At 45.0% G+C, this 115,343-nt stretch carries 111 protein-coding genes, 4 tRNA genes and 4 pseudogenes (1 of these 119 running past the window's edge); 56 read left to right on the top strand and 63 right to left on the bottom strand.

Annotated elements, in window-relative coordinates; all coding sequences use genetic code 11:
• From RID09_RS06175 to RID09_RS06135, 9 genes are all read right to left on the bottom strand, one after another.
• Positions 1-386: the 5' portion of a POTRA domain-containing protein gene (locus RID09_RS06175; protein WP_446335070.1), read on the bottom strand. It extends 145 nt beyond the left edge of the window; the window shows 386 of its 531 coding nt (coding positions 1-386); it begins with the start codon at positions 384-386; the stop codon falls past the left edge of the window.
• A 79-nt stretch (positions 387-465) separates the two neighbouring features.
• On the bottom strand, positions 466-915 hold the full coding sequence (locus RID09_RS06170) for a Spy/CpxP family protein refolding chaperone (protein ID WP_446335069.1): 450 nt from the start codon (positions 913-915) through the stop codon (positions 466-468).
• 282 nt (positions 916-1,197) lie between these two features.
• Entirely contained in the window at positions 1,198-2,133 is a 936-nt protein-coding gene (locus tag RID09_RS06165) for a hypothetical protein (RefSeq protein ID WP_446335068.1), read from the bottom strand.
• Between the two features lie 227 nt (positions 2,134-2,360).
• Positions 2,361-2,972, bottom strand: coding sequence for a ribosome maturation factor RimM (rimM, locus tag RID09_RS06160; RefSeq protein ID WP_446335067.1), 612 nt, complete (start codon positions 2,970-2,972; stop codon positions 2,361-2,363).
• Between the two features lie 151 nt (positions 2,973-3,123).
• Entirely contained in the window at positions 3,124-5,139 is a 2,016-nt protein-coding gene (locus RID09_RS06155) for a ribonuclease catalytic domain-containing protein (protein WP_446335066.1), read from the bottom strand.
• Between the two features lie 237 nt (positions 5,140-5,376).
• Positions 5,377-5,592 carry a 30S ribosomal protein S18 gene (gene rpsR / locus RID09_RS06150; protein ID WP_446335065.1) on the bottom strand — a complete coding sequence of 72 codons (216 nt, stop codon included), beginning with the start codon at positions 5,590-5,592 and terminating at the stop codon, positions 5,377-5,379.
• A 63-nt stretch (positions 5,593-5,655) separates the two neighbouring features.
• Complete coding sequence (gene rpmG / locus RID09_RS06145) at positions 5,656-5,850, bottom strand: 50S ribosomal protein L33 (RefSeq protein ID WP_446335064.1); 195 nt, start codon at positions 5,848-5,850, stop codon at positions 5,656-5,658.
• Between the two features lie 54 nt (positions 5,851-5,904).
• Positions 5,905-6,462, bottom strand: coding sequence for an RDD family protein (locus tag RID09_RS06140; protein WP_446335063.1), 558 nt, complete (start codon positions 6,460-6,462; stop codon positions 5,905-5,907).
• 61 nt (positions 6,463-6,523) lie between these two features.
• Positions 6,524-6,940, bottom strand: coding sequence for a hypothetical protein (locus RID09_RS06135; protein ID WP_446335062.1), 417 nt, complete (start codon positions 6,938-6,940; stop codon positions 6,524-6,526).
• Between the two features lie 201 nt (positions 6,941-7,141).
• Between RID09_RS06135 and RID09_RS06130 the strand changes: the two genes are divergently transcribed.
• Positions 7,142-7,213, top strand: a tRNA-Lys gene (locus RID09_RS06130).
• 64 nt (positions 7,214-7,277) lie between these two features.
• Positions 7,278-7,565, top strand: coding sequence for a small RNA NsiR4-regulated ssr1528 family protein (locus tag RID09_RS06125; protein ID WP_446335061.1), 288 nt, complete (start codon positions 7,278-7,280; stop codon positions 7,563-7,565).
• 109 nt (positions 7,566-7,674) lie between these two features.
• On the opposite strand, the gene RID09_RS06120 is transcribed toward RID09_RS06125, so the two are convergent.
• From RID09_RS06120 to RID09_RS06070, 11 genes and pseudogenes are all read right to left on the bottom strand, one after another.
• Positions 7,675-8,454 (bottom strand): ABC transporter permease, encoded by a 780-nt coding sequence (locus tag RID09_RS06120; RefSeq protein WP_446335060.1) that lies wholly within the window; start codon positions 8,452-8,454, stop codon positions 7,675-7,677.
• Positions 8,455-8,619: 165 nt separating this feature from the next.
• Entirely contained in the window at positions 8,620-9,564 is a 945-nt protein-coding gene (locus RID09_RS06115; RefSeq protein WP_446335059.1) for an ABC transporter ATP-binding protein, read from the bottom strand.
• 325 nt (positions 9,565-9,889) lie between these two features.
• A complete protein-coding gene (locus tag RID09_RS06110) occupies positions 9,890-10,705 on the bottom strand; it encodes a hypothetical protein (protein ID WP_446335058.1) in 816 nt (271 codons plus the stop codon).
• Positions 10,666-10,905, bottom strand: a pseudogene (locus RID09_RS06105) (hypothetical protein); the annotation flags it as partial. The pseudogene RID09_RS06105 and the gene RID09_RS06110, both read right to left, overlap by 40 nt.
• A gap of 101 nt (positions 10,906-11,006) precedes the next feature.
• Entirely contained in the window at positions 11,007-12,488 is a 1,482-nt protein-coding gene (locus RID09_RS06100) for a hypothetical protein (protein WP_446335057.1), read from the bottom strand.
• 396 nt (positions 12,489-12,884) lie between these two features.
• A complete protein-coding gene (rplL, locus tag RID09_RS06095) occupies positions 12,885-13,274 on the bottom strand; it encodes a 50S ribosomal protein L7/L12 (RefSeq protein ID WP_446335056.1) in 390 nt (129 codons plus the stop codon).
• Positions 13,275-13,324: 50 nt separating this feature from the next.
• Positions 13,325-13,398 (bottom strand) — tRNA-Tyr (locus RID09_RS06090).
• 444 nt (positions 13,399-13,842) lie between these two features.
• Positions 13,843-13,910 (bottom strand) — tRNA-Leu (locus RID09_RS06085).
• A 92-nt stretch (positions 13,911-14,002) separates the two neighbouring features.
• Positions 14,003-14,070: transfer RNA gene (locus tag RID09_RS06080), tRNA-Leu, on the bottom strand.
• A gap of 41 nt (positions 14,071-14,111) precedes the next feature.
• Complete coding sequence (locus RID09_RS06075; protein ID WP_446335055.1) at positions 14,112-14,312, bottom strand: hypothetical protein; 201 nt, start codon at positions 14,310-14,312, stop codon at positions 14,112-14,114.
• A 116-nt stretch (positions 14,313-14,428) separates the two neighbouring features.
• Positions 14,429-14,629: a hypothetical protein gene (locus RID09_RS06070; protein ID WP_446335054.1), complete on the bottom strand. Its 201-nt coding sequence runs from the start codon at positions 14,627-14,629 to the stop codon at positions 14,429-14,431.
• 241 nt (positions 14,630-14,870) lie between these two features.
• Here RID09_RS06070 and RID09_RS06065 point away from each other — a divergent pair, with 241 nt between their 5' ends.
• Entirely contained in the window at positions 14,871-15,008 is a 138-nt protein-coding gene (locus tag RID09_RS06065; protein WP_446335053.1) for a hypothetical protein, read from the top strand.
• 59 nt (positions 15,009-15,067) lie between these two features.
• Here the strand turns inward: RID09_RS06065 and RID09_RS06060 are convergent, their stop codons facing one another.
• From RID09_RS06060 to RID09_RS06040, 5 genes are all read right to left on the bottom strand, one after another.
• Positions 15,068-16,039, bottom strand: coding sequence for a GNAT family N-acetyltransferase (locus RID09_RS06060; protein WP_446335052.1), 972 nt, complete (start codon positions 16,037-16,039; stop codon positions 15,068-15,070).
• 2 nt (positions 16,040-16,041) lie between these two features.
• Positions 16,042-16,365, bottom strand: a complete 324-nt coding sequence (locus tag RID09_RS06055) for a hypothetical protein (RefSeq protein WP_446335051.1) — start codon at positions 16,363-16,365, stop codon at positions 16,042-16,044.
• A gap of 140 nt (positions 16,366-16,505) precedes the next feature.
• Complete coding sequence (locus tag RID09_RS06050; protein ID WP_446335050.1) at positions 16,506-16,955, bottom strand: type II toxin-antitoxin system VapC family toxin; 450 nt, start codon at positions 16,953-16,955, stop codon at positions 16,506-16,508.
• The gene (locus tag RID09_RS06045) at positions 16,952-17,194 is read right to left on the bottom strand and encodes a hypothetical protein (RefSeq protein ID WP_446335049.1); all 243 of its coding nucleotides are present in this window, start codon (positions 17,192-17,194) and stop codon (positions 16,952-16,954) included. Before RID09_RS06045 ends, RID09_RS06050 begins: the two co-directional genes overlap by 4 nt.
• Positions 17,195-17,216: 22 nt before the next feature.
• Positions 17,217-17,837, bottom strand: coding sequence for a hypothetical protein (locus RID09_RS06040; RefSeq protein WP_446335048.1), 621 nt, complete (start codon positions 17,835-17,837; stop codon positions 17,217-17,219).
• Between the two features lie 725 nt (positions 17,838-18,562).
• Between RID09_RS06040 and hcp the strand changes: the two genes are divergently transcribed.
• The gene (gene hcp, locus RID09_RS06035) at positions 18,563-20,212 is read left to right on the top strand and encodes a hydroxylamine reductase (RefSeq protein ID WP_446335047.1); all 1,650 of its coding nucleotides are present in this window, start codon (positions 18,563-18,565) and stop codon (positions 20,210-20,212) included.
• Positions 20,213-20,445: 233 nt separating this feature from the next.
• Here hcp and RID09_RS06030 read toward each other — a convergent pair whose 3' ends face one another.
• The 7 genes and pseudogenes from RID09_RS06030 to RID09_RS06000 all read right to left on the bottom strand — a co-directional run bounded on the left by RID09_RS06030 (position 20,446) and on the right by RID09_RS06000 (position 25,123).
• A complete protein-coding gene (locus RID09_RS06030) occupies positions 20,446-21,234 on the bottom strand; it encodes a hypothetical protein (RefSeq protein ID WP_446335046.1) in 789 nt (262 codons plus the stop codon).
• Between the two features lie 119 nt (positions 21,235-21,353).
• Positions 21,354-21,482: a hypothetical protein gene (locus tag RID09_RS06025; RefSeq protein ID WP_446335045.1), complete on the bottom strand. Its 129-nt coding sequence runs from the start codon at positions 21,480-21,482 to the stop codon at positions 21,354-21,356.
• 162 nt (positions 21,483-21,644) lie between these two features.
• Entirely contained in the window at positions 21,645-22,043 is a 399-nt protein-coding gene (locus RID09_RS06020) for an HVO_A0114 family putative DNA-binding protein (RefSeq protein WP_446335044.1), read from the bottom strand.
• 12 nt (positions 22,044-22,055) lie between these two features.
• Positions 22,056-22,412: a toxin-antitoxin system TumE family protein gene (locus RID09_RS06015; protein WP_446335043.1), complete on the bottom strand. Its 357-nt coding sequence runs from the start codon at positions 22,410-22,412 to the stop codon at positions 22,056-22,058.
• 291 nt (positions 22,413-22,703) lie between these two features.
• Positions 22,704-22,982: a BrnA antitoxin family protein gene (locus tag RID09_RS06010; protein ID WP_446335042.1), complete on the bottom strand. Its 279-nt coding sequence runs from the start codon at positions 22,980-22,982 to the stop codon at positions 22,704-22,706.
• Positions 22,945-23,224, bottom strand: a pseudogene (locus tag RID09_RS06005) (BrnT family toxin). The gene RID09_RS06010 and the pseudogene RID09_RS06005 overlap by 38 nt, the downstream one beginning before the upstream one ends.
• Positions 23,225-23,887: 663 nt before the next feature.
• Positions 23,888-25,123: a hypothetical protein gene (locus RID09_RS06000; RefSeq protein ID WP_446335041.1), complete on the bottom strand. Its 1,236-nt coding sequence runs from the start codon at positions 25,121-25,123 to the stop codon at positions 23,888-23,890.
• A gap of 166 nt (positions 25,124-25,289) precedes the next feature.
• Between RID09_RS06000 and RID09_RS05995 the strand changes: the two genes are divergently transcribed.
• From RID09_RS05995 to RID09_RS05975, 5 genes are all read left to right on the top strand, one after another.
• A complete protein-coding gene (locus RID09_RS05995) occupies positions 25,290-28,019 on the top strand; it encodes a tetratricopeptide repeat protein (RefSeq protein ID WP_446335040.1) in 2,730 nt (909 codons plus the stop codon).
• A gap of 165 nt (positions 28,020-28,184) precedes the next feature.
• Positions 28,185-30,692 carry an ammonium transporter gene (gene amt, locus RID09_RS05990; protein WP_446335039.1) on the top strand — a complete coding sequence of 836 codons (2,508 nt, stop codon included), beginning with the start codon at positions 28,185-28,187 and terminating at the stop codon, positions 30,690-30,692.
• Positions 30,693-30,830: 138 nt separating this feature from the next.
• Entirely contained in the window at positions 30,831-32,696 is a 1,866-nt protein-coding gene (locus RID09_RS05985; protein ID WP_446335038.1) for a SpoIIE family protein phosphatase, read from the top strand.
• 94 nt (positions 32,697-32,790) lie between these two features.
• Positions 32,791-33,372: a slr1658 superfamily regulator gene (locus tag RID09_RS05980; protein WP_446335037.1), complete on the top strand. Its 582-nt coding sequence runs from the start codon at positions 32,791-32,793 to the stop codon at positions 33,370-33,372.
• A gap of 251 nt (positions 33,373-33,623) precedes the next feature.
• A complete protein-coding gene (locus tag RID09_RS05975) occupies positions 33,624-33,968 on the top strand; it encodes a slr1659 superfamily regulator (protein ID WP_446335036.1) in 345 nt (114 codons plus the stop codon).
• Positions 33,969-34,285: 317 nt separating this feature from the next.
• On the opposite strand, the gene RID09_RS05970 is transcribed toward RID09_RS05975, so the two are convergent.
• On the bottom strand, positions 34,286-35,266 hold the full coding sequence (locus RID09_RS05970; protein ID WP_446335035.1) for an aldo/keto reductase: 981 nt from the start codon (positions 35,264-35,266) through the stop codon (positions 34,286-34,288).
• A gap of 112 nt (positions 35,267-35,378) precedes the next feature.
• Here RID09_RS05970 and RID09_RS05965 point away from each other — a divergent pair, with 112 nt between their 5' ends.
• Entirely contained in the window at positions 35,379-35,504 is a 126-nt protein-coding gene (locus RID09_RS05965; RefSeq protein WP_446335034.1) for a hypothetical protein, read from the top strand.
• Between the two features lie 44 nt (positions 35,505-35,548).
• Here RID09_RS05965 and RID09_RS05960 read toward each other — a convergent pair whose 3' ends face one another.
• The 4 genes from RID09_RS05960 to RID09_RS05945 all read right to left on the bottom strand — a co-directional run bounded on the left by RID09_RS05960 (position 35,549) and on the right by RID09_RS05945 (position 37,751).
• Positions 35,549-36,094: an EF-hand domain-containing protein gene (locus RID09_RS05960; protein WP_446335033.1), complete on the bottom strand. Its 546-nt coding sequence runs from the start codon at positions 36,092-36,094 to the stop codon at positions 35,549-35,551.
• Positions 36,095-36,185: 91 nt separating this feature from the next.
• Positions 36,186-36,494 carry a hypothetical protein gene (locus tag RID09_RS05955; RefSeq protein WP_446335032.1) on the bottom strand — a complete coding sequence of 103 codons (309 nt, stop codon included), beginning with the start codon at positions 36,492-36,494 and terminating at the stop codon, positions 36,186-36,188.
• The gene (locus RID09_RS05950; protein ID WP_446335031.1) at positions 36,481-37,140 is read right to left on the bottom strand and encodes a nitroreductase family protein; all 660 of its coding nucleotides are present in this window, start codon (positions 37,138-37,140) and stop codon (positions 36,481-36,483) included. Before RID09_RS05950 ends, RID09_RS05955 begins: the two co-directional genes overlap by 14 nt.
• A 95-nt stretch (positions 37,141-37,235) precedes the next feature.
• Positions 37,236-37,751, bottom strand: coding sequence for a hypothetical protein (locus RID09_RS05945; RefSeq protein WP_446335030.1), 516 nt, complete (start codon positions 37,749-37,751; stop codon positions 37,236-37,238).
• A 208-nt stretch (positions 37,752-37,959) separates the two neighbouring features.
• On the opposite strand from RID09_RS05945, the gene hemL reads away from it, so the two are divergent.
• A complete protein-coding gene (gene hemL, locus RID09_RS05940; RefSeq protein ID WP_446335029.1) occupies positions 37,960-39,261 on the top strand; it encodes a glutamate-1-semialdehyde 2,1-aminomutase in 1,302 nt (433 codons plus the stop codon).
• Positions 39,262-39,465: 204 nt separating this feature from the next.
• Here the strand turns inward: hemL and RID09_RS05935 are convergent, their stop codons facing one another.
• On the bottom strand, positions 39,466-40,038 hold the full coding sequence (locus RID09_RS05935; RefSeq protein WP_446335028.1) for a PEP-CTERM sorting domain-containing protein: 573 nt from the start codon (positions 40,036-40,038) through the stop codon (positions 39,466-39,468).
• 399 nt (positions 40,039-40,437) lie between these two features.
• Between RID09_RS05935 and RID09_RS05930 the strand changes: the two genes are divergently transcribed.
• Positions 40,438-41,889 carry a glycoside hydrolase 100 family protein gene (locus RID09_RS05930; RefSeq protein ID WP_446335027.1) on the top strand — a complete coding sequence of 484 codons (1,452 nt, stop codon included), beginning with the start codon at positions 40,438-40,440 and terminating at the stop codon, positions 41,887-41,889.
• A gap of 121 nt (positions 41,890-42,010) precedes the next feature.
• Here RID09_RS05930 and RID09_RS05925 read toward each other — a convergent pair whose 3' ends face one another.
• The 3 genes from RID09_RS05925 to petN all read right to left on the bottom strand — a co-directional run bounded on the left by RID09_RS05925 (position 42,011) and on the right by petN (position 42,946).
• Positions 42,011-42,502, bottom strand: coding sequence for a YajQ family cyclic di-GMP-binding protein (locus RID09_RS05925; RefSeq protein WP_446335026.1), 492 nt, complete (start codon positions 42,500-42,502; stop codon positions 42,011-42,013).
• Between the two features lie 212 nt (positions 42,503-42,714).
• Complete coding sequence (locus RID09_RS05920) at positions 42,715-42,849, bottom strand: hypothetical protein (protein ID WP_446335025.1); 135 nt, start codon at positions 42,847-42,849, stop codon at positions 42,715-42,717.
• Positions 42,850-42,856: 7 nt separating this feature from the next.
• Positions 42,857-42,946: a cytochrome b6-f complex subunit PetN gene (gene petN, locus RID09_RS05915; protein WP_446335024.1), complete on the bottom strand. Its 90-nt coding sequence runs from the start codon at positions 42,944-42,946 to the stop codon at positions 42,857-42,859.
• Positions 42,947-43,034: 88 nt separating this feature from the next.
• Here petN and RID09_RS05910 point away from each other — a divergent pair, with 88 nt between their 5' ends.
• Positions 43,035-43,505: a hypothetical protein gene (locus RID09_RS05910; RefSeq protein WP_446335023.1), complete on the top strand. Its 471-nt coding sequence runs from the start codon at positions 43,035-43,037 to the stop codon at positions 43,503-43,505.
• 1,151 nt (positions 43,506-44,656) lie between these two features.
• Here RID09_RS05910 and cobN read toward each other — a convergent pair.
• The gene (gene cobN / locus RID09_RS05905; RefSeq protein WP_446335022.1) at positions 44,657-48,655 is read right to left on the bottom strand and encodes a cobaltochelatase subunit CobN; all 3,999 of its coding nucleotides are present in this window, start codon (positions 48,653-48,655) and stop codon (positions 44,657-44,659) included.
• A gap of 28 nt (positions 48,656-48,683) precedes the next feature.
• Between cobN and RID09_RS05900 the strand changes: the two genes are divergently transcribed.
• The 6 genes and pseudogenes from RID09_RS05900 to RID09_RS05875 all read left to right on the top strand — a co-directional run.
• Positions 48,684-49,592, top strand: a complete 909-nt coding sequence (locus RID09_RS05900) for a sulfotransferase domain-containing protein (protein WP_446335021.1) — start codon at positions 48,684-48,686, stop codon at positions 49,590-49,592.
• Positions 49,593-49,854: 262 nt separating this feature from the next.
• Complete coding sequence (locus tag RID09_RS05895; RefSeq protein WP_446335020.1) at positions 49,855-52,176, top strand: hybrid sensor histidine kinase/response regulator; 2,322 nt, start codon at positions 49,855-49,857, stop codon at positions 52,174-52,176.
• Positions 52,177-52,239: 63 nt separating this feature from the next.
• Entirely contained in the window at positions 52,240-52,578 is a 339-nt protein-coding gene (locus RID09_RS05890; RefSeq protein ID WP_446335019.1) for an antibiotic biosynthesis monooxygenase, read from the top strand.
• Between the two features lie 2 nt (positions 52,579-52,580).
• On the top strand, positions 52,581-52,769 hold the full coding sequence (locus RID09_RS05885; protein ID WP_446335018.1) for an AAA family ATPase: 189 nt from the start codon (positions 52,581-52,583) through the stop codon (positions 52,767-52,769).
• Positions 52,732-53,115, top strand: a pseudogene (locus RID09_RS05880) (AAA family ATPase); the annotation flags it as partial. The gene RID09_RS05885 and the pseudogene RID09_RS05880, both read left to right, overlap by 38 nt.
• Positions 53,115-53,297 (top strand): annotated as a pseudogene (locus tag RID09_RS05875) (DUF4276 family protein); the annotation flags it as partial. The pseudogenes RID09_RS05880 and RID09_RS05875, both read left to right, overlap by 1 nt.
• Before the next feature lie 34 nt (positions 53,298-53,331).
• Here the strand turns inward: RID09_RS05875 and RID09_RS05870 are convergent.
• On the bottom strand, positions 53,332-54,681 hold the full coding sequence (locus RID09_RS05870) for a proton extrusion protein PcxA (protein WP_446335017.1): 1,350 nt from the start codon (positions 54,679-54,681) through the stop codon (positions 53,332-53,334).
• 64 nt (positions 54,682-54,745) lie between these two features.
• Here RID09_RS05870 and RID09_RS05865 point away from each other — a divergent pair, with 64 nt between their 5' ends.
• From RID09_RS05865 to RID09_RS05840, 6 genes are all read left to right on the top strand, one after another.
• Positions 54,746-56,992 carry a recombinase family protein gene (locus RID09_RS05865; RefSeq protein WP_446335016.1) on the top strand — a complete coding sequence of 749 codons (2,247 nt, stop codon included), beginning with the start codon at positions 54,746-54,748 and terminating at the stop codon, positions 56,990-56,992.
• A 26-nt stretch (positions 56,993-57,018) separates the two neighbouring features.
• Entirely contained in the window at positions 57,019-58,158 is a 1,140-nt protein-coding gene (locus RID09_RS05860; RefSeq protein WP_446335015.1) for a tRNA (guanine-N1)-methyltransferase, read from the top strand.
• Between the two features lie 125 nt (positions 58,159-58,283).
• Positions 58,284-59,021 (top strand): peptidylprolyl isomerase, encoded by a 738-nt coding sequence (locus tag RID09_RS05855; RefSeq protein WP_446335014.1) that lies wholly within the window; start codon positions 58,284-58,286, stop codon positions 59,019-59,021.
• 57 nt (positions 59,022-59,078) lie between these two features.
• A complete protein-coding gene (locus RID09_RS05850; RefSeq protein WP_446335139.1) occupies positions 59,079-62,129 on the top strand; it encodes a peptidase domain-containing ABC transporter in 3,051 nt (1,016 codons plus the stop codon).
• A 121-nt stretch (positions 62,130-62,250) separates the two neighbouring features.
• The gene (locus tag RID09_RS05845; RefSeq protein WP_446335013.1) at positions 62,251-63,792 is read left to right on the top strand and encodes an HlyD family efflux transporter periplasmic adaptor subunit; all 1,542 of its coding nucleotides are present in this window, start codon (positions 62,251-62,253) and stop codon (positions 63,790-63,792) included.
• 212 nt (positions 63,793-64,004) lie between these two features.
• A complete protein-coding gene (locus tag RID09_RS05840; RefSeq protein WP_446335012.1) occupies positions 64,005-65,831 on the top strand; it encodes a protein kinase domain-containing protein in 1,827 nt (608 codons plus the stop codon).
• A gap of 173 nt (positions 65,832-66,004) precedes the next feature.
• On the opposite strand, the gene RID09_RS05835 is transcribed toward RID09_RS05840, so the two are convergent.
• From RID09_RS05835 to RID09_RS05825, 3 genes are all read right to left on the bottom strand, one after another.
• Positions 66,005-66,241 (bottom strand): hypothetical protein, encoded by a 237-nt coding sequence (locus tag RID09_RS05835; RefSeq protein ID WP_446335011.1) that lies wholly within the window; start codon positions 66,239-66,241, stop codon positions 66,005-66,007.
• Positions 66,242-66,383: 142 nt separating this feature from the next.
• Positions 66,384-66,791, bottom strand: coding sequence for a hypothetical protein (locus tag RID09_RS05830; protein ID WP_446335010.1), 408 nt, complete (start codon positions 66,789-66,791; stop codon positions 66,384-66,386).
• 520 nt (positions 66,792-67,311) lie between these two features.
• Entirely contained in the window at positions 67,312-67,962 is a 651-nt protein-coding gene (locus tag RID09_RS05825; RefSeq protein WP_446335009.1) for a calcium-binding protein, read from the bottom strand.
• Positions 67,963-68,714: 752 nt separating this feature from the next.
• Here RID09_RS05825 and RID09_RS05820 point away from each other — a divergent pair.
• The 6 genes from RID09_RS05820 (at position 68,715) to RID09_RS05795 (ending at position 76,947) form a co-directional block, all read left to right on the top strand.
• Positions 68,715-70,004: a hypothetical protein gene (locus RID09_RS05820; protein WP_446335008.1), complete on the top strand. Its 1,290-nt coding sequence runs from the start codon at positions 68,715-68,717 to the stop codon at positions 70,002-70,004.
• 149 nt (positions 70,005-70,153) lie between these two features.
• A complete protein-coding gene (locus tag RID09_RS05815) occupies positions 70,154-72,427 on the top strand; it encodes a heavy metal translocating P-type ATPase (RefSeq protein WP_446335007.1) in 2,274 nt (757 codons plus the stop codon).
• A 219-nt stretch (positions 72,428-72,646) separates the two neighbouring features.
• Positions 72,647-72,943, top strand: a complete 297-nt coding sequence (locus tag RID09_RS05810; protein WP_446335006.1) for a DUF5132 domain-containing protein — start codon at positions 72,647-72,649, stop codon at positions 72,941-72,943.
• 86 nt (positions 72,944-73,029) lie between these two features.
• Positions 73,030-73,320 carry a DUF5132 domain-containing protein gene (locus RID09_RS05805; RefSeq protein ID WP_446335005.1) on the top strand — a complete coding sequence of 97 codons (291 nt, stop codon included), beginning with the start codon at positions 73,030-73,032 and terminating at the stop codon, positions 73,318-73,320.
• 102 nt (positions 73,321-73,422) lie between these two features.
• The gene (locus RID09_RS05800) at positions 73,423-73,977 is read left to right on the top strand and encodes an HMA2 domain-containing protein (protein WP_446335004.1); all 555 of its coding nucleotides are present in this window, start codon (positions 73,423-73,425) and stop codon (positions 73,975-73,977) included.
• 183 nt (positions 73,978-74,160) lie between these two features.
• The gene (locus tag RID09_RS05795) at positions 74,161-76,947 is read left to right on the top strand and encodes an NACHT domain-containing protein (protein WP_446335003.1); all 2,787 of its coding nucleotides are present in this window, start codon (positions 74,161-74,163) and stop codon (positions 76,945-76,947) included.
• 215 nt (positions 76,948-77,162) lie between these two features.
• Here RID09_RS05795 and RID09_RS05790 read toward each other — a convergent pair whose 3' ends face one another.
• Positions 77,163-78,128 (bottom strand): glycine betaine ABC transporter substrate-binding protein, encoded by a 966-nt coding sequence (locus tag RID09_RS05790; protein WP_446335002.1) that lies wholly within the window; start codon positions 78,126-78,128, stop codon positions 77,163-77,165.
• Between the two features lie 244 nt (positions 78,129-78,372).
• Here RID09_RS05790 and RID09_RS05785 point away from each other — a divergent pair, with 244 nt between their 5' ends.
• The 8 genes from RID09_RS05785 to RID09_RS05750 all read left to right on the top strand — a co-directional run bounded on the left by RID09_RS05785 (position 78,373) and on the right by RID09_RS05750 (position 84,293).
• Positions 78,373-79,254, top strand: coding sequence for a DUF928 domain-containing protein (locus RID09_RS05785; protein ID WP_446335001.1), 882 nt, complete (start codon positions 78,373-78,375; stop codon positions 79,252-79,254).
• A gap of 89 nt (positions 79,255-79,343) precedes the next feature.
• Positions 79,344-80,174: a metallophosphoesterase gene (locus RID09_RS05780; protein WP_446335000.1), complete on the top strand. Its 831-nt coding sequence runs from the start codon at positions 79,344-79,346 to the stop codon at positions 80,172-80,174.
• Positions 80,175-80,221: 47 nt separating this feature from the next.
• Positions 80,222-81,343 carry a histidinol-phosphate transaminase gene (locus RID09_RS05775; protein ID WP_446334999.1) on the top strand — a complete coding sequence of 374 codons (1,122 nt, stop codon included), beginning with the start codon at positions 80,222-80,224 and terminating at the stop codon, positions 81,341-81,343.
• Between the two features lie 395 nt (positions 81,344-81,738).
• On the top strand, positions 81,739-82,050 hold the full coding sequence (locus RID09_RS05770; RefSeq protein ID WP_446334998.1) for a hypothetical protein: 312 nt from the start codon (positions 81,739-81,741) through the stop codon (positions 82,048-82,050).
• Positions 82,051-82,089: 39 nt separating this feature from the next.
• Positions 82,090-82,611, top strand: a complete 522-nt coding sequence (locus RID09_RS05765; RefSeq protein WP_446334997.1) for a hypothetical protein — start codon at positions 82,090-82,092, stop codon at positions 82,609-82,611.
• Positions 82,611-83,141 carry a hypothetical protein gene (locus RID09_RS05760; protein WP_446334996.1) on the top strand — a complete coding sequence of 177 codons (531 nt, stop codon included), beginning with the start codon at positions 82,611-82,613 and terminating at the stop codon, positions 83,139-83,141. The genes RID09_RS05765 and RID09_RS05760 overlap by 1 nt, the downstream gene beginning before the upstream one ends.
• Positions 83,141-83,632 (top strand): hypothetical protein, encoded by a 492-nt coding sequence (locus RID09_RS05755; protein ID WP_446334995.1) that lies wholly within the window; start codon positions 83,141-83,143, stop codon positions 83,630-83,632. Before RID09_RS05760 ends, RID09_RS05755 begins: the two co-directional genes overlap by 1 nt.
• A 142-nt stretch (positions 83,633-83,774) precedes the next feature.
• Positions 83,775-84,293: a hypothetical protein gene (locus RID09_RS05750; RefSeq protein ID WP_446334994.1), complete on the top strand. Its 519-nt coding sequence runs from the start codon at positions 83,775-83,777 to the stop codon at positions 84,291-84,293.
• Between the two features lie 176 nt (positions 84,294-84,469).
• On the opposite strand, the gene pirA is transcribed toward RID09_RS05750, so the two are convergent.
• The 9 genes from pirA to RID09_RS05705 all read right to left on the bottom strand — a co-directional run bounded on the left by pirA (position 84,470) and on the right by RID09_RS05705 (position 87,811).
• A complete protein-coding gene (pirA, locus tag RID09_RS05745; RefSeq protein WP_446334993.1) occupies positions 84,470-84,886 on the bottom strand; it encodes an arginine synthesis PII-interacting regulator PirA in 417 nt (138 codons plus the stop codon).
• Positions 84,887-84,958: 72 nt separating this feature from the next.
• Positions 84,959-85,159 (bottom strand): DUF4278 domain-containing protein, encoded by a 201-nt coding sequence (locus RID09_RS05740; RefSeq protein ID WP_446334992.1) that lies wholly within the window; start codon positions 85,157-85,159, stop codon positions 84,959-84,961.
• 148 nt (positions 85,160-85,307) lie between these two features.
• Positions 85,308-85,562, bottom strand: coding sequence for a hypothetical protein (locus RID09_RS05735; RefSeq protein WP_446334991.1), 255 nt, complete (start codon positions 85,560-85,562; stop codon positions 85,308-85,310).
• A 2-nt stretch (positions 85,563-85,564) separates the two neighbouring features.
• Positions 85,565-85,684 carry a photosystem II reaction center protein J gene (locus tag RID09_RS05730; protein WP_446334990.1) on the bottom strand — a complete coding sequence of 40 codons (120 nt, stop codon included), beginning with the start codon at positions 85,682-85,684 and terminating at the stop codon, positions 85,565-85,567.
• A 43-nt stretch (positions 85,685-85,727) separates the two neighbouring features.
• Positions 85,728-85,850 carry a photosystem II reaction center protein L gene (locus tag RID09_RS05725; protein WP_006106150.1) on the bottom strand — a complete coding sequence of 41 codons (123 nt, stop codon included), beginning with the start codon at positions 85,848-85,850 and terminating at the stop codon, positions 85,728-85,730.
• A gap of 12 nt (positions 85,851-85,862) precedes the next feature.
• Positions 85,863-85,994, bottom strand: a complete 132-nt coding sequence (gene psbF / locus RID09_RS05720; protein ID WP_446334989.1) for a cytochrome b559 subunit beta — start codon at positions 85,992-85,994, stop codon at positions 85,863-85,865.
• 30 nt (positions 85,995-86,024) lie between these two features.
• Complete coding sequence (gene psbE, locus RID09_RS05715; protein ID WP_446334988.1) at positions 86,025-86,273, bottom strand: cytochrome b559 subunit alpha; 249 nt, start codon at positions 86,271-86,273, stop codon at positions 86,025-86,027.
• 117 nt (positions 86,274-86,390) lie between these two features.
• Positions 86,391-87,401 carry a photosynthesis system II assembly factor Ycf48 gene (locus tag RID09_RS05710; protein WP_446334987.1) on the bottom strand — a complete coding sequence of 337 codons (1,011 nt, stop codon included), beginning with the start codon at positions 87,399-87,401 and terminating at the stop codon, positions 86,391-86,393.
• A gap of 62 nt (positions 87,402-87,463) precedes the next feature.
• A complete protein-coding gene (locus RID09_RS05705) occupies positions 87,464-87,811 on the bottom strand; it encodes a rubredoxin (protein WP_446334986.1) in 348 nt (115 codons plus the stop codon).
• Between the two features lie 358 nt (positions 87,812-88,169).
• On the opposite strand from RID09_RS05705, the gene RID09_RS05700 reads away from it, so the two are divergent.
• The gene (locus RID09_RS05700) at positions 88,170-88,442 is read left to right on the top strand and encodes a hypothetical protein (protein WP_446334985.1); all 273 of its coding nucleotides are present in this window, start codon (positions 88,170-88,172) and stop codon (positions 88,440-88,442) included.
• A gap of 17 nt (positions 88,443-88,459) precedes the next feature.
• Here the strand turns inward: RID09_RS05700 and RID09_RS05695 are convergent, their stop codons facing one another.
• On the bottom strand, positions 88,460-90,148 hold the full coding sequence (locus RID09_RS05695) for an ABC transporter permease (protein ID WP_446334984.1): 1,689 nt from the start codon (positions 90,146-90,148) through the stop codon (positions 88,460-88,462).
• Positions 90,149-90,322: 174 nt separating this feature from the next.
• On the opposite strand from RID09_RS05695, the gene RID09_RS05690 reads away from it, so the two are divergent.
• The 8 genes from RID09_RS05690 to RID09_RS05655 all read left to right on the top strand — a co-directional run bounded on the left by RID09_RS05690 (position 90,323) and on the right by RID09_RS05655 (position 99,266).
• Positions 90,323-90,715, top strand: a complete 393-nt coding sequence (locus RID09_RS05690) for a RidA family protein (RefSeq protein ID WP_446335138.1) — start codon at positions 90,323-90,325, stop codon at positions 90,713-90,715.
• Positions 90,716-91,308: 593 nt separating this feature from the next.
• On the top strand, positions 91,309-95,376 hold the full coding sequence (locus RID09_RS05685; protein WP_446334983.1) for a response regulator: 4,068 nt from the start codon (positions 91,309-91,311) through the stop codon (positions 95,374-95,376).
• 166 nt (positions 95,377-95,542) lie between these two features.
• Entirely contained in the window at positions 95,543-95,722 is a 180-nt protein-coding gene (locus RID09_RS05680; RefSeq protein ID WP_446334982.1) for a hypothetical protein, read from the top strand.
• A complete protein-coding gene (locus tag RID09_RS05675; protein WP_446334981.1) occupies positions 95,712-95,939 on the top strand; it encodes a hypothetical protein in 228 nt (75 codons plus the stop codon). Before RID09_RS05680 ends, RID09_RS05675 begins: the two co-directional genes overlap by 11 nt.
• 157 nt (positions 95,940-96,096) lie before the next feature.
• Positions 96,097-96,900, top strand: a complete 804-nt coding sequence (locus RID09_RS05670) for an SAM hydrolase/SAM-dependent halogenase family protein (protein ID WP_446334980.1) — start codon at positions 96,097-96,099, stop codon at positions 96,898-96,900.
• Between the two features lie 121 nt (positions 96,901-97,021).
• Positions 97,022-97,681 (top strand): DUF2301 domain-containing membrane protein, encoded by a 660-nt coding sequence (locus RID09_RS05665; RefSeq protein ID WP_446334979.1) that lies wholly within the window; start codon positions 97,022-97,024, stop codon positions 97,679-97,681.
• Positions 97,682-97,707: 26 nt separating this feature from the next.
• The gene (locus RID09_RS05660; protein WP_446334978.1) at positions 97,708-98,472 is read left to right on the top strand and encodes an SDR family oxidoreductase; all 765 of its coding nucleotides are present in this window, start codon (positions 97,708-97,710) and stop codon (positions 98,470-98,472) included.
• A gap of 182 nt (positions 98,473-98,654) precedes the next feature.
• Positions 98,655-99,266 (top strand): hypothetical protein, encoded by a 612-nt coding sequence (locus RID09_RS05655; RefSeq protein WP_446334977.1) that lies wholly within the window; start codon positions 98,655-98,657, stop codon positions 99,264-99,266.
• Positions 99,267-99,796: 530 nt separating this feature from the next.
• On the opposite strand, the gene RID09_RS05650 is transcribed toward RID09_RS05655, so the two are convergent.
• Complete coding sequence (locus RID09_RS05650) at positions 99,797-103,216, bottom strand: ATP-binding protein (protein WP_446334976.1); 3,420 nt, start codon at positions 103,214-103,216, stop codon at positions 99,797-99,799.
• A gap of 317 nt (positions 103,217-103,533) precedes the next feature.
• Here RID09_RS05650 and RID09_RS05645 point away from each other — a divergent pair, with 317 nt between their 5' ends.
• The 3 genes from RID09_RS05645 to kaiC all read left to right on the top strand — a co-directional run bounded on the left by RID09_RS05645 (position 103,534) and on the right by kaiC (position 106,700).
• On the top strand, positions 103,534-104,451 hold the full coding sequence (locus tag RID09_RS05645) for a circadian clock protein KaiA (protein WP_446334975.1): 918 nt from the start codon (positions 103,534-103,536) through the stop codon (positions 104,449-104,451).
• A 281-nt stretch (positions 104,452-104,732) separates the two neighbouring features.
• Positions 104,733-105,047 (top strand): circadian clock protein KaiB, encoded by a 315-nt coding sequence (gene kaiB, locus RID09_RS05640; RefSeq protein WP_446334974.1) that lies wholly within the window; start codon positions 104,733-104,735, stop codon positions 105,045-105,047.
• A gap of 93 nt (positions 105,048-105,140) precedes the next feature.
• Positions 105,141-106,700: a circadian clock protein KaiC gene (gene kaiC / locus RID09_RS05635; protein ID WP_446334973.1), complete on the top strand. Its 1,560-nt coding sequence runs from the start codon at positions 105,141-105,143 to the stop codon at positions 106,698-106,700.
• 61 nt (positions 106,701-106,761) lie between these two features.
• Here the strand turns inward: kaiC and RID09_RS05630 are convergent, their stop codons facing one another.
• Positions 106,762-107,949 carry an aminotransferase class V-fold PLP-dependent enzyme gene (locus RID09_RS05630; protein ID WP_446334972.1) on the bottom strand — a complete coding sequence of 396 codons (1,188 nt, stop codon included), beginning with the start codon at positions 107,947-107,949 and terminating at the stop codon, positions 106,762-106,764.
• A 368-nt stretch (positions 107,950-108,317) separates the two neighbouring features.
• Between RID09_RS05630 and RID09_RS05625 the strand changes: the two genes are divergently transcribed.
• The 4 genes from RID09_RS05625 to RID09_RS05610 all read left to right on the top strand — a co-directional run bounded on the left by RID09_RS05625 (position 108,318) and on the right by RID09_RS05610 (position 110,172).
• Positions 108,318-108,767: a response regulator gene (locus RID09_RS05625; RefSeq protein ID WP_446334971.1), complete on the top strand. Its 450-nt coding sequence runs from the start codon at positions 108,318-108,320 to the stop codon at positions 108,765-108,767.
• Entirely contained in the window at positions 108,757-108,969 is a 213-nt protein-coding gene (locus RID09_RS05620) for a hypothetical protein (RefSeq protein ID WP_446334970.1), read from the top strand. Before RID09_RS05625 ends, RID09_RS05620 begins: the two co-directional genes overlap by 11 nt.
• A gap of 21 nt (positions 108,970-108,990) precedes the next feature.
• Positions 108,991-109,563, top strand: coding sequence for a ferritin-like domain-containing protein (locus tag RID09_RS05615; protein WP_446334969.1), 573 nt, complete (start codon positions 108,991-108,993; stop codon positions 109,561-109,563).
• A gap of 294 nt (positions 109,564-109,857) precedes the next feature.
• Positions 109,858-110,172 carry a DUF1816 domain-containing protein gene (locus tag RID09_RS05610; RefSeq protein ID WP_446334968.1) on the top strand — a complete coding sequence of 105 codons (315 nt, stop codon included), beginning with the start codon at positions 109,858-109,860 and terminating at the stop codon, positions 110,170-110,172.
• A gap of 212 nt (positions 110,173-110,384) precedes the next feature.
• Here the strand turns inward: RID09_RS05610 and RID09_RS05605 are convergent, their stop codons facing one another.
• From RID09_RS05605 to RID09_RS05595, 3 genes are all read right to left on the bottom strand, one after another.
• On the bottom strand, positions 110,385-110,945 hold the full coding sequence (locus RID09_RS05605) for a Uma2 family endonuclease (protein WP_446334967.1): 561 nt from the start codon (positions 110,943-110,945) through the stop codon (positions 110,385-110,387).
• Positions 110,946-111,082: 137 nt separating this feature from the next.
• Positions 111,083-112,075, bottom strand: a complete 993-nt coding sequence (locus RID09_RS05600; RefSeq protein WP_446334966.1) for a pentapeptide repeat-containing protein — start codon at positions 112,073-112,075, stop codon at positions 111,083-111,085.
• Positions 112,065-113,234 (bottom strand): hypothetical protein, encoded by a 1,170-nt coding sequence (locus RID09_RS05595; RefSeq protein WP_446334965.1) that lies wholly within the window; start codon positions 113,232-113,234, stop codon positions 112,065-112,067. Before RID09_RS05595 ends, RID09_RS05600 begins: the two co-directional genes overlap by 11 nt.
• Before the next feature lie 502 nt (positions 113,235-113,736).
• Between RID09_RS05595 and RID09_RS05590 the strand changes: the two genes are divergently transcribed.
• Positions 113,737-114,018: a hypothetical protein gene (locus RID09_RS05590; protein WP_446334964.1), complete on the top strand. Its 282-nt coding sequence runs from the start codon at positions 113,737-113,739 to the stop codon at positions 114,016-114,018.
• A 132-nt stretch (positions 114,019-114,150) separates the two neighbouring features.
• Here RID09_RS05590 and RID09_RS05585 read toward each other — a convergent pair whose 3' ends face one another.
• Positions 114,151-115,140 carry a hypothetical protein gene (locus RID09_RS05585; protein WP_446334963.1) on the bottom strand — a complete coding sequence of 330 codons (990 nt, stop codon included), beginning with the start codon at positions 115,138-115,140 and terminating at the stop codon, positions 114,151-114,153.
• Positions 115,141-115,343: the final 203 nt, after the last annotated feature.

The raw sequence follows: 115,343 nt of genomic DNA, 5'->3' as shown, positions 1-115,343 counted from the left end.
TTCTGAAGTTCTTGGATGGTAACAGTGCGTCCTTCTAAGGGTTGAATAATCGGATTTAACTCCTGTGCACCAAAAACAGTACCCCCCACAACTTCGATAGTGCTAACATTTATTGTCGTTTCGGTTGGTTCAGAAGGCGGCGGTTGAACCGGTTCTTCAGGGGTGGGTAAAACCGGTTCGGTTTCCGTGGGTTCCGAAGGGATAGGTTCGGGAGTGGGTTGGAGAAATCGGTCTTCATTGGGGTTAGGTTGTTGGGCGAAGTCAAAGGCGGGAAAATGTTTGGTAGGTTCTGGTAAATTTAGGAGAGAATTAGCCAAAGCGTAACCCTGTTCGAGTGTTGAAATCAGGGTAAACCCCCCAATGATTAATAATTTAGTTTGTATCATCTCACTTCTCTTACACCCAGTCTTGAGTTATGCTAATTCAAGTCAAACTTGACCGTAAAAGTCTTTTTTTGCTTTTCTTTTACGAATTATCCGCAAATCGTTGTATATATTCCTCAAAAGGAAGACGTTGCTCAGGTTTTAATATCTCTCGTATCGCCATTCTCCGCTCAAATTGCAACTGGGAAATTTGCGATCTTAACCCTTCAACAACATCGTACTTTTGGCGCACCTGAGTTTCTGAGGCGTCGGCGCTGACGATTAATGTTTCTAGTTCTTGTTGCGCTTCGTTCCATTCCTCGTATAGAGGTTCAATTAAGGGAGTAAATTTGCGGCGGATTTGATTAAGTTGAGCAATTTGTTCCTCAGTTAATCCTAATTCTTCTACAATTTGCGAGGGATCAGGCGGCGTGTACGTCTCTATCCTTTGGGCTTGCGACTGGGGCGGAATAGGGTTGAATTCAGCTAAAGCGTTAGCAGGAGTTAGGATAAAAGCTAAGATTGTGATTGCAGAAATATGACGTAGCCACATAACTGTTTTCACCTCAGAAAATTTGGTCTGGTTTATACTTAATTGGAATGCCAAAATCATTAATATACCGTAGGGTGGGCAATGCCCACCAGCCAAAATTTCAGCACCATTCTACTTAATTGTGGGTAAATGATAGTATTGGTGGGTTACGGCGGACACCCGATTAAAAAGTTATCTTCCTGATGAAGTATCCGCCTAACCCACCCTACAATAAATTTATTTTTTATTGAGCAATACTCTAGAAGAAATCAATTTATCCACAAAACATCAGGAATTTACTTTTTATTCTTCGCAATCAACCCCATTTCTGGCGCTAGAACAATATCTTTGATTAATTTCTTGTCCTATATCAGTTTGCATTTGATTAATGACTGCATCAGATATCCGTTGGCGTGTTATCCCATTAGTATCCTCAGCTTTCACCGCTTCCAGGAAATTATCCCAGTGGCGTTGAGTGTTTACCAGCGCCTCGAGTCCTCTATTTCTATTGAAGTTATTTGCCCTAACTGTATCTTTTACAATATTACCTGTCCATTCAAGTATCGGGTCAACTTCGTTGGGCTGAAGTGTCAGTGGTAGACTTGGCGAAGTTCTATTAACCGATTGTATCACTGCATCAACAACATTATTGACAACTGGACTAATTGACGAATCCGTCGAACCAATATTGATGGTTCTCCCATTGTCTCCAATGATTTTTGTATCCGTTGTATTAGTTCCAGAATTTGCCGTGTCGGAGTCAGAGGTGTCAGCATCAGTCTCAGGAGTCTCTCCAGAAGTATCAGTGTCTGGAGTTTCTGGATTAGTTCCAGGATCAACAGAACCAACAATAATCACTTCTCCAGAAGTTTCCCCAGAAGTATCAGTGTCTGGAGTGTTGGTATCGGTTTCGGGCTCAAGATTATCAGTTACAATAATCACCCCTCCAGAAGTTTCCTCAGGAGTCGGGGTAATGGTGATGATCTCACCAGCGCTAATGATGATCTCACTAGCGTTGGTGATGTCACCAAAGTTGATATAATCTTCTATCGCCTCAATCAGTAATGTGCCGCCATCGCCATTAGCATAAATTTCTACATCACCTAAAGCCACGCGCTCTCCTAAAAGGTGAATCTTAGAAGCATCAAGAGTACCAGAAACAACAGCCGTTCCAGTTTCTGTCGGAATTGGCTGATTTGAAGCGGCTAACCAGACTTGACCTTTTCCGTTTGTTCCCAAAGAATGCCTCTATGATTTTCTTAATCAAGCACAACAAGATGAAGTAGAAGCCGAGCAAACGTTTCGAGCTTGGGTACGGCAACAGATTTGAACGTTTTGAGCCTTTTGCTATATCAGGGTATGATAGATGATGGCGTTGTTTAAAGGAGAACCTATTACAGTAGAGAAGCGAAGGTAAGCGAATTGCCTATAAAAGTTTCTATTCAAAGAAATATTTTAAAAAAAAATCATAGCAAACCCTGAGGCGGTGTAATCTCAATCCGACGATTTTGAAGGTCTACTACTGGGACAATTTCATCAACAAAAGGAATCAAAACCGTTACTGGCTTAGATGGTTTTTTCCTAGCTTTACGTTGCTTACTAATTCTATTCGGGAGTGGCGCTTCTGGTTTAGCTGGCGTTGGTTCAGGTTGCTGGTGGAGTTTAACCTCTAAAAGCATATTTCCCGCCGGAATCACATCCACCACGACACCAACCAATTCCCCAGTTAACTGGTGGAAAACCTCTAAATCCAGCACATCTAGGACATGGTATTCATTCTCCCCCAACTCCGGGCGATCGCTCTGGGGAACCAATAGGGTTGAATCCCGTAAAGCTTCGGCTTTTTCCCGGTTGTCCACGCCAGTAAGTTTTACCACATAGATCCCTTTACCCTGAACGTAACGTCCCCCTAATAATTCCACAGGTTGCGGTTGTCTATCATGAGATTGCTTTAACCAACGTTGTCCCGGTTTCTCAAAGCGTTCGGGAAAATCAGAATTGGGATAGACGCGCAATTCTCCTTTTAACCCCTGAGGAGCAATAATTTTACCAATTTCTAGCCAGTCGTCATTTGTCATTTGTCAGGGAACAGGGAACGGGGAACAGGGAATGGGGAACGTCTGGTAGACTTGGGTCTGGGCGAAGCATTCGCGCCGGGACTTTGGTAGAAAACCGAGACATCTGGACGCGAATGCTTCTCCCCTACGACTTTTTACACCAACTGACAATCTATGTAGCCGCAGGTTCAACTGCTTGATCCATCAGTTCTCGAAACTGAATCACATCTTGACGTGGATCAGCATGAGTTACCTGAACATCTAAGCGATCGCCCAGTCTAACGGACCGCTTAAACCGCATGACTAACTCTAACCCTAAATCTTCCAACAGAATCAAGCCCAAGTTGTCGTGTTCGCGTAACCAACGCAGCATTAACGCTTGCCACACTTGATCCGGGTGACGCCGTAAATATTCCAATCCCCAATAGCGATTGGTTTGGCGTTCCACCATCGCGGCTTCTGATGCGGCTGTAGTCACGCTCTGCATGGTTTCTTGCAGGTATTGAGCCGAAAAGGGTAAAGGATCACCGCGCAGGTGGGCTTTTAGTTGAAAATGATTCAGCAAATCGGTATAACGGCGGATAGGAGAGGTAACTTGGGTATAGGTTTCCAATCCCAAACCTGCATGACGCAGGGGAGTAATACTCATTTCACTGCGAGGCATACAGCGGCGCATGGCACAGAAGCGCACTGGACCTGGGGGCAATACCAGCAATTCTTCATCAGAGGGAAGTTCCGGCTGGGGTTGTCCGCGAAAGGGGAGGGGAATTTGATGGCTTTGACCATAGCGTCCAGCGACTTCCCCGGCTAGAATCATCATTTCTGCGACCATTAGCCGCGCCTGGGAATCCTCTAAAACCTGAATGATGATCTCATCTTGATTCCGGACTTTAATCACCGCCTCTGGCATGTGGATACTAATCGCACCTTGACTCGAACGCCATTCTTGGCGACGCTTTGCCCATTTCGCGATCGCGGCAATTTCCGGTTCTGCTTTCACCCCCAGTTCCAGCATTTCATCCACATCTTCGTAGGTGAGGCGATAGGTGGGTTTAATCAGGCTGGGGTGAATCTGGTACTCTTCAATACTGCCATCTTCATCCAAGATCACGCCAAAACTCAGGGATGGACAGACTTGACCCTCCACTAAACTCATTGGACCGGTTGCCAGTTCCGCCGGAAACATGGAAATCATGCCCGTCGGTAAATAGAGAGTGGTACTGCGCCGTCGGGCTTCTTTATCCAGTTCGTCTTCGGGTCTAACCAAGCGGGTTGGATCAGCAATATGAATCCACAGACGCTCTCTACCCTCTTCGAGTTGTTCTAAACTCAACCCATCGTCGATTTCTGAGGTACTCTCGTCATCAACGGTGTATACCTTCAAATAAGTTAAGTCTAAACGGTCTTGATCAGGGTCGGGAGGCGGAGAATCCAAGTATTGTTGCACCAAGTCAAGCACCTCACGACGAAAGTGAACAGGGTAAGATGAGCGCCGCAAAAACAGATTCTCGTGAGGAGTCCAAATCCCTAAGTCTACCAACAGATCGAATGCCGCTTGGGGAGTTTGCGGGCGATCTAGGGTAGCTAATAGATCTTGGGCTACACGAGACGCATTTTCTGGATACAGGACAAACCGTTCGAGCAGATCAAAGCGAGTGCGATCGCTCTCTTGCCAGTCTACCGCTTCGCCGTTGAGTTTGTGCTGAGTGCGCTTTAAAAATTCCTCTTGCTCTCGCTGCTTCGATTCGGTGGCTAATTGCTGATGTTTAATTTCAGCTACCTTAGTTGCTGGACGGGGTTCGTAGCTATCGGCTTTTTGTTTAAAGTAGAGTTTGTCTTCCGATAGCAAGCAATGAGCGGCATAACATAGGGGTGGGCTTTGGTCAGAAAACAAAAGCTGTGCCATTTGTGCACAGGTTACAGCTTCTCCCTCTTCCACCAGCAATTCCCAAGCCACTTCTAGGCTGGATGGATCGAGATAAGGTTCTACTTGACTGAGAAAGTCGGAAATTTCTGATACGTCAAATTTACCACCCTGGACTTCGTAGGTAACTTGCCGGGGATGAAGCGTGTGAGATTGACCACGTTCGTCAATAACCGTCCAGCGCGTTTTGCCATCTGGACGGTCTACGATCGCTAGATGACGATCTCCTTGCACACGAAATTCTATAAGTGTTCCTTTTTCCACCAGCTTCGCTAATCCCGGTCGTTTATCTTTATGTTTAGAAAGGCTCCTCTAGAAGCCCCCACTGTACTCCTCAGAGTCAGTGTGTGGAGTTATCAGACTCTCTACCTAGTCTAACGGGTGATGGGGTAATCCCAAAAGGGTTAGACGGGGCATCAAAGGATTCAATCATTTGACACCACCGTCTAATCAGAGATCGGTTGTCTCACCGCACCTCACCCTAAGCTCTTTTAAGCCGCATTATCCCTCTTTATTGACGAAAGGTAATAATGCTAAGATGCGAGCGCGTTTAATGGATCGCGTCAAAGCTCGTTGCTGTTGAGACGTAAGACCTGTAATCCGACGAGGCAGAATTTTACCCCGTTCGGTAATGAATTTGCGGAGTAATTCCACATCCTTGTAGTCAATCGGATCTCCAGGCTTGATCGGAGAAAGACGTTTGCGAAAGTAGGTCATGGGCAGTTCTTAGGGATTTGTGGTCATCAAGTTTAGTTTAGAGTGCATTGCCATCGTTCATGGCTATTTTATTTCTTTATGCACCGTATGCTTATTGCAGTGAGTGCAGAACTTTTTCAGTTCTAGACGCCCTGTGGTATTGCGACGGTTTTTCATTGTCGTATAGCGAGAGACACCGTTTGATCGCTTGTCTGGGTTAGTGCGACAGTCGGTGCATTCTAAGGTTATAACGAGTCGGACTCCTTTCTTACTTGCCATAGTCTTACTTCTAAGAAATTAAATCAGGGTGTGAGTGAATTTAAACACAATCTCTTATTTTTGCATACGACGCCGAATTTGGGCAACCCATCGCTTCAGACGCAGATCGAGGGAAAACCCGCGACGGGTTTGAATCACGATGGTTTTGGCGATACGATCATGAAAGGCTTGCTGAGTTTCCGGTTCCGATAAAGCTATGCCACAATCGACTCCTAAGGGCGCAATTAACAGCAGCAAGGAGATACCATTCGCCAAACCGATATTTAAGCCAATCATGGCTAAGAGCGCACAAAAGCCCAGAATGCCTTCTCGTTTGCTTAGCGTCAATAGCCCTGGAAGTTTGCCGTATTTAGCATCGAGCACTTTCATATCCAATGCCCAGCGCCCCAAACTCTGACCCTGATTGCTCGATACCAATACCACCCGCAGCCCTAACCAAAGCGCCATAAATACTAGCATTTGCAAAAAAGCATTTCCACCCGCCATCGAACTAACCAGCCAAACGGCGACAAAATCGATGAGGAAGGCACACACCCGCCGCTCTATTGGCACTTGAGGAAAGCGCTTGTGAATGGGTTCAAGTTCATACATGGTTAGGGTAGGGCTATGCAATCTCTATTCATTCTATGGTAACTGGAATTGAAGTTCCAGACGTAGCCGGCTATAATTTCGGCTAAGATTCAATTTTTTGACGCAATCTTTTAATTGTACTGGCGCGGCTAACGATTGTAGCCATACCCTTCTCAATTTGCACAAAGACTTTACCCGAAAAAACGTTACGCAAAGCCGGACGTTGGTAAACTAGAAAATTATTGATTTCTGCTTGAGGTTCAAAACCCATCTCAGCTAGGGTAATATTGAGAGTTTGAGTAAATACTTTTTTATTCTTGAATTCTAGAGAGAGAGTCACGCTGCGATTAAAGTAAGCACCCAGTAATCCGGCTACTAGACCGAGAGTAATACCATAACGATAAGGAAGGGGTTGGGTTAAACTTAGCCCCAGAACTTGGGAGGCTAAAAGAGCAACAATTAGGGTCATCCCTGTGAAGTAATAATAGAACGTTGCCCAAAAACCAGGACCTAGTTGCATACAATAACCTCTCTAGATTCAAACCAAGACAGCCGGGAATCGAGTTTAAAGGATCAGATGTGATCTTAAGGGGTGAGGGGTTTGGGGAGCTATAAGTCCCACAGCATAATCTTTGATTGGCTGTGGGATGATGTCACTAGAAGATCCATAGACAAGCTCTACTAAGTTTAAATTTTGCTATAGTAATCTAAAGCGAACGAAGGGCGACTAGCTCAACGGTAGAGCAGCGGACTCTTAATCCGGTGGTTCAGGGTTCGAATCCCTGGTCGCCCATTCCCAGACTCAAATACTGGCTTTTGATAATATACCTCAATACAACACTTAGAATCCTCTAAACATGTCCCCAGAAACCAACTTAGGTGCAGATGCGGTTGATCACGCGATCGCGAAGGGAGTGGACTTGGACGGAAGTCCCATTCCCGCCGCTAAACTGGAACTCTACAACCAAGTGATGGCACTCGAAGCCAACCGACAGCGTAGCGGGGTATCAAACACGATGCGATCGCGGATTGTCCGGATTGGAGCAAAACATATTTCCCAAGACGAACTCAATCAAATGCTTATCGATGCTGACTTTGCCCCCCTTAAAGAGAAAGAAATTGCTTTTTATTACGGGGGAAAATAGCAAGTAACCCCCTTTTGGACTTTGGCGATTAAAATCGCGGAACCACGCAAATCTAGTCCGCCTGTGCGGACTAGATTTTAAAGAGTGCTTCCCATTACAACAGATAGAATCAACGAAACAACTGGGGATAAATCTTTCGCCAAGCCAACCCAGCAAAAAGACCCATTCCTAAGAGTAGCCCGATTAACTTCACAAACCAGAAATTGGATAAGCCTAGGGGCCAGCGCAATAGGTCAACCAGAGCCGCAAGGGGCAATAGATTGGCAATATTTCCCAGTATAGGCGGTAACGTTTCACGCGGAAAGTAAGTCCCACAGAAGGTAAACATAGGGACGATAAATAAGAAAAGTGGCACGTTAATTTGGTCAATTGTTCGCATGATTCCCGCCGTGAACAGTCCCATAACGCCAAATAGCATACTCCCCAAAATAATCAGGGGTAATGATATCAGTAAATGCCAGCCTGAGTAGAGTCCCCACACCACCGCAACTAATCCCGTCAAGCTACCCGCGATGATGCCTTTGGTGGTTGCCCATAGCCAGTCCCCCAAAAACACTTCTGTGAAGCTCAACGGCGCTGTGAGTAGAGCTTGCCAGGTTTTTTGGAATTTCAGGCGAATAAAACTGCCAAAAGCGCCCTCAAAAAAGGATTGGAATAGCACACCAATGGCAATCATACCAGGGGCAATAAACTTTAAGTAGGAAACCGTTTCACCGTTGTAGGTGACATCGCCGACTAAGGGACTAAGCCCATAGCCAAAAGCGACGAGATAAATGATCGGTTCAGAAAGCGGAGGTAAGCTATTTACCAGCCAAGTTTTCTGATAAACCCTAGCATGACGATGCCAGACTGAGTAAACTCCCCAAGGGGTAACAGAAATGCCTTTCATTTTTATTTGCGATTTCAAAGATTTTGTTTTGAATGAATCCTTTGTGGCAGCTCCCTTAGCTAACAGATGACTGTAGGGGCGGGTTTGACTCCAATCCTTTGTTGCCACTCAGATGCTAATAAACCCGCCCAGACGAAATGGGAGAATTCTTTGACGAATGACGCATTATTCAAGTGATGTACCTGTCAGGTGCAAAAATACATCGTCTAAATTGGTATGGCGACGGGTTAAGCTAAAAGGATTGGTAGCATCCAGACATTCCCAAAGAGGGTGGGGATTGTCTGCTGGTAAGCCAATCAGGTAACCATTGCCAAAAGAGCGATACCACGTTTGATACTGATGGGCGAGTTGTTGGAGGATTTCTGCTGAAATGCCCTCAATTTCTACCACCTCTGTGCCAACAGTACGCTCAATCAGTTCCTCAGGAGTGCCTTGGTCAATCATTTTACCCTGTTGGAGTAAAATAAGGCGATCGCACAATCGTTGCGCTTCATCCATATAGTGGGTTGTCAATAGCACGCCACAGCCCTTTTGTTTAAGCTGACTGACTAACTTCCAAAAATCTTGCCGCGCATGGGGGTCAAGCCCAGTTGTCGGTTCATCCAGAAACACCACTTGTGGCTGATTAATCAACGCCCGTGCTAACACCAGACGCCGCTTCATACCGCCAGAGAGTTCATCAACCCGATGTTTAGCATAGTCTTGCAACCCCACTTGTGCCAGTAACTCCCCTGCCCGTTTCCGAGCCGCTTTGCCGACAATTCGGTAGTGATGGGCAAAGAAAATCAAGTTATCGAAGACACTAAAATCGGGGTCAAGATTATCTTCTTGAGTCACTATACCCATCGAGGAACGCGCCAAACGCCCTTGAGATTGGATTTGATACTGTCCGAGTTGCACAAAACCCCGACTGGGAATTACTGAACCATAGAGCATTCCTACTGTCGTGGTTTTTCCTGCACCATTGGGACCAAGCAGACCCAAAATTTCTCCCGAATTTAGGGTAAAATTAACACCTTGAACAACATGGTTTGAACCGTAAGATTTCCACAACTCATAAGCTGTGAGTACCACGGACTGGGTTTGAGGTTGAGCTGTTGTCAGAGTCATAGGTAATGATGATTACACCGCCGATTGTTTGCTTTATTGTCAAGAGAATAGAGTCACCTTGAAAAGCCCTAGGGTAAGTTTCAGATATTGTATTATATTGTAATACAATCTTAAGTCAAGCTATCACAGGCGGTGAAAACTTCACCTCACCCAATCAGGTTATTTGTCATTTGTCATCCATTATCTAATCCGTTACCACCTTCATTCATTCTTTGTTTAACATAGAAAATATACTCATCCTCTCGATTCAGCTCACGAGCAAGCGCCTGAATATTAAGACGTTTGAGTACATCAATCGTGATCGGTCGCTTGTCGCTCCAGAAAATCATGGACTCAAGAAACAGAGTGGCGAAATTTGAGTTAAGGAGTTCAGTAATAAACTGTGCTTCTTGCTCAAACCAACAGGGCAAAAAGTAAACGTATCATCTAAGACAACTGACTTACCACCAATAGGTCTAACTAATTTAAAATTGAGTTTTTTGTAAAAACCAGATATAGCTATTTTCCACGGAGAGAAAGTATAAGATCCTACCCCAAAAATCGAAAACGGTGGACGTTTTTTATAAACTGAACTCTTGCGGTTAAACAATGCCTCAGCATTATTTTGTAAGTAGTTCCATGTTTTTGGCGCATTGTTCTGAATATAGCTTGTCTCTTCACCGATATAGCGCTGGGTTACGAGCAGATATTTACGACAATCTAATACATGATCGTTGGCGATATCGGAGCTTTTGAGAAGAGGATAAAGATAAGTATCTTCCAACGAAACAGTTACACCATATCCATTTTGATATCCCTGACCATTTTTCAATAATTCCATAATTTTAGCACAGTCATGCTTAAGACCAGAGCGCCAGATATAGTTTTTATCGATACCGGATAAATGCTGCAACTGCTTGTAATTTTCCAGGTCAGCAATAACCCTGTCATCATAGTAACCAATTGTGTTGCTCGGCTTTTGGTCGCACAAATGTTCAAAACAGTGGCAGGTTTTTGATGGGGAGTATGTCAAGTTTGTAGGTTGGGTTTCGTTCCTCAACCCAACGCCATCGTTAGGGTGAGAATTACCGACAAACCTGATCTGCACTTTTTCGGATGGTATTATGTCTCCAATGTAAAGGACAAATAAGCAAGCATCCACTCTGAAATATCAAAGTTACTTTTACCTGATTGAAGCCTCCACTGTAAAGCATTGGATATAGTGAGATAACCCTGAACAGGTGGATTACTCAAAATATCCTCCGCAATGTTTAAAGCTTCAATATCATCAACAGGTAGATTTCTGTCTTGCATGAAAGCAATTAAGTCATCTGTATTACTATCATTCTTGAGAATCTCAAGTCCTTGTAGAGACCCAAGGTTTGCGCCCAGAAACTCCCTAAAATATACCGCACTATTGTAGCTGTGCCACGCTAGTAAGGTGGGCAATTCCCACCCTACAATTAATCATCCCTTACAGGCAACGGAGTCTCCAGAATTTCCATCAACAACTCCAGCCGTGAAGGACGAGACAAAAGCGGAATCAGGTTTGGCAGTGAGTAGTAGTCACCCGCAAAGGTAAACGTATCTACTTGCACTTGCCGTTCCCGCAACTTTTGTTCAATCCAGTCATAGGAACTCCCTACCTTGACGATGATCACATTTGGCAGCACATTCAACTCCTGACAATAGGCATCAAAAGCGTTACCAAAATAGGGCGCCGTGTTTTCCCCTTGATCAGTTACCAAGATAAACTGCTCCACCAACTGCTTACGCCGACGCATCGCCTCGACGCTACAGCCGATGCTAGTACCACCCCCCGCCTGGATGTGCTGAAATGCACGCTCCCAGTGGCTGTAGAGATGCTCCTGCGGCAGATTATTCGCCAAGATATCGCCCAATCGGGTATCTCGACTCAGGCTTGCCTTAACCGGGTAGGGCATTGTGTCAAAGGCATAGACAAACAACTCGGCTTCCGTAATCCCGGAAATCAACGCAGCCAGGTGCTTCCCCACCTCCAAGGCTTGATGCATGGAGCCAGACTTATCCACCAACAGCGCCGTGGGTTTAGCGATTTTGCCCCGCTTTTTCACCTGCTCATCCATGACGCGCTCTAACTGAGCGGTAGTGGCGAGATCTAACCCCGCTGCTTCGGCTGCAACTCGTCCCTTTAGGGCGGATACGCGGCTATCTGATTGAGCCGCAATCAGCTTTTCATCAATCAACGCCTTCAGCTGGGGGTGCTCCATGGCTCCCCGCACTTTGAGAGACTTGAGGTTATTAATCACCTCTTGGGGTGTCATGGAATTAATCAGGGCGACTAATACAGTGGGCGTGATTTGCTTAACCGCACCAATGGCAATCGTATAGGGAATATTATGTGCCACAATCTGCCGCGCTTGTTCGGTAGGAGTCGCTGCTTTTGCCAATTGCTTGAGCGCAAAAGCAAGGCTATCCTCAGGAGGCGCATCCTTAAACAGGATGGCATTAGCACGCTCATTGGGCTTAATATGCAAGCTGGCGTAGAGGTGCTTCATTGACTTGCGTCCCCGCAATGCAGCCCGATCAAAGAATGGGGGCTGTTTTTCCCGCTTTTGCAAATAACGCCGTACTGCTGTTCGAGCTGAACGGGGAACCTTTTGCTGGTGCTGTTTCATGAAGTCCACCATTCGCGCCACTTGGTAAGGTGGAAAAGTTTGCAGCAACATGAATCCGGCTTCTCGGTGTTCTGTTAACTGACTGGTCAACAGATTCCCCACAAACACTTCTTTGTGATCACGAACATCCCCTTCATTTTGATACCATACACCGAGGTGTCCATAGAAAATGGGGTCAAGTTCCACCATCATTTTGTGCAAGTCTGCAACCTTGTTCAACTCTCGGTGAGGTGTGGTTAACAGACTGTTGAGCATTTCCAAACGCAAGTCGCGTTCTGCGGTATTCATGACAACCTCCTTTAATGAAAAGAATGGAGGCAAATGTCGCACGTTTTGACTAAAAAATAGTGCCGCACAAGTTCAGAAAGCTGTTAGGTTTACCGTGACAGGGTAAGGATGTAAGCTTTCCCGGTTAGGGCGCGGCGACAACTGCCATTTATTTTTGTAAAGATGGGGTTGAGTAAAGGGCGACCCGATCGTCTGTAGGGGCGGGTTTTACCGATAACATGCTCTTCAAAACTGGTAATTTTTGTAAAAGAGCCCTGTTTCTGGAGTTTTTAGTGAGTGCAAGCGGGTCGCCCCTAAATCCGAACCAAAGGTGACATTTTCAAATACTTGAATCACAGGTTCTATCTCTAGGAATGTCCAGGATTTGTTTATGCGATCGCGCATACCCAGAATCTCCTACTGAACAGAAACCCCAGCCCCAGCAAGTTCTAACTGTTGCTTGATTTCTTCTGCGGTTTCTGGCGTAATCGCTTCCTTCACCACTTGTGGTGCTGACTCAACAAAATCCTTGGCTTCCTTTAACCCCAATCCCATTAGCGTCCGTACCACTTTGAGAATCGAAATTTTCTTCTCTGCCGGAACATGATCTAAAATCACATTAACTTCAGTAGGTTGTGGTGGAGAGTATGAGCATATAGGGACTGGAGAAACTACGCTGTTATAGAACATGGTTTTTGGGGAAGCATCGACGTCAAATGTGACTTCAATTTGCTTAACCAGTTCAGAGGTTTCCAGCAGGGTTAATGATTTAAGTTGTTCTATAATTTCAAACGTTTTGACTGACATCGACGTTTCCCCCGTAATGTTCAAGCTAACGCGCAAGTCAAAAAAGCTGTTGGTTCATACACGGGAATCGAACCCGCAACACACCGATTTACCGTCGATTGCTCTACCAGTGAGCTAGTATGTAAGCTTTTTCAGTTTGGGCGCGTTAGCGCTCTTTATTTCTTTGGGCAAAATTGAATGGATGAATCACTTCGCGCAAGTTAAAAAAGCCGTTATTCATACGCAGGATTTGAACCTGCATAATCTTGAGCCTAAATCAAGCGCCTTTTCCTATGGCTAGTATGTAAGCTTTTTCGGTTGGGGCGCGAAGTTGATTTTAACACTTGCAAATAAGAGATATCCCGCGCAAGTTAGCAAAGCCGTATTACTTGGAGCTCTAGGCAACCGCTTAACAGGCGGAACAGTATGTAAGCTTCACAGGTAAGGGCGCGGGATATTGAATGCTGAATTTTAGACATTGGATTGAAGGGAATAGGTAAACTTACCGTTATCTGTAATCATCCAAAATCTGAGTGGATGGGTGCGATCGCGCAAGTCAAAGAAGCTTTTTTTACACCTCTCCAAGAGGCGGAGAGGGTAGGAATTGAACCTACTATCTGAGGTTAAGTCAGACGTTACCAGTTTGTAGGCTTCTCCAGTTGGGGCGCGATCGCACCCGTAAATCTCGCTATGTATTGAGTCGGAATTCGCGCAAGTCAAAGAAGCTTTTTTTACACCTCTCCAAGAGGCGGAGAGGGTAGGAATTGAACCTACTATCTGAGGTTAAGTCAGATGTTACCAGTTTGTAGGCTTCTCCAGTTGGGGCGCGAATTCCTGTCATTGCTGATGCTGTCTTATTTAACCGTAAACGGCTTCTGGACGGATAATTAGGTCGCCGCTGGGACGCCGATCTACAACATAAGCAGTTAAGCGATCGCGTCCGACATCAAAATACTGAGCAATGCGTTCCTTGACAGCATTATCCTTCATCTCAACTTCGACACCAAGCTGATTTTCTGGAATATCATAGGAACGACCTTCAAAGCGAATGTGAACCATGCTGGCACCTCCTAAAAATTGATTCGATTGGTGTTTATCAATCTATCTCAGGAGCAAACGCACTCATTTTCCTCAAACTACCAGCATTGATTTTGATTCACAAACACTGATATTTTTTAGATTAAGAAACGCCGCTCTAAAGAATAGACCGTTTGGCTGTGACGGATTTTATCAGTCATTTGATTTTGACTGATAAAATTGGAGGTTAAACGCTCTTTTTCCGTCATAGATGGGTCTAAATTACGCTGATTTGGTTTAGTATCCCACTCTAAAGGAGTGAGAAACTGACGAACCAGCGGGGTATACAGGAGTAACATAATGAACCGATTTTGATTTCAAAACATCCTGATTGACGTTCGTGAAGATTTCCGACGTTTTATTCAATTTTCAAGGTTCAGACTGGGCTTTTGAGGTAGAGAGTTTTGTCTCTCATCTCTCTGTCATATATTTATACTACATAAATGCTACATACTTGTCAATAGACTGGACAAATTTTTTTTTGGGGAGTTCCTGGGGTAAAGATGCAGGGGGGCGGGGGAAGCCTGTAGAGACGTTCCGGTGGAACGTCTGGAACATATTGGTCGGGCGGTGGAACGTCTGGAACACGTTAGTCGGGGCGGGCGCGAGTCACTTATGGGTAAAGCTAGAAACGATAAGAGTAAAACCAGCCCCTACACAGGTACTACGCCCGATTAGCGAAGCGAAGAGTTTTCCCCAATCAACAAATGACGAATGACGAGCCTCACCGTTAACTGTCAGCCGACTACTGACAACTCTTTCACCAAGCTAATATGAGTCTTTACGGTACTAAAGCCAACGGATTCATAAAGCCGCAGCGCCCCCAACACGTTTTTCGCATCAACGCCCAGTTTGGCTGTCTCCACACCAGCCGCCTTGAGTTGTTGCATCCCAGCCAATAACATGGCTCGTGCTAATCCTTGCTTCCGAAAGCCTCGCCTGGTTCCTAGAACCGCAATCTCACCTTCACTGCGTCCGTTGCGTTGATTCTCTTCAGGATTAATACGACAATAGCAGAACGCCGCATACGTCCCATCTGGAGCTATCGCAATTAGACTAAATTCCGGTTTGTAGTATGGGCTTTGTAATTCATGTAGCACTCGCTCAACGGTTAACTCATGATGATTCCAGTGATCGATAAACGTCTGGTTGTACAGTTCTACATACGCCTCAGCATCCTGTTCTCCTTTGCTGTAACCCAGGGTGAAGTCTTCTGGAAATCGGGGTTCTGGGATGGGTTCCTGGAGACTTCGCACCATGCTAAAGAAGTAGCGATCGCGCTTAAAACCACAACGTTCTAAAATGGCAATCCGATCCGTTTTATCGGCGCGAGAACCACAGCGCACTTTTACAGGTAAACCTCGTTCTCGACTCACCTGGCGCAAGCGTTCCTCAGCCCAGGCGATAATCTGTTCCTCTAAATCACCGCTTCGTGCTGTCGGATGAACCCGAAACCCTAGAAATCCATCAATCAGAGTATCAGTAGGAATAATCCACAGCCGACCAAAACCAATAAGCTGATCATCGGCATCCTGCCAAAGAAAGAGATCCCGTTCTTTATCAATACAGGGGTCATCAAAGGATTGCTTGAGTTCCGTGACAGATGTGCCTTCTTCAAGCTGATCAACGGTTTCACAGGTATTGATCAGATGCGCGATCGCGTCTAAGTCTGCTTCCCCCTGATAGGGACGCCGGGTAATAGTACTCATCGTTAAATATCCTTGACAACCTCCTGCACTCGTGATTCTGCCCAAGTCATAATGTCACTGTAGAGAATATCAACCTGTTCTGTGGGATAGACCCGAAACCAGAGAAAACTATCAAGAGTTTCCCCTGATGTGGGAATCATTAACCCCGCCAATGCGATTAATTGACCATCAGCATTTTCCCACTCGTCAGGCAGAGCAACGGCTTCACAGGTTTTCAGGAGGGGTGCGATCGCGTCTAAGTCTGTTTTACCCCTGTGGGGGCGCATGGTTAGAGTTGTCATAGAATTAAGCAGATGAGTGAGTTGCTGCAATTTGTGCAACTCCATAAGTAATTTACTACATGTATACTACAACTTGGAGCAGAAATAGCACTTCATCCTGTCGATTCACCCAACCGGGTGAACTCGTCGCCCAATCTGAAGCGGTTTCTGTCCCCCAATAAATTGGCTACTAATCAACTTGTACGTTAAGGATTGATTAAATCTTGAGGATGTACAATAGTGATGTTCTGTGTGACTGTAAAATCCTTGGGATTAAACGTCAGCAGATGTGTAATTGCGTGGGCTAACATGACGGCAACAATTCGAGCATCATGAGTCCGTTTACCCATTACTTTGTTGGCACTGACTAAACGTAACCAGTTGGGAAAAATCTCTGGAGACTCTTCCAATAAGGGAAATTGAAGCAGAAGTTGTTGGATTATGTCATGCACTTGCTCTGTTGTCCATCCTAAACCATTAACCTCAACTGGACGGGTAGCAACTACCCAAAATTCAATCATGACTTGTGCTGTAAGAAAACACTCGTCACCCTGGTTCAGCAATTGAGTAACTGCATCTACAGCTAGAGTGTGATCTAAATCCGAACGATTACAGAAGCGCAGGACTATATTAGTATCTAGCAGGTATCGCGTCATTCCTCATAAATGCTATCTCGACTAATCGCTTCCATTGATAAACTTGGACTATTTTTAGGTAGTTGTGATACCCATTCCCGAAAATATCTCACCCGTTCCGTTGGTGTGAATCTTTCCCAAATAGGAGTTGATAAGCTGACTCGCCCAAGCTGATAGTTAATGAAAGCAGCGACGACTTCTAGTTGCTCCTCGCTCAGCCTGTCTATTGCATTTTTCAGGGTTTCTCGCCGTGTAACCATTGCTTTGTTGAGTTTTTAGGTATTAACTGCTTCCACTATTTCCACCTGAGTTAACCGATTGATTTCCTTCGGAGGATTTGGGAGCGCTTGTGGCACTTGGAGTATTCGGAGATTGCTGACTTTGGGGAGGTTTAGGACGAAGCTTCGATGCTCCATTCACACTATCATTTCCTCGGTGATAAGCAGGAGAGTTGTTTATCCGATTTGAATAGTCTTGATTCATAGTTATCTCTGGTTTATTCAAGCTATGTGTTGCGGAATCAATTCCGATTATCAGGGTAAACAGGACAGCAAAAATAAAACTGAAGGCAGACACTTTATCTAATATACCTAAAATTTGATCTTGCTCTTCAGATTGACTGAGTATCTGCTCAAGATGAATGGCGTTTCTGTCAAAAATCAAAATAATGGTGATTGCTGTAATCAAAAATAAAAAAATAGCAATCCCAAAAAGGACAGCTTGTTGGATGGTTGAGACACCACCTATCTTGAGCAAAGTGACCAGTAACCCGATAGCCGTGACCGACAAGCTTAATAGCTGTTTATCTCGCTCAAGTTTTGTCGTAAACCAAGCGCTGAGCGCAGCGCTGTAGTAGGCTTTGTCTTTTGCATCGTATTCTTCCTTGTCTGAAGTATTTATCACGGCAGAAATCAGACACTGTTTTAGTCTCTAAGGATTTAATAGTAGCATATCAATTATAAGGTGGGTTAGACCCGCCACTACAACTGAGATAGAATTTTATCATAATCTGCGTGTGGACCAATCCAAAACCAAACAATATCGTTTTAAGTAGTCGGACATAAATAAACGGCTCTGTGTTAAGAAAGGTAAAAGCCAGCCCAATTGTTATGTCACAAGCATGGAGGCAGTATTTACAAAACTTTATACAGCTCCCAAAACTTTTGTCCGACTACTTACCTGTGAAGAAGGAAACGTAATGCAAGAAGCGGCTGAATTACGGGTTTGCCCGCAATAATTCCTATGTAGCCTACGATGCAGACTTAATCATAGCCGCTCAAGCCATCGTTATTAAGAGTATAGGAATAGACATAATTATTGCCACAACGGATACCGAAGAGTTTAACCGATTGCTCAAACAGCATCATATTAAAGCTAGACGCTGGAAAGATATTAAACCTGGGCTAAACAGTTGAAAACTTGAATTTCTACCTAAAGATAGAGGTAATTTTGATCCATTAGCCTTGTATTTGTAGGGGCGCAAGCCTTGCGCCCAAAAAACTGGCATGAAGCTGTAAAAATTCTTTACAAACTGCTGGAGATTACAAAAATTGACTTAAGTCAAAGCGTTATCTGCCAAAAATTTCCTAGAGTAGAGACATAGAGACTGATATAGGAAAAAGTAACTCATGTTTTGCGAACAATGTGAACAAACCGCCAGTGGTAATGGCTGTCATCAATGGGGCGCATGTGGCAAAAGCCCTCAACTTAACGCCGTTCAAGATTTATTAGTCTACTGCTTGCGCGGACTTGCGCCAGTGGTTATTAAAGCCCGTCAGTTAGGCATTTCTACTCACGATGAGGATGTCTTCACCTGCGAATCCTTATTCGCCACGATGACGAATGTCAATTTTGACCGGAAACGCTTTACTCAGTATGTCCGTGACTGTATCGAGAAGCGAGATAATTTAAAAGCCAAAGTCAAAGAAACTAGCCCTGAACCCGTTAAATGGACAAGAGTATCTGGGTATCATCCTGATTTTAATGAGAGTTTAGTCGAACAGGGTCAAGATTTAGCATTAGGCTTCATTAGTGAATCGGCGCGGGATGTTGACATTTTCTCCCTGAAACTCACAGTTCTCTATGGGATTAAGGGCGCTGCTTCCTACACCTTTCATGCTCAAGAATTGGGACAAGAAGATGAGCAGGTGTATCACTTCATTCAAGAAGCCTTAGATGCCCTGAATCATCAAGATTTAACCTTGGATGATTGGGTAAATTTAGCTTTAAAGGTAGGAGAAATTAACCTGCGGGCGATGGAATTATTGGATGCGGGACATACCAATACCTATGGACATCCCACGCCAACCCCTGTTCCCCTCAATCCCCGAAAAGGCAAAGCTCTCCTGGTTTCGGGACATGATATCAGACAACTGGAAGCCATCCTGAAACAAACGGCTGATAAAGGGATTACGGTTTACACCCACGGCGAACTTTTACCCGCTCACGGTTATCCTTTACTCAAACAGAACTATCCCCATCTGTATGGGCATTATGGTACAGCTTGGCAGAATCAAACTAAAGAGTTTGCTAAGTTTCCGGGGGCGATTATTGTCACTACCAATTGTTTGATGCCGCCCCATGACACCTATGATGAGAAACTGTTTACCATTGGTCCTGTTGGGTTTGCCGGCATCAACTATATTCCGGCGGAGGAGGGTAACATCCCCGACTTTAGCCCCGCAATTCAAAAATCCTTAGATATGCCTGGGTTTGTGGAAGAGCAACCCCCGCGTCAGGTGATGGCAGGATTTGCCCGGAATGCAGTGTTAAATGTGGCGGATCAAGTGATTGATGGGGTTAAACAAGGCAAAATTCGTCACTTCTTCTTAGTTGGCGGTTGTGATGGCGCGAAACCAGAGCGCAATTACTACACTGAATTTGTGGAAAAAGTACCGGAAGATTGTATCGTTCTAACTTTAGCTTGTGGTAAGTTCCGTTTCTTTGACAAGCAGTTGGGAGAAATTGGTTCTCTGCCTCGGTTGATGGATGTGGGACAATGTAATGATGCGTATTCAGCGATTCAAATTGCCTTGGGATTAGCGAAGGCGTTTGATATGGATGTGAATCAATTGCCTCTATCGATGATTCTATCTTGGTATGAACAGAAGGCGGTTGCTGTGTTGTTGACGCTGCTGTATCTGGGAATTAAGGATATTCGTTTAGGTCCGACGTTACCCGCGTTTATTTCTCCGAATGTTTTCAAATTGCTGTCGGAGAAGTATCAGTTGAAGGCGATTACGACACCAGATGAGGATTTAGCGGCTTGTTTGGGTTGAGTTAGTTAGATGAGGGGGTGTCATTATTACACCCCTTTCACTTGGATGTGGAGTTTCTTTGCGGTTATGTTGTACCGTTTTCCCCAGCATGTGCAAAAGATGTGAGCTTGCTCCCCCTTAGAGATTCCCCTTCCCTCCCTCTTCAAAAGGGGAAAACCAAGGGATATGGGAGCTTTTATTTTTTCGGGGGCTGGGGGAATCTGAATGGGTAGTAAGCCGAAGGGAAATTGGTATTAGGCTCCTTGCACAACTCGGTTGTTACGCACTGAATAGCTCCAACCTTGGTTGATGTATCCTTTACTTTCTTTATTGTTCTTCTTTTCATCCGTGGATTTTATTGAAAAATCAATTAACAATTCATTTTTATCTCTTTGGATTGGTGCATCATAATACTCAGCCGCAAAACGATTGAGTAAATTGTCATGTGTCAGAAGTTGCTTACCACGCTCAAGAGCAGTTGCCAATATTAGAATGTCATTGACAGTGTTACGAACATTACCTTTGCAGTTATGTTCAGCAATGAAGCGTGAAAATAAATCCAGAGCTTGCTCTATTGTTAATCGATTGAGAGAGTAACAATAGTAATTGTTATCCAAAATGTACTTCATTCGTTTTTTAAGATATTTTTGTTTTTGTTTTGATAGATGGGAGATGCTAAGTTTATATAATTCAAAGTGTTTACCATTAATGATTTCTGAAATAGCTTCGTTCCCAAACTCACGATAAGGTGGAAACTGATTGCTAAAATCAATAATTACTTGATCGGTACGGCGAGTACCCATCTTAGCCGTTTTAGGATTTCCCAAGTGAGAGCGAAACCAAAAAGTATTTTCTGAATCCAGGAGATGTGAATATCTAACTGGATGCATAACGTAGTAATCAGGTCGATCTGAGATTTGCGGTTGAGCTAACAGAAACTCGTTAGCTGTGATCGCTGAAATTGCCAAATGCTGGTTGTGATTGTTGTACCCAACCTCTTTGAAACAGTATGAAAGTACTTGCGTATCAATAATCGTATGCATGACTTAGTTGTCCGCTACAGTCATATTAGTTGAACCTAGCCTATTTATTCAAATTTTAACTTTGTCGGTCAGCAGTATCCTGCGAGGAAACACGATCGCGTACAATTTCAAGATGCCATTCACCGAACAGGTATCTGCTCAGGTACAGCAATTATTAAATCCCAAAGTTGCTGAACGTAATCAATTTGCTGCTCTTTGCTTAACTGCTCGAATCCAGGTGGAATAGCTAAAGGCTGAGAGATAGACATGGGTGACACGAACTAAGGGCTAGTCACCACCATAATAGCTTGGCAGACCGTCTACGGTGCGATGGGACAAGTTCCAGCATCTGAGACGCGATCGCGAAAGTGATACAGATGAAGTAGATGTTGGGTTTCCTCGCCTTTTCCCAACCTAAGACGATGAGCGAACTAAACCATTGCAGAATCAGCAAGATGAGAAAGGTTATTCTCAAGGCTGAACTCAACTTGGAAATCTGTAGCTTTAACCTTGGGAATAACTTTGCCTTTATCTTTCACTAGCTCAACTATTCCATATCTTTCTAAAGTTTTTAGTGTTCTAGACAGGTTAGACTTCTTCCGATGGGTTAGCTCTTCAAGCTCTGAAATAGAACGGGGTTCATGGTTAATGATTATTCTCAGCAAGTCTTGATTTTCATTACTCAAGACTTGGGCTAGCGACTTCATCGATTCAAACCATACTTTCGGTTCATCTTTTTGTGGTTTATATTCTCCTTTGGCAATCGCTATAGTTCTTTTGATGTAATCTTCTCTAGAAATAACCCCTATTTTCATAACCTTATTTTCCATGGAAATCATCTCTTATTTTCGCATAATAATGCGACTCACATCAGTCCAAAAATCTTCTAGTAGTTGACCTGCGCTTTCAAACTCATAAGCTTCTACAACATTTCGTTTGTGTTTGTGATCCCAGACAGTTCGATTAGCCGTGTATTTATTCCCTTTACGCTTTATTCCATGTGCATTATCGTATCCGATAATTCTTTCATTTCTACTGTTATGTAAAGTCAAACTATATTTGATGCCATGGGGTATATGCTCATTTGGAGCCACCTTCCGAGCTTCAAATTTCGTCCAATAGCCATTTTCCATGGGGAAGATTTCCCCATCTAGGTCAAGTAACGTTTCAAGTCCGTAGTCCCTATCTTCTTGGCTCAAAATATACCTGTCTTTAATATTCTGTAGAGACAGTTATCATCAGATCATAACTTTATTATGTCTCTTTTGTCAATCAACCTCTATAAAGGGGAAACGCTGCAAGTTCGTGCTACAGTGCGATTGGGCAAGTTCCAGCATCTGAGACGCGATCGAACTGGCTTGTGTCCGGTATATTAACTTAACTTAAATGGTACGCTCAGATGAGGCTGGTGGGCAATGCCCACCCTACGGTATATCAAGGGTTTCGGCGATTCCAAAATGCACATTCTCAGTGTCATTCAACTTAACTTTTTAGGCTAAGTTTTTGTCGCCATTGCTTTCAATGTAGCGACGTAGAACAGTATTAATGAGTGTCTTGTATTCTGTCTCTTGGGCTTTGAACCAAGCTATTACATCTGGGTCGATCTGAATAAGATGGCGTGCTTTATCTGCTGGAATTCGCAGTGTCGCGCCCTCAAAAAATTCATCTGTCAACGGTGGGATTTCAGAATAATCAATATCTTCATCAGACATTGATTCGAGTGCTTCCCAATTAGTACGTGAGGTATTGTTCAAATCGTTTTCGCTCATATCGATTTGCCTTTCGTGCTGAGATCAATCCGGATTACATCACCCTGTCGTTCTGTCCAGACGACAACCGCTACACCATTACCGAGAAAACCGATACCGAACCACCGATCCTCCCCATAATCAAAACGGTCATCTAGCTCAATCAGCATTGGACTTTCAAAAATTGCAGGAACGTCTGCGAAGTCAATTTGATGTTTACGAATGTTTTCGATATTCTTGGCTTCGTCCCATTCAAACTGCATGAAAATTTAATGCGCGCTAATTAAGCTATTTTACTACTATTTTATACTAATTCTGCTAAAAGACGAGTCGCGATCGCATCTTGCTCTTCTTCTGGCAATTTCTCAAGCTGTGCAATAACGCGCTGAAGTAATTCAGTCATCTTTCCTAACTGTAGATAGTCCTCTACAAAGCATCATAGCAGTACGCTGTAAACGTCTGGTTAAAATGCTAACGACTGTGGCGCGATCGCACTGGCTTGTGTCCGGTATATTAACTTAACTTAAATGGTACGCTCAGATGAGGCTGGTGGGCAATGCCCACTACGGTAGATCAAGGGTTTCGGTGATACCCAAATGCTTAAGCCGTTCGGCATTTAAACCTTAATGTTACTCATGGCGAAATCCTTGCCGTAGTGCGAGCATCTTGCTCGCTACTCATACCCAATTTAAATTAACCTCAAGGATGCGATCGCACTCATTTTCTAATGTAACCTGATGTTATATAGCGTTGACATTTTGCTTTAACCACTCAACAAATTATAGCACTTGTAGCCATCTAGTAAGAAATGTCTTGTTTGTTTGTAAGGATAAACCTTCTGGCGTCAACTAAACCTACAGCTTAAGCGTTTGTGGTACGCGATCGCGAGTGCTTATGACGAAGACAGCGTAACGACGAATCTACTATTATCTGGAATCTTGAGACTGTCCACATTGTTTACAATAGGGTAAATACTTATAAGTCATACTGTGACAATTCTGACATTCAGCGTATTGATAAAAACCACAGTGGGGACAGTATTCATCATGGGTCGGAATTTTATTAGCACACCTGATACAGCGTGATTTTTGAACTCGCCTAGCTGCTTGTACTTTGGGATTAAAGACAATTTTTTGGAAAAACTTGATAATGCCAAACCCAATCAGAGGAATTAGTAAGATATAAGCATAACTGATCAGAAAAACCAGTCCGCCTAAAAGAGTACTAATGATATCAACGAGAAATTGAACGATTGCACCAAATTGCAGAAACTCAAAGATCTTAAAGATGAGTGGCACAAAAAAGACGACTGACAAATGCCAGCTAATTAGGGCAATAAGTCCATATCCTTTTCGTTGAGCAAAATTATAAACTGATAAAGAAAGGAAAATCAGTGGCAACAGGAAAAGCGATTGAAAGCTGAATTGGATGCTCGGATACCAAAAGGATGCCCGCTGGTAGGCATTTTCAATGGACTGAAATGTTCCGTCATCCTTAAGGAAATTGATAAAAACTAAACTTTCGGGTTTTGCCGTCAGTTGATTTTTAAGCTCAGCAATTTCCTGTTTAAGCCTAGCGATATTGCGGTTATTTTGTTCAAGTTGCTGTTTGGCTTGCTCTGCACCCACTCTATTAATGGACTGATCACGAGACTGACCTGCTATTTTTTCCAATAGAGTTGAGTCATACTGCTCACGAATACTGCGATTCGTTTGTTCAAGCTGACTTATTTGTTCTTGTTTCTGATCAATAGCCGCTATGATTTGCTGATTTTCTGGATTATTGAGTTTATCTTTATAACTGCCGTACTCTAGGCAGGTTGGAGAAACAGTACCTAGATGTCCTACCGCTGCTTGTTGATAGGTTTGCTGGAAAGTAGATTGATAGTTTCTTGCAGAAATAACTGAGGACTGGATAATCTCATAATCTTTATCTGAAGTTGTTTTGGTTTGGTAATTTTTCCACTCAGAATAACAGGGATAAGCCTGGGAAGGGTTAATATACCATTGGCTAATATCATTCAGTCCGGTAAAAACATTGACTAAAATAAAAATATCAATCAAAATAATGACAATCAAACTTATCTTGTTCAGAGGTTCATCGTTGATTGTCCTTGATCTTCTAAAAAACCGATTCAACAGACGGCGTATTTGGGTAAGCATAGTGTTTTTTCCTAATTTTCGGTATTTGATGATTGGTTAGCTGTGTACATGGGATACAAAATCTACCCTTCCTCTCCAGACACAAATTTGCCGGATTCCCAGTCAACCTCTGTACAACGACAGAATTCATTGCCGCATAAATCTGCGGTTAAGGAGTTATAAGGTTATGAAACGATGGATTGTGCTGATAATAGTCGGTTGTTTGGGTAGCGTAACGGCGTTGGAAATGGCTTTAGCTAATCCATCGCCAGATAAGAGAAACGAGAATCACCTCTACGCTCTCACTCAAAACTCAACTCTTAAACTTGATCAGGTTTGGGAGTTGATTGAAAACGCTCGTGCTTCAGCTAAGGTGAATCAGTTGGCTCAGGCTACCCGATTCTTATCACAAGCCTTTGAACTGGCGCAAACCCTAGAGGAACAAACTATCCGCAACCCGCTTTTAGTCAAGATTATCGCAGAGTATAGCAAAATTGGCGCTTACCCAGACGCGATCGCACGACTCTCAAGAATTAGCTATGATGAACTACTACCGGATAATCAAGGCTATTCTGTCAGGATGCAAGGGGAGGTGTTGCTGACTCAAGCCTATATCAATGAGCAAAACTACTCACAAGCGTTAGACTATGCTCAGAACTTAGAACTTGATGCCGCTAAATATCGAGCATTGGTAGAAATTATAGCCGGATATGCCCATCAAGGACAATTTGAAACGGTAATTCCCCTCAGCCAAACCCTGGAAGCCGATAGCTATCAGCAATACCTGGCTCAATCTGCTATTTTAGCGGAATATATCCAGCGCCATCAATACGAATCAGCGTTAGGATTTGTTCAGGGAATACCTAATAGTGAAAATCAAGATAGCATCGCGCGATCGCTAGCTGAGGCGGCGTGGCGTTCCGGACGCTATGATATTGCTTTAGAAAGTGGTCAAATCATTACTAATCTCTCCCTAAAAGTCACAACCTTAAGAAATTTAGCCCAAGCGCTGGTAGCCGTGGGACAGCAGGAAAAAGCGGCGTCAATTGTTTCCCAAGCCTTTGAACTGAGTAAAAAAACTGATGAATTCTTATTATTTGATTGGGTTAAAGATTTTCTCGCCACCGGACAGCAAAACCAAGTTCAGACAATTCTGAATAATCTGACAGGGGCAAAGGATTACCAAACCGCATACAATCGGTTTTTGCTGGCGAATGCTTATCTGAATCAGGGACAATTTAGTGAGGCGTTTAAATATGCAAAACTGATTCCAGATCGGATATTATTACCTCTCGCCGAATATAAAGATCTTAAAGTTGAGCTATTTGACTCGATTATTCAGCAAGCACTAGAAGCTGGGCAATATGACTTTGCTCAGGAGGTTGCCCTAACCCTAACGAATCAGGAAGATCAGGTAAAAACGTTACAAACGATTGCTCGTCATGGGGCAAGAATGGGTCAAACTAATCAAGCGGTTTCCTTACTCAATCAAGCGCTTTCTATTGCCAAAACGATTGAATCCATTTCTGTGGTTCCAGAACGGAGTCTATTTTGGACGGAACCGAATGCTAGTCTTCTCATCCCTATTGCCGATGATTATATCGCCTTAGAACAAAAGCAAGCTGCCCGCGAAACTCTGGAATTAGCCACACAATCGGTGCAAAATTTTGAAACACAATATGCTTTTGATATACCCGTTTGGACAAAAAGTCAAGCCCTGCGCCAGATTGCGGCAAGGTATAGAGAACTAGGGAATCCGGAGCAAGCCGCCGATCTTCTCGCGATCGCACTCGCAGAGATACCCAGCCTAACCAGTAATCGTGACATCATCCAAGAATCCTTAGCTATTGCCACAGCTTATGCCGAATTAGGAAATCCTCAGCCCGGACTTGAGATTATTGAGAAGACTCTGCCCTTAGTGGAAACAGTCGAACAGAAATATGAAAAACTATCCCTGTTAATGAAAATTGCCAATCAATTGATTCAGTTGGGAAATACAGCCAAAGGAGTTGAACTGTTAAATACGGCAAGTTCTGCCATTGGGACATTGGAAAGCGATGCTGAAAAAATTTCATTAATGATCTCCAAAATTGGAATTGATCTAAACCTGGGAGAAGATGTTGACCCGTTAACTCGTCAAACCTTAGAGATGATTCAGGGGTTGAATTCTGAGTATGAACAGTCCAATCACTTAACCAATTTAGCCACAGTCTTGGCTCAGGATAAATCTCAGAACCGGGCGCTAAAGATTATTGAAAGGGTTCCGAATCAACTCGATAAAACCCGCATGATCTTAACCTTGGTTCAAACATCTGCGGCACAAGGTAATCTATCTATCGCCTCCGAGCAACTCAGCCAAGCTTTGACGGTTGCGAATACAATTCGGGACGAGCAACAGCGGGATGAATTACTCGTAAATACAGCCGCACCCCTGGCAAATTTAAATGATTTGAATCACATTTATCAGGATGAAACCTGGCGCTATGATTTTGCCACAGATATTGCCCAAGGGATTACCAATCCTGAAACCAAAGCGACAATTTTAATTAAACTTGCGCTAAAGTATGCTAATGCAGGTGATAGTTTAGCCGCCGGGAAAACCGTAACGGCTGCACTGGAAGCGGCTAAGCAGATTGAGCAGCCCCGACAATGGCAAACTCAACTTTGGGAAACAATTGATGCGGCATTGAGCAAGAAACGTGATGATTTTGTCAAACAAGTGGCGAATGGATTAACGGATGCAACATATAAAACCAGCCTACTGCGGCAACTGGCTCAACACTACGCGATCGCAGATAATCAGCCCAAAGCCCTAGAAACCTTATCCCAAGCCAGACAGATAGCCTCTACCATTGAGAACGAACAGACTAAACAACAAGCCCTAGCCGGGATTGCTCAGCAACAAGGGGGATGGTAGGACATAGATGATCAGGCATTAAACCAACGCCTAGGAGAAGATGGTAGGGGCACCATCCTTGCGCCCAGAAAATAGCTGTACCTATCCTCAAGGTTCTGGAATTAGACCTGGCATATCTGTAAGGATGATATATATTTATATGCCAAAAACAAGGGGCAGATATAAGTGATTGATATTCTGTGGCTCCTCGTCTGTTCTGGCTTGGTATTCCTGATGCAACCGGGGTTTATGTGCCTGGAGTCAGGGCTGACGCGCTCGAAAAATAGTATCAATGTTGCCATCAAAAACTTAGCTGACTTGGGCATATCTATCGCCTTATTTTGGGCGTTCGGATATGCCTTTATGTTTGGCACTTCAGTGCTGGGGTGGATTGGCTCAACTGATTTCTTCGTTCACGTTGAAGCTACACCCCGACTGGCGGCGTTCTTTTTATTCCAAGCCATGTTTTGCAGCACAGCCACCACCATTGTCTCAGGGGCGGTGGCAGAACGGATGAAGTTTAGAGCTTACCTGATCTTAGCGGGTTTGGTTTCCGGTCTGATTTATCCCCTGTTTGGACATTGGGCGTGGAACGGGATTGATTTAGCTCAATCAGTCGGTTGGTTAGAACAGCTTGGCTTTGTCGATTTTGCGGGTTCTACAGTCGTACATAGTCTCGGTGGCTGGGTATCCCTCGCCAGTCTGATGATTATCGGCTCACGCACCGGGCGATTTCCGGATCATCTACCCCCACGAAAAATCCACGGTTCTAATTTACCCCTTTCGGTTTTAGGTGCCATGCTCTTGTGGATTGGCTGGTTGGGGTTCAATGGGGGCAGCACATTGAGCTTAAATGAGCAGGTTCCTAGCATTATCGTGCATACTGTGCTAGCGGGTACTGCGGGAATGATGGCAGCCGGAATGCTTAGTTGGTATCAGTGTCAACTTCCGGAAGTCGAATCCCTCATCAATGGTTCTTTAGCGGGACTCGTCTCGATTACCGCCTCTTGTCATGTTGTCACTTCTCCCGCATCCGTGATTATTGGGGCGGTTGGGGGCGTTATTGCTATCTGGATGTCGAATTGCTTGCAACGGTGGCGGATTGATGATGCGGTAGATGCCATACCCGTGCATTTGGGTGGAGGGATTTGGGGAACATTAGCGGTGGCGTTGTTTGGTCAACCCGAATTAGTGGATACGGGTTTGAATCCAGTGCTTCAACTTGGTGTGCAGGTGCTTGGAATTGTCAGTTGTGGCATCTGGGCATTTGGTTTAACCTATCTCCTACTATTCATCACCAATCGTTACTTACCCCTGCGGGTGAGTGTTGAGGCGGAACAGATGGGTTTAAATGTGTCCGAACATCGCGCCAAAACTGAAATTTATGACCTGTTTCAGGTAATGGAAGCCCAAGCCCAGACCCAAGATTTAAGCTTACGAGTTCCGGTCGAACCCTTTACCCAAGTCGGTCAAATTGCCCAGCGCTATAACCAGGTAATGGATGCCTTAGAAGAGGCTTTAACGCGCACCGATGCCATTGTGAGAACGGCAATGGATGCGATTATTACCTTCACCAAACCCGAACTCAAAATTGTTACCGCTAATCCGAGTGCGAAAGAGATCTTTGGGTATTCCATTAACGAATTCATCAGTATGGATATTCATCAGCTATTGGATTGGTCAACACCCGTAGCCGATGATACAGATATAGGAATGGAACGGTTATTAAAAGTTGGCAGACATGAGATTATTGGGTGTCGGGTTGATGGGTCTCGCTTTCCCCTAGAAGCAACAGTTGTCGAAGCGAAATCGGGTCAATATTGTTTTTATACCGGTACATTTCGTGACATCTCCGAACGCAAACAAGCCCAAGCCGATTTGTTTCGGGCAAATCAGGAAATTACCCTGCTTAATGAACGTCTCAAGGCAGAAAATCTGCGATTGAGTGCTGAACTTGAGATTACCCGTCGCCTGCAACAGATGCTGCTTCCCAAAGAGGCAGAATTGAATCAAATTGCTGACTTAGAGATTTCTAGTTTTATGGAACCGGCGACGGAAGTGGGCGGAGATTATTACGATATATTACCCTATCGCGATCGCGTCAAAATTAGTATTGGTGATGTAACCGGACATGGCTTAGAAAGCGGGGTATTAAGCTTAATGGTACAAACCGCCGTCCGAACGCTATTGGAAAGTAACCAAACTGACCCTAAGCAATTTTTAGATATACTTAATCGCACGATTTATCAAAACGTCCAGCGGATGAACTCAGACAAAAATCTGACTCTAGCTTTGGTGGATTATGAAAAAGGCATCCTCAATTTGAGCGGACAACATGAAGAGATGATTGTCGTGCGGGTTGGAGGTCATATTGAGCGAATTGATACCATTGATTTAGGATTTCCCATTGGTTTAGATGCTGATATTGCTGATTTCGTGGCACATATTCAAGTCCAGTTAAATCCTGGAGATACTGTTGTTCTCTACACCGATGGGATTCCCGAAGCAGAAAATGCCCAAGGTGTACAATATGGCATTGAACGCCTGTGTCAGATTCTCAGTCAGAATTGGCAACGATCTGCTGTCGAAATTCGGCAAGCCGTTATTGATGACCTACGGCAGCATATTGAAGCACAACAACTCTACGATGATATCACCTTACTTGTCATTAAACAAAGAAGAAATGTTATGTAGGGGCGGGTTTCACTATTATCATTTCTTACCTTACCCAGATGAAACTAAACCCGCCCCGACTGAGTGAGATAGTTTTAGATTTTAATGACCTGTTCCCTATTCCTTGAAAAACGACAAATGACGAATGACAAATGACAAATGACAAATAACCGATGGCTTGCAATCCGTTCTCCCCTAAAAACTCGTATTTTTCCTTATTTTGCCGCCTCATTAACGGTAGTCATTCTGCTAACTGTAGTTTGGGGCTTTGAACGAGCCGAACGCCAACGGTTTTCGGAACAACAACGTTCAGATGTCCTCAATCAACTGAGTGCAGCTAGAGCCCGCTTAGAAGCCGCCTTAAACCAGCGACTTTTTCTCACACGGGGGCTAATCGCTTATGTTTCTACGATTAACCCGGACATTACCCAAAACGAATTTGAGCGTCTCTCCAGCGTCCTCATCGAAGAGCAACAGGGAATTGAATTCTTAGCCCTATACAAAGATAACATCGTCAGTCATATCTATCCATTAGCAGGCAATGAAGCCGCGATTGGGTTTAACCCGATGAATATTCCTGAAGAACGAGAAGCCATTGAGAGAGCCATTCAAAATCGACAAACCGTTTTTGCCGGTCCGTTGAAGTTAGAACCCAAAGGGAATTGGGGATTTATTAGTCGAACTCCCATATTTCTCACCCCCCTAAATAAACCCCCCCAAAGTGGTCGCTATTGGGGTCTAGTGGGTATTGGTTTTGACCAAAATACTCTATTTAAAGAAGCCGGATTACTCAATCCTTCCACTCAACTCCAGTATGCAATTCGTGGTAAAGATGGATTGGGTGAAACAGGAGAATTATTTTTCGGCGATGGGAGTATTTTTCAACAAAATCCTGTCCGTTTAGAGGTAACGTTGCCTAACGGATCATGGCAATTAGCGGCGATTCCCGCCAACAGATGGTCATCAACGGCGCCCATTTCCAAATGGTTGTGGATAGGGGGCGGATTATCAGCACTATTAGCTGGGGTATTAGTTTACATATTAGTCAGTGAGCCAGTGCGACTGCAAAAAGCGGTACAACGAGGGACTATCGCATTGCGCCGGAGTCAAGAAGCACTCCAAAAAGTGAATGAAGAATTAGAAACGAGAGTGGAAGAACGCACGGCTCAATTGGCTCAAGCGAATCAGGAAATTACCCTGCTCAATAGTCGCTTGAAAGCAGAAAATCTGCGGTTGAGTGCTGAGGTTGAGGTGACACGTCGCCTGCAACAGATGATGTTACCTAAAGAGGAGGAACTGAATCAGATTGCTGAATTAGAAATCGCTGGCTTTATGGAACCCGCAACTGAAGTCGGTGGTGACTATTATGATGTTCTCCAAAACAATGGTCATGTGACAATTGGCATTGGTGATGTCACGGGACATGGGTTAGAAAGTGGCGTCTTGATGATTATGGTGCAAACCGCTGTGAGAACCTTGTTGGAAGGAGCGAAAACGGATTCTAAGCAATTTTTAAGTGTCCTCAATCGGACAATTTATCACAACATCCAGCGAATGAAATCCGAAAAAAATCTCACCCTCTCTCTCCTAGACTATCACCAAGATAAACTGCGCTTGAGTGGACAACATGAAGAGATGATAGTCGTGCGTTCTGGTGGTAGAATTGAGCGGATTGATACCATCGATTTAGGCTTTCCCGTGGGTTTAGTCGCCGATATTAGCGATTTTGTCGCCGATGCGGAAATCCAGTTAAATCCTGGAGATGTGGTGGTTCTCTACACCGATGGGATTCCCGAAGCCGAAAATGCCCAAGGTGTACAATATGGCATTGAACGCCTGTGTCAGATTCTCAGTCAGAATTGGCAACGATCTGCTGTTGAAATTCGGCAAGCCGTGATTGAGGATGTGCGGCGACATATTGGGTCACAAAAGGTTTATGATGATATAACGCTATTAGTGATTAAACCCAAACCATCTTTACTGCGCGATCGCTCCCTGATCGCACCAATTAAACAGGATGGTTAGGGAATAAGGAACTGGGAAAAAAGTTACGGCTGACTTTAACAAGTTATTATTGTTTTCTTTGGCACTCCTCAAACAGACTACCGACAAACGCGATATGACTCAGATCTTTGGAGATTTCAATGAGCAGCTACCTCCCAGTGAGGAATACCTGATTATCCAATTTTCACCCAGTTCGATTCCGTTAAAGCACCGCTGGCGGAATAATGGGTTATCCGCCGATTTCATGGCTGACTATGTGGTAACATTTTTTCCGACCAACCCAGAGGATACAGATGTTACAGCTCAACAATTGGAAATTAAGAGTGCCGTGAGTTACATTGCCAATGAGCTGTTAGAGAACGCCATGAAGTTTAACGATGATACCTCACCGCAACCCATTAGCATTGCTCTACACCTGTATAGCAACAGCTTAGTCTTCTTAACAAAAAATACGGTTCCTCCCCAAATCCTGGGTGATTTTCAGGCGTATCTCCAGCAATTGACGACATCAGACCCCCAAGAGTTGTATATTCATCAGTTAGAACAAAATGCGGCAGACGAAACCAACACGGCTTCTCGCTTAGGATTTTTAACCATGATCAATGACTACATGGCAACCCTCGGCTGGAAGTTTGAAACCCTGGCAAAGACACCACCTGTTACTACCGTCACCACAATGGTGCGATTGATGGTATAGTATTCCTTTGTCCATAATAGAGAAAATAAAGATCGATTTAAAAAGTTAAAAGTTAAAGAATAAGATTAAAATGCCCTATATTTTAGAGCTGACGGTTCGTTGTTTTGAATCACGCCATTAACATCTGCGATAATTTATTTGAAGCCATTGGCAAACAGAAAGTCAATTTTAATTTCCCGAAAAGTCTATAACTAATTTTACTGATTTGCTAAGTTTTTAAGAAAGTCATAATTTTGTCAAGGATGGGAAAAATGGAAGTTAAAAGCGACACGTATAGTGTGTTTTATGATACAGAAAATTCGACCGTTTATTGGAAAGGTTCCCTGCGGCTAAGTGGCTCTGAAGAATATGCGCCGATTATCGATTTACTCGATCAAGCCATAGACAGTCAGCCCTCTATCCTGACGCTAAACTTACGAGATCTGCAATTTCTCAACAGTTCGGGAATTAGTATGTTGTCGAAATTTGCGATTAAAGTTCGACAGAAAAAGACGATTAAAATGATTGTGAAAGGCTCTCAGAATATTCCGTGGCAAGGTAAGTCATTAAAAAACTTACAGCGGCTAATGCCAAGTTTGACTCTAGAAGTCGAGTAGTGTATAGGGAAATGATACCATAACATTCCTTAATCAGGGCGCACGTCGTCAGTCCTTGGTGTCAACTTAAGTCACAACCCTTACCCATTCTCGTTTCCAGGCTAATTGCTGGAAATGCTCCTTAAGCGGCTCCAGCCGCTTGTCAAAGGAGGCGGAGCCTCAACAGAGGCATTCCCAGGCTAAGCCTGGGAACGAGAGTGTGCCTGGAAGCCTGCTCACTAACTGATTTGGCTTAAGTTGACACGGATGGTTGTCGGTGCGATCGCGAATTGATACCCAGGTCAAAATTTACCCTCTTCCCCAATCACCAATAGAAGTTATCGGGTTTGAAAGATATTTTGAACCATCGCCTTATCTAAACTTGCCGCCACTTGATCCAATTCAGTCATCTCGCCAGCACTCAATTGCCATCCCAGCGCACCAATATTCTCCTGTGCCTGTTTCATCGTTTTAGCGCCAGGGATCGGAATTGTGCCTTTACAAATACACCAATTAATCGCCACTTGCGCCATAGTTTTCTCTCTGGAGGACGCTATTTCTCGTAAACATGCCAAAAGCGGCTGGATTCCTGGTAATAACTGCTTAAATAACAAACGGCGTAACCCTTTAGGAAAGGAACCTTTCTCTGAATACTTTCCCGTCAGCAGTCCTAAAGCAAGAGGACTATAGGCAATGAGTTGAATTCCTAGTTGATCACAAACATCTTTGATACCCAATTCTGTGACGGGATAGGTAGATAAAAGTGAATACTGAACTTGTAGCGTAGCAATCGGAACATCTCGCTTTTTAAACTTGGGATAAATTTCTTTAAGTCGTAGTGGTCCATAATTAGAGAGTCCAACTCCCTTAACCAGTCCCTTTTCGTAGAGATCAGCCAAACCATCCAAAAGCCGTTCTTCTTGCCACGGTGCATAATTAGCAGTAGACCAATGCATCTGTGCCAAATCAACATTTCGTCCCAATCGTCGCCCAGAGGCTTGACAGGCGGATACCATTGAGCCGCGTGTTAATCGCCAGGGATAGGCGGCTAGCTTGGTGGCAATGCAAATGTTCTCTTGGTTTATACCAAAATAGTCGCTAGAGAATCGTCCCAGGAGTTGCTCACTGCGTCCATTTAATCTGCCTGTTCCATAAGAATCACCTGTATCAAATAAGGTGACGCCGTTGCTTACACACAGATTAAAGACAGCTTGCAACTCCTCATCCATGCTTTCGTCGTACCCCCAGAGTAGTCGGTTTCCCCACGCCCAAGTTCCACAGCCCATGGTGGGAAGGGAAAGTTTTTGGCTAGTCTGCATAGTCCTTAACAGTAAATATGATAAAGTTTACCGAAGTCGGCGATTTATCTCAAAACTGATTCATACTGGAGTTTAAACTAGGATTTGGATTTCAGCTTACTTATCACTGTTAATGACCAGCAACAAAAGCAACAACAGAGGACGACGTGATCCTCTGTTGGCGCGAAAATCTGGCACTTGGGTTAAGGCTTCGGTGGAGATTGAGTTACTCGACGGACGCTCTAAGAAGACAGTATAATTCCCTTATCTTCCTTATCTTCCCTGCACCCCTACACCCCTAAATCAATAAGGTCCAAACATTTCGTTAGCTAGCGCTTCCGGATTGTCGCTGTAGAAAAAGTCACGAATCAGTTGCAATACTTCCTCTTTACTTAAAAAACCATCCTGATTGGTATCTAATTTAGGAAATACTCCTGGAGCGTAAACAGGCGACACATTGTAAACACTTAAAAGCCCTGCCCACTCCGCTTGGCTCATTTTCCCATCCTCATCTCCATCAAACACCTCAAAAACCAATTCCATGAAAAAATGGATATTGTGCAGGTATTTTTTCTCATCACTCAAAATGATATCATAATAGACCAACCATTCTTCCAAGCTCACTTTTTTGTTGTGGGTTGTATCGGCATCTCGTTTCAATTCTTCCCAGTTACGATTACAATTATTCAGTAAAATCTGATACCTAGGAGAGCGCGAACCCCAGTGTCTTAACGCCGCCAATTTTTTTATAATATTTTCAAAATCTTGATAAGCTAAAGCGCCATCAAATTTAGCATCGTGCATACTGAAAAATTTAGTCAGTTTGCGCGTTTGTAGTTCAGTCAGCATAAGTTTCCCCTGTGAGAGTAGAGACATTACAGGCAACGTCTCTACAATATCATTTCCCCACGTCACAGAGACTTATGGGTAGTCTGAACCGTTAATAATCGATGCGACCTTGAGCCACCACGTCAAATGTTCCTGAATTGAGATCCTGGGTCACCGTAAAGTCGGCGCTACCTTGTGCTTGATCGAAACGTCCAGTCCCACCGACAAACAGAAATGTCCCCGTAGCGATTCCCGTCGTGGTGCCTAATTCACTATCCTTGATTTCAGCCTGGAGTTCATCACCATTCGCTCCTATGAACTTGGCATCTCCACTCGCTAGGATGATATCGGGGTTACTCTGATCCGGCGTGAAGATCAAGTTTCCAGTGACTAATGTCTTCCTTAGCTTATGACTCGCCAAAAGTTTCCTGATAAAAAACCTGATCAATATCAAAGCGTCCCCCGTATTCTTTAAACGGTTCAGCCGCATATCCCATCGCCAATAAACAGCAAACATCCACATCCGCCGGAATATTAAACGCTTCCTTCACTTGCGCGGTGGCAAATCCTTCCATGGGACAGGTATCGACGCCAAAACTTTTTGCCACAATCATTAAATGCGCCACAGCTAACATAGTATGGCGATTTGTCCAGGCTTCTAGGGAGTCAAACGAAGGTTTATTTTCAAATAACTGAGGAATCGCCGATCGCATCATATCAGCATAGGCGTCATTGGCTGCACCTGTGGCTTGTCCCAGTTGAATCACGGACTCAATATACTCCTTTTGGTTGATGCGGCGATCGCCACAACAAATTAGCACCACGGGAGCTTCTCCCACCTGACGCTGATTGAAGGCGCAAGCTTTTAGTTTTTCCCGATTAGCCGATTCCCGCACCACCACAAACCGCCAAGGTTGCAGATTGTAACCCGAGGGCGATCGCACGCCTAAACGAAAGATTTCTGTTAGAATAGCCTCTGGAATCGCATCTGGACGAAAAGAACGCGCCGCACGACGCTGTTCAATGGCAGCTTGAACATTCAGGGTGGGTTGCAAATCGTTGGTCATTCGGTTTTTCGGATAACGACAAATTAAAATAAGGTGGCTATTTAAACCACCTTATCCTACCACAAAGGGTAATGCTAAACCTAATTCAATTCAGCTTAGGCTAAAACAAAGTCCACTTCTTCAGCGCCAGAGGTTTCACCTTGTCCTGATGTAATTTGTTCTCCATTTACATCAACACAAAAGGGGCTATTTCCCAGGTTAACATTATAATCCGTATTGTTTGCCGTATACCCTACACTAGCAATCATTTTTCGCCCTTCATCGGTATAAGCAAATGCCAACATTTGGTTTTTATCTTTCTGATTGTCGTAAGCCCAAATCACCATATATTGTTGTCCCTGATACTCGAAAACTTTAGGTGGACGAGTGGGGGTATAACGACCTGCATCACCAAAGCTAGCATCAAGGAAACTTTGTACCGAATCCGTGGCGACTGTCGCATAAGCTACCTCTTGTGCAGAAGTGGGTTGGGCTTCTTCTTGACTTTCATCAACCACTTCTTCTTGGTCTCGGTTGCGTAAATAATCAACCGCGAGTTTCGTGCCAATACCACCAACCGCAGCCACACCCGTACCGATGAGAATATTGCGAAGCAGATTATTCTTATTCATGATTTCTCCTCAACCTTTGACTTAATTTACGTCACATCAATACTATCATTAACACTACACAGTGATAATGTCAGGAAAATTTAGAATTTTTGGCTCTCCCCCTGCTTCCCCTGCTTCCCCTGCTCCCCCAGCTTCCCCGCCCCTATTTCCCGAATCCCCGCTAAACTTTATCCTGATAGAGATAAGCATCGAATAACAGGAGACAATTTTGGTTACTACCTCGTCCTGGAAAACCACGAAATCAGAAGAAATTTTCCAAGCTGCCCAGAACATGATGCCGGGGGGTGTCAGTTCACCCGTTCGGGCATTTAAGTCTGTCGGCGGACAACCCATTGTATTTGACCGCGTTAAGGGCGCCTACATTTGGGATGTCGATGGCAATCAGTACATTGACTATGTTGGCACTTGGGGACCTGCAATTTGCGGTCATGCCCACCCAGAGGTCATTGGTGCCCTGCACGACGCCCTGGAAAAAGGCACAAGCTTCGGTGCTCCTTCCGTGCTAGAGAACGTCCTAGCTTCCATGGTAATTGAAGCCGTTCCCAGTATCGAAATGGTGCGGTTTGTCAATTCCGGTACAGAAGCCTGTATGGCAGTCATTCGTCTGATGCGTGCCTTTACTGGTAGAGATAAAATCATCAAATTCTCTGGCTGTTACCATGGTCACGCTGACATGCTCCTCGTGCAAGCGGGTTCTGGGGTTGCTACTCTGGGCTTACCCGATTCTCCCGGTGTCCCTAAATCAGCGACAGCCAATACCTTGACTGCCATTTATAACGATTTGGAATCGGTCAAATCTCTCTTTGAAGCCAATCCTGATAGTATTGCCGGAGTCATTCTCGAACCTGTGGTTGGTAACTCTGGCTTCGTTCCCCCGGATGCCGGATTCCTGGAAGGCTTACGCCTGCTCACTCACGAACACGGTGCGCTTTTGGTGTTTGATGAAGTGATGACGGGTTTCCGTATTGCCTACGGCGGCGCTCAAGAAAAATTTGGCGTCACTCCTGATTTAACTACATTAGGTAAAGTGATTGGTGGGGGTTTACCCGTGGGTGCTTATGGTGGACGTCAAGATATCATGTCCATGGTTGCACCCGCAGGTCCAATGTACCAAGCCGGCACCCTTTCTGGTAATCCCCTGGCGATGACGGCTGGCATTAAAACCCTGGAGTTACTACAAAAGCCCGGAACTTACGAACAGCTTGACAAAATCACCAAAAAACTGTCCAACGGGTTATTAGAAATCGCCAAAGAAACGGGTCATCCTGCTTGTGGTGGACAAATTAGTGCCATGTTTGGCATGTTCTTCACCGTGGGTTCTGTGCATAACTACGAGGATGCCAAAAAATCGGATTTAGCCAAGTTCAGTCGCTTCCATCGGGGCATGTTAGAACGGGGAATTTATCTAGCACCGTCCCAGTTTGAGGCAGGATTTACCTCCTTGGCGCATACGGATGAGGATATTGACCGCACTCTAGAAGCCGCGCGGGAGGTCATGTCGAGTATGTAGGGATGAGGACAGATACTGTTTCGCTTTCAGTTTGCCACAAATAATTGAATCAACAGAAAGTTGACAACGTTCTAGCGATAGGGCAGACATTTAGCGAATTGGTATTGTACCTGTAGGGGCAATTCATAAATTGCCTCTACTTAAAAAGAATTACCTTGGCTATTTGGCAGTTTTCCGGCTTCCCCTGGAAAGTAAAGTCAGTCGTTAACTTTTTTTATCCTGTCGGGAATGTTCTTGCTTGAGCAATACTCCAAATCCTAATGCTGCTACTGAACCTAAGAGGGTTAGGGGTTCAGGAACGGGTGTAGTCGCCTCACGCAACGTGTAGGATACCTGACCAACACCAGGTCCGCGAGCAACATTGGTGTTATGGTTACCACCTAGTAAAAACCAGGTGTTTTCCTGCTTGTCAAAGAAATAATATTTGAAAGAGTCTACCTTACCATCAACGAATCTTACATCTACCACTGGGTAATCTCCCTTCTGTAAGGCTTCTGTATAGGTGACACCTAAAAAATTCAAACTAACCTTGACTCCCTTAACGTCTCCAGCAGCTCCACCCAACCTTTCTTGCCCTATTCCTGTTAGCGTCGAGTCATCGTAGCTGAAAAAACCTTCAAACTTTTGACCCAACAGAGAACCCCCCGTGACATCACGAGTAATCACTGCTGTAAAATCATAGGTGACAGTAGCCGCTACTACTGCCTTAGTTTCAATGGCAACTAGGCTCAAAGCAGAAACAGTAGCAACGGCAATCTTTTGGTAAATGCTATCCATACAAGCCAACTCCAGCTAGCTAAAAATATTCTCATACCCCTTTCTTTTGAAAATGCGATACATCCTTTACTTTTGGGCAGACCTTTTAACCTCGTATCTGTAGCACGTTCAGCGGAATAGGGTATTACATTTTCAAAGGATAAACATCGTGATTCTGCCTAATGTGTGATTGACATCACTTTTATTCTGTGCTTTAAGTAACAGCAGGAGTGAAACTCTCGGAGCAAGAATTATCAAGCAAGAGTGTGATTTATATTGGTGTACTTTTCTGCAAAAGTACGTCACCAAAAGCTAGAGTAAAATGTCCTATATAGTAGCCGTAAACGACAATGATTAAGACCCCGTTTTGGCGCAACTGAGTCTGGGTAAAAAAGTAGAAGCATAAATAGGAGCAGCTGAATGAATCGCCAGATGGTAAAAGCGGCACAAGAACGACTGAAACTCTCCATCATGAGTTATCAGCAAAAGCCTGTTGGCACTGTAGCCTCCAAGGAACCTGCTCCTAAAGAAGAACAACTCAATTATGGTCACTGCTTTGTCCGCGATTTTTTCCCATCGGGACTGGCGTTCCTCATGCAAGGGGAACGGGAGATTGTCCGCAACTTCTTGGAATTCACCCTAGGCTTGCAGTCGGATAAACTAAGGACAAAAGAGGGTGAAGGATTATTTGCCAAAGTGAGGCAAACCTGGCAAGGGAAAGAACTTCTCATTGATGGGATTCGCTTGGGAGAAGGCTTGATGCCTGCTAGTTTTGAAGTCACATCAACTCAAAATATTGAGCCAGATTTTGGTCAACGGGCAATCGGTAGAGTCACGCCTGTTGATTCGGGGTTGTGGTGGATTATTCTCTTACGGGCGTATGAAAAGGCGTGTCAGATAGCCAATCGACCTGATGAAAGTATTGTCCATCGCCTGGAATTCCAACGCGGTATCCAGTTAATTTTGGATATTTGCTTAAGCCAGCGCTTCGATATGACGCCTACCTTATTAGTCCCCGAAGCGGCATTTATGATTGACCGTCGTATGGCTGTTTATGGACATCCATTAGAAATTCAGGCTTTATTTCATCAGGCTTTACATGCTGCACGTTATGAACTCCTGCAAAACGAAAGCTATATTCAAAAGCGGGAAATTGATCACCGTTTAGAGTTGCTCACCCATTATATTCGAGAACGGTATTGGTTAGACCCCAAACGATTGAGGGCAATCTATCGCTACCAAACCGAAGAGTTTGGAGAAACGGCGTTAAATAAATTTAATATCTACGAATCGTCTGTACCTGATTGGGTTTTACTTTGGCTCAACCGCAAAGGCGGATATTTAGCGGGGAATTTAGGCGTCGGTTGGATTGATTTTCGCTTTTTTGGTCAGGGGAATTTATTGGCTATTATTTCCGGTTTGGCGACTCCTGAGCAATCGCAAAGCATTATGAATTTAATTGAAATACAATGGTCAAAGTTGATTGGCAATATGCCAATGAAACTCTGTTATCCAGCGGTTGTGGGTCGGGATTGGGAAACGGTGACTGGATGTGACCCGAAAAATATTCCCTGGTCGTATCATAATGGAGGAAGTTGGCCCGTTTTACTTTGGTCGTTGACAGCGGCGGCGATAAAAACGCAGAGAGTGGAGTTAGCTGAAAAAGCTATTGAAACGGCGGAGGCATACTTACTCGATGATGAGTGGCCCGAATATTATGATGGGGAAATGGGTGAAACCATTGGTAGAGAGGCGCGGCTCTATCAAACTTGGACAATTGCGGGGTATTTAGTCGCTAACTATTTGATTCAAAATCCGCAGCATTTGAATTTAATTAGTTTTAATGATAATCCAGACGCAATAATGGATTAGATGGGGTTTGTAGTAAGGGATGCGAGTTGGGATTAGGGCGGGTTTCATTGTTTAGTTTGAGGTGAGTTTCCTGGTTTAATTCCTAAACCCGCCCCTACATCTTTACGCTAGCTTGTGGATTCTATCGATAATTCGTAAATTGCAGCGCTACGGGTAAATTTTCTTGTTTCAATCGCTCGATAATCTGTTGTAAATCATCTTTAGATTTACTCGATACTCTAACCACATCGCCTTGAATCGAGGCTTGTACTTTTTTGAATTCATCCCGAATCAATTTGGCGATTTTTTTACCAAGATCTTGGCTAATTCCTTTTTGCAGTTTAATTTCTTGGCGTACTCGATTACCACTAGCCGATTCTACTTTACCGTAGTCAAAAATTTTCGGGGAGAGGTTGCGCTTGGTGGCTTTGGTGAGCAGGATGTTATGCAAGTTATCTAGGGTGAATTCGCTATCGGTATTGACGGTAATTGCCTCATCACTCAAGTCAAGGGTTGTCTTCGTGTCTTTCAAGTCATAACGGTTGCTAATTTCGCGATTGGTTTGGTCTAAGGCATTCACCAACTCTTGTCGGTCAAAATCACTGACAATATCAAATGAATAGGTTGAAGCCATAATCTAAAGATGTGAGCGCATTCAGAAGGTACAGTTATTTCCTTATACCGCTAAACCTAGCAGCTTTCAACATCTAATGTGATTTATCATCGTCCTATCTTCCACCAAAAGCTTGGGAGTGGGTGAGCAGGACACGACAGTATCGTGTCCCGACGGCGCAACAGGCTGGAGAGGAGAAAACAGGGGTATTCAACCTGTTGTGACTGACTCGGTTAGAGTTTCCTATCCCGATCGCGGCGACGCCGATCGCGCCATTCGGCGGCTGTCAAATAAGCGACACCCCCAGTCACCAGGACTAATAATCCAGCCGCCGCAAAAAATACTACGGTAAAAACAGAACCTTCCACAATCCCTCTAGAACCCGTTACGAGCCCAGACTACCATTGCAATTGACCAAGTGAACAGAACCAGAGTGGCGACCCAGCCTAATGTCAAAATATCCATCGTGCTTTATGAGTAATGATTAAGAAATGACTCCAAGGTTTATCATAATTCAATTTGAACCGTCTTTGACCCTGAGGAAAAGAAAGTCGTGAACTCTTCCTTTAACCCAACTGACGCTGAACGGATCGAATCCCTGAAAGCCGCTATCCTGGGGGGATTATCCCTAACCTTAACCTATTGTGCGATCGCGCTGTTGCATTTGCTGCTCCTACCAACCCAGTCGCCTGTCCTCAGCTTACTAGATTTCCAGGTTGACTTTACTCTACTCATCAAAGTCGCGATCGCGTTTTTGTCCGGCTTTTTGTTTGGCGTCACCTACCGCTACGCTATCCGGGACGATCAAAATCCCCAACTTAAAGCGGGAGTGGTTTTAGCCTTTGGCTTGGTGCGGGGTTTGGCGGTAATAGAGGGACAGCCACATATTACCGATACCCTTTGGGTTTGGGGTATCTTGGTCATCGAAAGTCTAATCGAATTTGCGATCGCCCGTTTTACCCTCGACTGGGCAATTCACCGCCGTTGGATCAAACCCTTCAGCCTCTGGGAGAGTTCTGAGTGAATTCAAAATTCAAAATTCTACTTTCCTCAGATGCTACGATGAGCCGCTTCCTCTCTCCATCCCCCCTATCCCCCCTATCCCCTCACCCGTTAATTCGTGATCAGCAAAGAAACTTGAAACGCACCTCAGTAGGGGGAAAATATATAAACCCGAACATGCCATATCGGGAAGCGGGGAAATTTCGTCGGCGTCTTCACTTTAATTTCACAATTGCCGACTATCTTAAAAATAACCCCACTTAGAGAAGGAGCGAGTTCTCTCGTGTGACTAGGCGCTTTGATCCCAAAATCTTGACAAAAGTAAGATTTGTCCTAAAATTTCAGTAAATTCCGGCAATTTCCGTAGACAGTCTCCCGAAAACTTCGCTAAAGTTAAGATTAAACAAAAAGCGCCACTGAATTAAGCCGTTAATTCAGCAACGCCTGACCAATTGAGTTTTCTAGTCCTGGCAAAAATTATAACAAATTGTGACGGAAAAGGCTTCACTGTCCTTTTGCCGTCTCAATTTTTTTATACTCCTGTCAGAGTTAATCTGATCGCGGTATTACCCTAGTGCAGCATTGCCTGAAAATTTAATTTGTTGAAAAAATAAGTGTAGTTAGGGAATTTACTGCATCAAAAACAACCCTTTTGGGTATGGGAATAGCCAAGTATCACGGGCGCTCTTTTGCCGCCTTCAAGTTGGCGATTGCTACAGATACAAATTTTGTGATATAATTCTGTAGTATTTTATACAAAAGTATTTGATACAAAAAAGACGCTGCTGTGATTCAGTCCATTCAGCAACGCCGCAGTAATTGAGTTTTCTAATCCTATCTATACAAAATGGTAGTTGACTGACCAGAGACTATTTGCCGGTGGTGTTCCACAGGTTCAACTGTCACACCGATAGATTGGGCAAAAAAGACAACTCATTATTCAAGTGAAATTAGAAACAAAAAGACGCTGCTGTGATTCAGTCCATTCAGCAACGCCTCAGCAATTGAGTTTTCTAATCCTGGATACATCCTAACCCCGTAAGGTGAGACGGTTGTCAATCCGCATTCCACCCATTGAAGTGTCACATCAGCTACTTCTGGAGAAAGAAACGTATGTTTTAGAATGGGCGTATTGTCTCATCATCACTCAAAAATCACTCAAAAGTCAGTCGCTCAAGTTAACCCTTCAATCACGGCTTCTGCTTGCAGGGTGATCGCTCTTAATTGCTCCAGTATCTCAGGTTTAGCGGATTGCCACAACGATCGCTGATGCGCCTCTAGTAACCGTTCTGCCATATCCCGCATCGCCCAGGGGTTCTTTTGCTGGATAAACTCTTGTACCCTATCATCCAACAGATAAGCCTCCGTCACCCCTTGATACATATAGTCTGCCACACAATTGGCTGTGGCATCATAAGCAAACAAATAATCCACAGTCGCCGCCATTTCAAACGCCCCCTTATATCCGTGGCGCATTACCCCTTCAATCCATTTGGGATTCACCACACGGGAACGGTAAACGCGGGCAATTTCTTCCTGTAGCCGTCGCACCTTGGGATTTTCAGGAATCGAATTATCCCCAAAATAGGTTTGCGGATTCTTACCCGTCAGTGCTCGTACCGATGCGGTTAACCCCCCTTGAAACTGATAATAATCATCAGAATCGAGTAAATCGTGTTCCCGATTATCCTGATTATGTAAAACAACTTGCAATTGCTTCAGGCGTTGTGCAAAGGCTTCTGGTGCTGCAACTCCCTCCTGATTTTGGGAAGACGTACCACAGTAAGCATAACTACTCCAATTCATATACGCCCGCGCCAAATCTTGTTCATCACGCCAGTTTTGCGCCTCAATCAATCCCTGTAACCCTGCACCATACGCCCCCGGTTTCGAGCCAAAAACACGATAGCGCGATCGCGCCTGGGCTTGTTCTTGACTCAATCCCGCCTGACACCAAAACTCTGTCTCCTGTTTCACTTGCGCCGCCAAGGGATTGTCCTCCGGGGATTCATCCAGTGCGGCAACAGCGACCACGGCACTGTAAAATAAATCAATTAGATTGGGGAAAGCATCGCGAAAAAAGCCCGATATCCGCAGCGTCACATCCACACGCGGACGCCCTAACACCGACAGGGGCAGAATTTCAAAATCCACCACCCGACGTGAGGGGCGATCCCAAATCGGTTGTACACCCAACAACGCCAGCGCCTGAGCCAGATCATCGCCCCCAGTTCTCATGGCTGACGTTCCCCATACAGATAATGCCAGTGTTTTGGGATACTCCCCATTATCCTGGGTATAGCGTTCAACCACCGCTTCCGCCGCCTTTCGTCCCACATCCCACGCCGTTTCGGTGGGAATCGCCCGGATATCAACGGAGTAAAAATTGCGCCCTGTGGGTAATACCTCCGGGCGTCCCCTCGTTGGCGCACCCGCCGCCCCACTCTCGACATAGCGCCCATCTAATCCCTGCAACAGATGAGTAAGTTCTTGGGATGTTTGGGTTAGGGCGGGTAAAAGGCGATCGCGAATCCAGTCTAATTCCTGTTGCGTTCGTTGTCCGATTAGGGAATTAAGTTTTGAATATTGAGTGTTGGGTGTTGAGTTTACTCTCTTATCTCCCCCATCTCCCCTAGAGATTAGGGATTCTACCAATTGAGAGGCTTGGGCTTCTAATTGTGCGATCGCGTCTCTGTTATTGTCACCCTCTGGAATCAGGGGATCAAAGTCCCATCCCCAGTCTTGGGCGATCGCACGAGTTAATCCTAAGCGCCCCCTCCCCGGATGACGGGCAATTGCTACAATTAAGTCTCGCAATAGTCGTCCCTGGGGACACTGTCCTAATATATGCAACCCATCCCGAATTTGAGCTTCTTTTAATTCACACAGGTAACTATCGATTTGAGTTAAAAGATTCGCTTCCCCAGCTTCCTTTAGAAGGGCGGGTTTAGTCAAGCTATCTGACATCGACAGAACGTTATCGGTAAAACCCGCCCCTACAGCCTTTGTTTCTCGGCGTTCCACCCTATCCTCAAATCCCAAATCCTGGTGCAGGTTTTCTTGGATAACCAATTGAGTAATGCGATCGCGGATCATCGGTAAGCGAGAGGGATCTAAGCTTTGCGCTTCGTAATATTCATCCACTAACCCCTCAAGCTGTTGCAAAGAACCATAGAGTTCAGCGCGAGTCATCGGTGGTGTCAGATGGTCAATAATCACAGCTTGCGATCGCCGTTTCGCTTGTGACCCTTCCCCTGGATCATTAACAATGAATGGGTATAAATGGGGCATTGTCCCTAATGCGACTTCTGGATAACAGGTTTGGGATAGTGCCAAACTTTTCCCCGGTAACCATTCCAAATTGCCATGTTTACCCAGATGTACCACCCCATGCGCCCCAAATTTCTGCCGCAGCCAATAATAAAAGGCTAAATAAGCGGGCGTTGGTTCTAAATCCGGCGCGTGATAATTTAATCCTGGGTCAATATCATAACCCCGCGACGGTTGAATGCCGACAAATATATTACCCAGTTGTATTCCAGGAATGGGAAATGTTGAGTTTTTAGTTTCCCCATGCCAACGGTTACAGATTCCTTGTTGTACCGTTAAAGGTAAAGTATTAAAATAATCTTGATAATCTTGCTCAGATAACCACTGTTGTACAGGACGTAATTCCCATCCTTCGGGGTCATTTGTTACCCCACTGGTTAAGCGCTGGATCAGTTCTTCTCCGGTTTCTGGACTATCTTCTACCTGATACCCCGCCTCTTGCAACGCCTGAAGAATTTCCACACAGCTTGCAGGGGTATCGAGCCCCACACCATTAGCGAGGCGTCCATCTCGGTTAGGATAATTGGCTAAGATGAGGGCAATACGCCGTTGTGATGGCGGGGTTTGGCGCAATTTCACCCAATTCGCGGCTAAAGAGGCGACAAAATTGATGCGATCGCGCACCGATTCATAAACCACTACATCCGTTTCCAGCAGCGGATTCCAGATTTGTACCGCCTTAAATGAAACCGCACGAGTGATAATCCGTCCATCCACTTCTGGCAATGCTACATTCATTGCCGTATCTCTAGGGGTTAATCCCTGAAACTGTTTATCCCATTGTTCCTTTGTCCCGCCACTAAAAATGACTTGTAGTACAGGTACATCCAAACGTTGCCATAACTCTAATCCGGATATTTCATTGTCTATGCCTGTGACTGGGCGAAGCTTATGCGACGAAAATTTAGTCGTCGAATCGAACAATCTGGACGCATAAGCTTCGCCCCTACGATGGGGTGACGTTTGGCTTTTGAGGGTTGAATCAGAGGAATTTTCGTCCTTAGTTATCAGGGATAGTTCCTGAGAATCTAATTTAGCAACAGAGAAACTCGTCGTATTCAGCAAAACCTCAATTCCCGCACCATCTTTTGGTTGGAAATAGGATAATACCTCCGCTTGTACTTCCAGATCACGTAATGACGAGACAAATAGTGGCACAGGATTCAACTGTTGTTCGACTAAAGCTTGACAAAGTGCATCAATAGGTGATGTATTTCCCGCCAAATAATGAGCGCGATAAAACAAAATCCCCACTTTAGAGTTAGTAGTAAGCGCTTTAGCGCTTTCATCTCCCCACCCATAAACCCCCACACGCGGTATCGGTTTAGGAGGTAGAGGCTCATAGCTTCTTCCCAAGCACAAATCTGCTACAAATTTCAGGGCGTTGGTACAATTCTCTACACCTCCTTCAATAAAGTAGCGCCATAGCTGGTGAACGGCGGTTAACGGAATGGTAGAATGACTAATTAAATTGGGATCTGGGCGATCATCCCCTGGCAATAGGATTAAGTTAGCTCCTGTTTGTTGCACCATTGTTTGCACGACTTCCAATCCATAAGACCAGTATGCAGATCCACCCAAAAGCCGAATAATAATAACGTCTGCCTTCTCTAAAACCTGGTCGGAATAGGTATCAATCGTTAATTCCTGCTGCAATTGTAAGAGGTTAACGGCTCGAATCGCGGGAAAATCTGGGGGCAAATGAGCCATTGACGCCGCCAAGGTTTGAATATCAGTGTCAGCGGCTGTGATTAAAATAATCGGCGCAGGTGTCTGCTCAATAAAGATGACTCCTTCTGCTTGTGGATTCCATCCTCCCGGTGTCGCAGCAATCCGATGCATAGTCTTTTTAGAGATCCTGTGGTATTTTATGTGTATTCATTTAGGTTGGGACTGTATTGATTGTATGAGATTACCTAACTTTTTGGTCATCGGTGCAGCGAAAGCGGGAACTACAACAGTTTATCAATATCTCAAACAACATCCTCAAATTTATATGAGTCCTCGGAAAGAGCCGCATTTTTTCTCAAAAAATGGAACGAAAGATTATCCTATCCCTACTTTAGAGGATTATCAAGCTTTATTTCAAGGAGCCTCTGATGAAATAGCCATTGGTGAAGCCTCAACGAGCTACTTAACTCATCCTCAAGCGGCTGAACGTATACAATACCACATTCCCAACGCTAAGCTTATTGCTATCTTGCGTGATCCAGCTAATAGAACGTATTCCTTGTATATTATGCTGCTAATGCTTGGTGTGAGGAAGTTGTCCAGTTATACGCATCAAGAAATAATTGATGACTTTCATTACATTGTTAAAAAAAGATCGGGTTTAATCAGAGGAGGATTTTACTATAGCCATTTACAGCGATACTATAGCCTCTTTCCCGCTAAACAGATAAAGTTAGGTTTGTTCCAAAATTTAAAAGATAATCCTGATGAATTAATGGAAGACATATTTAATTTTCTAGGAATTGATTCAAGTTTTACAATTAATAAATCTTTTGGGTCTGCGAATAAAGGAGGTATACCTAGAAATAAAAGAATAGATAGTTTTATTAAAAAAATAAAGCCGATTTACCATACCTTATCCCCAATTATTTCTCAACGATGGTCGAATAAGATATACAAAACATACGTGGATTTGCGAAACCAAAACTTAGAGCAACCGCCGAAACTGCCTCATGAAATACGTCAGCAGCTCATTGAGGTGTATCGGGAAGACATCTTGAAGCTACAAGATTTACTCCAAAGGGATCTTTCCATCTGGCTCCAGTAGGTAAGTGATAGCCGGGAGATGTGAACATAATACCTGCTGACAAAAGTTTACATCCTTTACAAAGTGATACCATGATGGATAGAGCATAAAATACTAAAAATTTTAATAAAGATGTTATAAATAAACCGCTATATCTTGGATAGCATCGAATAGAGGCTCAGCTTACACCAAATCAGGGGTGAAGCATTGTCACTTGCTCAAACTAACCAAACTCATGGCGATATTGGGGAATCCAAGATTTAGCCGAACGTTGCCATTGTCAATGTTCGAGCGGCTGCAAGAGTTATTGCAGCAGATGCAGGTAAAAGTTGGTAGGAAAGCTGTACTCTTGCGATCGCAGGACTTACCCATTGTATCCGTGGGTCTAGATCAACAGGTGCAACGATTTACAGTGCTGGTGTCTCCAGTGTTCCGCGCCTTGCTCATCGCGGCTGCAATCGAGTCACCGGGGGAAACTGAGACAAATGCTCATTCAAGCCTGTATCAGGTTGGGTTAACCTTTGAGTCAGACGCGATCGCAGATTTTCTCGACGGGCTTACTCAACGCTTCACCAACTCCCCCCAGATTTTCCATATTTTCCAACTTGCCCAAACCTATCCAGAACCGAACCAAGGGGATATCCAGAGTGAATTTACTCTGTTGTTGATGGATGTACTCAGTGCGAATCCGATCAGCAACGAACCCATCTATCCTTACTGTGAGGTGGGTCAACCCATTGAAGCAGCACTACGCCAACAAGTTGAACAGGAACGGCTGGTTAACCAGGTTACTACTCACATTCGCCAAAGTTTAGAGTTACCCGTTATCCTCTCCACGGCTGTCGATGAGGTGCGCCATTTTTTGAACGTGGATCGCCTATTAATCTATCAATTTGACGGTGATTTGGTTAACGTTAGCGAGGAGGGTAATAAAACCGAGGTTGACAATTCCACGGATGTTGCTGATCAATTCGAGAACGCCAAATCTCTAACTTCACCGCTTCCCTCACAACAGGATGAGGGTTGTGTCACCTATGAAGCCCGCTATTCGGATAAAATTGGTTCTGTCCTCAATTGGCGAGAGGAAAAGGACTGCGCCCTCCATATTCCTAACTGTCGCACCCGATATCACCAAGGATTTACTGGGGCGATTGATGATATTGAAGTCGCCTACAGCGATTCTCCCTGCTTACTCCAACTGCTGCGACAAACCCAAGTTAAAGCCAAGTTAGTCGCGCCGATTATCGTTCAAAATCGCCTGTGGGGATTACTGATTGCCCACCAATGTTTTGCACCCCGACAGTGGCAAGAAAGCGAAAAACTATTTCTCAAGCAAATTGCCGAACACCTGGCTGTTGCTATTTATCAGGCTCAACTGTATGCCCAAGCGCACCAGCAAAAAAGTAACCTAGAACAGCGAGTAATTGAGCGCACCCAAGAACTTCGGGATGCGCTGCAAGCCACACAAGCCGCTAACTATGCCAAAAGTGAATTTCTAGCGGCGATGAGTCATGAGTTGCGAACGCCCCTGACTTGTGTGATTGGACTATCGGCAACATTATTGCGTTGGTCATTGGGGGAGGGAGGTAGCAAAACCGTATCCCTTGAGAAGCAACGGCGTTATTTAGAAACGATCCAAGAGAATGGGGAACACCTACTGGAACTGATTAACGATATTCTAGATTTTTCCCAATTAGAGGCGGGGAAAGCCGTTTTAAATATCAGCGAGTTTTCCCTGTGGTATCTTGCCCAGCAAACCTTACAATCCTTAAAAGAAAAAGCCCGAAGTAGCCAGATAGAATTAACCCTGGATTGGCAAGTCCCCACCCAAAAGGATCGCTTTCATGCTGATCCACGCCGACTCCGGCAAATTTTGTTTAATTTATTGGGAAATGCGATAAAATTTACTCCGGCTGGTGGTAAAGTCACCTTAAGGGGGTGGCGAGAACATAATCTAGCTGTATTTCAAATCGAAGACACGGGGATTGGTATTCCCCAAGAACAGATTCACCTGATGTTTCAAAAGTTTCAGCAGTTAGAGACAACCTATCAGCGTACCTACGAAGGTACAGGTTTAGGGCTAGCTCTGACCAAACAATTGGTCGAACTCCATGGCGGTACGATTGAAGTTGAATCCACTGTTGGAAAAGGCTCTATCTTTACCGTTTGCTTGCCCATCCAATCCGTTGTTTCAGGCGCAACCAAATCAGCCGCCCCATCGGGAAAGGGATCTCCGGTGCCAGGGAGTATCGTTTTAATCGAAAATAATGAAGCCAGTGCGACAGCCATTTGCGAAATTCTCACGGCGGCGGGTTATCATCTAGTTTGGCTGATCGAAAGTTCGACTGCCGTGAGGCAAATTGAACTGCTGCAACCCCATGCTGTGATTATGGATTGGCAGTTATCAGCAATGGACGGATATGAGATCAGCTATTATCTCCACCATAAGACTACGACAGCACACATCAAAGTTTTGGCTTTGATTACATCCTCACTCTCAGCCGATGAACAGCAAGATCTTAACGCCCTCGTTGACGATTACTTACCCAAACCCGTAGAACCTGCCCAGCTTTTGCAAAAAGTTGCCACATTGATGGCAATATAAAGTTGTCATTTGTCCTTGGTCATTGATACTTAGTTGTTGACTTAATCAATAAGGAGTGTAATAATGAGCGAATTTCTAGATTTTCTCAAACACAAGTATGCCTATGTAGCGATCGGGGAATTTAAGCCCGGTAAATTTGAAGAAGCCCAACAGCTTTATGAAGAAGCCGTCTCGACCTACACTCACGGATTCCAAGGGGCATACATGCTGCGAGAACCTGGAACGGATAAAGGAATTGCCGTTATCTTTTGGGATCATATCGAAGACATGGATGAAAATCAAAATGAGGCTTATCAACAGATTTTGGAGAAGATGTCTCATTTATTTATCAAGCCACCCACGACTACATTTTATGAAGTGTCTAGTCAAATACCGCCTTCTGTGAAAACAGCAGCAGAATAATCATGCTGCAACGAATCATTCTCAACGGCTTCAAGTCCATTAAAACGATGGATTTGGAGTTGCGCTCCTTAAATGTCTTGATTGGAGCCAACGGAGCAGGTAAAAGCAACCTGGTTTCGTTTTTTAAGCTGCTGAATGAGATGATGGCAGGACGACTTCAACAGGGTGTTTGGACCCCATCAGTTTTCTGATGGGACGTTGCGAGCTATATGCCTGACCACATTGCTCTTACAGCCAGAAGATGAACTGCCAGAACTGATTGTTGTTGATGAACCGGAACTCGGTCTTCATCCCTATGCTCTCAATGTTGTAGCTGCGATGTTTGGCAAGGCTTCGTATAATACACAAATTCTCATCAGCACCCAATCTAGTTCTTTTTTGGATAACTTTGAGCCTGAAGATGTCATTGTAGTAAATCGACAGGGTAAAGAGTCGCACTTTAAACGGCTAGATTCCACAGAATTGGCAGATTGGCTTGATGAATACAGTTTTGGGGAAGTTTGGGAGAAAAATGTTATTGGGGGAGGACCCCATTAATGGTTCGTCTCTACCTATTTGCTGAAGGATCAACTGAGCAAACATTTGCCGATAATATCCTAAAACCACACCTGGCTAACTATGGCGTTTTTCTGGAAAAAATTGTGCTTATTGCCCATGCTCGAAAAAAGGGAGAAGTACATCGCGGTGGCGGTAGAAAGTATCAGCCGATGAAGAAGGAGGACGAATGACTAAAAACCAATGATATAAACAAAATTATTCATTCATATTGCGGTAAGTTGCCACCGCTGACGGAGAAATCCGGTTTAGATAGCGGAAAATCCAATATTTAATCACCGAATCGAGAATAACCGGAAACGTGGCAATGAACAAAAAGATAAAATCATGATTTTCGGGAATACCAAAATGTCGCGAAATTCCGGCCAGAATCACTTCCCAACCGTGGGGAGAGTGAAATCCGACAAACATATCGGTAAACAAAATAATGATAAAGGCTTTGGCGCTATCACTGAGTCCGTAGACAATATCATCAATAAAGGATTTTAGAACCACAAAATCCGCTTTACTGGTCACAATAACTCCCGCAAAACAAAGTAGAGAAATTAAGTCGGAAAAAATATTCTTAATCGCATCAGAACTGCGATATCGATAAGCTTCAGCTAGCTCTTCGGCTTTTGTCCTCAGCTGTTCTTCCATTTCTTCCGAGGATAACTGAGGCGCCATTCCCAATAAGCTTTTAAAGTGCAGTTCCTCTTCAAACCGCTGGAGTTCTATGAAGGCTTCTTCCTTCATGTCGATGTTCAAGAAAATACCGGGTTCATTTTCTGGGCGAAAGGAGTCAACAATGGGTCCAACGACGAAAGTTTTAGCAACCTGATGGGCTAAAATGGGAATAATGATCAGTGTTAAAATAAACTTGATCGAAATTAAAGTTTTGTCTCGAGACGTGCGAAACTTTTTGACAACTTCCTCTTCGGCTTTGGGATCAAGTTCTCGCTGAAGTCGAGTGACCGTTCGCAGAATTGACCGAGGCACAACACCGGTTTTATCCGATACAGTTTCTAATGCATCATTTGGGGGATTAACCCTAACCTGCTTCAACTTTGATAGGTTTTTGGCATTGGCTGTAGTTCTGGCATTGCCGTTGGGTTGAGCAACTTGATTGGTGGAGAGTGGAATTAATGAAAGGGAGGATGGATCGGGTTCTGAATATCGTTTTAAAATTTGATCAATAAAGTTTAGTTTTTCGATGACGATGGCTTGCCTTTCGGTTAATTCTATGTAATCATACCGGTCTAAGTTGTCTGGAGAACCGAGTAATCCATTCATTTTTGTCGGTTCAGAAATCCGAAAAATTGACCGACTGGTTCTAAATTCTTGTAAGCGAACTCTAATGGTATTTAAGTATTTCTTTAAGTCAGCTTCAAAATATGAAATAACACTATCACTATGTTGACTGGAGCCAGAATCAATTTTTTGCCCATTAAAATGCTCATCTTCAATCGATTTAATGGTTAACGCAGCTTTGTAAGCTTGATCTAAGGCTCTTTCGGGTGTATCCGAGAACCATTGGTTAGCCAGACGTAAAATAGAGGGTAGTTTCATCGAAATGGCTAAAAATCTCAATAAAAAATATTCTGGAGCAATCCTGGCTCTCAATTGAGTCAGAATGAATATAGTCTACTGTAGGTGGTATAGTAGCAGACTCACCCTAGGAGAACTCGTGGTTTCCGATTCAATTTGGATTAGTGGTGGCACTCGCACGGGCAAAACAACTCGCTTGGTGACTCTGTTTCGCCAATGGGTGGAAGCAGGATGGGGTAGATCGCGTCAGTTATCCTCTCCCATTGTCCGCAAAAAGCGGCGCGATCGCTATCAGACGCCAGCTCTTTTAATTTTGGCAGCAAATGCTGATAATCGTCGAGAGTTGACAGATCGCCTCACCACTACATTACAGGGGCGTTATCCAGTGCGTTGTCAGACACCCTTGGGATTCTTTCAGGACGAAGTGATTCTATTTTGGCCCCTTTTGATCCAACGGTTAAATCTCAGAGCCCAGTTTCCCCTGCGCTTGCGCCCAGAAACGGAACAGGATTTAGCGATGCAGTTGTGGCGTCCCCAACTCGAGTCAGGATTGATTCAGATACCGGGAACCAATGAGTCGGTTCGGGTGCGGCGTCTGTTGGATTTGTTACAGTTAGCCGCCCTGAGTGGGACTCGTATTGAAGAGATTCCCAGAATTCTAGAACAGGGAGTGGTGGAACTCGAAGCCACCCCGGATCAATGGGAATTGATTGGTAAACTGCTGTTGGATTGGCGGCGCTGGTGTCTAGATAAGGGGTTGTTGACATACAGTCTGATTTGTGATCTCTATTGGCGGGAAATGTTAGCCGATTCCACTTATCAGCAGTATTTAACCCAGCGTTATCGGGCGATACTGGCAGATGATGTAGATGAGTATCCCGCGATCGCGCGTGATTTGTTTGATTTACTCTTAGATGATCAGGGTATCGTGGGGGCGTTTACCTATAATCCTCAAGGTCAAGTGCGTTTAGGCTTAAACGCTGATCCGGATTATTTGTCAGGATTATCCTCCCGATGTCAAGTGGAATCCTTACCGCCACACCCGAATGATTCCTTGGCTGATGGGTTATCGCCGATGGCGGTAGACCTGCTCAACGACCCTATGGTATTGTCAGACTTACCTGAGTCTTTGCAGTCACTGCAAACTACGTCCCGCGCTCAGTTGTTGCGCCTAACCGCCGAGGTGATTGTAGAGGCGGTGAAGTCGGGACAAGTGGAACCAGGGGATATTGCGATAATTGCACCCGGATTAGACGCGATCGCACGGTATACTCTGACGGATATTCTCACCAAACAGGGAATTCCTATAGAGCCTCTGAATGAACAGCGCCCTCTGATTAGTTCCCCCTTAATTCAGGCATTATTAACCCTGTTAACCCTTGTGTATCCAGGATTAGGGCGCTTAGTGGATCGAGAGGCGATCGCACAAATGCTGGTGGTTCTCAGTCGCCCACCTGAACCCGTGGCTACGGCTGAAGCCGACTCCCCCCTTCCCAATCCCCATATTGACCCCGTGCGGGCGGGTTTACTCGCAGATTACTGCTATTCCCCTGATCCCGAATCCCCCCGCTTATTACCTGTGGAAGCCTTTGCTCGTTGGGATCGCTTAGGACATCGGGCGACAACGGCTTACACTCAGATTCAGCAGTGGTTAGAGGGACAACGAGAACAACAACAACAACGCCTGATTCCTTCCTGTGTGGTTATTCTTGATCGCGCCATCCAGAAATTCCTGTGGAATGGATCTAATCTACCTTACGACCAAATTTCCGCTTTACGGGAACTCATGGAAACCGCCCAACATTATTGGGAAGTAGATGGACGATTGCGGAAAATCCCTGCTAACACTACTGATGAGGAGATAGCCCGGGGGGGAACACCACCACAGGCGACAATTTCTCAATTTATTCAATTATTGCGTCGGGGGACAGTCACAGCCAATTCCTTTCCCGTTCGTCGTCTCTCAGCTACAGCGAATTCGGCTGTTACCCTAGCCACCATTTTTCAATATCGCGCCGCCCGTGGCTATCACCGTTGGCATTTTTGGTTAGATGCGGGATCTCATCTTTGGAGTCAGGGAGGCGCCGCGACATTATTTGCAGCGCCCTTATTTCTCAAGGATTGGTTTGGACAGCCTTGGACAGAAGCCGATAAAATCAAAGCGGATGAAGAACGCCTGCAGCGAATTTTACAGGATTTGTTAGGGCGAGTTCGCGATCGCTTGTATTTGTGCCATAGTGATTTATCTGTCAATGGGACAGAACAAACCGGTCCGTTGTTAACCTTAGTTCATTCCTCAATCGAGTTAACGGCACAGTCAGTGAGTCATTAGGGACACCTTCAGGTGAACCGCCAACGATGAACCAAAATTTAACTGAACATACCGAAGGCGAAGCCACATTTAAAGTTGGTCATGCATTCTATCGCCCCTCAACGCAAGTAGTGCGAGATTTGGGCGTTTTAGCAGCGGCGATTTATAAGTCCCAAATGGGTGGTTTGCGAGTGATTGATGCGATGAGTGGCTGTGGGGTGCGTTCCCTGCGCTATCGGTTGGAGAGTCAAGCCGATTGGGTATGGGTGAATGAAGCAAACCCAGAGCTGAACCCGATTCTACAGCAAAATTTAGCCGGCGCGATCGCAACCCATACTGCCACCCTAACCCATCTCGACGCCAATCAAGTCTTTTTTGAATGCTATAACCGCCGAGACTACTACGATTTCATCGATGTCGATTGCTTTGGTTCCCCTACCCCCTATCTCGATACCAGCCTCTGGGCGCTGAAACTGGGGGGACTCCTCTATCTCACCAGTACCGATGGGCGCAAGTTGACAGGTCATGCTTCAGAAAGTAGTTTAGGCATTTATGGGGCGTATCCCCGCAACCATCCCGCCGCCCAGGAACAAGGATTGCGACTGGTAATTGGTAAACTCCAGCAGCAAGCCATCGCCAAGGGTTTGGGGATTACGCCGATATTCTCCCTGTTTACAGGTCAAACCTATCGCCTGATGGTGCGTTTGGTCAAATCTCAGCCGTTGACGTTGCAAAATTACGGTTTTCTGGGTTACTGTCATCACTGCGGTAATTATCAAACTGTGTCCTGGCGTCAGTTAGGGCGCTCCTTTTGTGATCATGACCAAAAATCCCTCACCCTGAGTGGTCCACTGTGGCTGGGAATGTTGCATAATAAATCTTGGTTAAAGCAAATGAGAGTATTAGCACATCACTGGCAATGGTCTAAACGGGTACAACTCCTCACTCTCATGGAAGCTGAAGCCGATTTCCCGCCCTACTTTTATACCTTGGCAGAAATCGGACGCCGAGGACGCTTCGATATTCCCAAACGAGAGTATCTGATTCAAGTGTTGCAAGCTAGAGGGTTTCACGCTTGTGCCACTCATATTACACCGGGAGCGATTAAAACCAACGCGGATATTCACACTTGTATTACCGCAGGGCAAAAAAATGATCAAAATCCTCCCCCCAAGGAAAAATCTTAACTTTTCTAAAGTTTCAATTAATAGTGGCGCTGAAGTATAACACTCCCTTGAAGCAAGATGTTATCTTGGAAATCACCTGATCTATAAGTTCTTGAAAACACTACCTTGAGAGGCTTCTCACCACGATGACTGCCATTTTAAAGGTTGGCGACCAAACCATCACGGCTGAAGAAGTAATTCCCCTGTTAGCCAAATATCAATTACTCCCTCAGTTATTGCGAGAAATCATTATTGATCAAGCCATTGCCACCGTACATTGTACCCCAGAAGAAAAAACGGCTGCCTGCGAGCAGTTCTATGCTAAAAATCAGCTAACTTCCGAGGAAGAGCGTCAAGCTTGGCGTGACCGTCAAGGCGTAACCTTAGAACAAGTTGAAGAGTTAGCGGTTCGGGGGCTAAAACTGGAAAAATTTAAACAGGAGACTTGGGGACATAAGATCGAGTCCTATTTCCTCAAGCGCAAAGGACGATTAGATCGGGTAATTTACTCCCTAATTCGGACAAAGGAGGCGGCTATTGCCCAAGAACTCTATTTTCGTATCCAAGAAGGAGAACAGTCGTTTAATGAACTAGCGCGAGATTATTCCCAAGGACCTGAGGCGCAAACGGGCGGATTAGTAGGACCGGTGGAACTGAGTACACCCCACCCCACCTTGGCGCAAATGTTAACCGTTAGCCAACCCGGTCAACTTTTGCCCCCCACCCGCTTGGGCGACTGGTTTATTGTAATTCGTTTAGAAAAGTTTTTACCCGTTCAACTGGATGATGCAATGCGTCAGCGACTCCTGGAGGAAATGTTTACCACCTGGTTACAAGAACAACTGCGACAACAGATATCCTTTGGCACACCCGTTCAATCCTAAACTCTGTCAAGACGTAGCATGCTACGTCTCTACAATGCTATTCCCAGAGGCTTGCCCATGACCTACACTAAAACAACAATTCCGGATTTTCTGGCGGATATATTTCCCTTCAATCAACTTGAAGCCTCGACGCTAACTAAGTTGTCAGAAAAAAGTCAACTGTTGCGCTATCGTATGGGTCAACCCATCCTGGTGCGAGAAAAAATGCCCTCTCAGATATCAATTATCTATGAGGGAAAAGCGCGTCTTTTAAGTTACGAACAGACCACCCAAAAACCGGTCACCCTGGACTTGTTGAAACCGGGCGCGATTCTGGGTTGGGTGAGTCTGATGCGAGGTATCCCTTGTGAAACCGCAATTGCCTCCACGGAGTCGGTCTGCTTAACTATACCCACGGGTCAGTTTTTAGCCCTGATGGCACAGGAACCCACCGTTACCGCTGCGTTCCAAAACCGTTGCAGTATCCTCGAAGCTTTCGAGTTAATCGGTGCAGAGTTAGTCCGCCAAGCCAGTGGGATCACAAATCTTAAAGAACTTGCCCAAAACGCTTACCAGGATGCCCAGGTGCGTTACCTCTATCCCATGACCGACGCCAGCGAACTCCTGACGCCTGACCGGGTGTGGTTTGTCAGTGGGGGGAGTGTCGTCCGAGATTTTCCGGTGGGGAGTCGTCTGTCTCAAGAGGCAATTTCTCAGGGGCTAGATATCCAAGGGTCTACCCCAGCCAGAATTATTGGGTTTCGCGAATCGGATTTAGTCGGGGAAACTCAAACCGAACCCCCCACCACCCCAGTTACGGTAATTGACACACAGACTCCCCTAACCACCGACGATGACCCGTGGCTGGATGATGATCACGATAGCATCCCTTATGCCCCCGATAAGCCGCCAGAATCGACAGAGGATGCAGACCAAACCTCCCAAAAACACCGCAAATATCCCCATGTCCGAGGGAAAGGACCCCTGGATAGTACCGTAGCCTGTTTCCAAATGCTGAGTAAGCATTTAGAGATGCCCTTTCGCCGTGATGTGATTCGTCGGGTACTCAATGATCAGATGCAGCGAACTGGGGGTCTTTCCTTGCCCCTGTGTGGTGCGGTGGCGGATTTAATCGGCTTACATGCCCAATTGGTGAATGTACCGCCCCAATCGCTCAATCGCCTGCAAACCCCCGCCCTCGTCCCTTGGTATGAAGGTTTTGCTGTTCTCTATGAAGCCAAGCCCCGGGAACTGGTGCTGGGTGTGCCGGAACTAGGGATTGTCCGCCGCAAACCTGCCGATTTACTCGATAGTTTACCGAAACCAGAAACTGAAGACGGGGAGTCACCCGCTGCGATTCCGGTGCTGCTGGTACAACGGACGAAGCACACCCAGCAGCAACGCTTTGGCTTGCAATGGTTTCTCCCGTCTCTGGTGCGCTACCGCCAGGTCTTAATCTTGGTGTTTATCGCCTCCTTTTTTGTGCAGCTATTTGGACTGGCGAATCCGTTGATGATCCAGGTGATCATCGATAAGGTTATTGTGCAGAACAGTATTGATACACTACATGTGCTGGGGTTTTTCCTGGTAATTATTGCCATTTTTGAGGCATTATTAACCAGTTTCCGGACCTATCTATTTGTGGATACCACGAACCGGATTGACATGCATCTGGGTTCGGAGATTATTGACCACTTAGTCCGCTTACCGTTGCGGTATTTTGAAAAGCGTCCAGTGGGGGAACTGGCGAGTCGAATTAATGAGTTGGAAAATATTCGTCAGTTTCTCACGGGAACGGCGTTGACGGTGGTGTTAGATGCGGTGTTTTCCGTGTTGTACATCGTGGTCATGTTTATTTATAGTTGGGTGCTAACAATTGTCTCGTTGGCGATTATTCCCTTATTTGTGTTGTTAACCGTCATTGTTTCGCCCATTGTCCGTCGCCAACTGCGGGTTAAAGCTGAACGGAACGCCCAGACGCAATCCTATTTAGTCGAAGTCATGTCTGGGATTCAAACGGTAAAAGCGCAAAACATTGAGTTGCGAACGCGCTGGCAATGGCAGGAACGCTATGCCCGGTATGTATCGGCGGGGTTCAAGACGGTGCTAACCTCCACAACGGCGGGTTCAGCGAGTAATTTCTTGAATAAACTCTCGGCGTTGTTAGTGCTGTGGGTGGGTGCTTATCTGGTTTTGGATGGACAATTAACCCTGGGGCAATTAATCGCGTTTCGGATTATTTCCGGCTATGTTACCAGTCCCTTACTCCGATTAGCCCAACTGTGGCAAAATTTCCAAGAAACGGCGCTATCTTTAGAACGGTTGAGTGATATTGTGGATAGCCCCCAAGAAGCGGATGAGGCGGATCGCTTAAATATTCCCATGCCTGCGATTAAAGGGGAAGTGGAGTATGAAAATCTTTCCTTCCGCTTTGGTACGAGTGGTCCTTGGCAATTAACCAATATTAACCTGCATTTTCCGGCGGGCGTATTTGTCGGGATTGTCGGTCAAAGTGGTTCGGGTAAGAGTACATTAATGAAACTTTTACCCCGCCTCTATGATATTGATTCAGGGCGAATTCTGATCGACAATTACGATATCTCCAAAGTTGAACTCTATTCCCTGCGTCGTCAAGTGGGAATTGTACCCCAGGATAGTCTGCTGTTTGATGGTACGGTACAAGATAATATTGCCCTGACCAATCCCGATGCTAGCGCCGAGGAAATCATTGAAGCCGCCAAGGTAGCCGCCGCTCATGATTTTATTATGGGGTTGTCCAGTGGTTACAATACAAGAGTGGGGGAGCGAGGATCATCGCTATCAGGGGGACAACGCCAGCGGATTGCCATTGCCCGCACGGTACTGCAAAATCCGCGACTTTTAATTCTAGACGAAGCTACCAGCGCCCTCGACTATGACACCGAACGACAAGTTTGTTTAAATTTAATTGAAGCCTTCAAAGGACGCACTGTCTTTTTCATTACCCACCGTTTAACTACCATTCGCAACAGCGACATCATTTTAATGATGGATAAAGGGTCAGTCGTTGAACAAGGAACCCATGACGAACTGATGGCAATGCAAGGGCGCTACTACTGCCTCTATCAACAGCAAGACGCTCAACTTTAATGGTCATTCGTCTTTTGTCATTCGTCTTTTGTTTTTTCCAAGTGCCCACTATGACAAAAGTTGTTTGACTCTAAACAGTGACTCAATAAGCAATGACCAATGACGAAGGACTAATACTATAATGAATCAACGCAACGGATCTAAAGCCAGCCAACCCGTCGCCATATCGCCTTCCCAGTCGGTGAAAACCGCAACCAAAGCCGGAACGACTCGTCGGACGAATAAACCCCCGGAATTTGATCAACCCGTAATTTTACAACAATCTCCCCTGTGGCCCCGAATGATTGTCGTAGCGATTATTGGCGTGACAGCATTAAGCGTCGGTTGGGCTTGTGTGGCGCAAATCGAAGAAGCCATTCCCGCCCAAGGGAAACTCGAACCCAAAGCGGCTGTCAAGGAAGTGCAAGCCCCCCAGGGTGGGGTTGTTGGGGTGGTGGACATTGAAGAAGGCGATCGCGTCGAAAAAGGGGATACCCTGCTCACCTTTGACCAAACAGCGGCTCAAGCTCAATTTAAATCGCTCCAGCAAATTCGCGCCGCTTTGATCCAAGAAAATCAATTTTATCAAGCTCAGATGACGGGCAAAGCCGTTGCCATTGATCCGGAAAATCTGCCGGAGAAACTCCCCCCCCAAATTGCCTCACTCACCAAAAATCGGGCGGCTTTAGTGGAAGAAAAGAACTACTATCAAGCCCAACTCACCGGAGATCCTACCGGTTTAACCTTGGCACAACGGCAACGCCTACAGGCAAGCCAAAACGAGTATAACTCTCGCGTCGCGGCGGCGGATTTAGAAGTCGAACAACTCGACCGACAACTGACTCAAACCCAAATCCAACTTGCCGATGCCGTACAAGTGTTAGCGCTTAATCGAGAAATTACCGATCGCCTAGAGAATCTGTGGCAAGAGGGCGCATTCGGGGAACTGCAGTATCTGCGTCAGAAACAAGACACTGAAAGCAGCGCCGCTGAGGTAGAGCGTCTCAAGAAAGAACAGGAACGGTTAGACAAAGCAATCGAGCAAGCCCAGGAACGTAAACAAAACACCATGGCGCTCTCGGAAGAAGAACTGCGAACGGTGATTGCTCAAAACGAACAACGGATTGCCGAAATTGACAGCCAACTCACCAAAATTATTGTTGAAAATCAAAAACGCCTCCAAGAAATTGAGAGTCAACTCAGCCAAACGCAGTTAACGTTAACCTATCAAAAATTACAAGCGCCTGAAAGTGGCAAAGTCTTTGACCTCAAAGCCCATACCGGATTTGTCGCCAACACCAGTGAGCCTGTGGTGAAAATCGTACCGGATGATACCCTTGTTGCCAAAGTTTATATCACCAACAAAGACATTGGTTTTGTCAACGAAGGAATGCCCGTGGATGTCCGAGTTGATTCTTTTCCCTATAGCGAATTTGGAGATGTCAAAGGCGAGTTAGTCCAGATTGGTTCTGATGCTTTACCCCCTAATGAAGTCTACCCATTCTACCGTTTTCCAGCGGAAATTCGCATGGATAGACAAACAATATTAATCAACGGCAAAGAAATTCCCTTGCAATCAGGGATGTCGGTGAGTACCAATATCAGGGTACGCAAGCGTCCTGTGATTAGTATCTTCAGCGACTTGTTTATGCGGAAAATTGATAGTGTGAAAACTGTACGATAAAAAGTTTTGAGTTTTGAGAAGGTTGTAGGGGCGGGTTTCACTATTAAGGTTTTTTGCCACCCGGATGTGACTAAACCCGCCCCGACTAAATTCAAAGAGCGATCCCTGGCGCTACTATGGGAGGCAGAACTTTCCTAAAAGCATTCCCTTCTCAAACCTGGGAACGAGGAGGAGGCTAAGGAACGAGGCAAATGACCTAAGACAAATGACGCATGAGTTACTGCATCAACCTCACCTGTCAGTCTCCCCAAAACCATAATGGGACTAGGGTTTGCCAAAGCTGTGGGGCAAAATTACAGCTAGGCGATCGCTATCGCCCGATTCGCCAAATTGGTCAAGGGGGTTTCGGCAGAACCTTCTTGGCGGTAGATGAATATAAACCCTCGAAACCTTATTGCGTAATTAAACAAGTTTTTCCCCAGGTTCAAGGGAGTCAAAACAGGCAAAAAGTTACAGAACTCTTTGAACAAGAAGCCGTGCGCCTAGATGAATTGGGTAAACATCCCCAAATTCCGGAACTCTTGGCGCATTTTGAAGCAGAGGGCTGTCAATATTTGGTGCAAGAGTTTATTCCGGGGCAAACTTTAGCCGAAAAACTGGCGCAAGCGGGTAGCTTTGGTGAAGCTCAAATTATTGACCTGTTGCAGGATTTATTACCCGTCTTACAATTTATCCACAATCAACAGGTGATTCATCGAGATGTTAAACCCGAAAATATTATTCAACGTCTTCCCTCTTCATCGTCTCAACTGACTCAAATTCCCACGACGGCTGCTGCGCCAAAACTGGTACTGGTGGATTTTGGCGCGTCCAAGTTTTCCCCTAGAACCGCCTTATCTGTTACCGGAACAATTATTGGGAGTGCAGGATATACCGCCCCAGAACAAGCCGCTGGGAAAGCCGTATTTGCTAGTGATATCTATAGTCTAGGTGTCACTTGTATTCACCTTTTAACCCAAACTGATCCCTTTGAACTCTATTCCTTCGATGACGGAGTTTGGGTATGGCGAGACGTTCTGAAAACTCCCATCAGTGAACGATTAGGTCGAATTCTGGATAAAATGCTGTACGGTGCGACGAAGCAGCGTTATCAGTCGGCGACAGAGGTTCTTCAAGACTTAGAGGCGATGACGAATCCGTCTTCCTTATCCCTGTCTAATACAGCGTCTTTTCTTCCTATCAGAACAGAAATTATTGTCGCTAAACTGGGTGACGCTGATTATCGACGTATCCGGGATGCGATTAAACAGGCGGAACCTCAGACACGCATTGTGGTGCGTCCGGGTTTCTATCGGGAAAGTTTAGTAATTGATAAGGACGTTGAAATTGTCGGCGAGGGACAACCAGAGGATATTATAATCGAAAGTCGATACCAACCTTGTCTGCAAATTCAGACCGAACAAGCCGTGATTCGGGGGTTAACCCTGCGCCATCAGGATTGGTTTAATCTGCAACAGGCAAATGGGATGGGGCGTCTGGTGAGTGAACCGCTGCTGAAGCCTTATGGGATTGATATTCCTCACGGACAATGTATTCTGGAGGGCTGTACTATACTATCCAACGGGATTGCCTGTATCTATATTCACGGCGCGATCGCGAATCCGCAAATCCGCCATTGTCAGATCCAGGGAGGGGCGATGTATGGGATTTTGGTGAGTCAGAAGGGTCAGGGATTAATAGAACACTGTACCCTATCGGATCATCATACAGGCGTGTATATCCTCAAAGGCAGTCATCCGACACTACGGCACTGCAAAATTTCTAGAATGCAGCAAGATGGCGTATTTATTGGTTCTGATTGTAAAGTGATGTTAGCCGCTTGCGATATTGCTGGAAACGGGGGAGTCGGCGTCACGATTCAAAAAGAGGGTAATGCTAAGATTTGGCAATGTCAGATTAATCGGAATCAAGCACAAGGAATTTATGTGGAATCAAATGGTGCAGGTCCGATTGAGGCGTGTGATTTAAGCGGGAATCGGGGTGGGGCTTGGTATATTGCACCCCAGTGTTCAGTCAATCGGAATGGAAATCGAGAGTAGAAGACGCGCCATATTCATGCAGCAAGCCATTACCTCTTGCTTTTTGCTTTCCCTGCTTCCCTTAGAAGGGCGGGTTTAGTCAAGCTATCCGACATCAACAGAACGTTATCTGTTAAACCCGCCCCTACACCCCCTATTCCCTACCCCCACCACAAAACTTATTCAGCTTTCCCCTAAGTTTCGTAAGAACGCCCGCCTCTAGACAGCGCAGTTGCCAAGGCGATTCCGGGTAAGGTGATCACGATAGCCCAAGGCGATCGCAACCAGTCTAGCTGTGCTTCTTTTCGGTGAGAAGACTTATACTTGCTATAGCTACAGGCTTGGGCAGAACTGGCTGAACTTAGCGCCACACCTGCTGCGATCGCGCTCGTTGCCAAAATAGCGGTGACTACTACTTTAGGTTTCATCATTTTAACTAAATCTTAAAGGAGTTTGCTGGAATCCGTGTTTGCACCCAACTTGTCTAGATTTTATCGCGGTTTTCAGTAAATTAGATCCCCGACTTGTTCAACAAATCGGGGATCTGAGGGAATGTTGGCAGAGGTTTAGGGATTAATAGAGATTGTCCTTAAACCAATGCTGATGTTTTATCCGTCTATAGGTCACTTCTGTGATCCTATGAACGCCATTGATCTGAATGCCTAGATTCAACAGCATCTCCCAACCTTCACCTAAAAGATTCAGTCCCAGTAATTCTCCTTGATTAAAGCAAATACTGTGTTCTTGAAACTTACTTAATTCGATCAGTTTCCCATTCCATACTAAAGACTCTAAAAGTATGGACTTCGTATTATTTCCGTTCAGGAAAGAATCCGAGTAACTAAATGTCCCTCTACCAACTCCACGCACCTGAAACTCATAGCAGAGGGCATCACGTGAGCCAAACTTGGTATTAACTTTGGCTAAGAGCTGGGAATTGCTAGGGGTAGCAACAGAAACAGTTGAGTAATTTTGATTCATTGGAAGTCTATAGGTAAAGGACAATCCTCTTGCTTCAGACAACACCCGGTCAAGCTTGAGTATTTACAATTCTATGTATTGCGCTTAATTAATATTTATAACATTCCGTTTACAAACTGTCTAGCATTCTCATGAAAATTGATGAAATTTTCAGAAAATCGGTCAATTAATTAATTTTTAATTGTAAAATTAAGCTGGGGTAAATTCATTTCTGTAAATATATTAAAAAAGATAAATTTAAGCCGCAAAGGTTTAGTCACAAGCCGTAATGCGCTAATCTGAATGAAGAGTGTACATGCAACCTACTTCCACCCAGCGATCTCTCACGCTTGGGTTTCTTTTTTGCCACCTGGCGCGATCGCGAAATATCCGATTCATATTTTTGTAGGTGTCAAGATATACCTGTAGAGACGTTGCATGTAACGTCTCTACAAGGTTTTTGCGGTTGGCATAAAAGGGGATAGTCAACCCGGAACCCGGATTGGGTAAGCGTAAGCTGACTGATTATGGCTTAACGGGTTTAACTGGAAAACACAGTAAGTTCTGCGCCAAAAATATCAGTGGATTGAGCCGCCACAGTCTGAACATCAACATTATGGAGCGTTGCCATAATCGAACGATGAGCTAAACCGATCAGCGTATTATTACCTTGTCCGATCAAAACTACACCGCGTAGATCGGAGAGTCCCAAGTCAATTTGGTCTTGATAGGGGTTAAAGTTATTAATTTCACTAAATCCCCACATTTCTAAGCCAATGGTATCCTGTCCACCACCCAGCCAGATTTGATTTTGACCTATACCTGCATTAATGAAATCATCACCTGAACCACTATAAATAATGTCGTTCCCATCTCCGGTATTAATCGTATTTACCCCTTCACCCGCGTAGATGGTATCATCACCCGATCCCGTGGTAATCCAATCAGCAGCCGAACCGCCATAAATCAGGTTATCGCCGCCTCCAGCATCAATTATATTTTCCCCTTCATTGGCATAAATCGTGTCATTGCCATCTCCAGCCCTAATCCAATCAGCAGCCGAACCGCCGTAAATTTGATTATCGCCACCTCTCGCTATAATCCTATTGGTTCCTTCACCTCCATAAATGACATCATCACTGGATGTGCCTTCTAGCCAATCATCACCAACTGTGCCAAAAATGTAATTCATCGACTTGCTCCAAATATGATTGTTTGATATTGGGTTACCTCTTGGATATCTTGGCTAATAAGGCAACATCCCACTGAGCTATTAATTCTTGCGGAAATTAAATCGCGTTAACCCTGTTTATGAAAACAATATGAATACAATATTTTTTAGACAGAGTAAAATTTAATTCAACTTTATTTTATAAACTTTTGTCTTGCTTTTTGTAAAGTTTTCATAAAGAAATTATCATAACTTTATGAAGTTTTGGTCAAGACACCACCTAACTTATGGGCATCCCAATGCCAGCAATGTCTTGACGCCTAAATGCTGCTGTACTATCCAGTTCATCTTAAGTCGGGCTGGCTGAATCAGTGTGGTGGTGAGGGTAGGGAACGGGGAACAGTTAGATAGATAACGTATCCCAGAATACAAAGAATGAGTGAATACTCAACTTACGCATCAGCCCCATACTGTTTGGTTAAGGGAAATAGGGGGAGCTTGTAGAGAGGTTTGAACCTCCAGAAAACATTCAACTAGAGCTTATCTGAGCAGTATGGCGAATCAGCTAAGCTTCTATCTGCCAAAATCTCAAGGGATCATCCGATAGATGTATTCCTCTATACATAAACTATAAGGTTAGGTTAAGAGATTCTCGAAAATTCATAATCTTTTTTTCAGATAAAAAATTATAGATAGGGTGTATGCTTAGATATGGAGGTTAACCTGTTCTTAACCAGAGAAACTCCACACTACTGTTACGAGGGTCAATGCCAATGGTTGGTGTGGTTTCACCTCGCCCAGAGCGGGAGGTCGAAATTTTACATGTTGTTCCGGGTCGTCTAAGACTCCGAGTCTTAGGAGAGGAGCCGGGAACCGTATTGAGATCCGTTACGCCCCACCTGCGAAAGCGGGACGGCGTGCGAGATATACGAACCAATGAGCAAATCGGAAGTTTACTCATTACCTTTGATACGAATCAGTTATCTCTAGCTCAACTCTTTGAGATCCTGCGGGATTTAGGAATTGCCGAAATTAAACAGCCACCGAGTCAGGAACCCTTAGACTCAGAGGCTTGGAAAAAAGCGGGAACTCAGCTTCAATCCTTCATTCCCTTATTAATTGGACTATTGACCACAAGGCAACTGGGACTTCAAGGATGGCGGTCAATTGCCGTTTATCTACTGACAGCCAATGTCGTCCGTCAGATAATGCAGAACTTGAATTTGGCAGAAGGGAAGACAGAAGAAAAAGAGACAAAAGAAAAAGTAGAGGACACAAGGCAGAAGGCAGAAGGAAATAATGCCGATTTAGATAGGCATGATATTACCAATGCAACACGTTATGAGCAGAATGACAAGCATCCAATAGTCGCACTCAATACCAATTCAACGGTTGTCTATAGCCTGGTTCACGCGGTTCCTGGACGGATGCGTTTTCGTGTCCCTAAAGTTGCCGAAGATCCAGCTTATCTGCGGCGATTGGAATTGTTAGTTAAAAAAGATGACTGGATTACCCAGATGCGCTGCAACAGCACCGTCGCATCTGTGGTGATGACATACAACCCAATGGAGGTTTCCGAAGCTGAAGCTGGGTTACATTTTATTAGTCTGATTCAAATCGCCGCTAATCCTGATTCCAGGGATGTAGAGACGTGCCATGGTACGCCTCTAGGCACGTCTAGGAACCCGGTGGTAGGGGCGGGTTTTACCGATACCGTTCAGGAGACAACAGATAACTTGACTAAACCCGCCCTTCCAGATGAACCAGAGGAAGGATCTGAGGAAATTGCAGCAGAGCCGGATTTGCCGCCACCGGAGACAAGTTTAGCTCCTCCTGTGCAGGTAGAGGAAGAGGAGTACAGGAGCGAGGGATGTAGAGAGAGTTCTGTTGATCAGGATTTACTACCACCGAGCACTGATGATTCTGTTGCTGATAAGCCAGAACTAACGCCAGAGTCTCAGCCCGCGATCGCAACTTCCGTGAGTCCTTGGTTGGAACTTAAGTCAGCCGCGCTTTTAACCCTGCTCAAATTGATGGCAAAAACGCCAATCGTAGGCGTTTGATCCGGGTTTTGAGCCAAAAAGGGTAGGTTTCACAAGACATATTGCTCAACCGAAAGTTTGAGTTGCAATTTTCATCCTAGGGAGAGTGTTAACTCCCTTTATTGCTCGCCAAAATAAATTGTATCGACAAAAAAAAGAGGGTGGTGATAATGAAGCAAGTGGTTTTGAAATCTGGCAATGTTTCCCAGCAACAGATAGCAGCCGTGGAACCTAAACCTCCAACTGTTGTAGAGCGGACGCAGCCAAAAACACGGCAGTTTCAGGTAACCTATCGAGTGGTTCACTCAACACCCGGACGAGTGCGGTTTCGGATTCCCCGCATTGCTCATGATTCTAACTATGCTCAACGGCTGCAAAGGCTTTTAGCCGCAGAACCCCAGGTAACGTCTGTGCGGTTAAAACCAGCCGCTGCATCGGTGGTGATTCGGTATCTTCCCGGTGAACCTGATAGCCAGATGCGCTCCCGTTTAGGGAAAGTGATTCAGCTTGCTACCAATGCGGCGCTAACGATTCCAGGAAATATTACATCGACTCAGCCAGAAAACTCTGCAAAACCCGGAGATTGGTCTAGATTAAAATTACCGACGTTAGCCACACTAATTTCTCTAGTTAGTGGTCCATTGGGGTTATCGTTCCATCCTTTAATTTTGGGCGGTACAATCGCACTAGCCACAATCCCAGTCGCTCGACGGGCGCTGGAAAGTATTACTCAGGAACGCCGCCTCAATGTGGATTTTCTTGATCTAGCCGCGATTACAATTATTACCGCTCAGCGTCACTTCCTCACCTCCTGTAGTATGTTAGGGCTAATTGAACTGGGTGAGGCAATTCGAGAACGTACAGCGCGTTCGTCTCGCAATCAAACCTTAGACTTACTCAGTTCCTTGGCGCAGTTTGTCTGGGTGGAACGGAATGGCGAAAAACAACAAATTCCGATTGAGCAGGTACAGCCAGAGGATACGGTAATTGTTTATCCGGGGAATCAGATTCCCGTCGATGGGCAGATTCTTCAAGGCAAAGCCCTGATTGATGAGCAAAGACTCACGGGTGAAGCTATGCCGGTGGTGCGAAGTGAGGGCGATAGCGTTTATGCGTCTACGTTGGTACGGGAAGGACAACTTTATATTTTAGCTGAACGCATGGGTGCGGATACTTTGGCAGGGCGGACATTAAAGTTACTACAAGATGCACCTGTTCATGATACTCGTGTAGAAAACTATGCGGCGAAAATTGCCGATCGCATGGTACTGCCCACATTATTATTAGGTGGGGTTATTTTTGCCCTGACTCGGAATGCAGCGAGGGCGGCGTCGATTTTAACTATTGACTTTGCTACGGGGATTCGGGTATCAGTACCCACAACGGTGATGGCGGCGATGTTAAGTGCAGCACGTCAGGGGATTCTATTGCGGAGTGGGCGGGCGTTAGAACAATTGGCGCGAGTTGACGCGATCGTTTTTGATAAGACGGGGACATTGACACAAGGCGATGTGGCAATAATTGGGATTACAACCGCTGATCCCGCTATTTCTGAATTGGAGGTGCTGCGACTTGCAGCAGCAGCAGAACAACGGATTACCCACCCCGTTGCGGAAGCGGTGATGCGTTACGCCAATTATCAGGAGGTGATTGTACCCCAGCGTGGTGAGTGGGATTACCAAGTCGGTTTAGGGATTCAGGCGCAAATTGAAGGACAGACGGTTTTAGTGGGGAGCGAACGCTTCTTGGTGAAAGAGGGAATTGACCTAGAGTCATTCTATACCGCCCATCCTGAGGTGAAGACAACTGGATATCCGACAATTTATGTGGCAAGTAATGGCAGATTGCTGGGTATATTGCAATATACCGATCCTTTGCGCCCAGAAAGTGCTGAAGTGATTGCCATGTTGCGAGATGAGATTGGGGCAGAAATTCATATACTAACCGGGGATAATTGTCAACGGGCAGCGGTGGTAGCGGCTCAATTGAATATTCCTCCCAGTCATACCCACGCTGAAGCCTTCCCCCAACGCAAAGCGGAAGTGGTACAACAGTTACATGAAGCTGGGAAAACAGTGGCGTTTGTTGGCGATGGACTGAATGATTCAGCCGCGTTAGCCTATGCGGATGTATCGGTATCCTTCCGGGATGGTTCGGATATTGCCCGTGAAACCGCTGATGTGGTGCTGATGCAGAATAATTTGCGGGGTTTAGTGGAAGCCATTGCGATCGCACGCAATGCTAAACAGATTATCCGCCAGAATACCAATATTGTCGCTGTACCTAATTTATCCGGTTTAGCGATCGCGGCAACGGTGGGATTAAACCCAATGACGGCAACATTAATTAACAATGGCTCTAGTGTCATTGCTGGGGTCAACGGATTACGCCCTGCACTCAAAGGAGATAAAGCCACGATTGATGTTGAAGCCACGAGCGACTAATTGGAGTTTTTCCGACTGTAGGGGCGGGTTTCACTATTATCTGATATTGTCACCCGGATGTGACTAAACCCGCCCCTATATTCCCTCATCCGGGCAGGTTTGTGTAGGGGCGGGTTTCACAATTATCTTATGTTGTCACCCGGATGTGACTAAACCCGCCCCGATAACCAGACGCGCCCTGGCAAAAAGTTTCAATTGACTTACTTTTGGAGGTGTTTTATGAGTTTATTCGATCTTGAAGATTTAGTCGAAGACATTGGTATTCCCGGTGTCCTCATCGGTATTGGTGCAGTGGTTCTTGCACCGATTTTTGGTCCGGCGTTGGCGAAAGCAGGTAAACCTGTTGCCAAAGCCGCGATTAAAGGTGGCATTGTGTTCTATGAAAAGAGCAAAATTGTCATGGCAGAAGCTGGCGAAGCTTTGGGCGATTTAGTGGCACAGAGTAAGGCAGAACTGGCGACAGAACAAAACGGGAATAGCATTGTTCAAGTGTCCAATCATCCGGAAACAAACTAACCTTGTATCCCTAGCATCATACGTTTCCCTGGAGCGGTTGCTAGAATAACAGTTCCGGAAAAGTTTTTTGAATTAGGAGGTAGAGTATGGCTTTTAAAATAACTGATCTGTTTGAAGATCTGGGTGTTCCCGGTGTTGTGGCTGGTATTGGTGCCGTTGTTGCTGCGCCGTTGCTGATTCCGGCTGTTGCCAAGGTAGGTAAACCCGTTGCCAAGGCGATGGTCAAAGGTGGAATTGTCCTTTACGAAAAAAGTAAAGGGATGATGTCAGAAACGGGTGAGGTTTTTGAAGACATCGTGGCGGAAGCTAAGGCAGAATTGGCTGAACAAAAAAGCCAAGCTGAATTAGAACCCGCGCCGAATAGTGAAATCGGTTAATTCCGACTAAACCTGTAGAGACGTGCCATGGCACGTCTCTACAATGCGCGGTGCAAAATTTATAATTGATAATTAATTATGCTGATAACCAATAATTCCAAAATGCCAAAATTAAGGGAAACGACGCCAGAAATAGGTAGTTCACCTATTTATGTAGAACTTATCAGTCAAACCCCAGGGCGGGTGAGATTGCGGGTGGCTCCAGAGTATCGCCAATCTCAGGACATTGAACCGCTGATTAAGTTGTTGAATGAACGTCTAGAGATTTATCGGGTACGAGCTAATATCCACAGTGGTAGTATTACGATTTTTTACGCCCAAGATCACATTAACTTTGAGGGAGTTTGGGCGATTTTGCAGGATTTAGGGGTCACGTTTAGCCCGATTTCTGAACAACCGCGAAATTCAGCAAACGGTCAATCTGATGCGGCGGCTAGCGTAACTTATGCCGTCACTCATCTGAATCACCGCGTGAGACGGGCAACTGATGGAATGGTTGATTTAAGATTTCTGATTCCGCTGGGGTTTAGTGTGTTAGCGATAAGGCAATTAGTGGTTAAAGGATTGATGATCGAAGCGATTCCTTGGTATGTTTTAGCCTGGTATTCCTTTGATAGTTTTATTAAGCTGCATTATACCAGCGAACCACAGGAATAGTTGCTCTTTTGTAGTTTGTAGTAAGGGCTTTAGCCCTATGTAGCCATATAGTAGCTGGCATCAGTTAGGATACATCAGAATGTAGTAGAGACGTTCCGGTGGAACGTCTCTTTTTCTTACGAACGTGGTTGAAACGGTGCATTCAGGTTATCGTGTAAGGGAGAGTTTAATGCCTGATAAACGGTGAACAAAATTAAGCAGGTTTGGCGGCAATTTCTCAATCCTGATGAGTGGTGGAAGCTTCTCAAAACCGATGTTCGGGAATTAGGGAAACCGGGAGAAATTGCCGAGGCTGGCGCAGATGTTTCTAAAGCTGGGTTAGAATTAGCGATCGCGCTGGGTTTGTTGGGAACGCCAGCCGCACCTGTGGCGGTGATTCCGGCGGGGTTATCATTTGTGGGGCTTGCTCGCAAAGGGGTGAAACTGTATCGTGATAAGGCGAAGGGGAAGACAAGCTTAGAAGAGTGGGCTGCGATCGCGTTTCCTTTAGCGTATCTCGAAAGTTTCGATAAATTGGTGCGTGAGAATGATTGGCTACAGCGAGAAATCGGTTCGGGGATATCGGATCAGGCGCCTAAATCGCAACTTGATCAGCTTGGAGAACTTCAACTCGACCAGAACTTAATTGAAGACGCTTTAACCTATTTTCCTGAATCCCGGTTAGGACAGGCTTTAAATCAACAATTATCAGAATACTTAAACCAAGCGGGATTAAATCAGGACAGTATTCCCATTGTAACCGGATGGGTAGCCTGGGGAATCTATCCGATAATTGATCAGCTACTCTCCTACGAACCAGAAACAATCACCCAACCCCTACAATTAACCCGAACCGCCGCACGGGAAACCCAAGCAACCCAGAAATATAGCAGCATTGAATCCTATTTAACGGAACAAATATCTCCTCATACCAGTAATCCTTTGTTACAAACCCAGTGGAAAGTATTAGGTGAAATTTTCACGCTTCCGGATATCTATGTGCCACTGGAAGCCCATTTAGTCGATAAAAATGGCAAAGTTGATAAAAAAGCAGACCCAGTTAATTTAGAACAGTGGGCAAAAGAACAGCTTACGAAGCCGGATAAAAACGGTCAAGTCTTGTTCATTCAAGCTAGACCCGGACGAGGAAAAAGTGTCTTTTGTCGGATGTTTGCCAATTGGGTGCGAGAACATCTTCATCCCATCTGGACACCGATTCTGATTCGACTCTGGGATATTGACGCCTTTGAAAACAATATCGAAAATACCCTCCGCGCTGCGGTTAAGGCAGATTTTGTTAAGAGTGATGACGGCTGGTTAACTGACCGCAATACCCGATTTTTATTCGTGCTGGATGGGTTTGATGAATTGCGAATGGAGGGGAGAACCACAGGCGGGATTGAAAAGTTTCTCAAACAGGTGGGGAATTTTCAAACCAGTTGTCAGCAAAATTCCCAACTGGGACATCGGTTTTTAGTCACGGGTCGAGAATTAGCATTACATGGAATTGAACGATTTCTCCCTGGGAATTTAGAACGGGTAGAAATTGCCCTCATGAATGACAAACTCCAGCAGCAATGGTTGGGGAAATGGTCAAATTTGGTAGGTGAGGATAAAGCTAACGCATTTGGGGAGTTTTTACAGGCTCAAAACTGCCCGGAACAGGTAAAGGAATTGGCGCGAGAACCGCTATTACTTTACCTTTTAGCTGCGATGCATCGGGATGGTGAAATATCCTTGGAACTGTTTGAGGGAACCAGCCGCGCTGGTGCTAAAGTGTTAATTTATCAAAAGGCTTTAGATTGGGTACTGACTCAGCAGCGTTCTCAAGAACTGAATCTGGAACTCACCGAACAGGAAACAGAAGGCTTGCGGCGCATTCTCACAGAAGCGGGGTTATGCGTCACTCAATCGGGTGGAGAGTGGACTTCAATTCCCATGATTGAGGAACGTCTCAAGGGAGATGATCAAGCCAGAAAATTGTTAGAAAAGGCACGAGAACGCATTGGTGATAATCCGTTGAGAAATGCGCTAGCCGCGTTTTATTTGCGACCCGCTTCTGCTGCTGACGCCACGGAAGGAGCGGTGGAGTTTGTCCATAAAAGTTTTGCTGAGTTCTTATGCGCCCAGCGGTTAGTTGAAAGTTTGAAAGAATGGGTTGAACCGCGCCGCAAACGTGGAGGTTTTCTAGTTAGCCGGGAGCAGTTAGCTGAGGAAGTCTACGATTTACTAGGTTATGGGGGGCTGACATGGGAAATAGTCGAGTATATGATAGTGTTGCTTGATGTCAATCAGGAAGAATTTTTGCAATTATTTCAGCGTTTGGAAGAGTTCTACCTCGATTGGTGCAATGGGGAGTTTATTGATGCAGAACCTACGAGTAATCTGCCGCAGAAAAAGATGCTGCAATTGCGAAAGCATGGTAGTTTGATGGGATTGCGAGAGGTGGATATCTATGCTGGGCTAAATATGATGATTCTGCTTTTAGAATTGAAGGATTATTCTGTGATCAGGGATGAACTGAAGGGTAAGATTAGCTTTAATCCTTGTGGTCAGCCAGATAGTGACAGTTTTGAGCCAACTCGATTGCTTCGCATTATTAGTTATAGCAATAGCGTTAAAGTTGACACCTTTTCAAATACAGTTAACCCATTTCTTAGCAACGTCAATCTCAGTGGCGCTTACCTGAGTGGAGCAAACCTCAGTAGCCTAAATCTTAGCCTTGCAAACCTCACCGACGCCTATCTGAGTGGGGCAAACCTCAGTGGCGCAAATCTCTGCCTTGCAAACCTCACCGATGCCTATCTGGGCGGGGCAAATCTCAGTGACATATACTTAAACAGTGCAAATCTAAATCGTATTTTCTGGGATGAATATACTCAATGGAAAAATGTGCGAGGATTAGAAACAGCAATCACTGTGCCAGAAGGGTTAAAGCAACAGCTATCGCTTTCCCCACCCAATCCACCACCAGACGCGCCCAATTCATGAGCCGCTCAAATGCTGAGCCATCCTAATGTTAAGACAACAGACAGGGAAGACGCGATCGCAGGCTGTGGGAGGGCGGGTTTTGTATAACAGTTATCGGTTATGTTTTGATATGTTAGTCCCTAAACCCGCCCCTACAGATTAGGTTTACGATAGTGCGATTAATTTAGTCCGCGCAGGCGGACTTTGTTTGTGTAGCTGCGATTTCCAATCGCCAGCTAAGATATAACCTGATTAAGTTGTTTAACCACCCACTTCCGCACGACTTGATGCACCTCGGCGGCTACTTCGTCTAAAAATCCCTCTTGCATGAGAAACTCTTTAGCCACCTCAGCCGGTTCGCGTTTCTTACCACTCACCTCATAATTCAATCGTTGCATCGTTTCATTCGTTAACTTTGGCGCTAACTTATTCAGCGCCTCTCGGATTCCGGGATACTTCTCCAGTGTTTCTTGACGCACCACTGGCGCAACTTGATAGGGAGGGAAAAAGTTTTGATCATCCTCTAATACAACTAAATTCAATGCACTAATTTCACCATCGGTACTAAACCCCACCACTACATCAGCTTGTCCTTCGGTTAAGGCTTGATATCTTAACCCCGGATCAGTCGGAATAAATTTTTTAAGTTGAAAATCCCCATACACTTGTTTTAACCCCGGTAATCCATCCTCACGTAACTCAAATTCCGGTGGACCAATCAACGTTAATTGACTTGCCTGATCAACCAGATCAGAAATTGTTTTAATATTATAGTCTTTAGCCGCCTCCGGCATCATCACCAAGGCTTGCGTATTATTCATCGGTGCAGGTTCTAGCCAAACCAGATTATATTTCTCTTGATAACTATCCGCCACCGTTTGATAAACCTGCTGCGAATCACTACTGACAGGACGCTTTAACACCGTTAATAAAGCCGTCCCCGTATACTCTGGATATAAATCAATTTGACCACTTTCCAAACCCGCTTGCGCCACGGGTGTTCCCCCCAAGTTTAGCTTGCGTTCAACTTCAAACCCTTGATTTTCAAGTACCAGCGCATACATTTCCCCTAGTATAAATTGCTCAGTAAAATCTTTCGATCCTACCTTAATCGCACTCCCCCCCCCCTGACAAGCGATCGCGAATACCATCGTCAACAGGGCAAGTCCAATCAGAGTAACAGTTTGACGCACTCGGGGCATAAATCTACCAAGTCTCAACATTCTTGTATGGTATCAAGAAATGGAGATAACTTCCTCAACTTATTACCTACAACTATCTATTTCAACACATTGACACAATGGTAGAACAGATCAGTTCCCGACTAAGCGGCTACTGATCCAAAACTGAGAGTGACAATCTCTCCTGAGCATCTTGTTTATGTACAGTCCTGATGATAAATGAGAAATGAGAAAGAATTGAAAAAGCTATACTGAATTTATAGTCATGCTGAACGCGATCGCGAATACTATGATTTGTCCTAAAAATTGGATGGCAGCTTCTTTAATCTCCTGGATAAGCCTAGTCTGCTTAAGTATTTCACAGCCAGCTCAAGCCGAGTCTTCATTTGTCACAAATTTTAATAGAGAAACTAAAAATGAAGATTTGGTAAAGTGTGGCTATACCAAAGAAGAAATTACGTTAAAGATTCCGGATAAGGGAGTGTTGAATCAACTCGACATTACGCCAGGAAATCGGATAGAAAACTATGCCGCAACTCGTTGTCAAGGATACCGCCCGCCGATTCCGTTAATGGCGTTAATCCCTCAATCCACATTTGGCACAACTATCGCTGAATATCCCACCTTGTATTTTTATATTCCAGATGTAAGTGTAAAGAATGTTAAAGCCGAGTTTAGTTTCTATGATCAAACCTTAAAAACTATTATTTATGAAAAGGAAATTCCGCTACAAGCCAGTGATAGCATTATTGCCGTTGATCTAGCCAATGATCCAGATTTACCTCCCTTAGAGGTGGGCAAACCCTATTTCTGGTATTTCAGTATTATTTTTGATCAGTATGACCGCAGTGACAGCACCTATGTCGCCGGGTGGATACAACGAGTCACGCCAAATTCCCCCATTAATCAGGAATTAGACAGGGCTGCACCTAAGGCGAAGCCTGCTATATATGCCAATCATGGGATTTGGTATGAAACCCTCGAAAGTCTAGTCCAGTTGCGTTGTGCGGAGCCGGAAAATTCTACTGTAGCATCAAATTGGCAATACTTATTGCAGCAAGTTGGATTATCCGACATTGCTAGAAAACCTTTAGCGCAATGTCATTCAGCCTTAATAGCGGATCAGTTTTCGGAATCTACAGAGTAACCTGAGTATAGGGGATCACAGGGAATGAATCCAATGAAGCGCTAAGCTAATCTGGAATCATTCTTGCCAGATTTATTAAAATTAATACTATGGCTTGGGTATTTTCAGGACGATTAAAGGTTGAGCGGATAACGGTTGCGATCGCGAATTTGCCACCGTCATTGCAAGGAACCAAACTGGTACAGCTTAGTGATTTACATTATGATGGTTTTCGCCTGTCGGAAGCGATGCTGGCTGAGGCGATTGAGGTGAGTAATCAGGCTGAACCGGATTTAGTTGTGTTAACTGGAGACTACATCACCTATCAGCCAGAACCGATTCATCAACTGGTACGGCGATTAAAATACTTGGAAAGTCGTGCGGGAATCTATGCGGTACTGGGAAACCACGACATTTATCACCACCAAGCCAAAACCACAGTTACCGAGGCGCTAACCCAGATTGGCGTGCGCGTTTTATGGAATGAAATTGTCTATCCTTTAGGCAAAGGATTAGCCTTGGTAGGATTAGCGGATTTTTGGTCCCGTGAATTCAATCCCGCCCCGGTGATGAACCAAATCGATCCTAAATTACCCCGTATTGTCTTATCTCATAACCCGGACACGGCTGAACCCTTGCAGAAATGGCGCATCGATTTACAGTTATCAGGTCATACCCACGGAGGTCAAGTGGTGATTCCTGGATTTGGACCTGCGGCGTTATTGCTACCCATCCTGCGACTACTTATTCCTCGACCCCTGCACAAGTGGATTCCCTTTCTGAGAGAATGTTATCGAGTGGTCGATCATTGGGAATGGGGACAAGGAATCCATCAGGTTGGTGCAAATCGCCTGTATGTGAATCGTGGGTTAGGAACTTATGCACCCGGGCGTCTATTTTGTCCGCCAGAAGTTACCATTATTACTTTAGAGAGGGAATAGGCAAGAGGGAACAGGGAAACCAGTATCAATAGAAACAGGTAACTAATATGTTGGGGTTCATCCGGTCAGATTTGGCTCAATTTACGGCTTACACTCCTAATCCAGGGGGAGATTCGGGTAAGCCAATCCTATCGTGCGATCGCGTGGATGCGAATGAAAGTCCTGATGATTTGCCCGTTGAGTTAAAAGAAAAGCTAGCATGGACGTATCAACACGAGATTGAGGCGAACCGCTATCCCGATGGTTCTCATCAAGCCCTAAAAGATGCGATCGCGCATTATGTGACTGAATCGGCTAATCTAGAAATACCCGTAACCTCTAGCCAAATCTCAGTGGGGAATGGTTCGGATGAACTGATTCGTTCTCTATTAATTACCACCTGTTTACGGGGAGAAGGTTCAATTCTCGTCCCCAATCCCACATTCTCCATGTACGGGATTCTGGCGCAAACCTTGGGTATTCCTGTGGTTACAGTTGGGCGTTGTTCGGATAACTTTGAGATTAACCTAGGCGAAGCCCAACGCGCGATCGCCCAATCAGAACATCCCCCTATCCGTGTAGTTTTCGTTATTCACCCCAACTCCCCCACAGGCAATTCTCTCACATCGGCTGAACTCAAATGGTTGCGAAGTTTACCTGATCATATTTTGGTGGTGATTGATGAGGCATACTTTGAATTTAGCCAAACCTCTGTCGTTAAGGAATTAGCGCAGCATCCCAACTGGGCAATTATGCGAACCTTTTCCAAAGCCTTTCGCTTAGCCGCCCATCGGGTAGGATATTGCATCGCCCACCCAGAATTAATTGCCGCATTAGAAAAAATGCGCTTACCTTATAATTTACCCAGCTTTTCCCAAGCCGCCGCCCTTGTCGCCCTGACTCACCGCGATCAACTCTTAGCCACGATTCCCCAAATTATTGCCGAACGCGATAAATTATTAGCTGCATTATCAGAGTATCCCGCGTTACAGGTTTGGTCGAGTTCTGCCAATTTTATTTATATTCGCCCTCGCCAACTGGAACAAAATAGCTTAAGCCAGATTGTTCAACAAATGAAAGCCCAAGGTACAGTCATCCGAAATACAGGTGGCGGATTACGAATTACTGTGGGTTCTCAACAAGAGAATCAGCGTACCTTAAAGCGATTGCAAACAGTTCTGCTCCATTGACTTAGTTTTTTATTCTTTAGGCGATTGGATAAGTATTAATACTGCTCGAAAAGATTTGGGTATTAATACTTGATTGACATTCCTTTGAATAATGAACTATACTGACTCCATCAAGACAAAGGGAATACAGCTCAGCTAAATCATCTTACAAAATTTATATTCTGCACAATGATCAGCCAAGCTTTTTAATAATCTAAGAGTCTTGGGTTGACTCAAGATTATTAACTTGCTTTAAATCAGCCATATATGCCTGTGCAAAGTATCACTTGATGCAAATGATCGATGCAGCTAAGGCTATTCTCACCCATCCTATCCTGAGGTTGAAAAGCTTTGGGAGCTTGACTGCAAGTGTGATTTTTTCAGACTAACAGCAGAGTGAGAGTGAGGATACACAAATGATTGACAAAGTAGCCAACAGTTTTGGGGCTAAGATTAACCTACAGATTCCCCAGTCGAATCAAAACCAAACATTTTTGGTCAAATCGGCTTATCCCCAAGTCAATCTTCCCGCTCTCATCTCCTCCCAGGGAGGGCAAATTTTAATTGATGGCAGAGTATGGGTAATTGCCCAACTTATGTTCCATCAGGCTATGGAATTACGTAAGCTTCGTGAAATTGCTTTCGTTGGAGGTATCACCTTAGATCCTCAGCGTTTTACCGCCTTTTCACAGCCTTTAGAAAACTCGCAGGGTTCATCTTCTAACTAAGGTCAAACTAACATTCTAGTTTTAGAAGAGGAATAAATCATGCCCAGCGTTGGACAAGAACTTCTCGATGTGCCACTTCCCGAAATGGTAGCCAAGCTAGCAATGGGTATTGCCACCGCCCAAGCTGCCTTAGACGAGAATTCGGTTAACACGGCACAGTTACTGGCAGAAACAGAAGTTCCGGTTGTGTTCGGTGTTAGTCAGATTATTGCTGAGGATGGCACAGTCAGCTTTACCCAATCACCTCCTATCGATGTCTCACTTTTACAAATTGGTCTATTGCCGACATTTTACCAGTTTTCTGAAGCCACTATTGAGGTTTCAATGGACATTAAAACGACAACCAGTCGGCAGACTAATGTTAACGTATCCGCCAAGGCAAAAGTTGGCTTTGCCTTATGGAGTTCATCGGTAAGAGTTGATATCTCTCATAACCGCAAATTTGGCAAGGAAGTGCAGGGGACAAGTCGCTTGTTTACTCGCCTCGCTCCCGTCCCCCCACCCGAACGGATTGCACCTATATTGACAGTGGTAGATAATCGTCCTGATGGAGGTGCATAATGGCATTCGATCTCACACCCAAAGATCCAAATGAGCCAATTCAGGAACTGGCGGGTGCGTCATTAGCGGAAGTCCTTACTCAACTTGCAGAAGCAATTGCCGAAGGACAGGCGAGGCTTGATCTATCATCCGCCCAAGTTGTTCAGGAGTTAGCACAAACTCAAGTTGATATTGTCCCCAGTATTCGGCAGATTATCCGAGAAGATGGGACGGTAGAATTTCAACAAGCTGAACCTGTCAGGGTGAGCTTACTCGATTTGGGCATATTGCCGACGTTCCTTGCCTTTTCTGAAGCAACAGCAGAGATAGCCATGGATCTGAAAGTGGTGGAGAATGTCACTCAATCTGGCAATACCAACAAACGCAAGTCTCTGTTTGCGGCGACTCAATCCCTAAGAACAGAACGACGTTTGAATCGGGACGTTAGCGTACACACAAAATTGACGGCTAAATTAGTGCCAGTACCCGTACCCGCTCGTTTACAACCGATAATCACCGTGGAAGATCAACGCGAGGGAGGGGGTGTCTGATGGCGAACGATAAGATGCGTATTGATGCCTTTCTTAGTGAGTTTGGCAAGTCGATGATCCAAGCTCAAGCTCAGATCAATGCTGAGGTACTGGAGCATCCTGTTGGTTTTGAAGGGTTACAAACAGGTATCGCCATCAGCGAGACGGAGATTGACTTAAAAATGGTCTTCGACGAAGACAGTTCTGGAGTTAATATTCGACCTGTGAGTGCGGGAGAGGCAAGACTAGCGGATCTTAATCCTGGTGTTCTATCTGGGTTACGCGCTCGCTTGGTGGCAGTCCCTAATGAGGAAATCCGTCCACCCGTGCGGAAACCGTCAGACATTCGCGAGCAGGTTCTTTCTCGTCCCGATATAACTCGCTTGCAGGACGTCTTTGGCGAACTGCAAGTCGAACCCACCTACGTCGGTGCGGCACGACGGTGGATTGTAGATGTGAAGGAACCCAGAGGTCAAACCCTTCGCAGTATCCAGATTTCCGATAGTGAATAGTCATTAGCTCAGTTGAGCAATGTACAAATCCCCAGAATGGGGGTACAATTACAAGCTTTGGTGTTTTGTTCCTACTTAGAGTTTGTACCCCCATTCTTCCATTGAACAGTATATTAACATAAATTGAGAGTAGTACAAAAGTATGGTTGAAGCACTAACGATCAAGGAGGCTCAACAGCAAATCGAAGGGTTAATCAAAGAGAATCGGCTATCCAGTGAAACCATCGAAGCTCTTGAGAAAGAGATTAATCTACTCAAACAGAAAACCCAAGAGGCGGTTCAAGCTCAGCAAAAAGCCGAGACAGAAATAAAGGTAGCTCAGGAACAAATACAGGAGCTACAGCCTCAAGTTGCTCAGTTAAAAGAACTTAATACTCAGCTTCAATCTCAAGTTCAACGTTTGTCTGCACAGGTAAAAGAAACTCCACTACAACCCCTGACTCCAGAGGAAGGTTCCGCTCTGCTTGACCGAACGTTCCAAGCCTTCCGTGGCATAAAAAATTTGAGAGTGGTAGACGCTGACATCACCCTCAAGCTAGCGACTGGCAAACTCGGAGATCAGTCTGTTTTAATGTTTCCACAACCGGGTTCTGTTGATTCTTCAACTCTCCATGAAATAAAATTTAAGCTCCGTAGTGACGATTCACTAAGTCAACCCTGAGCTTGATATATAGCAAAAGGCTCCAGGGCATAAGGTTTATTACTGGTAGGTTGTTGTTTGGGTCATTAAACCTGTCCTAACCTTATATGCCGACAGCTAGCTATAGCAGTAAACACATAGCTGAGGACAAACCAACTGTGATAGAGACGTTCCGGCGGAACGTCTCTACGAAATTCTTATCTCAAAGGACAGGCGATTTGCTCAGATTCTTTCTCAAGCTGGCGCACTAAGTCTTGATCTCCTTTTGCCCTCGCGACGTCTAAGCGATGTTCTAAAGACTGACAAATATTTTCCAGGTGAGTAATGCTGGTTTGCGGGAAGGCTTTTTGGCGCGAATTATTAAGAAACCAAGAACGAGTTCCGACCATCGTCATGGATGACTTGACCGGGGTAGACTTAACGACACTGGGTTTATCGGTCTGATATCCAACGCCTCGCCACTTCAAATCATGGGTGGGTAGGGGTTCGGGGATATGTCTAAGATAGTGAAGCTGCCACTTTTGACCCCGATAGGTCCCACCAATCTCACCTTCGCTTACCTCTAATGTGGATGGTGTGTCATTGTAATGAACACCCCGATAACAACGTTTCATTTGCCTTGTCTCCCTTAAGTCTTTTAAAAAAATGATTTCAATTGATTGAGTGATGTCTAGACTCTAAGCGTTTTAGCCGCGCCGATAGGTGACACCCCGATAGGTTAATTCCATTGACCCTTGGCGTCCCACTGACCCTGGGCGTCTCTGATGCAGCTTCGGCTTGTGAATTTTCCAACTGTGACCTCGGTATGTGCCACCAGTCTCACCTTCGCTTACGTCTACCATTGATGGCTCTGAATCGTAGTTAACACCTCGATAATGAAGTTTCATGGTTTACTCCTCCGATTGATTTCCACCACTAGCGAATGTTGGCTTGGGGGAAATGGGTTTCCTGTTCTAACTTGGCTGAAACGGCATCTAACTTGGGATAGATCCCTGAGATTGAGATGGGTTTATCAAATTATTTCTGTATATATTATTACAGTTTTTGGTTAAAACTGTCAATTGTCAGGAAAATATCACACAAAGACGGCAGTTTCCCAGGATCTCCAGCACTGATGACGGGGAAATGGGGAAGATTGTCCCCATCACCCATTGCCTCTTCCTCAATCACCAATGAGGGAGACGGGTAAATTATTATAAGTATTAATACGCATAAAATACCGCCAGTCTCCACAAAACTGGCGGTGTCAATGCTCAGATAAATTTTCAGTTCAATGAGGACAGCGGTCAATGCTACATCGCAGAACCAACGCCTGCGTAGGCGCCATAGAAGAAAAGACCAACAACAACCAGAACACCTGTTCCAGCAATTGTGGCGACAACCCACAACGGAATTCTTCCACTTCCAGACACGGCTAATACCTCCTAGTTCAAGCTAACGAATGAATGAGTTGAGTTAATTAAAGAAATAACTGGAAAAGAGAATACCCAAGACAAAAACCAACAACAGACCCAGAAACAGAGAGGTCCGGTTTAGTTCAACTGGCTGGTTATTCGGATTGGGAGAACGCTCTGGCATGGATTTTATCTCCTATCGTTGAACAAATTGCATGGCAGCGATCGCGCCGAGAAAAAAGACGGTGGGAACCGCTAGCGTATGAACAGCTAACCATCTAACGGTAAAAATTGGATAGGAAATGGGTTGATTGGGAGTATTAGTCATGATTTTTTACAGAAATCTCCAAACGTTACGTTACTTTTTGGTAAATTGATCAATTTGCTTTTTCGCATCGTAGCGATCGCTCACAATCGGAATTTCCTGCTGTGGTTGCGTAAAATATTCGTTCGGACGGGGTGTGCCAAACACATCATAAGCTAGACCTGTGCTAACAAATAGCCAACCGGCAACAAACAGAGCCGGAATCGTGATGCTGTGAATGACCCAGTAACGAATGCTGGTAACAATATCGCCGAATGGACGCTCACCAGTAGTTCCTGACATGAATGATTCCTCCTTCCCAGTAACAGTTATAGATTCACTCGACCCTACTATTTTAAAGCATCGAGCGGGCTTTACAGCCATGATCAAGCCGAGATACAGCCAACTGATTATGAACGATCAAGCCGTTGTTTTGGCTGGGGGTTCATACTTGAGCAAAACACCCGCTTGACCAATAACAAATCCCTGTTCTGGCGTGATAAAGACAACTTTGTACAAGTTGGATGGTACATTTTCAACTTCGCGATCTTTGAGCCAGGTTTTGCCCCCGTCAAAACTACAAAGCAAATTCCCACTACCCCCCGCTAGCCACACTTCATCGGGAGTTCGGTAAGCTAAATCCAGTAATCCCCAACTGGTGGAAAATTCGGGATAAATTGGCTCTTCCCAAGCCTCTAAATCTTCGCTACCACTAAACTGTAGCATTCCTCCTCGTGCTAGTCCCCACAGACGCCCATCTTGAGTGAATCCCATATTTTGCAGACGCTTAGAACTGCTGCGTTCATGCTGTTCCCAGGCACTTTGACCGGGTTCCCAGGTTGAGTAAAAGTTCCCTCTAGCAGAAACCGCGACATATTTGCCATCGTTGGAACGGGCAATATTACGAAGTACACCCACGGCTTCTTCTACCTGGGCTTTCCAGGTTTTACCCCCATCTTGGGTTTGGTAAATTGCCCCAATTGTGGTTGTCATCTCCGCTGATTTGGGACCGACTGCCAAAATTGTGTTGGGGTCTCCGGGTAACTTTTCACTTAAGGGTATGCGTGACCAGGAAACACCACCATCAGTAGTATGCAGCATAATGGAGGGTTCACCCACAATCCAGCCTTCGTCACCTGCAAAGCTTACGGATGTGAAACGATATTTATTCTCATCCCCAACATCAAGGACTTTCTCTTGCCAGGTTTCGCCACCATCGGTGGTTTCCAGGAGTGTGGAATTGCTGCCAACGAGCCATCCATGACTGGGGTTATCGGTAAACCCGATATCCCGTAGCGTTTCCTGAGTGGGTAAGGAAACCACTTCCCAAGGGTTATAGCTCAAGGGTTCGGCATACTTACAACTAATACACAAGCAGGCGATCGCGAAGACTATTACAATTCGTTTCAAAGTTTTCATTAAATCGCTCATTGGCAACATGCTGTCTTTTGGCGTAACTGAGACATTGGTGTGTAAGGGATTGCCTCCTCGGTTCAGCGCAGTCCGTATAAACTTATAAAGAAGATAAAGCCTAGCATTAAGGCACCAAAAATCAAGATATTCTTTTGACCTGGGGTCAAAAGGTTCACCCCAAAGCCATAGGTGAGGTTCTCCTTAAACCCAGATGGGGTACCACTGGCACCAATATCCTGAAATTGGGGCTTTTTGGCGCCACAAACCGGACAGCGCCAGTCGCTGGGTAGCTCCTCAAAGGTTGTCCCGGCGACAATATTTTGGTTACTATCTCCCTTATTTGGCTCGTAAACGTAGCCGCAAGAGCGGCACTCGTAACTACTTGGCGCTTGTTCTGCCAAGGTTTGCTCGTTAGCTGGTTCGATCATCGCTGGCTTTCATTAGAACTTCTCCGTTGTGGGAAACCCTGCGTCTTCAGACCAGGGAGGAACACGCGGTAGCGGTTTTAACCCCATGCCCCCTTTCGGGGTGGAGGGGTATGGTTGCCCCTCCGGTGAGGTATGGTTGCCTCAATCTCTTTCGAGTAAAGTTAGCCTCGCCAAGGTTATCGGTCGGTAACTATCCAAAAAGCACTGTTTCAGTGACCTTAAAACTGTTTAACTTTTCGGTTCTAGGGCAGCAAACTGGCTATCGCATTTGCTGGTAGGTCTTGAACGCTTGCCGATAACGTAGTCAGTTAAGACTTAGGCTGGTAAGCACAGCTTCAACTTATTTGGCTTTTGCTCCGTGTCTTTAGACCGGGGTTGCTTACTCAGGGGTCTATATGATTTCCTGAGAACGTATGTTAAAAAATTTATCATAATAACCGACATTCCGCATCAGGGAAGAGGGGAGATGGGGGAGCAGAGGGAGCAGAGGAATCTGGGGGAGCAGAGGGAGCAGAGGGAGCTGGGGAAGCAGAGGGAGCTGGGGGAGCAGAGGGAGCAGAGGAAGCTGGGGGAGATGATTACCAATGAACCATCAACAATGAACCATGAACAATCAACAAAGGACGAATGAGAAATGACGAATCCCCTTTATCTAGATCGCGCAATTCGCCAACTTAATAAGATAACTGGAATTATGCCAACAACGACGATCGCTAATGCAGGCGCCGCCGCCTCCACTAACCGCTCATCCGATGCCAGATTGTAGACGCGCACGGCAAGGGTGTCAAAATTAAAGGGTCGAATAATTAAGGTAGCTGATAATTCCTTCATCACATCCACGAACAGCAGCATCCCCGCCGTCAGTAATCCACCCCACATCATTGGTGCATGGATTTTGACTAAGGTACTCGTTGGAGTGTAACCCAAGGAACGGGCAGCATCATCTAAACTGGGCTTAATTTTACTTAAACTGGCTTCCACACTATTGAAAGATACGGCAAGGAAGCGCACCAAATAGGCATAAACTAAAGCCGTAATCGTGCCACTGAATAGTAAGCCTGTGGATATGCCAACTATCGCCCGCATTCCCGCATCAATGGCATTATCCAGTCTGCCAAGGGGAATCAGAATCCCTACGGCAATCACTGAACCGGGTACAGCATAGCCCATCGCCGCAATCCGAGTCGCTAACTGCATCACTAAGGTGGATTGCAACCGTAATCCATAAGCCATAATGACTGCGATCGCAACCCCTAAAACGGCGGTAACGACTGCCAGAATAAAACTATGACGGGCATAGACCCAAAACTCACCATCTAGCGTCGTCGTGGTATTTTTCAGCGTCATCTCCAGCAAGAGTCCAGCCGGAAGCAAAAACCCCAGACTCAATGGCACAAAACACGCCAACGCCGCACCAATTCCGCGTATACCTCCTAACCGATAACTGGGCAGTTGGCGATAACTGGTCGTGTTTTGATAATATCGTGCCTGACGCCGTGACCATCGCTCGACGCAAATTAATGCCAAAATAAATAACAGCAGAAATGCGGCTAATTGGGCGGCGGCGACTCGTTCCCCCAAACCAAACCACGTCCGATAAATACCTGTGGTGAATGTCTCCACACCAAAATACTTCACCGTGCCAAAATCATTCAGCGTTTCCATTAAAGCTAACGCCACACCCGCTGCGATCGCGGGACGGGCTAAGGGCAATGCTACAGTAAAAAAACTGCGCCACGGACCACACCCCAGACTGCGGCTGGCTTCTAATGTACAAACCGATTGCTCTAAAAACGCCACCCGTGCCAATAAATAGACATAAGGATACAACACTAGCGTCAGCATGAGAATTGCCCCACCCAGGGAACGAATATTGGGAAACCAGTAGTCGCCATAACTCCAGCCAAACCCATCCCGTAACGCGGTTTGAATCGGTCCTGAGAAGTCCAAAAAGTCGGTGTAGGTATAGGCTAAGACATAAGCAGGTGCAGCCAGGGGTAATAATAGCGCCCATTCAAACAGGCGAGATCCGGGGAAACGGCACATTGTCACCAACCACGCTGTTCCCACACCAATTAAACCAACGCCACACCCTACGCCAATCATCAGCCAGAACGAATTAGCCATGTAGCGCCATAAAACCGTTTGCGCCAGATGCTGCCAAATCTCGCCCGCATCTGTAAAAATATTGCTCAATATAAATAAGACAGGGGTAGCCACCAAAAGCGCGATCGCAAAAACCATCAGCGTCAAGAGATTGATGCGCCTACGTCGTTTTTTTCCTTGAACGAGATCCGGTTTGGGCACAGTAGAGGTAGATTGAGTGGATTGGTTCATCTTAAATACGGCACAAGCGAGAGAGCGATTGCCAACGTGCTAAATTATGCTGAGACTACTTTACAAGAACATTCACCAACCTTGCCCTAAAAGGAACAAGGATTGACCAAGCCAGTTTGGACAACGTTTTTGAGTTTAATGACAAATGACAAATGACAAATGACGAATCAACCCATGAGCCGAAAAATTATCCGCACAACCAACGCCCCTGCACCTGTCGGTCCTTATAATCAAGCGATCGCGGCGAGAGGAGAACTGATTTTTGTCGCCGGTCAAATTCCCCTTGACCCCAAAACCGGTGAAATTATTGGAGCAAACGATATTGCCAAGCAGACGGAACAGGCGATGGCAAATTTAGCCGCGATTCTGGAAGCGGCTGGTGTTCAGATGCAAGATATCGCCAAAACCACAGTATTTCTTTCTGATATGAATAATTTTGCGGCAATGAATCAAGTTTATGCTCGCTATTTTGACGAAGCATCCGCCCCCGCCCGCGCTTGTGTCGAAGTTTCCCGACTTCCCAAAGACGTTTTAGTTGAAATTGAATGTATTGCCGTTGCGCCTTAGATATTGCCAAAATGAGGCATTCCATAACCTTCCCGGAATAGTATCAGTAATTAAAAGTAAACACCGTAGGGGCGAACCGCCGCACAGAATTAATACCACCCAGCCCTTAATTTTATCGGGTCGTTCTGCATCAGGTATCGGGAATTATCTAACACCGCATTTAGACAGGGGCGAGTCGATATAGGTTAATTCTCACACCGAACATTTGTGCAGCGACTCGCCCCTACAACCGTGATAATCCTAATAATCCCAATAATCCCAACAATCACCACCTTTGCCCGAAACCGTTGGTGAACCCTTGACACTGGCGCAAGCCGTGCGCCCAATTTAACTGTAAAATCTGCAGAATTTACGCACAAATGCCACATATAGTAAGGACACTAGACTCTCTTACCCCTACAGGTAGCGCCTTTTTAGCTGTGCCGAGCCACTACAAAGGTGATAGGCTGCCCAATACTGTGCAAAGAAAGCGACAGATGCAAGATCTGAGTCTAAGCTAGATCTAAGGTGGATTAGTTCAACTCAGATAATGATCTGTCGGTGATCATTCTGCCATGTCTAGCTCCAGAAAACCAGCCAACGCTCTCTCATCTATGAAATTCCCTTTTCATTTTATCAAAGGATTTTTCTCCCTGTTTAAGCGCGTTAACCTCTTACTCATCGTACTGATTGGAGCTGGATATTTAGGCAACTATTTCAGTCTATCCCTATTTTTTGGGGTGGACTTTTTATTTGGCAGTATCGCTGTCTTAATGGTGGTGTATTTTTATGGCGTATTTTGGGGAACTTTAGCCGCCCTGATTGCCAGCAGTTACACCTACACTCTTTGGGGACATCCCTACGCCATTATTATTTTAACCGGGGAAGCCCTGTTTATTAGCTTGCTGTTGCACCGCAAAACAGAAAACATGCTGCTCCTAGCTGGCATCTATTGGGTGCTAATGGGTATGCCTCTAGTCGGGCTATTTTATGGTGGGGTTTTAAATGTTCCGGCGACCCAAACCTGGCTGATTATATTTAAGCAATCGGTAAATGGTATCTTTAATGCTTTAATTACAACGCTAATTGTCACAAACTTGCCATTACAAAAGTGGTTAAATATTCGACACAGATCCAAGCGACTTTCGCTTCAGCAAACAATTTTCAATCTCTTCGTTTCTTTTGTATTATTCCCGGTCTTAATTTTAACCATTTTAAACGGACGGGAAATCCTCAACAATATTGAATCAGAAATTCGTACCGAACTCAACGCCACATCTGCATCCCTTGTAGCTAACCTGAATTTCTGGTATCAGCAACATTTACATGGAGTCGAGGAACTAGCTGAGATTGCGGCTCAATCTCCAGAACAACCTTCGGAATATTTACAGCAAAGTACTGAATTGCTCAAGCGGAGTTTCTCTGATTTTATTAAAAGTTATGTCACCGATGCTAAGGGAACAATAATTGCCGCTCAGCCCCGATTGAATGAAGCGGGAGAATCAATTATCGGGTTAAATATTGCTCCATACTCCTTACTAGAGGAAACCGCCACTCGTTTACAGCCTGTTCTCTCTGATGTACATATTGATGATACTGATCCGATACCTCATGTGGGTTTAAGTGTGCCAGTCATTGTTAATAATCGATTTCGTGGTATTGCCTATGCTTCCCTAGATTTAAGCCAAATTCAGGAATTCTTGACGCTGAATATCCAAGAACGAGGATTACAGATAGCGCTGGTTGATCGTCAAAATCGCCTGATTGCCAGTACCCAGTTTAATACCCGTATCATGGAATCGTTTAATCCGCGTCAAGGCGGTGAAATTCGTCCCCTTGATGCTGATATTTTTCAGTGGTTACCTAAAGCACCCGGTACACCAATCATGGTGCGTTGGCGAAATTCCTTTCATGTTCAAGAAATCTCACTTGAACCCTATCTTCCTTGGACGTTAATTCTTAAAATTCCGACTGCCCCTTACATTGATAATTTAGAAGTACTCTACCTGCAAAACCTGGCAACAATGCTACTGATTACTGTCTTAGCATTGCTGGTTGCCGTATTATTAAGCCATCGCTTAGTTAAACCTCTATACAAGTTGGCACAGGTAACAACTAATTTACCGCAAAAACTGCTGGATAGCACTGTCTCTATTGATTGGTCTCAAAGCCGAGTCCGGGAAATTCATTCCCTGGTTAGCAACTTTAAATTAATGGCATCGGTACTGACTCAAAAATTCCAGGAAATTAAACAGGCAAAAGAAACCTTAGAACAACGGGTACAAGAACGAACCCAAAAACTCTCAGCGATTAACAGTGAACTGGCAGTTGAAATTAAAGAACGTAAACGGATAGAATCCTTATTGCGGGAACGCGAAGAACGCTATGAACTGGCAGTTTCGGGTACAAATGACGGGATTTGGGACTGGGATGTCTTGACCAATGAGGTGTATTATTCCCCTGTTTGGATGCGAATTCTTGGCTATGAGGAGAAGCCCTTGCCAAACCGCCTATCAAGCTGGTCTGATCAGGTTCATCCTGACGATTTCCAGCAGGTAGTAGAAGATATCAATTATCATTTAGCTGGAGAAACCCAGATTTATGAAAATATCCATCGGCTCAAACATCGAGATGGGCATTATCTGTGGATTGCGGCGAAGGGCAGATGTATTCGCGATCGCGACGGCAATCCCTACCGTATAGTCGGCACTATTACTGATATTACCGATAAAAAAATTGCCCAAGAACAACTCAAAGTTGCGAAAGAAGAAGCAGAAACAGCAAACCGCACTAAGAGTGATTTTCTGGCAATGATGAGTCACGAAATCCGCACACCAATGAATGCGGTAATTGGCATGACTAGCTTACTACTGGATACGCAATTAACCGCCCAGCAGGGAGAATTTGTGGATATTATCCGCAATAGTAGTGATGCCTTACTGACGATTATTAATGATATTTTGGATTTCTCTAAAATTGAGTCAGGCAATCTAGACTTAGAGGAACATCCGTTTAATTTACGTTCTTGTATTGAGGAGTCTTTAGATCTGCTATCGTCTAAGGCAAGAGAGAAAGGGATTGAGTTAGCCTATTTAATGGACGCTCAAACGCCTGAGATGATTAGGGGAGATGTGACGCGATTGCGCCAAATTTTAGTGAATTTAGTCAGTAATGCGGTTAAGTTTACTGAAACTGGAGAGGTGGTGATTTCAGTAACCCCTACTGTCGAAATGTCGGATGATCAAATCGGTTTACAATTTGCGGTGCGTGACACAGGAATTGGCATTTCCAAAACACATATTGATCGACTATTTAAACCCTTTAGCCAACTTGATGCGTCAACCACTCGTCAATATGGCGGTACAGGATTAGGACTAGCGATTAGCAAGCGACTGAGTGAACTGATGGGAGGCAGAATGTGGGTAGAAAGTCAAGAGTGTGTAGGTTCGACCTTTTATTTCACCGCGATCGCGACTCCAGTTTCCTCAGATTCAGAAACCGATAATTCTCAGCAAGTATTGAGTGATAAACGTCTGTTGATTGTAGAAGATAATGCGGCGACTCGGCAAATGTTGACCGAACAAGCCAAATCCTTTGGCATACAAGTAGAAGCTACCGCCTCGACAACAGAAGCCTTAGCCTGGTTACAACAGAGAAAACGCTTTGATATAGCGATTTTGGCATCCCAGATTCTCCAGATGGAAAATTGGAGTTTAATCACCCAAATTCGTCAGCATCCCCATTGCCAAAACTTACCCATAGTCATGCTGGGATTGATCGGGCAAGTCGAGACACAGCCTGACACCCAGTTAACAAATTCAAGCCCTGCGATCGCGGGATATTTACATAAACCGATTAAACAGTCTCAGTTGTACAATATCTTAGTCAATATTCTGACGCAGGAGGAACATTCACCCCGGAAAACTCGTTCCCATTCATCCAAATATGACCCCACTTTTGCCCAAAAATTTCCCTTGAAAATTCTCTTAGCAGAAGACAATGTGGTGAACCAAAAAGTGGCGATTAATATGCTGAAGCGATTAGGATATCGAGCAGATATTGTTGCCAATGGGTTAGAAGTCTTACAAGCGTTGCGCCGTCAACCCTACAATGTGGTACTCATGGATGTACAGATGCCAGAAATGGATGGATTAACCGCAACCCAGCAGATTTGTCAAGAATTTCCCGTATTTTCGCGTCCCCGGATTATTGCCATGACAGCTAATGCGATGCAAGGCGATCGCGAAGCCTGTTTAGCGGCGGGTATGGATGACTATATGAGTAAACCGATTCATGTTGATGTTTTAAAACAGGCATTGAGTCAATGTCAACCGCCGACAACAGAACAGCCGACGGAACAGCCTGTTATTGATCCAGACGTGATGGAAAACTTGCAAGAAATGGCAGGGGATGAACTTAGCGAAGTGATTAATTGTTACTTACAAGAAGCGCCGGAATTATTAGACTCCATTCACGATGCCCTTAAGCAAGGAGATGCTGATTTACTGTATCATACAGCTCACAGTCTCAAGTCCAGCAGTCAGGCATTAGGAGTGCAGAATCTTGCCCAGCTTTGTCAACAATTAGAAGCATTGGGACGGGCGGGTACAATAGGTGAAGCAGAACAGTTGGTTTCTTTGGCAATTACAGAGTATCAACGGGTGAAGCAGGCGCTGGAGTGAGTGCATGTCAACGAGAGTAGGTTGGGTTGAGGAACGAAACCCAACGTATCGGGAAAAGCTTGGCGGTTAGAAACCGCAGCTACACAAACTTGCACCCGCCTGCGCGGGTTCTTTGATTAAGTTGATTTTATGTAGGGTGGGCAAGATTTATAAACCTTGATATCCTGTGCGTCACTCCTTTCAATCATTAATTGAGGAGAAGACAGCCGGGTTTGTTGGGCGTGAATTTGTGTTTCAGGCGATAGAGGAATTTCTGACCAGTCAGCCTAGCGGTTATTTTATTATTGAAGGCGAACCCGGTATCGGTAAAAGTGCGATTCTGGCTAAATACGTGCGTGATATCTAGTTCATCTGACCACATTCTCACTATCTGGGATTTGGAACGTCGAGAGGTAATTGCTAATTTCATTGGGGAGAGTGAGTTAACCTGCTGTGCTATTGCGCCCGATGGAATAACAATTGTTGCAGGGGAAGCATCGGGACGAGTGCATTTCCTGCGCTTGGAAGGAATAATAGATGAGGTACTTATGTGCGGGCGCAAGCCTTCATCCGTGTCAACTTAAGCCCTGTTGAAAAGGAAATCGTGGAACCAAACGAAACTTTTGTCCGCTTGACAAGGAAAGAGAGAAAAACTAGGGGTGTGGAAACCCGCGCAGGCGGGTTTTGTTTGTGTAGCTGTGGTTTCAACCGCCCAGTTAACTTAATTCATTTAGATTCATCATGTCTCAAACCCCAATCATCACCCTATTAAGCGACTTTGGCATTAACGATGTCTACGTGGGAGTCATGAAAGGCGTCATCGCCCAAATTAACCCAGCCCTGACGATCATCGATCTCACCCACGAGATACCTCGGCAAAACATCGCCGCCGCCCGATTTAATCTGATGAACGCTTATCCCTATTTTCCCGATCGCACCATTCATGTGGCGGTGGTTGATCCCGGTGTAGGCAGCCAGCGCCGTGCGATCGCGCTACAAGTGGATAATGCTTTCCTAGTCGGACCTGATAATGGATTATTTAGCGGTATCTTAACCAAAAGTACGATTGTTTTTGCTGTTGAACTCACTAACCCAGACTTCTGGCGCACCCCCACCCCTAGTAAAACATTCCATGGTCGAGATATATTTGCCCCCGTTGGCGCACATCTTGCCAGTGGTGTTCCCTTAGACGAGTTGGGATCAGTCATCGAACCTAGCACTCTGGTACAATTGCCGATCCCGGAACTGACCAAAACCGCGACGGGGATCACGGGTTCTATCCAGTATATTGACCATTTCGGGAACCTGATCACCAATATTCCCGCCGCTGACGTGAGGGGAAAAACTTGGTCAGTCACCGTCAACCAACGCCAGATCCCCAGGGGTCAAACCTATAGCGATCGCCCCCTAGGAGAACTCATCGCCCTCATTGGGAGTCACGGTTGGGTAGAAATTGCTGTGAATGGCGGTAGCGCTCAATCCGAGTTGCAGTTAGATTTAGGGAAGAGGGTAGACGTGAGTGTCGCCACTGAAATCAAAGGTTAAATTGTATAAAGACAGAGGGTATTGGCTGGGAGATGAGGGAGGTGTGGTGTAGAGACGTTGCATGGAACGTCTCTACAGTCAGGGCTTTCCCAGCCCCCTCGTGGTATAGAGAGGAGATAAAATGGTACTACAGCAACAATGGGACTCTGAGGTTTACCAGGGTCAATTTGGCGAATTTACGATTACCGACAGCGATCGCGTAGGGGTTATTGTATACCGCAGTAGCCTGATAATCGCGGCATTGAGCTTTGCGATCGCTAGTGGGTTAGTCTTATGGGAACCGGATAATCCCACCGTTTTAACCGCCCTCACTCCCCTGTATGGCTTATTCTGTGTGGCGCTAGGCGTGAGTCTGGCAACGATTCATATCTATTTAGCCCCCCTACACCGACTCCTACAATTGTTTTGGGGGATTGGCACGATTGCGGCTGTCGTATTCGCCATCCAGAGTAGCGAACCCCTTGCCCTTTTCGTGTATAACCAACCCGTTACCCTCTTCGGGATTGGTTTTGTGTTTGTGGCGTTAACTGGGATTTATTTCAAAGAAGCATTTTGTTTTAACCGCTTTGAAACTAAGTTGCTGACTCCCTTAGTACCCGTCTTATTACTGGGACATTTAGTTAATATGTTACCCGCTACCGGGGAACAGGTGCTTTTAGGACTTTGGACGGTGCTATTTTTGGTCTTTGCGGTGCGTAAGGCAATCCAGCCGATTCCTCCTGACATTGGCGATAAGTCAGTGTTTGCCTATCTTAAAGAACAACGTGCGGCTCACTCATAACGATTAGATTAGGGGGATAATAACCGATGAGCTTGCACCGGAAAGTCGCTATTGTTACAGGAGGCGGACAAGGGATTGGCAAGGCGATCGCGAAAGCCTTCTTAGAACAGGGAATGAACGTCGCGATCGCAGAAATTGATCCAGAAGCGGGAACAGCTACAGCCGCCGAGTTTCAACCCCTTGGTTCAATTCAATTTATTCAGACGGATATTTCCAATGAAGATTCCGTCAAACAGGCGATTCAAGCCATCCACAACCAATGGGGCAGAATCGATGTCTTGGTCAATAATGCGGCAATTGCCAATCCCGAAAATCCCCCAATCACAGAACTCAGTTTAGACGATTGGAATCACAAGCTGGCGACTAATCTAACCGGGGCATTTCTTTGTGCCAAACATACTGTTCCCTATCTCAGGCAAAACCAAGGCATAATTATTAATATAGCTTCGACCCGTGCATTCATGTCTGAACCGAATACAGAAGCTTATGCGGCGGCTAAAGGCGGAATCGTCGCCTTAACTCATGCCCTCGCAATTAGCCTCGGTCCTGATATTCGAGTCAATTCCATTAGTCCGGGATGGATAGACGTCAGCGAATGGCAAAAACCCTCAACCAGACATCAACTCCAATTAACCCCCCAGGATCATCAACAACATCCAGCGGGTAGAGTGGGCAAACCAGAAGACATTGCCGCATTCGCCGTTTATTTAGCGTCTTCCCCAGCCACATTTATGACGGGTGCGAATTTTGTCATTGATGGTGGGATGACAAGAAAAATGATTTACTCCTAAAAAACGAGCGACAGTTTTCTAACCAAATTATTTAAGGCGTAATGTTTGGATAGTCCTAAAAAATGCGCCATTTTTGAGTATAAATCCAATCCTATTATAACCTTTTAATTGCCAAAAATGAGGTAGCAAAAACCGATTATCTGCGGTGCTATACATGCCCTCCAAATTTTAATAAAATAGTCATGGGAATAGTCATCATTACAAATTTCCTGATAGCCGGGATTTTTACCATCGTGCTATCCAATCAATTTTTTTCACCACTGACGCGGTTACAACTAAGTTCCCGACTTGCCTCAAAGCCTTCTACCTTTCCCTTAGAATCCATCAATGTCTTTCCACCTCCTCTAGGAGACATGATTGAAACTCGGTGTCGAGAAGCCCCAACAGGCGTTGGCATTCCCGCCTTTCAGCCAGGAATTACCAAAGAAGATGTAATGCGTCTATTAGGCGATCCCACCGGAACCGCACGGGGTTATTGGCCCAATACTCGTGCTGTATTCTATGAATTAATACCTGATCAGATCAGTTTAGGTTTTCTGTTTGACCGAAATTCTCGACGAATTCGACAAACCGAAGCCTCCTTTACGGCTGAAGTTGATTCTCAGACGGTAATATTGACATTGAATGGAATGTTAGGGTGCAAGCTTAACCAGCAAATCCAACAGGGATTAGAACAAGTGTGGCAACGTCAATCTCAGCAGTTTTCCTTTCGGCTAGATTATCTTGAAGGCGTGATTGAACGCCAACAAGAGGGACGAATCTATATCGGGATTTGGGAAGAAGATTTACATTGAAGCGAGGGAACAGGCGTGTAGGGGCGGGTTTTACAGCATTGGTGTCTACTTAAGCGCTAAAAGCAGGGGAAGCAGAGGGAGCAGGGGAAGCAGTGCTAGCTGAGAAATTGTCCACTCCCCAAAGCTAACGGTTCCCCAATCTTGGTTAAGTTAAACCCTTATGCCCTAGTCAATTCAGCAACTTGCCCTGTGTATTTTCTCCGGATGGAGTCAGCCGTCTATTGTTGAAGATATCAGCAATGAAGGCATACTACCATGGAAAAAAATGATATTGGCGTCATCCTCATCGGACTTGCGATGATTACCGCGACTCTCGTCTATTTCGACAGAGCGTCAAATTTAGAGGTCAGAATTGGCAGCCACTCTTATCTAGGGATTCAGACTAAATTAATTGTTGATCGTTAATCGCTGATTGTTACTTGATATTTACTAAACTGATGTGCATTTAAATTGGATATTACCTGTTCCCTATTCCCTTTGGGGAATTTAGGTATCCTAATCTAAATACTGAAAGCTTAGAACACTTTGCCCTAGCCGAGAACCTGATAAATTTCTTCTAACAATTGACTCATAGAATAGGAACGTCCGGGCAAAATTTTAGTCGCAACGCTTTGTAATTGCGACTCGAATTCCGTCGTTATCTGATCCGACTCAGAGACTCCAACATTGACAGAAGAATCGGGCAATCGATGATCCAGCAAAAGAATCGGGGGTCGATTCGGTAGCTGACTCAGATCCCTTAATCCTTGAACCACGCCCGAATCATTCTCGATATCTTTGATCCGAATCAGCAATACATCAACCATTTGTTGTTGAAGTTGATGGCAGACATCTGACCAACAGTGGGAGAATAGGCTTCTAAATCCAGCAGCTTGGAGATATTGAATCAATGCCCGTAGCCAAGGTGTGTAAGGTGTGACGGGATTCGTGTTGAAGGCGTGATATTTGGGACTAACTCCTTGAGTGTCGCACAGATCAAAGATAAGAATGCTAGACTTGCGACTCACTCCAGCCGCAATTTGAATCACTTGCAGGAGTGTGGTAATTTTCTGTGGGTTATCTGGTGCTAAACAGGGATAGACAGAAAGTCCCATCGCTTGATTGGCAGCTTCTGTGGTTTGATGATCCAGAGTAATCATGGGTAGATCCGCTAATGTGGGATATAACAAATAGGTTTTAAAGTAACCTGGGGGATCGTTAATCCCAGCCCCATCAAGCAAAACGATATCCGGATGCCAAACCCGCGCCAATAATTCTGCCTGTTCTAAATCATCGGCTTCCAATATGCGGTATTTCAAGTCTGAATGTTGGCAACTTAGTGCATCAGTTAACTGAGAAATTAGTTTTGACGATTCCAGGGGAACCTCGACTAACCCAGCACTCAGATAAAGCAACGTTAGTACCTGATTGGGGGAACGCTGGTGTTTACCCAAGCGAGTCAGGCTTTTCGCCAATGCTTCCCCTTGAACCGGTAAACTTAAGAAGCCATCCGCCTTATTTTTATAAGCCTGTTCTTTTTCAGCTTGGGTCGCTGTGACTAAGATAGGAATATGACAAGTTTGCGGATCAGACTTGAGCAATGTCAGTACATCCCAACCCGAAACTTGCGGGAGGAGGGGATTGAGCAAGATGATGCTTGGTTGTAAGCTACGAGCTTTTGAGAGTGCTTCTGGACCTGAGCGAGCATTGACCACCCAATAGCCTAGCTGTTTGAGCTGCACCGTCACGCTTTCTAGATAGCGGGGTACAGTTTCTACAATTAACACTAAACGATTACGATTGGAAAATGGGAAGTTTGCGTTCGCCTGTCCCCAGTCCTCAGTCTCTGCCAAATCCCTGCCAGAAGGTGGACAGGGGGGAAGGAGCAGGGTAAACTCGCTACCGTTACCGCTTTTAGATATAAACGAGATATCTCCCCCATGTAAACGAGCCAAGCGTTGGGTTAAGACTAATCCTAAACCTGTCCCCTCAAATCGACGAGTGAGCGGTTCTTCTAATTGCTGGAATTTCTGGAAAATCAAGTGCTGCTTGTCTTCGGGAATGCCAATTCCTGTGTCCCAGATGGTAAAGGCTATCCAACCATCTTGATTGTTAACCTTTAAACCCACGGTGTTTTGGCTGTCGGTAAATTTGAGCGCATTGGATAGCAGGTGCGTCAGCATTTGCCGCAGCCGCAGTTCATCGGCAATGATGGTTTCTAGTCCGGGTTCAATCTCTAAAACAAAGGAGATGTCAGGTGTTGTGCCTTCTTGGGTTTGATCTTTGTCTGAGTAGACTTGGAGCGCTTGTTTATAGGCGCGATCGCACACGCTTTGAATCTGCACTGGCTCTAAGGTCAGTTCGAGCTGACCTGTTTCCATGCGCGTTAGATCCAGAATATCATTGACCACCGCCATCAGTTGACGCCCATTCTGATAAATTAACCGAGCATAACGAGCTTGACGTTGATTGAGTTCTCCCAAGGATTGATCTTTGAGCAGAGTTGATAATCCTAAAACGGCAGTGAGTGGTGTCTTGAGTTCGTGGCTAATACAGGCTAAAAACTCATCTTTCAGGCGGTTGAGTTGGACTAAATCTGCATTTTTGGCAGTCAGTTCTTGAGCGACTTGCTGCTGCTCTGTCGTGTCTTGCGCCATGACTAACCAAAGCTGTGAATTAGGGGGATTGAGAGTATTTTCTGGGATCGGGGAGTTGGCTGTGTCTGATTGTGTAGAAACCTGCCATGGTGAGTCTTTCCATGGTGCATTTTTCCAGTTCTCCGTTGCCAATTCTGGAAACAACGATGGGGATAGAGGCATTTTTGTCAACGAAAACTGGCGATCCTGGATTGTTGTGGTTTCTCGCATTTCCCTATCCATTCGTGAGTCTTGAGGATATGGGGATGTCGCTGTAGACTCAAGTTCTGGATGTTGAGCATGGGTTGCCATGGGACGGGTGCCTTCGCCTCCACAGTCAAAACCTATCGCTCTAGGGGAGGTGAATATTGGCTGAGGTTCATAACCAACGCCCCAAGCCACTGGTTTCTCCCGATTGTTGAGTTCCATTGGGGTGGGCTTGGGATCGGCTACAGTTAATGGTTCTGTCACCTGAGGATTTGTCTGCCAATTGGCACAGTAGCGGGTTGACTCGGACTGAGGGTTATGACTGAGGACGCCTACATTAGATGGTGATTCAACCGACGTTGACTCTATCCCAGTTGGATGTTTCCAGGATAGTCCTATCTGCTGACGCCAAGCCAGATTTTCTGACAAGACTTGCCCGGTTGCAGTTTGTAAACTCAGGGGTAGTGGTAGTTGTTCGAGTAGTTGGATTAGGGGGGATTGGGGATTGGGGAACCCTTCGCGACTATCAAGGGAATGGGTTGTAGGGGCGGGTGAATGAACTTTCTTTTGGCTATTGATGGCAATGTTTGTGCTAAACCCGCCCTGACGTAGAGACGTTGCAGGCAACGTCTCTACATCCTCAGTCTGGGATTTAGGCGCTAAGAATTGCAATAATTGCCAGCTATTGAGCAGTCCCAAAAATCTGCCATTGGGTTCGACTAATGCCCATTGTCTAGAACCTTTAGGGTCGGGAATGTTGGATGTATCGAGTGGTGTGTCTAGTGTTCCCCCGTCTAAGTCAGGTAGAATAGTCCAGAATTGGCTGATTGTCAACGATGCTGGTAGAATCGCTAGGGGTTCAATTACAGAGGGTTCCAGTTCCGAGAGCGGTTGAGAGACATCTTCAGTTGCTCTTTCTCCTAGAGTTGCTGCTGACCTCCCTCCGGTTAGGAGATGGGGAATAATCTGTCGCAGATTCACGACTCCCAGGGGATATTGCTGCTCACTGACTACAACAATCGAGTCACTCCCTGATGCGTGAAAAATTTCCAGTAAGGCAGTCAGATCAGTGGTTTGTGAACAAATCGGAACCGGAGCAGCACATTCTTTTAAACTGGGAGTTGACATGGATATGACCAATCTAGCTCAAATCAAGGGAAGCGGCTGGGTCGCAGGTTATCAATGTATATTAAGTTACCCATAAGCCGAGTAGCGTCAGAAACTCTGACGCTGACCAACACAACCACAGCTCTAGTTCAATTATTGCTCTGGATGGGGGGGGGAAAGGGCAAAGTGCTTACAATTACTTACAATTCTTAGAGTATTTAACGCAATGTTAATTAAGTTTATAAAAATTTTGTTAAAATACTTTACAGTCGAGTGATTTAACTCGGCAATGGGTAAGGTTGTTTTTCAACTGTATTGTCTATTAAAGTTCTATCGTTTTGCATCCTCAACTGTCGATTGGTATTTTTGTTCGTTCCCCAGCCCTGGCGCAGTCACTGAGCCAGGTTTTAAGTGGCGATCGCTATCTGTTATCGATCGCGAACTCAGAGGCTGAGTTCCTGGAGTTCGTTGAACAAAAACAGCAGCACATCGATTGTTTAGTGCTGCAAGAAGATGAATCCTTACCACCCGTTATTAATCAGTTGTACGAACAAGGAACCCTCCTTCCTCTGGTGATTTTACCCAAAGAATCAAAAGATAACAATCCTGTTGTTGTCACAAATGGTCAGCCCAACCCGATTCAGACAACCGTTCATTTTACACCAGGGGAGGTGCATTATCTGTTTCACGCCGCTGAAGTCCGACTCGATACTATCCAACTCTCTGAGATAGAACATTTAATAGAACAGGCAATTACCCAGTTTCTTTCTCTGTCTCCGAACTGCAACTTGCCCGATCTTCTGGCTAATGCGGATCACAAAGCCGAGGAAAATCATCGGGGTTCTTTAATGAAACAGCAGTATCGGTTATCTGAGAAACTCAAAGAGCGACTGGGCTATCTCGGTGTGTACTATAAACGAAATCCTCAGTTTTTCTTTCGCTATTTACCGCAAAATGAAAGAATCAAGCTGATCGAACAACTTAAGAGGGATTATCGTCAGATTGTTTTAATGTACTTCAGTCAAGATACCACGATTAACCAGTTAATTGATAATTTTGTCAATGAAGCATTTTTTGCCGACATATCCGTTTCTAGAATTGTAGAAATTCACATGGATTTAATGGATGATTTTTCTCAACAACTCAAGCTAGAGGGTCGCAGTGAAGATATTCTCACAGACTATCGCCTAACGCTGATCGATGTGATTGCCCATTTAGGTGAAATGTATCGTCGCTCGATTCCGAGAGAGTTATAATTGAGAGAGGTAGAAATTATTGGTTTCATGGAATACAGTCTCAGGCTCCTCGTTCATGGCAACTTCACCAGGCAATGAACCATGACGCATGGAGCGTGCTTGGAGTAAAGGAGTAGCACGAACAAAAAAACAGATGCTTGTATTTCATCAAGAGTGAGAACCGCTATAATCTTGGCATTGGCAATTAGCTTACGACCCATCCAGGTGAATGGTGAACGAATTTATTTCGGGTTACTTTTAAAGTTGCAACTATCCTTCGCTGATTCCTAATGGCTAACCCTATGAGTCCCTTAAAAAAAACTTATGTCCTTAAGCTTTACGTGGCTGGGAATACTCCCCACTCAGTTACAGCATTGAAAACACTTAAAAATATCCTAGAACAGGAATTTCAAGGGGTTTACGCCCTGAAAGTAATTGATGTTCTCAAAAGTCCTCAACTTGCTGAGGAAGATAAAATTTTGGCAACTCCAACCCTAGCGAAAGTCTTACCCCCTCCAGTGCGAAAAATTATTGGGGATCTGTCCGATCGCGAAAAAGTTTTAATCGGATTGGATCTGCTTTATGAAGAAATTCGCGATGGAGAGATTGATTTTTAGGTAACGTTCAGATTTTATGGCATAATAGCGACTCCGAGATCTATTCTCAGATTACGGTGATTTTAGTTATATCTTTAAATTTGACGAAAAAATATGAGTCCATTTAATCTAGATGAGCAAAGACCCGAGGAATTTACCACAGCAGGAATCCATAAAATCCGGACGATGATTGAAGGGTTCGATGATATCAGCCATGGGGGGTTACCCGTGGGTCGAACCACACTGGTTAGTGGTACCTCTGGTACTGGCAAAACATTGTTCGCGGTTCAGTTCCTCTATAACGGGATCACTCAATTCGATGATCCGGGTGTCTTTGTTACCTTTGAAGAATCTCCCAACGATATTATTAAAAATTCCCATAGCTTAGGCTGGAATCTGCAAAAGCTAATTGATGACGGCAAACTTTTTATTCTGGACGCCTCTCCTGATCCAGAAGGACAAGAAGTTGTGGGTAACTTTGATTTATCTGCTTTAATCGAGCGGATTCAATACGCAATTCGCAAGTACAAAGCCAAGCGCGTTTCCGTTGATTCCATCACCGCCATATTTCAACAATACGATGCCGCTTCAGTTGTGCGGCGAGAAATTTTTCGCTTAGTCGCTCGCCTCAAGCAAATTGGAGTGACGACAGTCATGACTACAGAGCGCATTGAAGAATATGGACCGGTTGCGCGGTTTGGCGTGGAAGAGTTTGTCTCCGATAATGTGGTAATTATTCGCAATGTTTTGGAAGGAGAACGCCGACGCCGCACCATTGAAATTCTCAAGCTACGGGGTACAACCCACATGAAAGGGGAATATCCCTTTACCTTAACTAATCAAGGATTTAACATCTTCCCCTTAGGCGCCATGCAATTGACGCAGCGTTCGTCCAATGTGCGGGTATCATCCGGAATTAAAACCCTGGATGAAATGTGTGGCGGTGGCTTCTTTAAAGATTCCATTATCTTGGCAACGGGAGCCACAGGAACTGGAAAAACCTTATTAGTCAGTAAATTTATTCAGGACGCTTGTTTAAATGAGGAACGGGCGATACTTTTCGCCTACGAAGAATCCAGAGCGCAGCTCACGCGAAACGGTTTATCCTGGGGAATCGATTTTGAGGAAATGGAGGAAAAAGGATTATTGAAAATTCTTTGTTCTTACCCCGAATCAGCCGGATTAGAAGATCACTTGCAAATTATTCAATCCCAAATCCAGGAGTTCAAACCGTCTCGCATTGCCATTGATTCGCTTTCGGCGTTAGCGCGGGGAGTAAGCAATAATGCGTTCCGTCAGTTCGTGATTGGGGTGACTGGTTACGCCAAGCAAGAAGAAATTACGGGCTTTTTTACAAATACAACTGACCAATTTATGGGATCTAATTCGATTACAGATTCCCATATTTCTACGATTACCGATACAATTTTAATGCTGCAATACGTAGAAATTAGGGGTCAAATGTCCCGGGCAATTAATGTGTTTAAAATGCGTGGATCTTGGCACGATACCGGAATCCGGGAGTACACAATTAGCAAAGGTGGGGCAGAAATTAAGGATTCATTCCGCAATTACGAGCGAATCATCAGTGGTTCTCCGAGTCGGATTACTGTTGACGAAAAGAGTGAACTATCGCGGATTGTGCAAGGTGTGCGACAAAAGTCAACAGAATAGTTTTGTCATTTGTCATTGGTCATTTGCCGTTGCGGGAATGGTGTTCTATTGATCACTTAAATTAACTAGCGATCGCGTCCACTAACTGGTCAATTTCCTCATAGTCTGTAAAGTAATGAACACAGGCGCGAATGCAGTCGGGATCACGAAGCGTGCGAAGCAGGAAACCCTTTTGGTCCAATTGTTGGACGAGTTGGGAAGAAGGTGTGCTATTAGTTAAGACAAAGGAAACTAGACCGGCTTGGGGGGGAGAGGTCAATAAGCAACGAACCGAGTTTAACTCAGATAAACGTTGCCAAAGATACTGACTGCGCTGACAAATTTCTTCGTAGCGGCTTTGATCCGTTCCCCATTGCTGATGAGTCGCGATCGCCTCTCGAAGTCCGACGTAGAGAGGATAGGCGGAGGTAGCGACTTCAAAGCGCTCTCCATCAGGTTTCCAACCGATGGGTTTACCCGTTTTGTCTATGACAATACCACGCCAACCAATAAACGTGGGATGCAGGTGTTCTAAAACATCAGGGCGCACGTACAAACCCCCAACCCCAGCTGGTCCACACCACCATTTATGACCCGTAAATGCATAAAAGTCTACGCCAAGTTCGCTTAAATTTAAAGGTAAGGAACCGACGGATTGAGCCGCATCGACTAAAATTCTGATCGGGGCGTTTTCAGTCACTGCATCACGACAGGTTTCCACAATGTCCTTTAAGGGCAAAACTTGACCCGTATTCCAGAGGATATGACTGAGAACGACTAACCGGGTACGGGGTGTCAGGTGTTGTTGAATCACGGCGGTGGGATCACCTTGATTCAGCGTCGCCATAATTGGACAGGTGGACACCTCTACACCAAATCGCCGTCCAATCTCTTGGGCTGTCGCCACAATACCGGGATGTTCACAATCCGTGAGCAGGATGCGATCGCCAACTTGCCAGTCTATTCCCCAGAAAGCAATATTACAGCCTGCGGTCACGTTTTCGGTGAGGGTAATAGTTTCTGGAGGCGTTCTCAACTCAGACGCGATCGCGTCTCGAGTTTGCTGCGTTTGTTCCACCCGCCACTCATTGACCTTACCGGAAAACGGTCCATGATGCTGAGTATACTCATAAGCCTGTTGAATCGCGGTTAACGACCTTGAGGGGAGAGTCCCTTGACCGCCAAAGTTGAAATAAGCTTTGTTGGCTAAAGCCGGAAACTGCTGTCGATGGTGTTGCAGATGAGTTGATGCACCAGAGATGTCTGTCATCTTAATTTGCTGCTGGATACCTCGTCCATACTGTGTATGGGTTCCGGAGGAAAACCAGACCTCCTAACTAAATTTACGGAAAAGTCGGTGATGGACATAGTCTTACTACTATCCTCCCTTCTGGGAACTCCATTGGCAAGTTTTTCCTGTCCTCCTGAATGCATCATTCTAACCCCAATTTTGTCAAAACGATAAGCATATATACCGATTCATTTTTCTTTAAATCAGCCATTCTGCGTAGGAGCATTCAGTGAATTAACGGATTTTCTTTACAAAAAGTAAAGATATCCTAGTAGTTGATATATCTCTAAGAAAACTTCCTATTTTTATTGATTTTTCGCCCATTTAGTTTTTTGGATAATCTCCCCATGAGTAAGATTTTATTGATTGAGGATAGTCTCTCTCAGTTAGCATTGATGAATCTTTACCTGCGCGATAGCGATCATAGGATTATCAATCTAACCAATCCGAAAGAAGCGCTGAACAAGGCAGTATTTTATCAACCCCATGTCATTGTCACTGATTTAATAATGCCAGAAATGAATGGATTTGAGGTGTGTCGTCAGTTAAAAAAGCATCCGGATACTCAGGACATTCCTATTGTTATTTGTTCGGCTAAAAATCATGAAATTGACAGAATTTGGGGAATGAAGCAAGGGGCTACTGCTCACCTCAGTAAACCTTTTTCCCGTGATCAACTTATTCAGACCATTAATAAAGCCCGCTTAAGTTCACCGAAAAATTATCAACAGTATCGACTGCGTGAACTGATTGAGATCTATCCCTTTGAATGGGGAAACATGGCAAATGTTTGCTAACACCTCTTGGATTATGTCTTATCTGATTGCCGTATTGCCCAATCGAACGCAAGCAGAAGCGGCTTCCTCCGATAACTCTCCCCTAGGACAGAAGCGCTTCTCCGGCTCTTTGTTTAAAGTTAAGTTTAGTAAAGATTTGGGTCACTCAATTAGCTCCGAGAGCCAACAAAAAGTCGTTGGTGAATTGGGGAGTACCCCTTGATAATGAGAAGGATGAACACCTATGACAGCCACACAAACAAACAATAAACTTTATGATATCGATCAGATTCGCCAGCAGGCGCGTCAATCTATTGAAGAGGGAGCCGTTACTGAAGATTATCCCCTAGACCGCGAACAAGCTTGTCAGTTCCTCAACGAAGCGCTAGCCACAGAAATTTTATGTGTAATGCGCTACCGTCACCATCAGGTTATTGCTAAGGGAATTAACTATCCTCAAGTTGCGGCGGAGTTTGCTGAACACGCCGAGCAAGAACAAGAACATACGATGATGCTCGCCGAGCGTATTGACCAGCTTGGGGGTGATCCCGATTTTAATCCAGCGACAATCATGGAGCGCTCATCGACTGAGTACGGTAGCACGGGTGCAAATATTGAGTTGACTCAATTGATTAAAGAAGATTTAGTCGCCGAGCGGATTGCGATTGAAGTTTATCGCAAGTTAGTCGGCTTTTTTGGTCATGCTGATCCCACAACTCGTCATATAGTCGAAAGCATTCTGGAAGATGAAGAAGATCACGCCAGTGAACTTGCCGATTTGCTAGCGGCTATCGATCCCAGAACTAAACCTAGCTAATCGATTAGTTTTGTCGGGCGTGCGATCGCGTAACTTCAGGTAAAATGTATCCCGTGCTACCAAAACACAAATTGGGTGCGGGATTTTTGCCTGTCTAAAATAATATTTGTATTCAGCGTTACAGGATAACTTAAGTCAATACTCATTCTTTAGATAGAAGACATTGCGTTATAGACATTGATAATGTTAAAGTTTGAAAACTCCAAACCTCTAGGGTACCTATAGCAACATTGAGGAATGTCATCCATGACGAGCAGGGTGTCAACAGATCCAGTAACGGACTTACCAAAAAAGATGACTGGTTTTTGGAAAAAACAGCAAAATACATTTCTTGCTTCCTTAGAACGCTTGGGTTTGGCGTGGTGGCTGAAAATTGTCACAGATAACCCCCACTGCACCTACTACTTTGGACCTTTTGGCAGTGGCAAACAAGCCAAACTTTACCAATCAGGGTATATCGAGGATTTAAAAGAAGAAGGCTGTGAAATTAGAACAATTGAACTGAAGCAAGGTCAACCCAAATTACTGACCATTACTGGCAATGAACCCGCCGATAATTTTAAATCCGGTATTTTTGATTTTGTGTATAATTCAAAACGATTTTCTTAGTCCGATTTCTGAAAAATTAGTTAGGGCTTGCTGCACAACTGCAAAACCCTTATCTATCAAGGCTTTGAGTAGCATAGACATTGGATCATCTTCAAGGAAATAGGGTAAAACCCTTTCATACCCTTGCACCGCTATCAGGGAAAATGTATCATTGCTCCCCCTGCTCCCCCTGCTTCCCCCGCTCCCTTCACCCACAACTTATTCAGCAAGCCCTAGTTAAAGAGTTCTCCCACTATACAGCTAAACCCAGGCAGAAGCGGAGTTGTAAGTACATCTTGAGCAAACAATGTTACTACTAGCTTCAGCATCGCCTGTTCGCGCCGATAAACTTTAATCTCTTGCTTCTGGCGATCTAGAATCCAATATTCGTGCACTCCCTGGGTGGAATAAAGTTTGAGCTTTAACTCTAAATCCCGTTGTCTATCTTTACTCCCTTTAGATAGCACCTCAACAACCAACTCAGGCGCAGCGGTTAAGTGTCCAGACTCATCTAAGCATTCCTCTAATTGCTGATTACTTGCCCAAACTACATCAGGGATGACGCTATCGGTTGTTGAGAAGATAATACCAGGAGCGATCGCGGCTCTACCTAAACCTGTCTGACGCGACCAAGTCTGTAACTGAGCATACACATTGCCGGTAACCTCCTGATGCTTCCAATGAGGCGCTCTCGTCACAGTCAGTTCTCCATCAATGATTTCATAACGTTTTCCGTCTTCTGGAAAGAGTTCTAAATCACCAACAGTCCAGCGAACTTGTTCTGTAGTTATCATAGGCGATCGCGATGACCTAAAAACAGGTGCTGTCTCCATCTTAACTTGAATGTCACTGACTTAAGCAAAGTGTCGCCAACTCAGTACGCCAGGAAATAAATTTCCGCGTCAAAGCTCAAGTAAGAATGGAGCTGATATCACTCATGAATCCTACCATCAGGCATTGTCGCCCCCTGCAAATTTGCCCCCATTAAATTAGTAGTACTCAATTCTGCCCGTGTCAGATTAGCATTGCTCAAATTAGCCCCCATTAGGTTTGTTCTTGCCAAATATGCCTCAATCAAATCCGACTCACTCAAATTCGCTTCCCGTAAATTTGTCCGACTCAAATCCGCCCGATTCAATCGCGCAAAACTCAGATTTCCCCGACTCACTTGGGCTTTACTCAACTTTACATCTGGCATCACAGCGCCCTGTAAATTCACTCCGGTTAAATCTGCTTCAGTCAAAATCGCCCGTTCTAATCTGACATTCTTCAGAATAGTGCCGCGCAAATTCGCCCCCATCAAATTCACTTCTGTCAAAAATGCCGAACTCAAATTGGCGCCACTCAAATCTGCCCCCCGCAAATCAGCTTCCCGCAAATTTGTTTCCCTTAAATTGGCACCACTTAAGTTAACTTTCAACAAATCTGCTCCCCGTAAATCTGCCCCTTGTAAATCGACGTTCTGCAAGATTGCCCCCCGCAGCTTAGCGGTATACATACGCTTCTCTTCTCGCAAATTAGCCCCGCGCAAACACGCCCCGGTTAAATCCGCCCCACTTAAATTTGCCCCCCGCAAATCAGCATCCATTAAATTTGCATCGAGCAAACTGGCTAATGTCAGATTGGCGCTTCTTAAGTCAGCACTTTGTAAACTTGCCCCATGTAAATCGGCATTACTTAAATTAACACCACTCAGCCAAGCCTGATTTAAATTCGCGCCACTTAACCGCGTCCCCACTAAATTTGCTTTCCTTAAATTAGCGCGACTCAGGTAGGCAAAAATTAGCGTAGCGCCATGTAAATCAGCACCACTGAGAACAATACCAATTAAGTCCGCCCCAAACAAATTGACCCCACTGAGACTGACACCACTAAACTTCGTTTCTCCCGCTTCATAGCGCTGTAGGAGTTCCTTAACGTTCATAGAATAGTTTCATTGATTGCACGATCGCGCCAGCGGCTTGAGTGTTTTCATCGGAGTCCTCAAGGGCTTGTACTGTATGATAAAGCTTAGTTTCGAGTTCCTCAAGTGTGGGACAATTAGAAAACAATTCATACAACAAATCATCTAAGGGCTTGGTTTTCATTAATAACCAATCATGTTGCGTTTTCTGAACGGGGCGATAGAGTGCCGAAAAAATTAATAATTTTGCCCGCAATGGAGTCGTATATTTCATTACATTCAGACGTAAATCAAAGGGATCATAAGGGTATGTTTGTGAACTTAAATCCTGAGTGGCGTTTTGTGGGATTTCCTGACCTTTAACAAGTGGAAATTGAGGATTGGAGATTGGGGATTGGGGATTAGAAAATTCTCTCTGGTTGTCTTTATCTTCCCGTTTTCGCGTCCCCGTATTGACTTGTGGGGACAATTTTGTCGGTGGTGGCGCTGGCGGCTGCGATCGCACCGCTTTAGCTGATTTGACAGTGGTGATTTCTGAATCATCAGTATAGAGTTTTTGCAGCGCCTTTAAAATCGTTTTTGCCACGACAATATATTCCGCCTGTCGGTTGAGCGTTTGCACTTGCTGCTTGAGTGCTGCACTCAGTTTTTCGATGCTAGGGTAAGATTCTCTTAGGTCTTGAATTAAATCTGCCAAGTTCAATTGATCTAGAATCTGGGACTCTGTTTCCCACCGATTTTTGCAGACATAAACCATGAGTTTTTTGAGCCGTAGGATATTATTATCTTCTTCTAGTTCCCTGGCGATTTCTGAGACAATCCATGGCGGCTGACTTGAAGCTTTAGGCTGGGATTTTGCGGCTACGACTTGAGTTAACTCGTCGGGTTCACTATAGAGAGGTTCTAATTGATGAATAATCGTATCAGCCACTAGTAAATATTCCGCTTGGCGGTTCAACGTTTCAGCAAAGCTATAAAGCGTTGAACGAAGCTGATCTAGACTGAAATGCGAGGCGCGAAGTTGTTGGATTAAATCGGAGAATTCATACTGGTTCAGAATTGCTAGCTCGTTTTCCCACTGATTTTGGCAGGTATAAACCATTAACTTTTTAATCCGTGTTGAATTGTCGTGGGTTTCCAAATTTTTAACAATTCTATCTAAACTTAATAACCCTGGCATTAATCTGAATGATGAATTGTGAAATTATCGCTTTTATAGAGAAATAATCTGCCGCGTTTTGTTCGTGAGTCGGATGTCTTGAACATTGGTACGTTCTTAGAACTTTTAGCACACATTATTTTATTTGTCAATACTTTTATCCAAAGGGGTTTCCAACTTTACTAACTCTATGATATCAAGACTGTCATTTGTCATTCGTCATTTGTCATACTCGCTTTCATCGAGAAGCAAGCTATGTAAGTTGTCTCCCCTGCTCCCCCAGAAGGGCGGGTTTATGTAAGTTATCAGTTGTTGCCATAAGTTATCTGTAAAACCCGCCCCTATATCCCCTGCTTCCTCTGCTCCCAGACTTGCCATGGCACGTCTGGAACAGACTCCCCCATCTCCCCTAGAAATCATCCTGATCAACTGGCACACTCTAAGAAAATTATAAATACTGACCCCTTTTAGGGACAGTTTGACCCCTTATCGACGAGTCGTAATCGACTCACTCTAAATCACTATGTTATTTACTCGTCAACAACTCAAAGCCAAAAAACGCAATGCCAAACGCCTCAGTCAATTACTCCAAGAGGCTAGAAGAGAACTTGAACACAATATTATCATGTTGGAGGATACGGTTTTCGACCAAGGTAGTTGGCAACTGTCTGATATTTTACCCTCTCAAAATGCTCATTCCGTGATTGGCGAAATTCTCGCGATCGCGGATGCTTGGGAACAACTCAACCATTTTGAAATTGAGGAAAAGTTAGATCATATCGAGGGTAAATTCTATCAAAACTAAAGCATTCTGTTTAATTGACTCTATAATCAATTTATCCCACAACTTTGGGTTGTGGGATTTTGGATTAAATCTCCAATTATATTTAGCTCTTTCTCTGGTACAGGCTTTTGATGTCTAACGAATAAGTAGATCTTATAAAGAATCCATCATTATTTGCACAGACGAAGTCATCCGCATCAGCGTTTCTTGCTCACTCTCAGGTGCCGTAAGCAAAAATTCCATGTTAGAAAGTGTAGACATCATTCCATTAAGAGGCATGATCCGATCAAACCCGATAGTCATTGTTCCAGCGCTTTGCGTGGCAAAAGACTGAACCTTAAAATTCACACCGGGAGGCGCTCCAGGAAGATCCATCTGGCTCGATTCTTGAGATTGCTGTTGCATACTCATCTTTAGCGTGACCTGATCATCCTCAATATCTTCCACCTCATATAAGACTTGGATCTGATCCAATGGCAACTCGGAAACGGGTACAGCGCTAGATACTTGCCACGTTGCTCCCACTCCTACGGCTTCTTCGGGAAAAGGTACCGCTGATAATTGCTCTAAAGAACCCAACATTTGCTGTAGAAGTTGTTCGAGGTTGGGATCAAGATCCTCGGGTACAGATACGTTTACATCTTTGGTGATTCCCTGCTGATCGATCACAAAGGTAATCGTTAAATCCTGGAGGGGTTGCAGTTGCGATCGCAGAGTCCGAATCAGTTCCGGCGGAGCGGTTTTATCCGAAACCACATCCACATCAGTGTAAGTCACTTTAATCTGAGCATCCCCATTCGCCTCAACCTGAGTCACCTCTGACTCAATGGTCATCTGTATAGCAGGCATATTGATATTAGGCATCACCTGACCATCTACCGTCCCCGTCATGTCCATATTCATCGTCAGGACTGTGGTTTGCTTGGTATTGGCGGCGGGTTTAAACCGCAAAATTTGCCGGGGTTGAGCGCCTGGATCAAGTAAGACTATCGTTGATTTCGCTTCAGCCGCACTTTCGGTTGCATCGGGAAGGGTTTGGGGAGCAACTAATGGTGTTTGAGCATTGACAGAGGGAGAGGGTGGCGTTATCCCCCATCCGGCAATCAGTAACACAATAGCACTCAGGACGACTGGTTTCTTCATCAGGTTATTTTAAAATTCAGATTCTCCTTTCAATCTAGCTCACAAATGATAGCCATCTTCCGTTGACACTCCCCCGGTTGAAAACACGGGGGATTCTTCATTCATCCAGAAGCCTTAAAGTATTGACTCTCATCAATACACCAGAGGGCTAACTGTCCTGAAGCGTTTATCCAGTATTCCTGGAGAGTTCCCGTGTGACCCAC

It is taken from the genome of Coleofasciculus sp. G1-WW12-02 (genome assembly GCF_040219735.1).
Taxonomy (GTDB): Bacteria; Cyanobacteriota; Cyanobacteriia; order Cyanobacteriales; family Coleofasciculaceae; genus Coleofasciculus.
This window is presented reverse-complemented; position numbering and strand designations above follow the sequence as displayed.

Coding starts and splice junctions, on each gene's coding strand:
- RID09_RS06170 (WP_446335069.1), bottom strand. CDS start 915: ATGTGGCTACGTCATATTTCTGCAATCACAATCTTAGCTTTTATCCTA.
- rimM (WP_446335067.1), bottom strand. CDS start 2,972: ATGACAAATGACGACTGGCTAGAAATTGGTAAAATTATTGCTCCTCAG.
- rpsR (WP_446335065.1), bottom strand. CDS start 5,592: ATGACCTACTTTCGCAAACGTCTTTCTCCGATCAAGCCTGGAGATCCG.
- rpmG (WP_446335064.1), bottom strand. CDS start 5,850: ATGGCAAGTAAGAAAGGAGTCCGACTCGTTATAACCTTAGAATGCACC.
- RID09_RS06135 (WP_446335062.1), bottom strand. CDS start 6,940: ATGCAACTAGGTCCTGGTTTTTGGGCAACGTTCTATTATTACTTCACA.
- RID09_RS06125 (WP_446335061.1), top strand. CDS start 7,278: ATGTCCCCAGAAACCAACTTAGGTGCAGATGCGGTTGATCACGCGATC.
- RID09_RS06120 (WP_446335060.1), bottom strand. CDS start 8,454: ATGAAAGGCATTTCTGTTACCCCTTGGGGAGTTTACTCAGTCTGGCAT.
- RID09_RS06115 (WP_446335059.1), bottom strand. CDS start 9,564: ATGACTCTGACAACAGCTCAACCTCAAACCCAGTCCGTGGTACTCACA.
- RID09_RS06100 (WP_446335057.1), bottom strand. CDS start 12,488: ATGAATACCGCAGAACGCGACTTGCGTTTGGAAATGCTCAACAGTCTG.
- rplL (WP_446335056.1), bottom strand. CDS start 13,274: ATGTCAGTCAAAACGTTTGAAATTATAGAACAACTTAAATCATTAACC.
- RID09_RS06075 (WP_446335055.1), bottom strand. CDS start 14,312: ATGGTTCACATTCGCTTTGAAGGTCGTTCCTATGATATTCCAGAAAAT.
- RID09_RS06070 (WP_446335054.1), bottom strand. CDS start 14,629: ATGTTACTCCTGTATACCCCGCTGGTTCGTCAGTTTCTCACTCCTTTA.
- RID09_RS06060 (WP_446335052.1), bottom strand. CDS start 16,039: ATGAGTACTATTACCCGGCGTCCCTATCAGGGGGAAGCAGACTTAGAC.
- RID09_RS06055 (WP_446335051.1), bottom strand. CDS start 16,365: ATGGAGTTGCACAAATTGCAGCAACTCACTCATCTGCTTAATTCTATG.
- RID09_RS06050 (WP_446335050.1), bottom strand. CDS start 16,955: ATGACGCGATACCTGCTAGATACTAATATAGTCCTGCGCTTCTGTAAT.
- RID09_RS06045 (WP_446335049.1), bottom strand. CDS start 17,194: ATGGTTACACGGCGAGAAACCCTGAAAAATGCAATAGACAGGCTGAGC.
- hcp (WP_446335047.1), top strand. CDS start 18,563: ATGTTTTGCGAACAATGTGAACAAACCGCCAGTGGTAATGGCTGTCAT.
- RID09_RS06030 (WP_446335046.1), bottom strand. CDS start 21,234: ATGCATACGATTATTGATACGCAAGTACTTTCATACTGTTTCAAAGAG.
- RID09_RS06025 (WP_446335045.1), bottom strand. CDS start 21,482: ATGTCTATCTCTCAGCCTTTAGCTATTCCACCTGGATTCGAGCAGTTA.
- RID09_RS06020 (WP_446335044.1), bottom strand. CDS start 22,043: ATGGAAAATAAGGTTATGAAAATAGGGGTTATTTCTAGAGAAGATTAC.
- RID09_RS06010 (WP_446335042.1), bottom strand. CDS start 22,982: ATGAGCGAAAACGATTTGAACAATACCTCACGTACTAATTGGGAAGCA.
- RID09_RS06000 (WP_446335041.1), bottom strand. CDS start 25,123: ATGCTTACCCAAATACGCCGTCTGTTGAATCGGTTTTTTAGAAGATCA.
- RID09_RS05995 (WP_446335040.1), top strand. CDS start 25,290: ATGAAACGATGGATTGTGCTGATAATAGTCGGTTGTTTGGGTAGCGTA.
- RID09_RS05985 (WP_446335038.1), top strand. CDS start 30,831: ATGACAAATAACCGATGGCTTGCAATCCGTTCTCCCCTAAAAACTCGT.
- RID09_RS05980 (WP_446335037.1), top strand. CDS start 32,791: ATGACTCAGATCTTTGGAGATTTCAATGAGCAGCTACCTCCCAGTGAG.
- RID09_RS05975 (WP_446335036.1), top strand. CDS start 33,624: ATGGAAGTTAAAAGCGACACGTATAGTGTGTTTTATGATACAGAAAAT.
- RID09_RS05970 (WP_446335035.1), bottom strand. CDS start 35,266: ATGCAGACTAGCCAAAAACTTTCCCTTCCCACCATGGGCTGTGGAACT.
- RID09_RS05965 (WP_446335034.1), top strand. CDS start 35,379: ATGACCAGCAACAAAAGCAACAACAGAGGACGACGTGATCCTCTGTTG.
- RID09_RS05960 (WP_446335033.1), bottom strand. CDS start 36,094: ATGCTGACTGAACTACAAACGCGCAAACTGACTAAATTTTTCAGTATG.
- RID09_RS05950 (WP_446335031.1), bottom strand. CDS start 37,140: ATGACCAACGATTTGCAACCCACCCTGAATGTTCAAGCTGCCATTGAA.
- RID09_RS05945 (WP_446335030.1), bottom strand. CDS start 37,751: ATGAATAAGAATAATCTGCTTCGCAATATTCTCATCGGTACGGGTGTG.
- RID09_RS05935 (WP_446335028.1), bottom strand. CDS start 40,038: ATGGATAGCATTTACCAAAAGATTGCCGTTGCTACTGTTTCTGCTTTG.
- RID09_RS05930 (WP_446335027.1), top strand. CDS start 40,438: ATGAATCGCCAGATGGTAAAAGCGGCACAAGAACGACTGAAACTCTCC.
- RID09_RS05925 (WP_446335026.1), bottom strand. CDS start 42,502: ATGGCTTCAACCTATTCATTTGATATTGTCAGTGATTTTGACCGACAA.
- petN (WP_446335024.1), bottom strand. CDS start 42,946: ATGGATATTTTGACATTAGGCTGGGTCGCCACTCTGGTTCTGTTCACT.
- cobN (WP_446335022.1), bottom strand. CDS start 48,655: ATGCATCGGATTGCTGCGACACCGGGAGGATGGAATCCACAAGCAGAA.
- RID09_RS05900 (WP_446335021.1), top strand. CDS start 48,684: ATGTGTATTCATTTAGGTTGGGACTGTATTGATTGTATGAGATTACCT.
- RID09_RS05895 (WP_446335020.1), top strand. CDS start 49,855: ATGTTCGAGCGGCTGCAAGAGTTATTGCAGCAGATGCAGGTAAAAGTT.
- RID09_RS05890 (WP_446335019.1), top strand. CDS start 52,240: ATGAGCGAATTTCTAGATTTTCTCAAACACAAGTATGCCTATGTAGCG.
- RID09_RS05885 (WP_446335018.1), top strand. CDS start 52,581: ATGCTGCAACGAATCATTCTCAACGGCTTCAAGTCCATTAAAACGATG.
- RID09_RS05870 (WP_446335017.1), bottom strand. CDS start 54,681: ATGAAACTACCCTCTATTTTACGTCTGGCTAACCAATGGTTCTCGGAT.
- RID09_RS05865 (WP_446335016.1), top strand. CDS start 54,746: ATGAATATAGTCTACTGTAGGTGGTATAGTAGCAGACTCACCCTAGGA.
- RID09_RS05860 (WP_446335015.1), top strand. CDS start 57,019: ATGAACCAAAATTTAACTGAACATACCGAAGGCGAAGCCACATTTAAA.
- RID09_RS05855 (WP_446335014.1), top strand. CDS start 58,284: ATGACTGCCATTTTAAAGGTTGGCGACCAAACCATCACGGCTGAAGAA.
- RID09_RS05850 (WP_446335139.1), top strand. CDS start 59,079: ATGACCTACACTAAAACAACAATTCCGGATTTTCTGGCGGATATATTT.
- RID09_RS05845 (WP_446335013.1), top strand. CDS start 62,251: ATGAATCAACGCAACGGATCTAAAGCCAGCCAACCCGTCGCCATATCG.
- RID09_RS05840 (WP_446335012.1), top strand. CDS start 64,005: ATGAGTTACTGCATCAACCTCACCTGTCAGTCTCCCCAAAACCATAAT.
- RID09_RS05835 (WP_446335011.1), bottom strand. CDS start 66,241: ATGATGAAACCTAAAGTAGTAGTCACCGCTATTTTGGCAACGAGCGCG.
- RID09_RS05830 (WP_446335010.1), bottom strand. CDS start 66,791: ATGAATCAAAATTACTCAACTGTTTCTGTTGCTACCCCTAGCAATTCC.
- RID09_RS05825 (WP_446335009.1), bottom strand. CDS start 67,962: ATGAATTACATTTTTGGCACAGTTGGTGATGATTGGCTAGAAGGCACA.
- RID09_RS05820 (WP_446335008.1), top strand. CDS start 68,715: ATGGTTGGTGTGGTTTCACCTCGCCCAGAGCGGGAGGTCGAAATTTTA.
- RID09_RS05815 (WP_446335007.1), top strand. CDS start 70,154: ATGAAGCAAGTGGTTTTGAAATCTGGCAATGTTTCCCAGCAACAGATA.
- RID09_RS05810 (WP_446335006.1), top strand. CDS start 72,647: ATGAGTTTATTCGATCTTGAAGATTTAGTCGAAGACATTGGTATTCCC.
- RID09_RS05805 (WP_446335005.1), top strand. CDS start 73,030: ATGGCTTTTAAAATAACTGATCTGTTTGAAGATCTGGGTGTTCCCGGT.
- RID09_RS05800 (WP_446335004.1), top strand. CDS start 73,423: ATGCCAAAATTAAGGGAAACGACGCCAGAAATAGGTAGTTCACCTATT.
- RID09_RS05790 (WP_446335002.1), bottom strand. CDS start 78,128: ATGCCCCGAGTGCGTCAAACTGTTACTCTGATTGGACTTGCCCTGTTG.
- RID09_RS05785 (WP_446335001.1), top strand. CDS start 78,373: ATGCTGAACGCGATCGCGAATACTATGATTTGTCCTAAAAATTGGATG.
- RID09_RS05780 (WP_446335000.1), top strand. CDS start 79,344: ATGGCTTGGGTATTTTCAGGACGATTAAAGGTTGAGCGGATAACGGTT.
- RID09_RS05775 (WP_446334999.1), top strand. CDS start 80,222: ATGTTGGGGTTCATCCGGTCAGATTTGGCTCAATTTACGGCTTACACT.
- RID09_RS05770 (WP_446334998.1), top strand. CDS start 81,739: ATGATTGACAAAGTAGCCAACAGTTTTGGGGCTAAGATTAACCTACAG.
- RID09_RS05765 (WP_446334997.1), top strand. CDS start 82,090: ATGCCCAGCGTTGGACAAGAACTTCTCGATGTGCCACTTCCCGAAATG.
- RID09_RS05760 (WP_446334996.1), top strand. CDS start 82,611: ATGGCATTCGATCTCACACCCAAAGATCCAAATGAGCCAATTCAGGAA.
- RID09_RS05755 (WP_446334995.1), top strand. CDS start 83,141: ATGGCGAACGATAAGATGCGTATTGATGCCTTTCTTAGTGAGTTTGGC.
- RID09_RS05750 (WP_446334994.1), top strand. CDS start 83,775: ATGGTTGAAGCACTAACGATCAAGGAGGCTCAACAGCAAATCGAAGGG.
- pirA (WP_446334993.1), bottom strand. CDS start 84,886: ATGAAACGTTGTTATCGGGGTGTTCATTACAATGACACACCATCCACA.
- RID09_RS05740 (WP_446334992.1), bottom strand. CDS start 85,159: ATGAAACTTCATTATCGAGGTGTTAACTACGATTCAGAGCCATCAATG.
- RID09_RS05725 (WP_006106150.1), bottom strand. CDS start 85,850: ATGCCAGAGCGTTCTCCCAATCCGAATAACCAGCCAGTTGAACTAAAC.
- psbF (WP_446334989.1), bottom strand. CDS start 85,994: ATGACTAATACTCCCAATCAACCCATTTCCTATCCAATTTTTACCGTT.
- psbE (WP_446334988.1), bottom strand. CDS start 86,273: ATGTCAGGAACTACTGGTGAGCGTCCATTCGGCGATATTGTTACCAGC.
- RID09_RS05710 (WP_446334987.1), bottom strand. CDS start 87,401: ATGAGCGATTTAATGAAAACTTTGAAACGAATTGTAATAGTCTTCGCG.
- RID09_RS05705 (WP_446334986.1), bottom strand. CDS start 87,811: ATGATCGAACCAGCTAACGAGCAAACCTTGGCAGAACAAGCGCCAAGT.
- RID09_RS05695 (WP_446334984.1), bottom strand. CDS start 90,148: ATGAACCAATCCACTCAATCTACCTCTACTGTGCCCAAACCGGATCTC.
- RID09_RS05690 (WP_446335138.1), top strand. CDS start 90,323: ATGAGCCGAAAAATTATCCGCACAACCAACGCCCCTGCACCTGTCGGT.
- RID09_RS05685 (WP_446334983.1), top strand. CDS start 91,309: ATGAAATTCCCTTTTCATTTTATCAAAGGATTTTTCTCCCTGTTTAAG.
- RID09_RS05670 (WP_446334980.1), top strand. CDS start 96,097: ATGTCTCAAACCCCAATCATCACCCTATTAAGCGACTTTGGCATTAAC.
- RID09_RS05665 (WP_446334979.1), top strand. CDS start 97,022: ATGGTACTACAGCAACAATGGGACTCTGAGGTTTACCAGGGTCAATTT.
- RID09_RS05660 (WP_446334978.1), top strand. CDS start 97,708: ATGAGCTTGCACCGGAAAGTCGCTATTGTTACAGGAGGCGGACAAGGG.
- RID09_RS05655 (WP_446334977.1), top strand. CDS start 98,655: ATGGGAATAGTCATCATTACAAATTTCCTGATAGCCGGGATTTTTACC.
- RID09_RS05650 (WP_446334976.1), bottom strand. CDS start 103,216: ATGTCAACTCCCAGTTTAAAAGAATGTGCTGCTCCGGTTCCGATTTGT.
- kaiB (WP_446334974.1), top strand. CDS start 104,733: ATGAGTCCCTTAAAAAAAACTTATGTCCTTAAGCTTTACGTGGCTGGG.
- kaiC (WP_446334973.1), top strand. CDS start 105,141: ATGAGTCCATTTAATCTAGATGAGCAAAGACCCGAGGAATTTACCACA.
- RID09_RS05630 (WP_446334972.1), bottom strand. CDS start 107,949: ATGACAGACATCTCTGGTGCATCAACTCATCTGCAACACCATCGACAG.
- RID09_RS05625 (WP_446334971.1), top strand. CDS start 108,318: ATGAGTAAGATTTTATTGATTGAGGATAGTCTCTCTCAGTTAGCATTG.
- RID09_RS05620 (WP_446334970.1), top strand. CDS start 108,757: ATGTTTGCTAACACCTCTTGGATTATGTCTTATCTGATTGCCGTATTG.
- RID09_RS05615 (WP_446334969.1), top strand. CDS start 108,991: ATGACAGCCACACAAACAAACAATAAACTTTATGATATCGATCAGATT.
- RID09_RS05610 (WP_446334968.1), top strand. CDS start 109,858: ATGACTGGTTTTTGGAAAAAACAGCAAAATACATTTCTTGCTTCCTTA.
- RID09_RS05605 (WP_446334967.1), bottom strand. CDS start 110,945: ATGATAACTACAGAACAAGTTCGCTGGACTGTTGGTGATTTAGAACTC.
- RID09_RS05600 (WP_446334966.1), bottom strand. CDS start 112,075: ATGAACGTTAAGGAACTCCTACAGCGCTATGAAGCGGGAGAAACGAAG.
- RID09_RS05595 (WP_446334965.1), bottom strand. CDS start 113,234: ATGCCAGGGTTATTAAGTTTAGATAGAATTGTTAAAAATTTGGAAACC.
- RID09_RS05590 (WP_446334964.1), top strand. CDS start 113,737: ATGTTATTTACTCGTCAACAACTCAAAGCCAAAAAACGCAATGCCAAA.
- RID09_RS05585 (WP_446334963.1), bottom strand. CDS start 115,140: ATGAAGAAACCAGTCGTCCTGAGTGCTATTGTGTTACTGATTGCCGGA.